Raw genomic sequence first — 112,956 nt, 5'->3', positions numbered from 1 at the left:
GGTACCGCGTGGCTGTCGCGGTGTTCGCCTGCTGCGATGAGAACGCGATGCCATTCCACATCACCGGCAGGATCGCGACCGCGATGATGCCGAGCAAGAACATCGCGATGACCACTTCGACAAGGCTGAACCCCGCAGCGTCGCTGCTGTGTCCCCTCATCTGCGCACCTCCCCAAGCCGCAGAATTCCAGGCAGATGATGCCGCGAGGGCCGGAGTATCCGCCCCGGCCCTCGCAGACGGAGCGACTACGGGCAGCCGGGCCCAGCGACCGCCGCAACCGTGGTCGGCGTCGACTTTGTGATGCCGGTCCAGCTCGTAGGCGCAGAGCCCGTATAAGCGCCGACGCAGACATCGGTCGTCTTCGTCGACTGGGTTGCACTCTGGATCAGCACCGTGTGGATGTTGCCCGATCCTGCCGAGGCCGCGGCGGATGCCGGGGTGACGCTGGCATCGCTCGCCGCGAACGCCGCGGCAGCGGCCGTGGCGCCGTTCGCAGCAGCCGCGGAGTTCGCGTTCTTCGCTGCGGTGTCCTGGATGTTGCCGAAGATCGGTATTGCGATCGCCACCAGGATCCCCAGGATCACGACGACGATGATGAGCTCGATGAGCGAGAAACCCTTCTCGTCCAGCTCCTCGCGGCGGGCCTTTTCCGCCTCGATGTAGTTCTTGATTGTCTGGCGCATTGCCGGTACTCCCCAGTTGTAGTTGACACGTATGGCACAGGCGCGCGTCCGAATAGACACACTTCTAGAACCTCATGCGTGAACGCATGTGCGCCAGTGCCTGGCGCTGGGATGCACCGACTGTGGTGAACCCCTCCCCGCGAACCATCTTGAGTACCTCGACCCGACTCGTCAACGCGTGCGCGCTCAGCATCGGCTCAAGATGCTCAGCACTCTTGCCGGGAATACTTCAGGCGTCTCCGCCGGCGCCGGGAGCACCTATTCTGCTTCGCGGGAAGAAGTATCGCTGGGGAGGGGTACCGATGGCCTGGTGGGCACTCGCGCTCGCAGTCGTCGCGGGAGCAGCTGTCGTCGCCGCGCCCGGCGCGGCGATCGCTCTCGGCCTGCGCCTGCGCGGACTCTGGTTCGCCGGCGCTGTTCCGCTCGCAGGCGTCTCCGCGGTGACGCTCTCAACATTCTTCGCGGGCTGGGCAGGAACGCCGCTTCAGGGGTGGGCGCCTTTGACTGTCGGCGTCGTCGGTGGAGTGATCTGTGCGCTGCTCACGCGCGTTGCCGGCCGGCTGCGCCCCACGCAAGCCCAGACCCCGCCGCTGGTTCCGCTCGTCGCGGTCGCACTCGGGTGCGTCCTCATGCTCGTGCGCTCGGTGCTCGTCATCGAGTCACCCGGCCTCTTCGCGCAGGTGGGCGACAACGTGTTCCACCTCAACGCCGCGCGCTTCATCTTCGAAGGCGGCGATCCTTCGCCATTGGGATTCGGGACATTCGGTGAGCCAGGAGGTTCGCCTATCGCCTTCTATCCGACGACATGGCACAGTGTGGTCGCACTCATCGCTCAGCTCTCCGGAGCGAGTATCCCGGTCGCGTCCAATGCCGCCTTGATCATTTTCGGCGCGCTGATCTGGCCATTGGCAGGCGTGCTTCTCACGAGGACTCTCTTCGGGTCGTCTCCTGCACTACTGATCAGTGCGGGTGTCCTTTCGGCCGGCTTCGCCGCCTTCCCTTTCCAGCTCATCCCCTACATGGGGACCTACCCGCTGGTCGGATCGATTCCCTTGGTCGCCATCGGACTGGCCGCGATCATCGAAACGACACGACTCGCGCGTGCCCCGATCGGCTCGGGTAGTGGGCTCCTCATCCTGCTCATCGGGATCCCCGGCATCGGCGCCATGCACCCGTCAGCTGTGGTGATGCTGGCGGTCCTCGCATTGGCACCCGTGACCATCTCCTTGGTGCGGGTCGCCCGTGAGCACAAGCCGCAACGGCTTCGAGCCGTGTCGGGAATCGTGATCGCTGTCGCGGTCGTCCTGGGGTTCGCTCTGCTGATCCGTCCTGACTATGCGCAGGAGCACTCGTGGCGCGGAACCATCGCGCAGTCGATCGGCGAGGTGCTCCTTCAATCGTGGGGGGGCGTCGCGATCTCTCTCGCGGTCGCGATCTTGCTCGCCGTCGGGCTGGTGCGGGCCGTTCGCCACGAGGACTACCGCGGGTATGCGGCGGCGACCGGATGGCTGATCGTGGGACTCGTCTACGTCGCAGCAGCCGGGACCGACGAGTTTCTGCGCATCCTCGTGGCGGGCCCCTGGTACTCGGACGCGACGCGCGTAGCGGCGTTCGCGCCGATCGTGACTCTTCCCCTCGCAGCTCTTGGCGGCAAGACGGCATGGCGGTGGATGGCGTCGGCGGCCGGTGATCGCACACCACGAGGACCATTCGCTCGCGCGACTGCATCGATCCTGGCCATCGGTCTTTTCGTCGTTCTGGTCGTGGTCAGTCCCGCGGTCCGTACGACTGACGCATGGACCAGATCTGTCTTCACGCCGACGGACAATCCGATGATTTCGCGGGCGGCAGTGGGACCCGACGAGCGCGCCGTATTGGACGAGGTCGTCAACGTCGTTCCGGAATCGGACGTCATCGCCGGGAACCAAAGAGACGGCTCCAACTTCGCCTTCGCCATCACCGGGCGGCGAGTGCTGATGCCGCATGTGCTGTCAGGGATGACACCACTCAAACAGGCCTTCTACGACGGCTTCGCGACCGCATCACCGGGCGACGCGGCGTGTACGGCGACGCGAGAGCTGGGAGTCAAGTGGATCCTCCAGTTCCACCCCGACCAACTCCTGCCGACGGTGGAGCGGTATCGCGGGCTCGAGGGCCTCGACGATTCAGCCAACGTGGAGCTGGCGTACCGCAAGGGGGATTCCTCGCTCTACCGAGTGGTCGGATGCGATGTCGCGGCATCCACGGAGGACGCTGACGCGCTCATCGATGCAGGACGACCAAGCGACGACCACTGATGGCGACCGGCATCGACTGATCCGGACGGTCTGCCATATCGCTTCCCACCGTCCGCGTTACAGCCCTGCCCCATCGTCCCGCAGCGTGATCGACCCGGCAATGAGCGAAGCTATAACCGAATGTCGGAGGCCCTCCTTAGTCTGAACATGTGAATCTTTCATCGTCGCCAGAAGTCATAGATGCGTGGGTGCTCGATCCCGATCGCTTCCTCGACGAGGTAGCGGCTCGCGACGCCGGCATCGAGCCGCCGGAGTTCGACATCGCCGAACTCGACACAAACGGCGAGTCCCACACCGCGGCGGTGGCTGCGCTCGAAGGCATCAACGCCCGCGCGCGCGTGCTGATCGCTGACGAGTACGCGGGCATCGCGGAGGTGCTGAGGGATGCCGCGGCCTGCCCTGATCCATGGGTCGGACCTGACCCGACCCTGGATCCCGCCTGGCTCGATCCGCAGGGGCGGTCGACGGCGGCGGTCCGCGCGGAGCGGCGTGACATCGCGGTGCGCGCTGCCGCGATGGATCTCGCGGTGCGGCTGGGGATGTCGGAGAACATGATCCGCACCCGCGCCGCGAACGCCGAGACACTGCAGACGCGATGCCCGAAGATCTGGGCGGCGTTCCGGTCGGGGCGCATCGTCGCGCAGAACGCGGCCACCGCAGCTGCGCAGGCGGCGACCCTTCCCGCGCGCGCGAAGGACGCGTGGGCGACGTTCGACGAACAGCTCGAGAAGTCGGCGCAGACGCTCGTGCCGGGAAAGTTCCGCGTTCGCGCCAGGGTCGTGCGTGAACGCGTGCACCCCGAGCACATCGACGATCGGCACAAGCGGGCGATGGACGAGCGGAACGTGTGGTTCCAGCCCGAAGCCGACGGGATGGCCTCGCTCACCGTCTTCGGAGCGGCCGACAAGGTGCTCGCCACCTATCGCTATGTCGACGCCCACGCCCGGCACCTGCGCGCGCAGGACGGCGAAGAACGCACGCTCGCGCAGCTGCGCGCCGACGCCGCGCTCGATTGCTTCGCTGCAGGCATTTCCGCTGAGGCCGAGGCCGACACCTCGAAGTCCCCCGCCTGGCGTTCCCGCGCGGCCGTCGCCATGACCGTCCCGGCCTTGACGCTTCTCAATGAGGGCGACGAGCCTGCGACTCTCGACGGATACGGCCCGATCGACACCGAGACCGCACGGCGGCTCGCGGGAGAGGCATCCAGCTGGGTCCGCATCCTCACGCACCCGGTCACCGGCACCGTTCTCGACGTCGACCGCACCACGTATCAGGTGCCGAACGCGCTGCGACGCTGGCTCGGTGTTCGCGACCAGGTCTGTGCCGGGCCCGGATGCACGAGATCCGCCCGGGATTGCGACATCGACCATCGGCTGGACTGGCAGTACGGCGGGAAGACCGCCGATACGAATCTGAGTCCGCTCTGCGAACAGCACCATGTGATCAAGACCAAGAGCAAATGGGTGCTCTACCGCGACGACATCACCGGTGCGAAATGGTGGGTGACACCGACGTCGTTGACACTGCCGGTCGAACCGCCACCCTTCTGACCTTCACCCGCTCAGCTCAGGATCGCGAGCGCCTGCTGCGTCGCGACGACGGCGAGCCCTGCCACGAGCCCGATCGACACGACGACGGCGATGCCCGACAGCAGCCGGCTCGTCGAACGCTGCGTCGCCACGATCAGGCCGCCGATCGCGAGGAAGAACGCGCCCGCCGCGAACGCCACGCTGATCAGGCTGACCAGGCCCGCGATCGACGCGTTCCACCCGCTCAGCCAGAACACGACCGCCAGACCGCCGAGCGCCGCCACCACGATCAGTGCGATCGACGCGCGCGCCGGGATGTTCGCCGGAGCCGCTTCTGGCAACGACGGACGCATCTCCCCCACGTACGAACTCGACACCGGCTGATACACGATCGGCGCCGGCAGCCGGTCATCGAACGGCGCCGGACGCCGGGGCATGATCTGGTCGGGGAACGTTTCGACCTGAGGCGGAGCCGCCACGCGGGGACCCGCCGCGTCCGCGTCCACCGCGTCCGCGTCCGCCGCATCGGCGTCCGCCGCGCGTCGCGCGCGCAACTGCGCGCGGCTCAACGGCGCGGCCTTCGGCGCCGATTCGGCGCCGCCGACGGCATCGATCGCAGTGGGGGCGGCAGCAGCCGTCGTCGCCGGACGGTCCTCATCCGTCCAGGCAGCGCCGTTCCACCACCGCAGGCGGTCAGCGTGCGATTCGTCCGCGCACCAACCCGGCGGCGGTCCCCCCTGAGACCCGTCCGTCATCATGCCCCCCAGCAGAATGATTCCCGAGCGCAAACATACCGGAGCGGCGTGACCGCGAGCAGTGTCACAGCGCTGCTGTTATTTCAATTGTGATGGTTACACTGAAACAGTGAGCGGCATTGTTTCAGGTCGGGGCGCTCCGATCTGGCCCGCCCATACGATCGAAGCCCGCGACTGGCGGCAGTCGATCCGTGGCGGCAGCCGGGAGGACCGGATGCTGCGCTCCGTTGCCGCGTCCATCCCTCCGCGCATCGCGCACCTGAGTCATGTGCCGAGCCCGGCGGTGACCGCCGCGGCCGAGCGAGCGCTTGTCGAGGTGGCGACGACCGACGCCGAGGCGCGAGCGCAATCGCGCGCACTCGGACGCTTCATGCTGCGCACCGAGTCGGTCGCGTCGTCGAAGATCGAGCGCATCTCGGCCAGCGCGAGCGACTATGCGCGCGCACTGGCCGGAAGCCGCGCGAACACGAGCGCGACCAGCATGGTGGCGGCCTCCGCGGCGCTGCACCGGCTCGTCGATCGCGCCGGCGAGACAGGGCGGATCACACTCGACGACCTGCTTGCCGCGCACCGCACTCTGATGGCGGAGGACGCCGGCGAGGCAGCCTGGGCGGGCCGGCTCCGCGACATGCAGAACTGGATCGGCGGCAGCGACCACAGCCCGCGCAACGCGCTGTATGTTCCGCCACCACCTGATCTCGTCGCCCCGCTGCTCGACGACCTGCTCGCGTTCGCGGGTCGCGACGACGTCCCGGTGTTCGTGCAGGCGGCGATCACGCACGCGCAGTTCGAGTCCATCCACCCGTTCACAGACGGCAACGGGCGCATCGGTCGGGCGCTGGTCAGCGCGATCCTGCGCCGACGCGACGTCACGAAGACCGCGATCATGCCGCTCGCCAGCGGCCTGCTCGCAGTGCGGGACGACTACTTCGCCTCCCTCACGGCCTACCGCGAGGGCGACCCCACAGCCGTCATCGAGATCATGGTGCGCGCCGCCGTCGCCGCGGCCGTCGAGTCGCGCAGCTCGATCGACGCGCTGCGTGAGCTGCCGGCCGAATGGCGGTCGCTCGCCGAGGCGACCCCCGGATCGGCGACCGACCGGCTCATCGGCGCCCTCCTCGACGACCCCGTGATGTCGGGCGAAGACGCGGTCGCTGCGATCGGCAGCACCCCCGCCACCGCCTACGCGGCGCTCGACCGACTCACCGAGGCGGGCGTGGTCACCGAGATCACGGGACGCAAGCGCGACCGCGTGTGGGCCGCGAACGACGTGATCGGCGAGCTCGACGACCTCGACGGCCGCATCCAGCGACGCATGCTCGAGACCCCCGGCTGATCGCCCGCGACCTCAGCCGTCGAGCACCTCGAGCCGCACCGTCACGGGTCCGCCGTCGACCAGCTTCTCGGCGTCGCGCACCGACTTCTTCAGCGGCAGCACGTACGAGCTGGTCTCCGACAGCGGGAAGATCGAGGTCGTCCATTCGGTGCCGCCGATGCGCGCCTTCACGCGCACGGAACCGAAGCCGCGATACGGACGCGGGATCTCGCGGATCTCCTCCCCCAGCTCGGGCGGAACGGTTGCGAAGAACCAGGCCGCGTCGTCACGAGCGGCCCAGCGGAAGATGTCGCCATCGAACTCGATGATCACAGGTGCTCGCCCGGGGCTCCGCCGTGGCGATCCACCAGCCGCTGCAGGCAGGTCGCCCAGCCGTCGATGTGGTTGTCGCGCTCCTCAGAGGTCGCGAAGCCGGAGTGCCTCACGATCACGCGGGTCGCAGCATCCACCGCCTCCTGCAGCTCGATCTCGACATCCGTGGTGTGCTCCTCCCCCGCCCACCGCCAGCCGAGCCTGAGCGCGCGGGGCGCGTCGAAGGTGAGCACGGTTCCTTCGACGGCCATGTCGACGGGCACCGACCGCACTTCCCACCGGCCGAGCTCGCGCAGCTCGACGACCGCGGTCGTCTCGAAGCGCGGCGGCCAGAACCACTCCGACAGCCGGCCGGCGACCGTGAATTCCCGCCAGACGACATCGACGGATGCTGCGACCAGCGCTTCCTCGGTGAGCTCATGCATGGTGCCACCGTACGCCGACCCACCCCCATAGGATCGTGCGCATGCCCACCCCGCGCCCTCGCGCTCCCCTCGCCACCACGCAGCGACCCGATCGCGACCTCTCGAAGCCGCTGCCCGCCGCGCTCAGCTGGATCACGCTGATCGTCTTCGCCGCGGCGTTCGCCGGTGCGTACGTCGTGTTCGACCTCGCGTGGTGGGTGCCGGCGCTCTACGGCGCGGCGAGCATCGTGGCGTTCGCGGCGTACGGCATCGACAAGGCGGCCGCGCGCCGCCAGGCCGACCGCATCTCGGAGCAGACGCTGCTCGTCCTGGGGCTCGTCGGCGGCTGGCCGGGAGCGCTCGTCGCGCAGCAGGCATTCCGCCACAAGACCCGCAAGCGGTCGTTCCGCCGCGCGTTCTGGGGAACGGTGGGCGTGAACGTGCTGGCGCTCGCAGCCTACGTCTACCTCACCGCTCCGGCGTTCGGAGGCTGAGCCCGCCCGTCAGCGGCCGTACTCGGGCGTCCAGTCGTCGCCGTCGGGCTCCCAATCGCTCGAGGCGGATGCCACGCGCGACGGCTCGGCGCGGCGCCACTTCGCGCCCTCGGGCCAGCTCGCGGCGAACGTCGACGCGACCCGGAAGACCCGCCGAGACAGTCCGGACAGGGACTGGACGGGACGCGCCGACACCGGCATGCGCAACTGCGGGTCGTAGCGCACGCCGTCGGATGACCGCAGCCGGATCGTGAGGTCGAGGTCGTCGTGGATGCGTGCGTTGCCGCGATCGACCTGGTCGCGCACGCGCTCCCAGACCCGCGCGCGCATCGCGAAGTTCGAGCCGAACACCAGCGGGATGCCGAGCCACTTCTTGATCCAGAAGTGCCCGCCGCCGATGTACCAGCGCTCGCCGAGGTAGTTCTGCATGGGCGTTCCGCCGTAGAACTCGGCGCCGCCGGTCAGCACGCCCAGGGTGGGGTCGGCGACGAAGGCACGCACGAGACGCGCGATCCAGTCCGGGTGCGGCCGAGAGTCCGCGTCGAGCCGGGCGATGATGTCGGCGAGAGCGAGCGCCTCGTCGTAGCCGCGGGCGACGGCGGGCCAGATGCCGATCGACGGCTCATATGCCACGACGGCGTCGTGGGCGCGGGCGACGGCGGCCGAGGCATCCGTGCTCGCGTTGTCCACCACGATCACGACGTCGGCGGGGTGCGTCTGCGCGGCGAGGGCGGCCAGGCACGCGTCGAGATACTCCGCGTCGTCGCGGCACGGAATGACCACGGCGACGCGAGGTGTGAGGGGCACAAGCCACACCATACTCCCGGCGTGTCGGCGCGCCGCGTTACCCTGCCGACATGGACGGACTGCGTTTCGCTCCTGCCAACGAGGCCTCGTGGGACGACCTGCAGGCCATCCTCACCGGCGCCGCGGGGCGGTGTCAGTGCCAGCGTCAGCGCCTCGGCGATCACGACTGGTGGTACATGCCCGAAGCGGAACGTGCCGCGATCCTGCGTGCCGAGACGCACTGCGACGACCCGCGCGCGACCGAGACGATCGGCATCGTCGCCTACCTCCGCGACGAGCCGGTGGCGTGGTGCGCGGTCGACCGGCGCGGGGTCTACGGGCGGGTGCGGGGGTCGCCCGTGCCGTGGCAGGGACGCGACGAAGACCCCGACGACGAGTCCGTGTGGGCGATCGCGTGCGTCGTCGTGCGCAAGGGCCACCGAGGCGAGGGACTGACGTACCCGCTCATCGCCGCGGCCGTTCAGCACGCCCGCGCGAGAGGCGCGTCGGCGGTCGAGGGCTATCCGATGCTCACCGACGGCAAGAAGGTGATCTGGGACGAACTGAGCGTCGGGCCCGTCGGCCCGTTCCTCGCAGCGGGCTTTCGAGAGGTCACGCACCCGACGAAACGACGGCTCGTGGTGCGGCTCGAGTTCTGAAACGAATCAGCAAGCGCTCCCCCGAAACTGACTCTTGAGACCGCTCCCACGCTTGGTTACAGTCCGGTAAGTAACCGGCACCCGCCGGGCTCACCTCAACGGAGAGGACTCCCCATGCCCTTCTCACGCCTCACGGCGCCGCCCGCACGATCGGGCCGCCGCGCCCGGCTCGTGCGCATCGGCACCGTGGTGACCGGCACCGCGCTCGTCGCGAGCGCGCTGCTGGCCACGCCCGCCGTCGCGGCGCCGCCGCGCGCGGTCGATCCGTTCCACCCGGACTTCGGCCCGAACGTCACGATCTACTCGCCCGGCACGCCGGTGGCCCAGATACGGGCCGAGCTCGATGCGCTGCACGCCCAGCAGGTCGACGCCGAGATGAGCACCAACCGCCGCGCCGTCTACTTCCTGCCCGGCGAGTACGGCTCGGCCGCCGACCCACTGCAGGTCAAGGTCGGCTACTACACCGAGGTCGCCGGGCTCGGCGCGTCGCCCGAGGACGTCACCGTCCACGGCGCCGTCGAGGTCTACAACCGCTGCCTCGAAGGCGGCGGCACGAGCAACTGCCTCGCGCTCGTGAACTTCTGGCGCACCATCTCGAACCTGTCCATCGACGTGAACAAGGCGGGCCAGGACGGCTGCCGCGCGAGCGCCGAGTTCTGGGCGGTGTCGCAGGCGGTGTCGATGCGACGCCTCGACATCTCCGGCGGCAACCTGTCGCTCATGGACTATTGCAGCGCCGGTCCGCAGTACGCCAGCGGCGGCTTCATCGCCGACTCGCGCCTGCCCGCCGTGACCAACGGGTCGCAGCAGCAGTGGCTGATCCGCAACAGCGAGATCGCGGGCTGGTCGAACGCGGTGTGGAACCAGGTGTTCTCGGGCGTCGCCGGGGCGCCCGACGACGCCGGCTTCCCGAACCCGCCGTACACGACGGTCGACCAGACGCCGGTCAGCCGCGAGAAGCCGTTCCTCTACGTCGACGATGCCGGACGCTACAACGTGCGCGTGCCGGCGGCTCAGCGCGACTCGAGCGGGATCAGCTGGGGTTCAGGTGAGACCGCGGGGCGCAGCATCCCGATCACCGATTTCTACATCGCGACCCCGTCGGACTCGGTGAAGGACATCAACAACGCGCTCGCGCGCGGACAGCACCTGATCCTCACGCCGGGCATCTACAACGTCGCGCAGTCGATCGAGGTCAAGCGCGCGAACACTGTCGTGCTCGGCCTCGGGCACGCGACGCTCACCGCGGTGAACGGTGCGGTGCCGCTCGAGGTGAAGGATGCCGACGGCATCATCGTCGCAGGCGTCACCATCGACGCGGGCACGAAGCTCTCGCCCGTGCTGCTGCGCGTCGGCAGCCCGAAGGTCGGCAAGAAGCTCGATGCGGCCGATCCGATCACGCTGAGCGACGTGTACTTCCGCGTCGGCGGCCCGCACATCGGCAAGTCCACGACAGCACTCGAGGTGAACGCCGACCACGTGCTGATCGACCACACCTGGGTGTGGCGCGGTGATCACGGAGTCGAGGGCTTCGACCCGAGCAACGGCGTGAACGGCGACACCCAGCGGTGGAACACCAACACCGGCACCGTCGGCGTCATCGTGAACGGCGACGACGTGACCGCGACGGGCCTGTTCGTCGAGCACTTCCAGACGTACAACACGCTCTGGAACGGCGAGCGGGGCCGGGTCATCCTGTACCAGAACGAGCTGCCCTACGACCCGCCCACGCAGGCCGACTGGACGCAGCCGAACGGCGCGCTCGGCTACCCGGGCTACAAGGTCGCCGACCACGTCAAGAGCCACGAGCTCGACGGCGCCGGCGTCTACGTGTTCAACCAGAACAACCCGTCGATCATCACGGCGAACGGGTTCGAGGTGCCGCAGAGGCCCGGCGTGAAGCTGCACCACATCATGACGGTGAACCTGTCGGCCGGCACGGTCCAGCACGTCGTGAACGGAGTCGGCGGCCAGGTCGACAGCACGAACACGGGTCTGCCGCAGTTCGTGGTGGACTACCCGGCCCCGTAAACCCCCCGGAACGGATGCCTCGGCCCTGCGACTTCGCGGGGTCGAGGCATCCGTGATTCAGGGTCGGCGGCGGGTCACCAGTGCGGGTGGATCGCGGCGCGGAGGTCGCGGTCGTAGACGGCGTGGACGGCGCGGTCGAAGGCGGTGAGGTCCACGTCGTCCAGGAGGGCGGCAGCTGCGGCGTTGGACTCGGCCTGGCGCACGTTGCGGGCGCCAGGGATGACGCTCGTGACGCCGGGCTGCGCCGCGATCCAGGCGAGGGTGGCCGCGGGGAGGGTCGTGCCGGCAGGGACGGCCTCCGCGAGCCGGGCGGCTGCCGCGATGCCCGTCTCGAAGTCGACGCCCGAGAAGGTCTCGCCGCGATCGAACGCCTCGCCGTGCCGGTTGTAGGTGCGGTGGTCGTCGGCGGCGAACGTCGTCTGCGCCGTGTACCTGCCCGACAGGAGCCCCGACGCGAGCGGCACGCGCGCGAAGATCGCGACGCCGGCGGCCGCGGCGGCGGGCAGCACCTCGTCGAGCGGCTTGAGCCGGAACGGGTTGAAGATGATCTGCACGTTCGTCACGTTCGGGCGGGAGATCGCCGCGAGCGCCTGCGCCGTCGTCTCGACCGACACGCCGTAGGCGGCGATCGCACCGTCGGCGACGAGCGCGTCGAGGGCGTCGAACGTGGCGTCGTCCTCGATCACCGCGGTCGGCGGGCAGTGGAGCTGCACGAGGTCGAGCGTGTCGACACCGAGGTTCGCACGGGACCGGTCGGTCCACGCGCGGAAGTTCTCGGGCGTGTAGTTCTCGGGCTCCTGTGCGAGGCGCCGGCCCATCTTCGTCGCGACGGTGATGCCGTGGCCGGGCCGCGCGGCGAGGAACCGGCCGATGATCGACTCGCTCCGCCCGTCGCCGTAGACATCGGCGGTGTCGAACAGGGTGACGCCGTGCTCGACGGATGTGGCGAGCACCGCGGTGGCGTCCTCTTCGGTGACCGCGCCCCAGTCGGCGCCGAGCTGCCAGGTGCCGAGGCCGATCGCCGAGACCGAACGTCCGGTGCGGCCGAGTGCGCGCTGCTGCATGAGGGGGGTCCTCCGAAGTAGGTGGGGCGGGCTTATGGATTGACGATGACCGGGGTTCCCAGCGGGAGCTCGGCGAGCTTCGTGATCGCGGACGGGTCGAGGCGGAGGCATCCGTTCGAGATCGCCCCCGAACGGTCATCGTGGTAGTGGAAGGCGGTGACCGCGACATCCGCTCCCCCGAAGCCGTCGAGGGTCGGCGACTGCACCGCCAGGTACACGATGGGGTGGCCGCGCGTGTAGGCGTACTCGGGCACGACGCGGGTCGTCATGATGAACGTGCGGCCGAGCGGAGTGGGCGTGCGGTCGGTGCCCCACGCGAAGTCCGTCGCGATGCGCTCGGGCACGCCGGCGCGGACGATGTCGACGGTTCGGCCCGAGATGCTCACGACGACACCGGCGTCGGTCGGGGCGAGGTCGACGTCGGCCTTGCGCATCCAGCCGGTGGTCTGCGCCGGGTTGCCCTGCGACGGCACGGCCTGCCGCCCGGTGAGCAGCACCTTGACCCAGTTCTCCTGCTCCTCGACCACGGGCACGCTCGTGCCGTCGAACGTGTACGCCTGCGGGAGGTACGCGATGGGCTCGGCGGTGGGGTCAGCCCACACCGGAGCGCCGATGCCTTTCGCCGCGGCATGCACGGGGAGCGGCGCGGCGAACGCGGCGTCATCGACCGGGAGCCCCGGGATGACGGCGAACACGTTGACCTGCGGGAGGGTCGACACGTCGTACGAACCGGTGTTGGCGGCGAAGCCCGTGGGGGTGGGCGTCGGGGTCGGGATCGGGGTCGGGGTGGGAGTCGTTGTCGGGGTGTGGGTCGCGGTTCGAGTCGGGGCCGGGGCCGCTTCGGTGGCGGGCGGGCCGACGAGCCACACGACGGTGAGGGCACCGGCGAGCAGCACGGCGACGAGCGCGACGATCGCCCAGACTTCGGTTCGGCGCTTCGCCGGCCCGACAGGCTCGACGGCCCCCGGGCCGTCGGTCTCGGCATCCCCCATTCCCCCATCGTCGGACGCGGGGACGGATGCTGCAACCCGGCGCGGCTGGCTAGCCTGGGGCCGTGAGCAGTGAGGGCGGACTCGAGCGGCCGATCCGGGTGCTCGGGATCATCGGCGCCGGGCGCGTGGGGCAGGTGCTCGCTCGACTCGCCCGCGCGGCCGGTTACCGGGTGCTCGTCGCGGGGTCGGGTGACCCGTCGCGCGTCGCCGGGACGATCGAGGCTGTCGCTCCGGGTGCGGTGGCTGTCGCAGCATCCGTCGCCGCACGTGACGCCGACGCGGTCGTGCTCGCGCTGCCGCTCCCCCAGCACCACACGCTGCCGGTCGAGGCGCTCGCCGGCACGCTCGTGATCGACGCGATGAACTACTGGTGGGAGGTCGACGGGCTGCGCGCCGACTTCGGCGACCTGCGCACCACGACGAGCGAGACGGTGCAGCGGTTCCTGCCCGGCGCTCGGGTCGTGAAGGCGTTCAACCACATGGGATACCGGGATCTCGACGAGGAGGCCCGACCCCACGGGACAGCGGGGCGGAAGGCGATCGCGGTGGCCGGGGATGCGGCGCCCGACGTCGAGGCGGTGATGCGGGTGGTCGACGACCTCGGGTTCGACCCGGTGTACGCGGGGCCGCTCGCCGCCGGGATCATGCTCGAGCCCGGCGCCGAAGCCTTCGGGGCCGACGTCGACGCTGAGGAGCTGCGGGCGATGCTCGCGCGGTTCCCCACGTCGCAGCGCGGGATCCTAGTCGCGAGGGCGCGTGCGGCGGGTTGAGACCGCATCGACGGCGGCGGCGAGAGCGATCGCCGCGACGTAGATCACCAGATCGCGGGCGTCGAAGACCGTGCCCAGCACGAGCATCACGGGCGGGAACATCGCACCCCATGCGAGCGGCAGGCCTGTGAGCTGGAACAGCTCGACGGCGACGCACCACGTGGCGGCGATCGCCCCCACGGCGAGCGGGCGAAGACGCGGGGCGATGAACACCACCGCCAGGTACGCCGCGGCCGCGTAGAGCGCATCGCCCGCGATGTCGGTCGCCGGTGTATCGGGGAGCAGCGTGTGCACCAGCAGCCCGGCCGCGACCGTGAGTGCGAGCAGTCCCGCCGCGCCGAAACGACGGGCGCGCCGCGTCGCTGCCACCGACGCTGACGCCCCGTCGCGCGTCACGCGATCACGCCCGACGCGCGTGCGGGCTCGGCGTAGGCCTCGGCCAGCGTCGCCACCGTCATGTGCGCGTTCAAGCCGCTCGGGTTGGGCACCACCCAGAGTGCAGCCCCACCGAGGCCGTCCGGCTGCCGCCACGCGACGGCCCGCGGGCGCGCGAAGCCCTGCCGGTACGCGGTGAGACCGAGGATCGCCACGACCGCGGGCTTCCACCCCGCGACGTCGCGCTCCAGCCGCTCCGCCCCTTCGCGCAGCTCCTCACGCGAGAGCTCGTCCGCCCGCGCCGTCGCGCGGCGCACGATGCTCGAGATGCCGATGCCTGCGTCGAGCAGCATGCGGCGGTCGGCCTCGGCCATGCCGTCATCGCCGATCTGCGGCATCCGCTCGATGATCCCCGCCGCGACGAGCGCCGGGTAGAAGCGATTGCCCGGGTACGCGAACGGCACGCCGGTGGCCGCCGTCCATAGCCCCGGGTTGATGCCCACGAACACCAGTCTCGGGTGCGAGGGCATGAGATCCGGGATGCTGCGCCCGCGGTACGACTCCAGCTCGGCGCGTGTGAAACCCATGCGGCCAGTCTCGCGCACGCGCGGGCGCAGCCCGGCACGCCAGCGTCAGCTGCGCGGCTGACCGGCCGGCTCGAGACTGAAGTCGTTCGACGCCGATCCGTCGGGCCGCGTGCTCTCCTGGAAGACGAACTCGAGTCCCCGCTCGTCGAACGCGCGGAACCAGTCGTCCCACGAGACCTCCTTGAGGTCTTCGAGGTCGTTGCCGAAGTCGAAGTCGAAGCGCAGCTCGCCGAGGTTCCCCTCGTGCTCGGCGCCCTCGACGGTGGCCGGGGTCGCGTGGCGATCCTCCGCCCACTGGCGGATCACGTCGTGGTCCGTCGTCGCGCTGTGCTCGACCGGCTCCGCAGGTGCGACGGGCTCGGCGGCCTCAGCCGACGCGGCGGGATCCTGAGTGCCGGCGTTCGGGCTCGCGGCGTTGCGCTCGCGCTGCTCGCGGCGGGTCGCTGCGACAGGTTCCTCGGTGCCGGTGCCGTGCTGCGGGGTGTCGTCGTGGTCTGCGTGGTGGCTCATGATCGTCCTCCTTCTGGGGTCCTCCCAGCCTGCGGCGGGCAGAACGCCCTGTGGAGGGGCTTGTCACCGGGCAGGGTGCACGCTACGACTCACCCCGCGTGGCCTCGATCTGAGCGGCCATGATCGTGACGAGCTCGTACACGACGTGGCTCGCCGCGATGCCGGTGAGCTGGGCGTGGTCGTACGCGGGCGACACCTCGACCACGTCCGCACCCACGACGTTCAGGTCGCTGAGGGCTCGCAGCATCCGGAGCAGTTCCCGGCTCGTCATCCCGCCGGCCTCGGGGGTTCCGGTGCCGGGGGCGTGGGCGGGGTCGAGCACGTCGATGTCGATCGAGATGTACAGCGGCTTCTCGCCCACGCGGCGCCGTACGCGCTCGATGGCGGCCTCGATGCCGCGCTCCTCGATGTCGACGCTCGAGACGATCGAGAAGCCGAGGCGCTCGTCGTCGTCGAGATCCTGCTTCGAGTACAGCGGGCCTCGCGTGCCGACGTGGCAGCTCGCGGTGAGGTCGATGAGACCCTCCTCGCTCGCGCGGCGGAAGGGCGTCCCGTGGGTGATCGGCGCGCCGAAGTACGTGTCCCACGTGTCGAGGTGCGCGTCGAAGTGCAGCACCGCGACCGGCCCGTGCTTCTTGTTCACGGCGCGCAGCAGCGGGAGCGCGATCGTGTGGTCGCCGCCGACGGTGACGATGCGATCCACGCGCTCGCCGAGCGCCGTCGCCGCGGTCTCGATGTCGGCGACGGCCTCGCCGATGTCGAACGGGTTCGCCGGGATGTCGCCGGCATCGACGACCTGCGCCGCCGCGAACGGCGACACGTCCTGCGCGGGGTTGTACGGACGCAGCAGCCGCGACGACTCGCGCACGTGGGAGGGGCCGAACCGCGCGCCGGGCCGGTAGCTGACGCCGGTGTCGAACGGGATGCCCACGATCGCGAGGTCGGCGCGCGGCACCTCCTCGATGCGCGGCAGGCGCGCGAAGGTGGCGATCCCCGCGTAGCGCGGGTAGACGGACGCGTCGACGGGGCCGACGGGCTCGTGGTTGTCGGTCATGACTCACCTCTCGGGGTGGAAGATGCGGTCGACGGATGCTGCGCCCCGCCGTCCTGCGGAATGTGGACGAGCTGCACGCCGCCGGCGGAGATCGCCTCGGTGATCGCCGACCCGATGTCGTCGGGGCTCGCCGCGCGCCGGCCCGTCGCCCCGAACGCGTTCGCGAGGGCGACCCAATCGGGCTGCACGAGGTCGACGCCGACGGGACGTATGCCGCGATCCACCTCGTTCTGCTTGATCTCTGCGTACCCGCCGTTGTCGACGCACACGACGGTGAGGTCGAGGCGCTGCTCGACCGCGGTCACCAGCTCGTTGACGCAGAACATGAGCGCGCCGTCGCCGACCACGGCGACGACGGGCCGGCCGCCCTCGGCGGGCTGGGCGATGCGCGCGCCGATCGCCGCCGGAAGGCCGTAGCCGAGCGTCGCGTAGGTCGGGGTGTACAGGAGAGAGTGCGGACACGACTGCCGCAGCACGTTCGCGAGCGCCATGTAGACGATCTGCGATGAGTCGCCGGCGACGATCGCGTCGTGCGGCAGCGCCGCGGCGATGGTCTCGGCGAGCGCCACCGTCTCAGGGAGGATCGCGGCGGTCTCGGCCGCGATCGCCTCCCGGTCGGCGGTCACGTCACGGGGAGCGCGAGGGCTGTCGGGAAGAGCGGCGAGCAGGTTCTCGACCACGGCGGTGCAGTCCCCCACGATGCCGATGGAGGCGTCGAGGTTCTTGTGCAGCTGCGCGGCCGAGATGTCGACGCGGATCACCGCGCCGCGCGCCTCGAGCCGCGGCGCCCACAGCTCCGCCTCGCCGAGCTTCGAGCCGAGCACGAGCAGCACGTCGGCGTCCTCGGCGACCCGGCGGGCGGCCTCGAGCCGCAGGTTCGAGCCCAGCGACAGCGGGTGGTGCTCGTCGACGGTGGCCTTGCCGTTGAGGGTCGTGACGACCGGGGCGCCGAGTCGCTCGGCGAGTGCCGTGATCGCGCGGCCGGCGTGGGTGGCGCCGCCGCCGGCGACGATCACCGGGCGCGCAGCATCCATCAGCAGCTTCACCGCGTCACGCACGGCGCTGGTGTGGCCGCGAACCGGCGCGGGAGCCGGGCGGGCTTCACGAGCTGCTGCCGGCACATTCGCCGGAGCCTCGAGCACGTCGAACGGGATCTCGATGTGCACCGGACGCGGCCGCCCGGTGCGGAACAGCGCGAACGCGTCGTGCACGGCGTCGACGGCATCCGTCGCGCTCGTGACGCGCCGCGACCACTCGGCGATCGCGCCGACCATCGCGGTCGCGTCCTTCGTCTCGTGGAGCGTGCCGACGTCGCGGAACTCGGCCCCGAGCGCCACGCCGGGCGAGATCACCAGGAGCGGCCGCGACTCGCAGAATGCGGTGCCGATCGCGCTCATCGCGTTCTGCAGGCCCGGCCCCGAGGTCGTGATGACGACGCCGGGCAGCCCGGTCTGCTGCGCCCAGCCGTCGGCGCCGTAGCCCGAGCCCTGCTCGTGGCGGTTGGTCACCGCACGCAGGCCGAGGTCGGCGAGCGGACGGTAGAGCTCGAGGTTGTGGGTGCCGGGGATGCCGAACACGGCGGTCACCCCGTAGTTGCGCACGGTCTCGAGCACGGCGCGCCCCGTGGTGTCGGCGTACTGCCCGGCGGCGTCGGCGCTCACGTCAGCGCCTCGACGCGCGCCATCGCGTACCGGCGCTCGCCCGCGACCCACGTCTCGAGCACCGGGATCTGCGAGATCTCGCTCGCGTCGACCGCCAGCGGGTCGGCCCCGAGCACCGCGAAGTCGGCGTACTTGCCGGCCTCGAGCGAACCCAGGTCGTCTTCGCGGCCGAGCGACACGGCGCCCTCGTACGTGTGCGCCCGGAGCGCGGCATCCGCCGACACCCGCAGGTTGTCGGGACCGAGCTTGTGCCCGCGGCGCGTCACCCGGGTGACCGCGGTCTGGATCGCCTCGAGCGGGATGGGCTCGGCCACCGGCGCGTCGGACGAGATCGTGAACGGCACCCCCGCCGCCTCGAACTCGCCGAGCGGGTTGAACCGCTCCCCCGGCGTGCCGATAGCCTGCTCGACGCCCTCGCCCCAGTTGAAGTAGTGCTGGGTCTGGTTGACGGGACGGATGCCGGCTGCCGCCATGCGCCGGATCTGCTCCGGAGTCGGCAGACCGCAGTGCTCGATGCGGTGGCGGGCGTCGTCGTCGGGGTGCTCGGCGAGCGCCGCCTCGATCGCCGAGACGACCATCTCGATCGCCGTCGGGGACTGCGCGTGCGTCGCGGTCTGGAGCCCTGCCGCGTGCGCCTTGCGGATGAGCGCGGTGTACTCGGCGGGCTCGTGGTACAGCTGACCGGTGCGGCAGGGGTCGCCGACGTAGCCGTCGGGGAAGTAGGCCGTCCAGCCGCCCAGCGTGCCGTCGGCGTAGAGCTTGATGCCGGCGAAGCTCAGGTGCGCGTTGCCGAACTGGCCGACGAGGCCCATCTCGAGCGCCTCGTCGAGCAGGTGCGACAGCAGGTACATCGAGACCCGCAGCTCCAGGCGCCCGGCCTCGGCGAGCCGCAGGTACATGTCGAACTCACGACGCGACACCTGCGCGTCGCCGATCGTCGTCACTCCCCCGGCGAGGAAGCGCTGCGTGGCGACGTCCAGCTGGCGCAGGTGCTCCTCCGGCTCGTCGGCGAGGTGGAAGTTCGGACCGTGGTGGCCGATCTTCACGCCGTGGACGCCGGTGAGCATGTTGCACGCGGCATCCGAGATCTCTCCCGTCAGCTCGCCGTCCGCGTCACGGAAGATCTCGCCGCCCTCGGGGTTCGGGGTGTCGCGGTCGACGCCGTTGAGCTCGAACGTGTACGAGTTCACGACGCCCCCGTGGCCCGACGCGTTCATGAGGTACACCTCGCGGTCGGTCGCGACCTCGTCCAGTTCGAATCGGGACGGATGCCGCTGCTCGGCGAGATTGCGGTGCTCGTAGCCATAGCCCCGCACGGGGCGGCCCTCGGGCAGCTCGGCCGCCGCGGCCTTCAGGAGCGCGACGATCTCGGGGATGCTCGCGGCCTTCTCGGGACCGCAGTCCACCCAGGTCATGAGCTGGCCGTACATGAGCGGGTGGGCGTGCGCATCGACGAAGCCCGGCACGACGACCGCGTCGCCGAGGTCGACGACCTCGGGGTCCAGGCGGAGGGCGGCCGCAGCATCCCGGCACTCCGCTGTCGTGCCGATCGCGACGATCCGGCCGCGGTCGGTCAGCATCGCGGTGGCGGTGCTGCCCTGCGCGTCGACGGTGTGGATGGCACCGGCGATCACGAGGCGCGGGGTCTGCTGCGCGGGGCGGTCGAAGGGGGCGAGCTTTCTCATGGCGGCGGATCTCCTCAGATCGTGCGTGCGGCTGTCGTGTCGGTGCGCGGCGTGAACGAGTCCGTCACGGGCGCCTCGTCGGAGTGCTGCGGTGCGAGCCAGGTGCAGAGGCCGGCGAGGAGGGCCATGCCGATGAACATGAAGATGACCGACCAGACGCTGCCCGTCCACGCGATGAGCATGGTCGCGAACCAGGGCGAGAAGCCGGCCCAGATCGCCGCTCCGACGCCGTACGACAGGGCGATCGACGTGTAGCGCGCCTGCGGGCGGAACATCTGCGCGAGGATCGCGGCGATGGGCGCGTAGGTGGCGCTCATCGCGATGCGCACGAGCGATGCGAGCAGGAAGATGACGGGCTCGACCTTGCCGGGGAGCACCAGCATGAACGGCACGAACGTGAGCACCGATGTCACCAGGCCGATGTACATGATGTTCTTGCGGCCCCACTTGTCGCCGAGCCACGCGACCGGGAGCGTCACGACGAACTCGATGAACGAGGCGATGGTCATGGCGTCGAGGATCAGCTGCGGGCTCATGCTGATCGGCTCGCTCGTCGCGTACGAGGTCGCGAAGGTGGTGGCCAGGTAGTAGCCGCCGGTCGAGATCGGCAGCAGGCCGATGCCGAGGAGGATCGGCTTCCAGTTGACGCGGAGTGCGAACGCGAGCGGCATGGTCTGCTTGCGGCCCTCGATCTTCTGCTCGAAGACCGGCGACTCCTCGACGCGGTACCGCACCCAGAAGCCGACGGCGACCAGCACGATCGAGAGCAGGAACGGGATGCGCCATCCGCCGTTCATGATGAAGTCGTCGCCGAAGCGCGACATGATCGCGAAGATGCCCGAGGCCAACAGCGCACCGGCGGGGTTGCCCAGCTGCGTGAAGCCGCCGTAGAAGGTCTTCTTGCCGGCCGGCGCGTGCTCGACGCTCATGAGCACCGCGCCGCCCCACTCGCCGCCCACCGCGAGGCCCTGCAGGGCGCGCAGCAGGATGAGGAGGATCGGGGCCACGATGCCGATCGCCTCGTAGGTGGGGAGGCAGCCGACGAGCACCGTCGAGACGCCCATCAGCAGGAGCGTGATCACGAGCGAGACGCGACGCCCGAGCTTGTCGCCGATGTGGCCGAAGATGATGCCGCCGAGCGGACGCACGAGGAAGGCCACGGCGAACGTCGCGAAGGCGGCGGCGGTCTCGGCGAGCGGGTCGCCGCTCGGGAAGAAGAGCGGCCCGAACACGAGCGCGGCGGCGGTCGCGTAGACGTAGAAGTCGTACCACTCGATGGTGGTTCCCACGAACGCGGCGATGCCTGCGCGCCGCGCCCTGCTGGAGGTGGAAGTCATGACCGCTCCTTTGCGGATGTATCGGGGATGCGATGAAGGCTAAGGACGAACGGATGCCGCTGGCAAGGGCAGAACTCCAGCGCTCGGCGCGTTCGACTGGGGTTCTGTCTGACGAGTTGCACAGAATCACTTGTCGCGTCCTGTTCGAGCGGTTCTAGACTCGTCTTCTGTACGCGCGGTCGTGCGTTCCCAGGGAAATCGACGAATTCGAGGATCGCGATGGATTTCGACGCCGAGCTCATCCGCGAGCTGCAGGTCGACGGCCGGGCCAGCATCCACACGCTGGCAGGCCGCCTCGGTCAGTCGCGCTCCGCTGTCTCGACGCGGCTGAACGCGATGCTCGCCGACGGCACCGTTCGGGTCGTCGCGGCGGTCGACCCGGTGTTCCTCGGGCAGCACGTACTCGCCCACGTGTCAATCCGCACCCAGGGCGGGGTCGAGCCGGTGGCGCAGCACCTGCGGGGTCTGAGAGAGACCGTGCTGGTCTCGGCCGTGGGCGGCGCGTACGACCTCGTCACCGAGGTGCGGCTCGGGTCGATGCCGGCGCTGCACGACCTGCTCGCCCAGATCCGGGCGCTGCCCGGCGTCGCCGACATCAACACCCTCATCTACACCGACGTCGTCAAGGGATTCTTCGTGTCGGAGTACCACGGCGACGTCACGATCGACGCGATCGACACCGCGCTCATCGAGCAGCTGCAGCGCGACGGCCGCAAGAGCTACCGCGCCCTCGGCGAGGCCGTGCGCCTCTCCCCGTCGGCCGTGACGACGCGCGTGCAGCGGCTCGTCGACGGCGGCGTCATCAAGATCAGCGCCGTCGAGGCGCGCGGCTTGGTGCACCGGCAGCTGTCGATGGGCGTCGGCCTCAACCTCGCCGGCACGGACGACCGCGTGACCGAGGCGCTGCGCACGTGGCGGGGCGTGGACTTCGCGGCCCGCACGCTCGGCCGCTTCGACGTGGTGACGACGCTCGTCGAACCGTCGGCCGGCGCGCTGTACGCGAGCCTCGAGCGGATCCGCGCGATCCCCGGCGTCTCGGGCGTCGAGGCGTGGTTCCACCTCGCGGTGCTCAAGGAGGACTACGCCCGCACGCTCCGACCGGCGGGCGGCGGCATCCCCCAGCCGCTCGGCTCGATCACCGGGTGAACCCGCGCTTCACCGGGCCGCGAGCGCGGTGATCAGGGCGTGTGATGCGAGGCCATCCGCCTCAGGCTCCCACGGGAGTCACCGTCCTGGCCGCGCCCAGTGCCGCGGCGGGCCCTCGCTCGGGCGCAACGGCGTGTAGGACTTCCACACCGAGGTGAAGCGGTAGCCGGCGTACCAGACCGCGCCCGCGCCGACCACGAGCCCCACGACGATGCCGACGGTCACGGCTGCCCCGATCGGCGTGCCCACCGCTGCGCACAGTCCGCCGGTGAACATGCCGGCGACGGACGCCGTGACGAGGATGCTCAGGATCGCGGACGACGCGAGCACCTGCTCCAGGGCGCCGCGGTGACGCAGGAACGAATACGTCACGCGCATCCCGAGCTCGTCGTCGTGCGTCGAGGCGAGGAACGCTGCCGCCGCGGTGGGATCGACCTCGGCGTACGCGCCGCGGATGCGGTTCATCGCGACGACGAACATCATGTCCTCCTCCGAGACGCTGAGGACGCGCATGAGGGTGAGGAGCCCGACGACGGTGAGGAAGCCGAGGATGCCGAGGGCGGCGACCGGGAACCATGACGCGAACTTCGTCGCCTGCCCGAGCAGGCCGATCGTGACGAGCCCGGCCGACACGAGGGTCAGGTAGATCGTGATGCGGGTGAGCACCTCGCTCTGCGCGGTGCTGCGGGCGGCCAGCAGCCCCCAGTGCTCGGTGGCGAGGATCTGCAGCCGGCGCGCGAGAACGGCGTCGCTCTCGGCGCCGTCCCCGTCGGCCTCGGTCGCCATGGTTCATGGTCCCACCGAGGCCGAACGGGCGGTAGGTCGCCCGACGTCGTCAGGCGGCGGCGCCTTCGGGGTTCTGTGCCCAGAGGTCCGGGCCGAAGACCTCGTAGTGGATGCGCTCGCTCGGGATGCCGCGGGCGATCAGCGTCGCGCGGGAGTTGCGCATGAACGGCCGCGGGCCGCACATGAACACCGTCGCGCCGTCGGGCAGCTCGACGTCGGCGAGGTCCATGAACCCCTCCCGCGCCGGGTGGAGGGTGGGGGCGGTCGCAGCATCCGTCTCGTACCAGTTCTGCGCCTTCGCGTCGTCCATCGCAAGCACCTGACGGCGCAGCGACGAGTAGAGCGCGTGCGTGTCGTGGGCGCGGTCGGCGTGGAACAGGCGCACGGTCCGTCGGGGCTGGCGGCGCGAGAGGTCCTCGAGGATCGCGGCGACCGGGGTGATGCCGATCCCGGCCGACACCAGCACCAGCGGCTGGTCCGAGTCGTCGAGCACGACGTCGCCGGCCGGCTGCGACACGTCGAGCACCGTGCCGGGCTCGGCGTTCTCGTACAGCCACGTCGAGACCTGGCCGTCGGGGTTGCCGTCGACGCCGCGCACGCGCTTGATCGTGACACGGAGCGAGTCGCCGCGCGGGCCCGACGAGATCGTGTACTGGCGCGGCTGGCGCGAGCCGTCGGGCAGGTCGACGGCGATCGCGACGTACTGCCCGGTGTGGTGCGACGGCACCTCGCCCGCGACCGGCGCGAGCAGGAGCGAGAAGACGTCGTCGGACTCCTCGAACCGCTCGACCACCCGGTAGCCGCGCCACGGCTGCTCGGGGTCGGTGCCGCCCTCGGCGTAGAGCTTGGCCTCCTCGGCGATGAGGGAGGTCGCGAACAGCCAGTAGACCTCGTCCCACGCGGCCTTCACCTCGGGGGTCACCGCATCGCCGAGCACCGTGCCGACGGCCTCCAGGAGGTGGTGCCCGACGACGAGGTACGAGCGCGCCTGGATGCCGAGCGAGACGTGCTTGTGGGCGATCCGGCGCATCACGGGGGTGAAGTCCGGGGCGTCCGGGTCGATGAGCTGCACCGCGAAGGCGACGACCGACGCGGCGAGCGCCTTGGGCTGCTCCCCCACGGCCTGGTTGGCGCGGTTGAAGACGCGGAGGAGTTCCGGGTGGGCGGCGAACATCGCCGGGTAGAAGACCTTCGTGATCTCTTCGGCGTGGGCGGCGACGACACCCGCGGTGGCGCGGACGATGGCTTCGGACTCCGGTGAGAGCTGCATGGGGTTCCTTTCTCGGACCGGACCGGTCGCCCTCGACTCTCGTCGGTCCGCGCGATGAGCGGAGCGCGTTCCACCGGTTTTATCCGGTCCATCCCCAGGCTCGGCCGCGACCGCCCGCCTACCCTGGAGCCATGCCCCGCCGCGCGCACGACTTCCGCGGACTCACCCAGCCCCGTCGCCTGCAGCTGCTGCGGGCGATTCAGCGCGTGCCCGGGCGCCGCGCCGGCGAGCTCGCCTCGGAGTGCGGCATCCCGCTGAACACCGTCCGCGACCACCTGCGGGTGCTCGAGGACGAGGGGCTCATCCGCAGCGAGACCCTCCAGGTCGGCGTCCGCGGGCGGCCGCCGGTGGTGTTCCACCCCGTGCGCGAGTCGGCGTCCAGCGATGCGGCGAGCGCGCGCGTCGAGGGCGCCGAGACACGGGGACGGATGCTGCGAGCCGTGACGTCGAGCGAGGCTCCGCCGCTTCCCGCCGAGGCGGCGCGGCAGCTCGACGTGCTGTACGAGCACCTCGACGACGCGGGCCTCGACCCGGCGGTGGACGAGCAGACGCTCACCTTCGACCTCGCGCCCTGCCGGTACCACGACATGATCGACGAGGACCGCGCCCTCGTGTGCGGCGTGCACGCGCGGCTCGTGCAGGACGTGCTGCTGCACACCGAGGGCCCGCTCGAACTCGAGCGCCTGGAGCCCTTCGTGACGGCGCACCGGTGCCGGCTGCTCCTCACCCAGGCGTGAGACCGGCGGCCCGCCTCATTCCGGGTCGTTGCCGGTGTCGCGGCCGAGCCGGAACGGCGTCGTCACTCCCGCGTAGGCGAGGTGGGTCATGAGCCCCTCGGACGCGTGCGCGAGGTTGTGGCAGTGGTCCATCCAGATGCCCGGGTTGTCGGCCACGAACGCCACCTCGAACGACTCGCCGTGCTGCACGTCGAGCGAGTCCACCCACCACGGGCTTCCTGTCGACGCCACGCCGTCGCGGGAGAGCACCAGCAGGTGATGACCGTGCAGGTGCATCGGGTGCACCTCGCCGCTGCCGTTCGAGACGCGCATCACCACGACGTCGCCGGCTTCGACCATGTACATCGGCACGCTCGGGACGATCCCGCCGTTGATGGTCCACCAATAGCCGGGCAATCCGTCGAGGAAGCCGGGAAGCCGGCCGATGTCGTAGTCGAAGACGCGGTCGGGGTGCTCGGCGTCGAAGCCCGCGGGCACCGGCGACCCGTACGACAGCAGATCCACCGCTTCGCGCGGCGCCGATGCGGTGGGCGCGTCAGCGCCGTCGGGCCCGATCACCAGCGACCCGCCCGGGACCTGAACGCGCACCGCGCCCCTCGCGGGAACCCGCACCTCGAGATCGGCGCGCCCCCCGGCGGTGACGCCCACTTTGAGATCCTCGACCGGCGTCGGCGCGTGCAGCTCCGTGCCGTCGACGGCGAGCACGCGGAAGTCCGACCCCGTGACCCACGCGACCGTGGGCGAGTTGTCGGTGTTGATCAGGCGCACGCGCACGACGTCGCCCGTGGCCGCCGTCTGGCGCACCTCTCCGGCCTCACCGTTGAGCGTGCGCTGACCACCGGGATACGTGTGCATCAGCGCGACCGCGTCGGCCGCAGCATCCATCTCCCCTTCCGGCTCGAGCACGAGGGCGCCGAACAGACCGCCGATGACCTGGGAGTGCGACAGCTGATGCGAGTGGTACCAGAACGTGCCGACCTGCTCGGCGACGAAGCGGTACGTGTAGGTCTCGCCGGGCAGCACGGCGTCCTGCGTGACGCCGGCGACACCATCCATCGCCCCCGGCACGTCGACGCCGTGCCAGTGCGCCGTGATCCCCTCGGGGACGTCCTCGTTGCGCAGCTCGACCTCGATCAGCTGGCCCACGGTCGCGCGGATCGTCGGCCCCGGCGTCTGCCCGTTGAGCGTGAACCCGTCGAACGGCTGACCGCCGGCCGGGGTGATCCGCTCGGCGCGCGCGACGAGCTCGACCCGCACGTCGGCGGGCCGGTCGGGGTCGGCGGTGAGAGTCGTGACGTCGACGTCGGGAGGCTCGGTCGCGTCGGGCAGCTCTTCGGCGAGGGAATCCTCGCCCGCCGCGTGCGCGGTGTGCGCGGCGGCGTCCGCATGATGGCCCACCTCGGTTCCCCCGCCGAAGTCGGGTCTTCCCATCGACATCACCGAGTACGAACCGGGGAGGATGCTCGTCCACCACGCCCACCCGACGACGAGGAGGGCGAGCACGCCCACGACCGCGCCGAGCCGACGGGCGAGACGCGCCCATCGGCTCGAGGCGGTCGTCTTGTCAGGCCGTGGCACCGGTCGTGCTGGGCACCGAGGCGACGCCGGCCGGCTCGACGGTCCGGCGCTTGGCGTTCAGCCCCGCGAGCAGCGCCGCAGTGAAGAGCAGCAGCGCGTTCATGCCGTGCAGGAATCCGAGGAACGCGACGCCGTGCCCGAGGAGCCCGAGCGTGACCTGCAGGAGGACGAGCCCGAACACGACGACCGCGTACACGACGCCGTGCGGCACCTTGGCGAAGAACGAGATGATCAGGAGGATCAGAGCCAGGGCCGGGATGACGAACATGCCGTTCATGCCGTGGATGATGAAGCCGGTGACCTCCGGGAACGGCGGCGGGCCCTCGACAGCGGTGCCGTCGACGACGCCTCCCTCCGCGAGGTAGACGCCGAGGCCGGCGGAGGCCCACGCGTGAGATGCCGCCTGCAGCGCGACGAGGCCGCAGATGACATAGGCGATGATCCGGTACGTGATGCGCATAGCTGCTCCCTTGTTGACGGGTGTCCATCGACAAAGGAGCGTCCCTTCCGCCCCTTGATACGTCCCGGGTACCGCTGCCCCCAGAGCTGTCGCGGATCGTCCCCCTCCTGTATGGCACACCATCGCGGGCGCGGCTAGGCCCCGAGTATCGAACGAGGACCGCGCATCGACCGCAGCCACCTCCCTATGCAGGGCAGCGCGCGTCTAGGCTGGGCGCTGACGGAGGAGGTCTCCCATGGCCGTCGACATCGAGGTCGTTCCGCTCGACAAGCCAGACGATGTGAATGTCATCGTCGGCCAGTCGCACTTCATCAAGACCGTCGAGGATCTGCACGAGGCGCTCGCCGGGGTCGGCGGCACGCTGCGGTTCGGGGTCGCGTTCTGCGAGGCATCCGGTGTCCGTCTCGTGCGTCGCACGGGCAACGACGACGCCCTCGTCGCACTCGCGGTCGATGCGGCGCTGGCGATCGGCGCGGGTCACGCGTTCGTGATCATGCTGCGCGACGGGTTCCCGGTGAACGTGCTCAACCAGGTGAAAGCCGTGCCGGAGGTCTGCACGATCTACTGCGCGACCGCCAACCCCGTACAGATGCTCGTCGCGGTGACCGACGCGGGCCGCGGTGTCGCGGGCGTCGTCGACGGGCAGCCGCCGCTGGGCGTCGAGACCGAGCAGGATGTCGCCGACCGCAAGGAACTGTTGCGCGCGATCGGGTACAAACTCTGACATGGATCATTTCGACACGATCGTCGTGGGTGCGGGGGTCGCGGGCCTGACCGCGGCCCGACTTCTGACCAAGGCCGGCCGCCGCGTGGTGGTGCTCGAGGCGCGCGACCGCGTCGGCGGGCGCGTCTCGACCGACCGCCACTTCCCGGGGACGGTGACCGACATGGGCGCCTCGTGGATCCATGGCATCACCGGCTCCCCCGTCGCGGCGGCAGCCGAGGCGTTCGGCATGCGCACGGTCGAGTTCACCGTCGGCGGCTACCAGCCCGACAGCCGCCCCATCGCGTACTACGGACCCGACGGGACGCGGTTGACGGATGCTGCGACCCGGGTCTTCATCGACGACATCCACGCCGTCGACAGGACGCTGCTCGACGTCGTCGCGGCCTCCGCTCGCGACGCCTCGTACCGCGACGTGACCGACGACGCGCTCGCCGCACAGGGGTGGGACGCGGAGCGCACGCAGCGCGTGCGCGAGTACCTCGAGCACCGGTCCGAGGAGCAGTACGGCGCATGGATCGAGGACCTCGCCGCCCACGGCCTCGACGACGACTCCATCGACGGCGACGAGGTCGTCTTCCCCGACGGGTACGATCGCCTGCCGCGACGGCTCGCCGAGGGGCTCGACATCCGCCTCATCCATGTCGTGACCGCCGTGCAGTGGTCGTCCGAAGGCGTGCTGATCACGACCGATCACGGCCTGTTCTCCGCCGACACCGCGATCGTCACGGTGCCGGTCGGCGTGCTGCAGTCCGACGACTTCGCCATCGAGCCGCCGCTGCCCGAGCCCGTCGCCGGGGCGCTCAGCCGGCTCACGATGAACGCGTTCGAGAAGGTGTTCCTGCGGTTCCCGGCGAAGTTCTGGGACGACGACGTCTACGCCATACGCCAGCAGGGACCCGAGAGCCGCTGGTGGCACTCGTGGTACGACCTCACGCCGCTCGACGGCACGCCGACGCTGCTGACGTTCGCCGCCGGACCCGCCGCCGTCGAGACGTGGGACTGGACCGAAGACGAGATCGTCGAGTCGATCCTCGTGCAGCTGCGGCGCCTGTACGGCGACCGCGTCGAGAAGCCCACCTACGTGCACGTCACGGACTGGCAGGACGACCCGTGGTCGCACGGCTCGTACGCGTACATGACGGTCGGCTCGACGACGGCCGACCACGACGACCTCGCGACGCCGATCGGCGGCGTGCTGCACCTCGCGGGCGAGGCGACGTGGACCGACGACCCCGCGACCGTGCCCGCCGCCATGTTGTCGGGCCACCGCGCGGCGTCGCGGGTACTCGGACGCGACGTCCCCATCGAGGGAGCCTGGAGCGAGTGACCCGCCGATCTTGTGGCGCGGTGCGCGGAGTGCGATTCTGCACCTGAGTCCACATCCGTGGACCGCATCGGCCGGGAGGACGACGAGATGGCCGCGTCCAGCTCACTGCCTGAGGGCGGCGTCGTGGTCGATCTCGCGCAGTTGTCGGCCGACGACCTCGCGAGAGTCGGCGGCAAGGCGGCGAACCTCGGCGAGCTGATCCGGGCGGGCTTCGACGTGCCGCCCGGCTTCTGCGTCACCACCGACGCGTACCGGCAGGCGGTGCGTGGATCGGCGGTGGAGTCGGGGACGCTGACGGATGCCGCGGCCGCCCGTGCGGCGGTGCTCGCGACGCCGTTCCCCGAAGAGGTGGCCGACGCGGTGCGGGCGGCGTACGCGCAGCTGGAGCCGGGCGGTGGACCGGTGGCCGTGCGGTCGTCGGCGACCGCGGAGGACCTGCCCGGCGCGAGCTTCGCGGGGCAGCAGGACACGTACCTGAATGTGACAGGCATCGACGGCGTGCTCGACGCCGTGCACCGGTGCTGGGCGTCGCTGTGGACCGACCGCGCCGTCGCGTATCGAGCCGCGCAGGGCGTCGACGGCACGGGCGTCGCGGTCGCGGTCGTCGTGCAGCGGATGGTGGACGCGTCGTCTGCCGGCGTGCTGTTCACCGCCGACCCGGTGACCGGCCGGCGGCGGCAGGCGGTGCTCGACTCGGCGCACGGCCTCGGCGAGGCCGTGGTCTCCGGCTCGGTCGACCCGGACCACTTCGTCGTCGACACGGCGACCGGGCGGATCCTGGAGCGGCGGGCGGGTGGCGGGCCGGACGACGGCCCGGCGAGCCTCACTGATGCCCAGGTGCGGGCGCTGGTGGGGCTCGGCGACCGGGTCGAGCGTTCGTTCGGGAGCCCGCAGGACATCGAGTGGGCGCTCGACGCCGACGGGCACCTGTGGCTCACGCAGTCCCGGCCCATCACCACGCTGTTCCCCGTGCCCGTGCGCGACAAGCGCCTGCCGGCCGCCGAGACCCGCGTCTACTTCTGCGTCAGCCTCGCGCAGGGACTGCACCGCCCCCTCACCCCGATGGGGATCGCCGCATTCCGCGTGATCGGTTCGGGTTTCCTCGACCTCATCGGACGCCGTCCCGCCCGCATCGTCGACGGCCCGGGCGCGTTCGCGATCGGCGGCGACCGGATCTTCCTCGACGCGACGCCCGTCGTGCGATCAGCCGTCGGCCGCGAGATCTTCCCGCGCGCGCTCGACGTGATGGAGGCGCGGTCGGCGGTGGTGCTGCGCGGGCTGTTCGGCGATCCGCGCTTCTCGGTGCTGCCCCGCTCGCGCCGGCGCTTCGCGCGCGGCTTCGTGCATCTGGCCGCCCGCATCCGTCTCCCGCTCCTCGTCGGGCAGGCGCTCTTCAGTCCCGCCGCCGCCCAGCGGCGGGTGGGGAGGCTCGCCCGGGACGTGCGCGCGAGAGAGATCCCTGCCGACGGCGACATCGCGACGCGTGTCGACGGGGTGGTCGAACTGCTGTTCGGCGCGATGCCGCTGGCGCCCCGCAGCCTTCCCGGCGCGGTCGTCGGATTCGGGATGCTGGGACTCGCGGGCCGCCTGCTGCGCGGCTCGAGCGCCCCCGGCGACCTGCAGACGGTGCTGCGCAGCGCGCCCGACAACGTCACGACCCAGATGGACCTCGAACTGTGGGACGTCGCCGTGCGCGCGCGGCGCGACCCTGCATCGGCCGAGGCGCTGCGGACCCGCGCGGCCGACGATCTCGCCGCCGCCTACCTCGCCGGTGCTCTGCCCGCCGTGCTGCAGCGCGCGATGGCGAACTTCCTCGCCCGCTACGGGCACCGCGCCGTCGCCGAGATCGACCTCGGCATGCCGCGCTGGGCCGAAGATCCCGCGCACCTGTTCGGTGTGCTGGCGGGCTACCTGCGCCTGGATCGGGATGCCGCGACCCCCGCGCAGCACTTCGCCGCCCGCGCGCGGGATGCCGAGGCGATGGTGCGCACGCTCGTCCTGCGCGCACGGGTGCGCGGCCGGATGCGCGCCGCCGTCGTCGGGTTCTGCCTGCGTCGCGCGCGGGCGCTCGTCGGCATGCGCGAGATGCCGAAGTACCTCGTGATCATCGCGATGCGGCGCGCGCGGGCGGAGCTGGTCGCCATCGGCACCGAACTCGCGGACGCCGGCCGGATCGCGGAGCCGGGCGACGTGTTCTTCCTCGACTTCGACGAGACGAAGCGGGCAGCCGCGGGCACCGACCTGCGCGCGACGGTCGCCGAGCGGCGGGAGCGCTACGACGCCGAGCTCGGGCGCCGCCATGTGCCGCGGATGCTGCTGTCGGATGGGACCGAACCGGAGGCCGTCAGCACCGGGGACGCAGCGGATCAGCCCGGTGCATTGCGAGGCACCCCGGCGTCGGCCGGAACCGTCACCGCGCCCGCGCGCGTGATCCTCGACCCGGTCGGCGCACAGCTCGAGCCCGGCGAGATCCTGGTCGCGCCGTCGACCGATCCGGGGTGGACGCCGCTGTTCCTCACTGCTGGCGGACTGGTCATGGAGATGGGCGGCGCCAACAGCCACGGCGCCGTCGTCGCGCGCGAATACGGCATTCCCGCGGTCGTCGGAGTGCCCCGCGCGACCGAGGCGATCACGACCGGAACCGAGGTGACCGTCGACGGGGCATCGGGCGTGGTGACTGTTACGACCGCACGTTGACACACTCCTCGAGATGGGCTTAGTTAGGCAAGGCAAACCTAACCGAAGGAGCCCTCCCCCGTGCTCGATCTCCTCACACGTTCCACCGCGGACACCTACCGTACCCTCATCGCCCAGGCCTCGTCCCAGGTCGCCGATCGCTTCGAGAACACGACCCAGCCGTTCTCGGGCGCCGCCCGCACCGAGCTGCAGCAGCTCGTCGACGGCGTGCGCCTGGACGGCGACGGCGTCGGCTCGGAGCGCGCCATCCGCGAGATCGACGCCCTGTTCCTCGAGCACGCGGTGTGGTTCCACCACCCCGCCTACGCCGCCCACCTCAACTGCCCGGTCGCCCTCCCCGCGGTGGCCGCCGAGACCGTGCTCGCCGCTGTCAACACGTCGGTCGACACGTACGACCAGTCCGCGGTCGGCACGCTCATCGAGCGGCGGCTCATCGCGTGGGCCGGGGACCTCGTCGGCTTCACCCACGGCAGCGGCGTCTTCACGTCCGGCGGCACGCAGTCGAACCTGCACGCCCTGCTCCTGGCCCGCGAGGCAGCGCTGGCCACGACTCCCCTGTCGCGCCCGCGCGCCCTTGCGCGGCTCGTGGTCTTCGCGACGGCATCGAGCCACTTCAGCGTCGGCAAGTCGGCGCTCCTGCTGGGCCTCGCCGACGACGCGGTCGTGGAGGTCGCCGACGACGGCGAAGGACGGATGGATGCTGCGGCCCTGGCGCTCGCGATCGCCGAGGCCGTAGCATCCGGTCGCCTTCCGATGGCTGTCGTGGCGACCGCCGGCACGACCGACCGCGGCGTGATCGACCCGGTCGCGGCGATCGCGGACGTCTGCGACGCGCAGGGCGTCTGGCTGCACGTCGATGCGGCATACGGCTGCGGACTGCTCGTGTCGCCGCGCCGCCGGCACCTGCTCGCGGGCGTCGAGCGCGCGCGGTCGGTGACCGTCGACTTCCACAAGAGCTTCTTCCAGCCGGTCTCGTCGAGCGCGATCCTCGTGCGCGAGCCCCGCGACCTCGCGGCGGGCGCGTGGCACGCGGACTACCTCAACCCGCTCGAGAACGACGAGCCGAACCAGGTCGACGTGTCGCTGCAGACCACGCGCCGCTTCGACGCGCTGAAGCTCTGGGTGACACTGCGCGCGCTGGGCGCCGACCGCGTCGGCGAGATGTTCGACACGGTCATCGATCTCGCTGTGGCGGTAGGCGATGAGATCGACGCAGACCCCGAGCTCGAGCTCGTCGGGCGGACGCAGCTCAGCACCGTCCTGTTCCGGGTGCTCCCCGCCGGCGTCGACGACGCGGCGCGCGACGCTCTCGTGGCGGGCGTGAGACGCGTGCTCTTCGAGTCGGGCCGCGCGCTCGTCGCGAAGACCGTGATCGACGGGCGCCCGTGCCTCAAGCTGACGCTGCTCAATCCCGAGACCACGCTCGACGACATCCGCCAGATCCTCGCGATGGTGAAGGATGCCGCCACCACCCTCGCCGGCATCGCGCCCGCGTTGGATGAGGCGCTCGCGGGTGCGGAGGCGTCCGCATGAGCGCGCGCGTGCACGACCTCGTCGGCGTCGGGATCGGTCCGTTCAACCTCGGGCTGGCGTGCCTGACCGCGCCGACCGGGCTCGACGCGGTGTTCCTCGACCGCGAAGACGGCTTCCGCTGGCACCACGGCATGATGATCGACGGTGCCACGATCCAGGTGCCGTTCCTCGCCGACCTCGTCACGATGGCCGACCCCACGTCGCCGTTCTCGTTCGTGAACTGGCTGAAGCAGACCGGACGGCTGTACCCCTTCTACATCCGCGAGAGCTTCTACGCCCTACGCACCGAGTACGACGCGTACTGCCGGTGGGCGGCCGCTCAGCTGCCGAACCTGCGCTGGAACCACGAGGTGATCGCGGTCGAGCACGAGCCCGCCGACGACACCTATGTCGTGCGCGCGATGCGCACCGACACCGGCGAGGTGAGCGAGCTGCGCGCCCGCCACGTCGTGCTCGGCGTCGGCACGCAGCCGGTGATCCCCGCCGCTCTGCGCGGCCTCGACGGGCCCTTGATCCACAGCTCCGAGTATCTGGACCGGCGCGACGCCCTGCGCGCGTCGGGATCGATCACCGTGGTCGGCAGCGGGCAGTCGGCCGCCGAGATCTACCGCGACCTGCTCGAGGGCGCGCGGGACGGCGGTTACCGGCTCGACTGGATCACGCGGTCGCCCCGGTTCTTCCCGATGGAGTACACCAAGCTCACGCTCGAGATGACGTCGCCGGAGTACACCGACCACTTCCACGCACTGCCGATCGGCATCCGTCAGCACCTCGGCCGCGAGCAGCGAAGCCTCTACAAGGGCATCTCGGCCGACCTCATCGACGACATCTACGACACCCTCTACCGGCTGAGCGCCGACGGCCCGGTGCCGACGACGCTCCTGACCGACACCGAGGTGACGTCCGCCGAGTGGGACGGCTCGAGCTACCGGCTGCGGCTGCGTCACTCGCAGGTCGACCGCGAGTACCAGCGGGAGACCGCGTCGCTCGTGCTCGCCACCGGGTACGCGGCGCAGACGCCGCCGTTCCTGGCGCCGATCGCCGACCGCCTCGACCACGACGTGCTCGGCCGCCTCGCCGTCGCGCGCGACTACAGCGTCGACGGCGGCCACGGCCGCGTGTTCGTGCAGAACGGCGAAGAGCACACGCACGGCCTCACCGCGCCCGATCTCGGCTTCGGCGCGTGGCGCAACTCGTCGATCCTCGCCTCGATCGCGGGCCGCGAGGTGTATCCGATCGAGCGCCGCATCGCGTTCCAGGACTTCGGGGTGCCGGCCGGGGTGCCGGTCGATGTTCCCGCGACGGTCGGGGCGGCCCGGTGACGTTCGCGACCTCGATCGTCGCGGCCGACGCGGAGCGCGACGCGATCCTGCTGCAGCGGTGGCTCGCCGATCCGCACGCCGCGTTCTGGGGCATGGCCGGACTCGACGTCCCCGCCGTGCGCGACTACCTCGCGGGCGTCGTCGCCGACCCGCGCCAGGATGCCTGGCTCGGGCTCGTCGACGGGGTTCCGGCCTTCTTCGCCGAGACGTACGACCCGGCGCAGGTGCTGCTCCGAGGCATCCATGATCCCCTTCCCGGCGACCTCGGCATGCACGTGCTCATCGCACCGCCCGCGGGCGCACCCCGGCACGGCCTGACCGACGCCGTGTTCGCGGCCGTCTTGACGTGGTGCTTCGACGAGCTCGGCGCCGCACGCGTCGTGGTCGAACCCGACACGCGCAACGAGCGCATCCGCCGCAAGAACGTCCGCGCCGGCTTCGTCGAGCTGCGCGACGTCTCGATCGACGACGGCGACCACACCAAGACCGCGATGCTCTCCGTCTGCACGCGCGACGACTTCGCCCGCTCCGAACTCGCCGCCGTCGCGGCGCCCGCATTCGCACGAACAGGGATCCCCGCATGACCGCCGCCGCCGCCCACCTCACGCCCGCGCACCTCGCCGCCGCCCAGCGCCACCTCGTCGCCAAGGCGATCGCCGAGTTCAGTCACGAACGGCTGCTGTCGCCTGAGCCCACCGCCGGTGGGGGCTGGCGCGTCGTCGTGCCGGACGCCGACGTGCAGTACCGGTTCGAGGCGGCCCGCACGGCGCTCGAGCACTGGGTCGTCGACGAGGCGAGCCTGCGTCGGCTTGTTGAGGGCGAGCCCGCCGATCTCGACGCGCAGGCGTTCATCCTCGAGCTGCAGCCGGTGCTCGGCCTGTCGGACCAGCTGCTGCCGATCTACCTCGAAGAGATCGCGTCCACGCTGGCGAGCGCGGCGTTCAAGCTCGCCCAGGGCGGCCCTTCGGCCGACGAGCTGCTCAGCGCCGACTTCCAGGCCATCGAGTCCGCGATGACCGAGGGGCACCCCGGGTTCGTCGCGAACAACGGACGCATCGGCTTCGGCGTCTCGGCGCACGCCGCCTACGCGCCCGAGGCGGATCGCCCGTTCCGCCTGCTGTGGCTCGCGGCGCGGCGGTCGCAGTCCCATCTGGCGCTCGGCGCCGGCCTGGACGAGGCATCCCTCGTCTCCGGTGAACTGTCGGCCGTCGAACGGGCACGCTTCGCCGCGCGCCTGATCGAGCTCGGCGAGGATCCGGCGGACTACCACCTGCTGCCGGTGCACCCGTGGCAGTGGGAGAACCGGATCGCGATCACGTTCGCGCCCGACATCGCGCGGCGCGATCTCGTGCTCATCGGCGAGAGCGACGACGAGTACCGCGCGCAGCAGTCGGTGCGCACGATGTTCAACGCCACGCACCCCGAGCGCCACTACGTGAAGACGGCGCTCGCGGTGCAGAACATGGGATTCCTGCGCGGCCTGTCGCCGGCGTACATGCGGGTGACCCCCGGCATCAACGACTGGGTCGCCGAGCTCGTGGCCGGCGACGCGACGCTGCGGGAGTCAGGGTTCCGCGTGCTGCGCGAGCGTGCGTCGATCGGGTACACCGGCGACGCGTACCACCGCACGCCCGCGCCGTCCGCTCACCGCAAGATGCTCGCCGCGCTCTGGCGCGAGAGCCCGGTGCCGCTCATCGCGCCCGGCGAGCGGCTGGCGACCCTGGCGTCGCTGCTGCATCGCGATGCGGAGGGGCGGTCGTACGCGACCGCGCTCGTGCGGGCATCGGGGCTGCCTGCCGAGGCGTGGGTGAGGGCTCTCCTCGGCGTGTACCTGCGCCCGCTCGTGCACTGCCTGCTCGCGCACGACCTCGCGTTCATGCCGCACGGCGAGAACCTCATCCTGATCCTGAACGGGCACGTGCCCACTGGCGTGTTCATGAAGGACATCGGCGAAGAGGTCGCGCTCCTCGCCGAGCGCGCCGTGCCGGACGACGTCCGCCGCATCATCTCGCCCGTCGACGATGAGGAGAAGGCGCTCGCGATCTTCACCGACGTGTTCGACGGCGTGCTGCGCCACCTCGCCGGCATCCTGCACACCGACGGCACGCTGCCCGAGAGCGAGTTCTGGCGCATCGCCGCCGAGATCATCGACGAGCACGGGTCGCAGCATCCGTCTCTCGGATCCCGCGTGGATCTGCGGGCCGACGCGTTCGCGCACTCGTGCCTCAACCGCCTGCAGCTGCGCAACACGCTGCAGATGGTCGACCTCGCGAATCAGTCGGCGTCGCTGCTGTACGCGGGCACGCTGGCGAATCCCGTCGCGCGCTCGCGCGCCGTGCCGCAGCCTGTGGGAGTCTGACGGCATGGCGGAGGTCTATCGCGACGACCTCGGCATCCCCCACCTCCGCGCGGCGGACGTCGGGGAACTCGCCGAGGCACAGGGAGAGGTGACCGCGCGCGACCGCGGCTGGCAGATCGAGGTCGACCGGCTGCGCGCATCCGGCCGGCTCGCCGAGCTGATCGGCGAGGCCGGCGTGGCGTGGGACGTCTTCGCGCGGCGCGCACGGCTCGACGACACCGCGCGCCGGTCGCTTGCGGGGACGGATGCTGCGACCCGCGCGTTCGTGAGCCGCTATGCGGCGGGGGTGCGGCGTGGCATGGCCGCGGTCGGTGCGGGTGCGCCCGAGTTCCGGGAGCTCGACGTGGTGTTCGGGGATGCGCGCCCGCTCGAGCCGTGGGAGGACCACGATCCGCTCGGCGTGCTGCACGTCGCGCACGCGCTGTTCTCGACGCTCCCGCTGATGCTGTGGCGCGCACACGTCGCCGCGACGCTCGGCGACGCGTGGGTCGACGTGTTCGCGGGGTACGGCGACGGCGGCGACGAGACGCTGCCGACGTCGGGCAGCAACGCATGGGCGCTGCACGGCTCGCGGACGGCCAGCGGGCTGCCGCTGCTCGCGGGCGACCCTCACCGCATCTTCGAGCTGCCCGGCGTGTACCAGCAGGTGCGGCTCGCGTGCGACGAGTTCGATGTGGTCGGGCTCGCGTTCCCGGGGGTGCCCGGCGTGCCGCACTTCGGGCACACCGGCGACGCGGCGTGGGGCATCACGAACGCGATGGCGCACAGCGTCGACGTGTTCCGCGAGCGCCTGCGACGAGTGAGCGCCGGCTACGAGGCGCTCGGACCGGACGGCTGGCGCGGCGTCGACGTCGAGCGCTCGGTGATCCAGGTGCGCGGCGGCGAGCCGGTCGATGTCGAGGCGCTTGAGACGGAGCGGGGAACGGTGGTCACCGACCTGCGTGCCGACGGCGACGAGCTCGTCGGCTGGAGCGTGCGGATGCCGGCGCGGGCGAGCGCCGACCTCGGGGCGGGTGCACTGCTGGGCCTGCTGCGGGCGCGGTCGGCCGCGGACGTCGTCGGTGCCTTCGAGGGCTGGGTGGACCCGGTGAACCGCGTGCTCGCGGCGGACCGCTCCGGTGCAGTGCTCTCGGCGACGGTGGGGGTGACCCCGGACCGGCCGCGGGGCGAGCGGCGGCTACCGGTGCTCGCCGAGTCGGCGGGGGCGGTCGCGGTGGCGGATCGAGCGGGCGGGCGCCCACTCGACGTGACCGATGTGGCGGTGGACGCAAACGAGCGGCCGGCGCGTGCGGAGATCGACCTGGGGTGGGCGTACTCGTCGCCGCACCGGGCGGACCGCATCGGTGTGCTCCTCGAGGAGCTGCGACCCGGATCGGTGGACGAGTTCGGCCCCGTGTGGGGCGACACCGCGAGCGGCTCGGCCGCGCTGCTGCTCGGGTTCGTGCCGCGCGGGCCGCTGCCGCCACGCGCCGCGTCGGTGCGGGATGCGCTCGCGGACTGGGACGGGCGGATGGACGCAGCATCCACCGCCGCCGGCATGTTCGCGGCATGGCGAGCCGCCCTCGTACGACGTGTCGCCGCCCACCTCGCGCTGGCGGCGCTGCACGCGCCCCACGGGTACGGCGCGGTGTTCGACCCGTGGCTCGGGGTGACCGGACAGGTGGCCGCGGCACTGGCCCGGCTGCTGGCGCACCCTGCGTTGCGGGACGACGTCGGGGCGCTGGTCGAGGCCGCGCTCGACGACGCCGCGGACGCGGCGGAATGGGGCGCGACGCATCGGCTTCTTCCCGTTCACGTGCTCGCCGACGTGCGCGGGGCGGTCGATCCGGGCGCGGCCCTGGACGTACCGCTGTCGGGAGACGGCGACGCCGTGCGCTGCACGGGCTCGACCCCCGGGGTCACCGACCGCTCGTGGCGGGGGTCGGTCGCACGATGGGCGTGGGACCTCGCCGACCGCGAGAACAGCCGGTGGAGCGTGCCGTTCGGCGCTGCCGGGGACCCCGCCTCACCGCACTTCGCCGATCAGCTGGCGGCGTGGGCCGAGGTGCGGCCCGCACGGGTCGTCACCGACTGGGCCCGCCTCCGCCCCGACGCCCCGACAGGAGCCGCATGACCGCCCTCACCACCGACCGCCTCGTGAGCGGGCCCGCCGGAGCCGTCGTCCACACGGCCGACGACCCCCTGCTCGGCCGCATCGAGGTCGCCGTGCTCGACCCCGTCGGCGACCTGGAGGTCGTGCACCGGTGGGTCACGGCGCCGGCCGCGCGGTTCTGGGGCCTCGGGGATCTCAGCGCCGGGGAGCTCGGCGAGGTGTACGCCTATGTCGACGGGCTGTCGACCCATCACGCGTTCGTGATCCGGCGTGACGGGCTGCCCATCGTTCTGCTGCAGACCTACGAGCCCGAGAACGACCCGCTCGGAGAGGTGTACGACGCGCAGGCCGGGGATGTCGGCATCCACTTCCTCCTCGGCGACCGCGGGGCGCCGGTGCGCGGCTTCACGACCCGCGTCGCGCACGTGATCACGGCGTTCCTGTTCTCGCAGCCGGCCGTCGACCGCATCGTGATCGAGCCCGACGTCGGCAACGACCGCGCCGTGGCGCGCGCCCGCCTTTTCGGCTTCACGCTCGGCCCGCAGGTCGAGCTGCCCGGCAAGTCCGGGCAGCTCGCATTCCTCACGCGCGAGGCGTGGGAGACGGCGGAGCGCTCGTGAGGACCTGAGTCAGGGCGATCGCCGCGTCGGGCATCGGGATGCGCTCCTGCTCGATGCGGCGGAACGCGACGTCGCCGGCGGTCGCGACGTGCGCGTAGCACGCGGACTCCTCGGCGGTGAGTTCGTGTAGCCGGCGACGGCTGGGGCCCAGCCGCGTGCCGTGCTTGTCGTGGTTCACGCCGAGATCGGCGTACGCGCTGCGGGCCTGCTCGGTCATCAGCATCGAGTCGAGCGCCTTACCGCGCTGCCGCAGTTCCGCACGGAACCGATCGAGAATAGCGAACCCGTCGCAGTCGATGTCGCCCCAGTAGACGACGCGCTCCGCGTTGGCGATCCAGTCGATCGCGGCCAACGACGACGCGGCGCTTCCCTCACCCTCCACGACGACCGTGCCGGGCATCTCGGGGAACGTCAGCCGGCAGTCGCGGTTCTCGACGACGAGGACGACGCGAGGCGTGTAGGCGAGCTGGTGGGTGTCACCCGTCGTCCACGCATCGTGTCGACGCCCACCGGTTGCGAGATACGTCGGATCGACGTACGTGAGATGCACGATCGACGGGCGAGGCTCCACCTCGTCGAGCACCGCTCGACCCGCGATCCTCCGGACCAGGGCTTCGTGGTCCGCGATCCACTTCGTATGGACGTGCGGCACGGGCAGTTGCGTCACGGTCCATTGCCCGAGATCGTCATGATCCCGGAGCCACGTAATCGCGGACAGCAGGGCGTCGAAGTCAGGCTCGGGGAGCCCGCCGACGGCTCGCAGCTCCCCGGCGGTCGCACGGGCCCCTGCCTGCGTGAGCCTCTCCCCCACCGCTCTCAGTTCGGCCACCCCGACGGCGGGCTGTGGCGCACCGAACCGGTCGAGGAGACGCAACGCCGCATCCAGATCGTCGACCTGCAGCTCGAGCGGAGCCTCGTGCGGGACACCCCGCACAGTGACCGCCGCCGACACGCACCGCACGCCGACGAGATCCGCTATCGCCGCGTGATTCCACTGCGCTCGCCACGCATGCCAGGACTCGAACCCGAGACGAGCGACGTCTGCCGACGTGCTGACGCCGGGGCGCAGTCTGCAGACGAGCGGCTGGTGGGGCTCACCTGCCAGTTCCGCCACGACACGCTCCGCCTGGCTCCGCTTCACGCTCCGCGCGATCTCGTCGACCGCCTCCTCGGGGCTGACCAGCCGGGGAGCCATCGTCACCCCTCCCGCAGACCGACCTTGGGCTTCGCCCACGAGCGGCCTCGGGTGTCCTTGAGGATGTCGTACTCGACGTCGACGTGGGGCTCGATGGCGCTGTACTTGTCGTTCGGGGCGCCGATCACGAGCTGGAAGCCGAGGCCGCGCCAGGCGCCGATCGCGCGCTTGGTGAAGTGGGCGTCGGCTTTGATGAGCGCCTCGTCCATGAACACCGGGGCGTACCGCGGGCGCTCGGCCCCGGCGTCGCCGAGCTGGTAGCGCAGGGCCGCGCCGACGATGAACGCGATCAGCTCCTGCGACTCGCCGCCGGACTTCTCGCCGATGTGGTCGTACAGCGCGACGTGCTGCTTCGTCGCTGCGTCGACACGCTCGGCGCTCACCCGCACGTGGTTGCGCACGTCGATGAGATCGCCGAAGTCGGGGGCCGAACGGCGCATGTGGCCGATCAGCTTCGACATGCGGCGGTAGACGGCCTCGCGTTCGTCGTCCGTCGATGCGGCCTCGATGAGTGCGCGTACGTCGCGCAGCTCGCGGCGGAAGCGCCGGCGGGTCTCGGACTGGTTCTCGCGCGTCGTGATCTGCAGGCGGTGGTCGTCGTCGTAGAACGGCAGATCCTGCATGATCTCGTTGATCGGCTCGATGCGCTCGCGGATCTCACGGATCGACCGGCTCAGCGTGGAGTCGAGGTTCGTGAGGTCGTTGCCCGACAGCTTCAGCAGGCTGTCGCGCCAATCCGCTTCGAGCTCGTGCAGACCACTCACCTGGAGCGCCTCCAGGATGCCCTCGAAGTCGTCGAGCGACGCGTCCGGGTCGGGCAGCAGGTTCGGGTTCGGCCAACGCTCGAGGAATCCGGTCATGATGCGGCGCACGCCGTCGCGCTGCTCGACATGCGCGCTCACGGCCGATGAGCGCTCCTCCTCCAGGCGCTGTGCGGCCGACGCGAGCGCCGCGTCGAACCGCGTGAGCACGACCGACGGGCTCGCCGCCGCCGCGGCCTCGCGCAGCGTGAACCGCGCGTCAAGGAATCCGCGCTGGTCGTCGTCGAGCGTGCGATCGTCGTCGTCGGCCGCGTCGATGATCGACTGCGTGGCATCCACGTCGTCGGTGACCTCGCCCCAGCGCGCCTCGATGCGCTCGCGCTCGGCTTCGGCGCGCCCGATCTCCTCGCGCAGGCTGGTCGCCTTGCCCTTGGCCGCGGTGATCTGCCCCTGCAGTCGGGCGATCTCGGGGTTGGACGCCGTCACGTCGTCCTGCACGGCGGTCCAGCGATCCCGCTCCGCGGTGACCGTGTCGACGTCGAGCTGCTCCCACGTCAGGTCGCCGACCTTCGCGTACACGGAGAGCCGCGCGTCGACGGCATCCAGCGCCTCTTCCGCGGTCTTCGCGGCCGTCGTCGCACGCTCCACGCGCGCCCGCGCCACCTCGAGGCGTCCGGCCAGCACGTGGAGGCGGCGCTCGTTCGAGAAGCCCAGCACGTTGTCGCGGCCGTGGCCGCCGTGTGCGCCGCGGTTGCCGTCCGACATCTGCCCGGTGATCGTCAGCGCCCGCTTGTGCTTCGACAGGTCGCGCGGTGCGTCGACGCACACGAAGCCGAAGTTGTCGTCGAGCCGGCCCTGCAGCCACCCGGTGAACGGCGACGCCTGGTAGTCGAGGCGTCCGGGCAGTGTGTCGACGTCGCGGCCCCCGTTGGCGTCGAGCCCCGTGTGCACACCCTCGTACCGCAGGCGCACCGGTGTGCGCACGGCATCGATCGCGGCACGGAATGCGCCCAGGTGCGCCACGTCGATGAGCAGCGTCGTCGCGAAGCCGCCGAGCGCGAGGTTGAACGACTCGCGCCACGGTTCGAACTCGGTGCGCACCTCGACGAGCTCGCCGACGAAGGGCAGCTCCTCGGGATCGAGTCCGGCCGCTTCGGCGAGCAGCTCGCGCGACGCGTGGAGCGCCGGCGGGATGTTGTCGCGGCGGCCCGCGGCGCGGCGGATCTCGGTCTCGAGCTCGGTCACGTCGGACTCGGCGGCCTTGAGCTCGAGGGCCGCGTCCGAGAACGCGTTGCGGGCGGTGCGCTTGGCGTCGGCATCTGCGAGGCCCGCGCGCGCCCGAGCGACGAGGCCGTCGAAGTCCGCCCGCGTCGACACCTCGACTTCGAGCGCGCGGAGGTCCTCCTCGAAACGGATGCGGTTGACCTGCACCGTCGACAGGCGCCGCTCGACCTCGCGGAGCTCACGCTGCGCGGTCTCGAGCCGGTCGCCGCCCGACTGCCGCAGCACGTCGGCCAGGCCGTCGCGCTCGATCTCGGCCGCGTCCGCCAGTGCGCGCTTCTCGCGCAGGGCCACATCGGCGGCGTGCTTGCCGTCGCGCAGCTCGCCCTCGACGGCGCGCAGGAGTTCCAGCCGCCGGTCCGCGCGCCACAGCGTGGCCAGCGAGCGAGCGTCCGAGAAGTCCCCGATCTCGTCGATCAGCCGCACGCGCTCGGCGGCGGCGGCGATCTTCTCGCGCAGGTCGCGCAGCGGCTCGAGCGTACTCACCTGCTGGCGGGCCGTGAGCATGCGCGTGCGCGTGCCCTCGAGCTCGTCGAAATGCGCCACCACCGCATCGGCGGTCGCCATCGTCTCGGGCTCCTCGAGCACGAGCCGCTTGTACAGATCGTCGACCGTCGTGATCTGCTGCCCCGCCTGGATGCGGGCGAGGAGGCTCATCGCCTTCGACCCGGCACCCGCCGCGCCGATGCCGAGCACGGCGTGCAGACGCGCCGAGAACTCCCGGTCGGTGCCGTACGGGTCGAGTCCCACCGACCGCAGCGACGTGTCGGTGAAGCGCTGGGCGACGGCCCGCTCCAGCGAGCTCAGGTCGAAGTCCGCGTCGGCGGTCGCGCGCACGCGCACGGTGTCTTCGAGCACACGTGCCCCGGCGGGGATGTACCACGCCCGCAGGGCCGTGAACCTCGACCCGTCGTGGTCGAGCCACGTCATCGCGACCGCGGTCCAGGTGTCGACGCCGTCGCCGCGCAGCACGCGCATCTTGGTGCCGTCCTCGGTGCGGGACTCGTCGAGCTTGCCGCGGCCGTACGACAGGATGTTGCGCTGCTCGTCACCGCGCGGGCGCCCCGTCACGCCGCCGTTCGAGGCGCCGTTGAACGGCGTCGTGTGCGGCATCATGAGCGCGATGTACGCGTCCATGAGCGTCGACTTGCCCGACCCCGATCCGCCGCACAGCAGCGTCGCCGTGGGCGAGAAGCGCACGCGGTGCGCACCGTCGTAGCCGCCCCAGTTGACGAGCTGCAGGTCTTCGGCCAGCCACTGCTGACCCCGCGATGCCGCCGGGATCAGCCCGAACAGCGTGTCGATCATCGTCACAGGACAGACTCCTCCAGCACCGGCTCCTCGATCTCCGCGTCGACGTCGACATCCGTGTCGACCTCGGCTTCGGCATCCGGATCCGTATCCGCGTCTTCGAGGTCGGGCAGCGACTCCTGCCGCCGCAGCCAGTCGCGCAGCTCGCGCAGCTTCTCGGCGCTCAGCACGATCTCGACCAGCGGACTGATGCGGAAGCGCCCGGCCGACTCCTCGTCGACGATGCCGTCGCGGTCGAGCCGATCCATCGCCCTGCGGATCGCACGCTGCCGGCGCGCGGTGTCGCCGTCGGACTCCGCGAAGTAGCTCAGCACGGTCTGCTCGACATCCTCGATGTCGACGCGCGCCGACGACTCGCCGGCCGCCGTCTCGCGCTGATACACGGTGCGCAGGTGGACGAGCACGAGCGTCTCGGCGCGGTTGTACGGCGAATCGCGCAGCAGGATCGGCACCTCGAACTCGTCCGAGCGCACCTGCTGCTTGTACGCGACGCCGCGGTCGTGGTCGACCACCAGGCGCACGAACAGGTCGTTCAGCCTCGCCTCGATCAGCTGCTGGTTGTCGAGCAGCACCTTCCACGTGTCACGGTGCTTGTCGGCCTGGACGAACCGGCGCTGCAGCACATGGACCAGCACGCGACGCACCTCGGCATCGAGCACGCCGCGGTCGCCGGGGAAGAGCTCGTCGGGGTCATCCTCCATCGACACCGTGTCGATGAACGGTACTTCAGTCATCATCGCTCCCTCTCGAGGTGCGGGCGGTCACGGCTCCGAACGCGAAGCGCCGGGTCGTGCCGTCGGGACGCAGGGCTTCGACGACCGACACGGTGTCGCCCTCGCTCATGCCGTTGCGGTGGGCGATCTCGAGGAGGCCCAGCAGGTCCACCGGCCGGCGCGTCTCGTCGTCCGTCCCCTCGAAGGCCGTTCCGAGGTCGAACTCGTCGCCCAGCCCCGCGACGTACGCCTCGAGCTCGACATACCTGGGCCCGCCCCAGGCGCGGGTGTCGGCATCCATGAATTCCGCGTCATCGACGCTCCCGGCCAGCGCCGCCGGCATGCCCGGAGGCCGGATGTCGCTGACGGACTGCCGGAGGTGCCCGGCGCCCGCCATCGGCAGGCTGCGCACCGGCTCCACGGCGGCATCGGACGACGAGCTGCTGGTCCACGCCTGCAGTCCCGACATGACGTCGCGCAGCAGGTCGTCGACCTGGCGGTCGCGCACCGGGTCGTGCGTCCGCACCTGTCCGGTGATCACGTGCGAGGCGCGGCGCTGGGCCGTGAGCACTTCGAGCACGCCCAGCTCCACACGGCGGCCGATGGCGTCGAGCTCGGCGCGCTGGTCGGCATCCATGAGGCGTGTGAAGGGCTGGGCCAGCACGGTGTGCAGCTGTTCGGTGAGGTCGTCGATGCGCTCCGGGTCGCCGAGCAGGCGCAGCGCCCCGGCGAACGCGCGACCCTCCGGCGTCGACTGCATGACGTGCTGGCCGCGCTCGAGGTACTCGCGCAGCACTTCGCCGGTCGGGCGGACGTCACGACGGAGATCTGCGACCACGTCGCGCTGCATCGCCTTGATCGACTCGGCGACGCGCGCGAAGTCCGCCGGCAGCTCTCTGGCCAGGTGCAGCACGTTCTCGGCCTCTTCGAGCAGCTGCTCGTCGTCGACGGGCGCGGTGCCATCGACCTGGATCCGCAGGATCTCGGCATCCAGCGCGTCGCGCTCGGCGGTGAGGCGTGCGATGCGCGCCTGCGGGTCGGTCTCGGAGTCGGCGGCCAGGCGCTCGACCGCCTCGAGCAGCGTGCGCACGCGCGAGTTCGACACGCGCGTGCGCCCGCCCCCCGTGCGTCCGGTGATCTCGAGCGCGCTCACCGCGTGCGCGGTGAGGCGGTACACCTCGACGTCGCCGTCGATCTGCGGCACCAGCCACCCCACCCGCACCCAGTGCCGGCAGATCTCGCGGGCGGTGCCCGACGGCAGCGCCCGGTCGTCCTCGTCGTAGCCCGCCGCCCGCAGCTCGTCGAGGATCTCGGCGATCTCGGCGTGCGCGTCGGCGACGGCGACCGCGGGGCGGTCCACTGTGAAGACGACGGACAGGGCGGCGACCACGAAGGGCGCATACCGTCGATGCAGAAGATCGAGGGTGGGGGTTCGGAAGGCCGCCAGCGAGCGCAGATATGCCGCTTCGGCACGAGTGTTCCCCATCCCCTCCAGCCTACCCGGGCGCCCCGCAGACCACGATTCGCTGCGGAGCACCAGAGGGTCGGGTCACCAGTCGTGGACGGTGCCGTCGAGCAGTCGGTTGTACGGGAGGTACGCCTGGGCGTACGGGTACTTGCCGGCCTCGTCGACGTCGAGGTCGACGCCGAGTCCGGGCTTGTCTCCCGGGTGGAGGTAGCCGTCGGTCCACGTGAAGGACTGCTGGAAGACCTGGTCGGTCTTCGCGCCGTGCTTCATGTACTCCTGGATGCCGAAGTTGTGGATCGCGAGCCCCAGGTGCATGGCGGCGGCCATGCCGACGGGCGAGATGTCGGTCGGCCCGTGCATGCCGGACTTGATCTGGTACATCGCGGCGTAGTCGAGCGTCTTCTTGAGCGGCGAGATGCCGCCCATGTGCGTGACCGCACCGCGGACGTAGTCGATGAGCTGGTCGCGGATGATGTCCTTGAAGTCCCAGATGGTGTTGAAGATCTCGCCGATCGCGAGCGGCGTCGTGGTGTGCTGGCGCACGAGCCGCAGCGCCTCCTGGTTCTCGGCGGGCGTGCAGTCCTCGAGCCAGAACAGGTCGTAGGGTTCCAGGTCCTTGCCGAGGCGGGCCGCCTGGATCGGGGTCATGCGGTGGTGCCCGTCGTGCAGCAGCGGGATGTCGGGGCCGAACTCGTTGCGGACGGCCTCGAACACGCCGGGCAGATGGGTGAGGTAGGCGCGGGTGTCCCAGTCCTCCTCGACGGGCTTCGCGCCGCGACGCGCCGGCTCGTGGTCGTAGCGGACCGTCGCGTCGCCGACGTCGGCGCCCTGCGCGGCGATGCCGTAGATCGCCTTCAGGGTCGGCACGCCCGTCTGCACCCGGATGGCTTTGTAGCCCTGCTCCTGGTACGCACGGATCGAGTCGAACAGCTCGGGAAGCTCCTTGCCGGACGCGTGCCCGTAGGCCATGAGCCCGTTGCGGGAGGCGCCGCCCAGCAGCTGGTACACCGGCATCCCGGCCGCTTTGCCCTTGATGTCCCACAGCGCCATGTCGACCGAGGCGATCGCGGCCATGGTGACCGGGCCGCGACGCCAGTAGGCCGAGCGGTACAGGAACTGCCACGTGTCCTCGATCTTCGAGGCATCCGCGCCGATGAGGAGGGGGACGACGTGCTCGGTGAGGTAGGCGACGACGGCGAGCTCGCGGCCGTTGAGGGTCGCGTCACCCAGACCGGTGAGGCCGTCGGCGGTCGTGAGTTTGAGGGTGACGAAGTTGCGATCGGGGCTGGTGACGATGACTTCAGCCTTGTCGATGATCATGGCCGGGTCCCTTCGGGTGAGTGAGCGTGACGCTCGGCGATCTCGTCGACGAGCTGCCGGTGCCGGGCGTCGGTGAGCGGGTAGAAGAACATGACGACGATGGCGATGAGCGCGGCGACGGCGGGCAGGAGGCCCGCGGCGGCGCGGATGCCCCACTCGGCCGCCTCGGACTGCACCTCGGCGCCGGCGGCGTAACCGCCGATCGCCAGGGCGTAGGCAGCGAGCGCGCCGCCGACCGCCTGGCCCGTCTTGCGGGTGAAGGAGAACAGCGCGTAGATGATGCCCTCGGCGCGCACGCCGGTCTTCCATTCGCCGTACTCGACGGTGTCGGCCTCGAGCGCCCACACCAGCATGTTCACGAGCACGATGCCGAACTGGCACAGCACGAGTCCGCCGAAGGCCAGCCACGCGAGGCTCGGCGGCGCGAGGAACACCACCAGCCCGCCGACGACCATGACCGCGCCGCCCGTGATGTAGCCGGCGCGCTTGCCGAAGCGGCGCACGATCGAGGGCACCGCCGCGGCGACGGCGAAGGTCAGGACGAGCTGCACGATCGACATCACCGCGTACATCGGGAGGGCGTGGAGCACGTCGCGGAGGTAGTACAGCTGCACGGTGCTGAGCGCCAGCATCCCGGTGAGGAAGACGAACGAGCTCAGGCACAGCATGAGCAGGGGGCGGTTGCTCTTGAGGATCGCGAAGCTCTGGCGCATGCTCACCCGCGGCACATCGCGCACCACGGTCTCTTTCGCGGTGAAGAACGTGAACATGTAGAGCGCGAACCCGACGACCACGAACCCGAGTGTCATGAACGTGAAGAGGGACTGCAGGTCGCGATCGGGCGTGAGGAGCGGTGCGACGAAGACGCCGAGCCCCGCACCGACGACCATCGCGCCGATCGTGCGGGCGCTGGCCAGCTTCGCCCGCTCGCCGGCGTTGCGCGTCATCGCGCCGGCGAGCGACCCGAACGGGATGTTCACCAGGCTGTACGCGAGCCCGAGCGCGGCGTAGGTCAGGTACGCGTAAATCAACACGCCCGTCTCGCCGATCTGCGGCACCGAGAAGGTGGCGACGCTCAGGAGGAGGAGCGGGAGCGACCCGAACAGGATGAACGGGCGGAACTTGCCGAACCGCTTGCTGTAGGTGCGGTCGACGACGCGGCCGGCGAAGATGTCGGCGAACGCGTCGAACACGCGCACCACGAGCAGCAGCGTGCCCGCGGCGGCGGCGCTGATGCCGGCGACGTCGGTGTAGTAGACGAGCAGGAACATCGTCGCCGTGGTGAACGCGAGGTTGTTCGCGGCGTCGCCGGCGCCGTAGCCGACGACGCTGAGTGGGCGCAGGCGATCCGACGTGCGGGGGGCGGTCTGGGTGGCGGTGGTCATCATGGGCTTCCTTGCCGGGATGGTCGGGTGGGGTCTGGTTCGGTTCAGTCCGCGTCGCGGAGGGCGCTCCAGCGCGCGCGGAGGGCGTGAGCGGCGGCCTTGGGACGGCGGTCGCGCGTGAAGACGCCCTTCTTGTTGCCGTCGACGCGGAAGATCCCGGCGGACGTCTGGAAGTCGGCGAAGTTCCACACCTGCTCCCCCACCACGGCCGGCACGCGGTCGTGGACGCGGTGGAACAGATCGAGCAGCGCGACCTGGTACTCCTCGGTCCAGGGCTGGTCCCAGACGGAGTGCAGGCCCGGCATCGTGTCGCCGCCGTACTCGGTCATGATGAGCGGGCGCGCGTACTTCTCCTGCCACTGCTCGAGCTCGGCCTCGAGTCCCGCCTCGGCCGAGGCGAGGTCGCCGGTGTCGACGTACCAGCCGTAGTACCGGTTGAGGCAGATCACGTCGAACAGGTCGGCCACCCGCTCCTTCTCAGGGGGCGCCATCATCACGTTGACGTAGGTGACCGGGCGCGACGGGTCGGCCTCGCGCGTCGCCTCGACGAGCGGGGCGAAGTACTCGCGCGCGCCCTCCTCGTTCGACGCGGGCTCGTTGGCGATCGACCACATCACGACGCTCGGGTGGTTCTTGTCGCGCGCGATCAGCTCACGGATGTGATCGGCGTGCGCCTGCTGCGCGCGGTCGTTGATCGTGTCGGGGCTGAACGTCGCCGGCCCCTTCTGCCCGCTCAGCCCGCCGATGAGCCCCAGGTTCAGGCCGACGGCGGCGGTCTCGTCGATCACGACGATGCCGTGGCGGTCGGCGTAGTCCATGACCTCCTCGGCGTACGGGTAGTGCGAGGTGCGGAACGAGTTCGCGCCGATCCAGTCGATGAGCTCGAAGTCGTGCACGAGGTACGCGTCGTCGTGGCCCTTGCCGCGGACCGCGCTGTCTTCGTGCTTGCCGAACCCGGTGAAGTAGAACGGCTCGCCGTTGATGAGGAACTCGAGCCCGCGCACCTCGACGGTGCGGATCCCGACCGGCAGCCGGTACTCGTCCACGACGACGCCCTCACCGTCGAGGGCTTCGGCCGTGAGTTCGTACAGGTAGCCGGCACCCGGCTGCCACAGCGTCGCGTCTGCGACGCGCAGCTCGCCCGTCGCAGCGTCTGCGTGCGCGACCGGCCGGGCCGCGGCATCCGTCAGCGTCACGCGTACCGCCGCCGCGCCGGAAGTCTCGACGGCATACCGGACGATGCCGTCGGCGCCGTCGATGTCGGTCGTGACCGTGATGTCGGAGACGTGCACAGCGGGCCGGCTTGCGAGCCACACCGACCGCGCGAGACCGGCGTAGTTGTAGAAGTCGTGGTAGTACCGCTGCACCTGACGGCCGTCGGCGAGTGTCTCGACGCGCCCCGGAGGCTGGGTCTCGTTCGTGAGGACGTTGCTGACGCCGATCGTCAGGCGGAAGGCGCCGCCGGCGGTGACGTGGTCGGTGATGTCGGCCTCGAACGGCAGGTACCCGCCGACGTGGCGGACGACCTCGGTGTCGTCGACGTAGACGACGCCCTCGTGGGTGGCCGCGTCGACGCGCACGACGATGCGCTCCCCCGCCCAGCCGCGCGGCACGCGCACGTCGCGCTGATACCAGACCCAGCCGACGTGGTCGCGGATCGCCGAGTCGGTGAAGAGGTCGTTGTAGCTGGACGGCACCGGCGCCTCGAGCGGGGTGTCGAGCACCGCCGCCCACGGCTGCGGCACGTCAGGGGTGTCGAGGGCGAACCGCCACAGTCCGTCGAGGCGGACGAGTTCGCGCGTCGGGGAGGTCTGCGGCTTCAGCATGGGGTTTCCTTCGGTGTCAGAGGTGGGTACGAGATTCAGTAGAACAGCGGGTGAAACGGGAGGCAATCGGTTGCCATTTGTTGGCGGCGGTCAGCGCGCGGCGAACTGCTCGGCGGCGCGCGACACGGCACGCACCAGTGCCGGTTCGTCGACGAGACGCGGGTCGATGAGCGTCAGAAGGGCGACGATCGCCGCCTCCCCTCCCCGTGCGACGGCGTCGGGAAGAGCCGGGCCGACGCGGTCGGCGGGCAGCCGGCCGCTACGTGCCGCCGCGACCCAGGCCGCGAGCGCGATCACTCCCCCGGCGCCGTCGCGCCCGGCGGCGCGCTCGGCGAGCAGCACCGGCGCGATGCGCACGCGGAGCTTCGTGGTGCCGTCCTGGCCGATCTGCGCGAGCAGGTGCTGGATGCGGGCGTTATCGAACCGCTCCCGCAGCGCCTCGCGGTACGCAGGAAGGTCGAGCCCTTCGGCCGGCAGGTGCCGCACCGCTTCGTCCCAGAACTGCGCGACCCAGCCGCGCACGGCGGCGTCGCCGATCGCTTCGGCCACGGTGGCGTGGCCACGCGCCGCGCCCGCATACGCGAGCAGCGAGTGCGCGCCGTTGAGCAGCCAGAGCTTGCGCCGCTCGAACGGGTCGATGTCGTCGACGAACCGCGCGCCCGCACGTTCCCACTCCGGGCGCCCCGCGGGGAAGGCTCCGCTCAGCACCCAGTCGTGGAACGGCTCGGTCGCCACCGGGCTCCGGTCGATCCACCCCGTCGACCGCTCGACGGCCGCGACGTCGTCAGGCGTCGCCTTCGGCGTGATGCGGTCGACCGAGGTCGTGACGAAGGCCACCTGCTCTGCGACGTAGTCGTGTGCGGCGATGGATGCTGCGGCCTCCGCGAGTGCGAGGAGGCCGGTGCGTGTGAGCTCACCGTTGCCGGGCAGGTTGTCGCACGAGACGATCGCGATGGCGCCGGCGTCGGCGCGGCGACGGGCTTCCAGTCCGACCAGGAGCCGGGCGAGCGCCGTCCGCGGCGCCGCGTTCAGGTCACGTTCCTGCAGGGCGCGACGCAGGAGCTCGACGTCGGAAGCGACCGCCTCGTTCGCGAGATCAAGACCACCGTCGCCGGCGAGGGCGTACCCGGCCTCGGTGATCGTCAGGGTCACGACCGCGGTCTCGGGAGCCGCGAGCGTGGCGGCGAGCCGGTCGACGCGGGCGCCGTCGACGGCCTCGGAGATCGCGCCGATCACGGTGACGGCGTCGCCGGTGCGGCTGCGCTCGGTGAGCGTGTACAGGCCGTCCTGCGCCGAGAGCTCGTCGGCGGCACGCGGGCTCCGGCCCGTGAACGCCCGGATGCCCCACTGCCGGCCGTCGTCGACCGCATCCGTGTACCAGGCCTGGTGCGCGCGCTGGAAGGCGCCGAGCCCGAGATGGGCGATGCGCACGGGCGCGGGGTCGTACGGGCGGCCGCTGCGCTCGGCGGCGGTCGCGCGGCTGAGGGGCACGCCGGTCACAGCTTGAACGCCTTCCGCGGGATGGCGTCGACGAGATCGACCGCGATGCGCTCGGCACGCGTGAGCGGGATGCGCCCTTCGCGCACGAGGCGTGCGAGGAAGCCGGCGTCGAGCCGGCGCGCCATGTCGTGCCGCGCCGGGATGGACAGGAACGCCCGGGTGTCGTCGATGAAGCCGGAGCCGCGATAGAAGCCCGCCGTCTCGGTCACGGCGGACCGGAACCGCCGCACCGCGTCGGGAGCGTCGAGGAACCACCACGGCGCGCCGATGAACAGGCTCGGATAGAAGCCGGCCAGCGGCGCGACCTCGCGCGAATACACCGTCTCGTCGACCGCGAACAGCACGATGTGCAGACCGGGCGTGAGGCCGTGCTTCTCGAGGAGCGGCCGCAGGTTCTCGGTGTAGGTGGTGGTCAGCGGGATGTCGTGGCCGGTGTCGGCGCCGAACCGATCGAAGGTCGTCGTCGAGTGGTTGCGGTGCACGCCGGGGTGAACCGTCATCACCAGCCCGTCGCGCGCGCTCATTCCCGCCATGCGCAGCAGCATGTTGCCGCGGAACTCGCGCGCGCCCGCCGCGTCGAGGTCGCCGGCTACCGCCTGGCGGTACAGCCGAGCGGCTTCGTCGTCGGGCAGGTCGACCGTGTACGGCTCGACCACACCGTGGTCGGCCGAGACGGCGCCGCGCGCGACGAAGTACGCGCGGCGCGCCTCGAGGGCGGCGAGGTAGCCCGTGAAGTCGTCGGCCGAGGCGCCCTGCGTCGACGTCAGTCGCTCGACGCGCTCGGCGAACCCCGGGGCGGCGGGGTCGAGGTAGGCATCCGGGCGGAAGGTCGGCAGGACGCGCCCGCTCCAGCTCTCGTCCCGCGCGAGCGCCGCGTGCGCGGCGAGGTCGTCGAGCGGGTCGTCGGTCGTCGCCAGCACCTCGATGCCGAACTGTTCGAACAGCGCACGAGGCCGGTACGCAGCATCCGTCAATCGTGTCGCGATGGTGTCGAAGATCGCATCGGCCGTCTCGGCGGACGGTTCGACGTCGATACCGAAGAGGGTCGCGAACTCGTGCGAGAGCCAATAGCCCGAGGCGGTCCCCGCGAACACATGCCAGTTCTCGGCGAACAGGCGCCACACCGCGCGGGGGTCGACCGGCGCCGCCGTGCCCGCGCCGAGGGCGGCGAGGTCGATCCCGGAGGCGTGCAGCAGCCGCGTGACGTAGTGGTCGCGCGTGATGAACAGTTCGGCGGGGTCGGAGAACGGGGCGTCGTCGAGCAGCAGCCGAGGATCGACGTGCCCGTGCGGCGAGAGGATCGGGTGGTCGGCGATCGTGGCGTACAGGTGCCGCGCGACCGCGCGCGTCTGCGGATCGACGGGCAGCAGCCGGTCGTCGTCGAGTTCGAGCGTGTCGGGCATCGTCCCATGATCCGAGCGGGCCCGATGGAGCGTCAACCGGTTGCCATTTGTGGCCATGGCGCCGTTCCGGACGATGGCTAGGGGGCGATGGCGTCCGGTTGCCATCGGCATGCCATCGTCATACGATGCGCGGGATGAGCGACAACTCCCGGCGGGCGAAGGGCGACGGCTCGCGGCCGACCATCTACGACGTGGCCGCGGCCGCCGGGGTGGCGCCGTCGACGGTGTCGCGCGCGTTCGCGCGGCCCGGACGGGTGAACGCCGAGACAGCCGAGCGCATCCGCCAGGTCGCCGCCGAGATGGGATACCGCACGAATCCGCTGGCGCGCGCCCTGCCGACGGGGCGCACGTCGCTCCTCGCGGTCATCGTCGCGGACGTCACGAACCCGTTCTTCTTCGAGATCCTCCGCGGCGCGGAGGAGGTCGCGACCGAGGCGGGCTACACGCTGCTCGTCGCCGACGTGCAGGAGTCCATGGAGGCCGAGCGGCGCGCGCTCGACCGGACGCTGCCGATGGTGGAGGGGCTCGTGCTCGCGACCTCGCGCATGTCGGACTCGTCGATCCGCGTCGCCGCGAAGCAGCGGCCCACCGTCGTACTGAACCGCGCGATGAGCGACATCGCGAGCGTCGCCACCGACAACGCGCGCGGCACGCGGCGGGCCGTCGAGCACCTCGCGGAACTCGGCCACACCACGATCACCTATCTGGCCGGTCCCGATGCGTCGTGGGCCAGCGGCGTGCGCTGGCAGGCGCTGCGCGAGGCCGCGCACGAACTCGGGCTGCGCGCGCGACGCCTGGGTCCGTTCGCCCCGACGCAGGCGGGCGGCCTCGCCGCGGCGGAGGCGTTCGTGGACTCCCCCGGCACCGCCGTGCTCGCCTACAACGACCTCATGGCGATCGGGCTCATGCGCGGGCTCACGGGCCACGGCATCCGCATCCCCGCGGACGTGTCGGTGGTGGGCTTCGACAACATCTTCGGCGCCGACTTCTGCACGCCGCAGCTCACGACCGTCGCCGCTCCGCTGCGGGAACTGGGCAAGGTGGCGGTGGCTACGCTGCTCCGCGATCTGCGGACTCCCCCGCGACCGGGACAGCGGGAGCCGCTGAAGACCGCGCTGCTGCCCGCGCGACTGGTGGTGCGCGAATCGACGGGGGCTGTGAGCCCTGCCGGCGAGGGAGCGGACGTCAGCTGGACGGGCCCCTGATCAGCTGGGGCTCGACGAAGCGCTCCCCGCCGACGGACGACGGCTCGATGACGTTGTCGGCAGCGACGGCTCCGACACGCATGAGGTCGAGGTCGATCGTCGTGAGGCGACGGAGCTTCTGATCGACGATGACCTCCTCCCAGTTGTCGACGCCGACGACGGCGACGTCTTCCGGCACCCGCATGCCGCGCGCTGCCAGCGCATCGAGCACACCGAACCCCATGTGGTCGTTGCCGCAGAACACCGCGTCGAAGTCGGTGCCGGAATCGAGGAGAACGCCCACGGCCTGCTCGCCCCATTCCTGACGCCACGAGCCGTACAGCGTCGCGACGGGCGCGACCCCGGCCTCGTCGAGCGCACGACGCATCCCGGACTCGCGGCGACGGACGGCGAGGTCCTCGCGGTCGGCGGACACGTACGCGATGCGCGTGCGCCCGCCGTCGAGCAGGTGGCGCGTGGCGAGGTAGCCGGCCTGCTCGTTGTCGGGCACGAAGACCGAGTCCTCGGGGTTGTCGGACGCCGCGAACGCGTAGGTCACCGGCACCTGGAACTGGTGGCTCAATGACGGCGTGACACGGCCGTACCCGGCGCCGACCACAAGCAGGCCGTCGATGCGCCGATCCTGGAGCGTGCGGATGCTCTCGGTCATCTCGTGATGCGCGTTGATGCGGCCGTCGAAGACGAGCGCGGCGCGCTCGCGCCGGCCCAGTTCGAGGATCGCCCCCATCACGACCGCGCGGGAGAAGGTCGCCGTCGCCCGGTGGGTCAACAGGCCCACGGTGCGGCTGCGTCCGGAGGCGAACGACTGCGCGAGGGCGTTCGGGCGGAAGTCGAGGCGGTCGGCGACTTCGCGCACGCGCGCCATCGTCGCCGCCGAGACGAGCGGGCTGCCGTTGAGCGCCTTCGACGCCGTCGCCTTCGACACCCCGGCCACCGCGGCGACGTCGCTCAGTCGCACAGCTCTTTGCGTGACCATCAGGAGATCCTACTGACCGGTCGCCGCGAACAGCGAGAGCTCGAGCCCACGGTCCGGAATCCGGGCCGCACCGAGGTGCGTGTCGAGGAACCGCACCTGAGCCGGCCAGTGCTCGGCGCCGCCGCCTTCGTGCTCGTTGAACTCGAACGCCACCATGCTCTTGTCGGCACCCGCGTACGCGTTGTAGGCCGCGAACACGGTCGACGGCGGGCACACCGGGTCCTGCAAGCCGGCCGAGAAGAGCGCCGGCGCGACCGCCCGTGCGGCGAAGTTCACCCCGTCGAAGTACGAGAGGGTGCGGAACACCTCGTCGGAACGACCGCGATGGATCGAGAGGTAGCGCGCCACCTCCTGGTACGGATCGCGGCCCGTCATTCCCACCGCCCGACGGAAGTGGCAGAGGAACGGGACGTCGACGACGGCGGCGGCAACGCCGTCGTGAACACCGGCGACGGCGAGCGCGATGCCGCCGCCCTGGCTGCCCCCGGCGACCGCGACCGCGTCGGCGTCGACCCCGTCGAGCGCGCGCACGGCGTCGACGCACCGCGCAGCATCCGTGAACACCCGCCGGTAGTAGTACGTCTCGGGCGAGCCGATGCCGCGCGTGACGAAGCCGGGAACGCTCGGCTCCGATCCGTGCGGATCCGCGGTGTCGGCGGCGGCCTGCCCGCGCGTGTCCATGACGATGTGCGCGAAACCGGCCGCCGCCCAGGTCATCCGCTGCTGCGGCATGCCGCGGCCGCCGCCGTAGCCCAGGAACTCGACGACCGCAGGCAGGGGCTCCTCGGTGTGCGCGGGACGCAGGTACCAGGCGTGGACGGGTTCCCCCGCGAACCCGGGGAACACCAACTCGGAGGCGCGGATCACCCGGAGCGGGACGGCCGCATCGCGAACGGTCGCCGCGCCGCCGGCCGCCCGCGCCTCGGTCAGCGTCGCGCGCCAGAAGTCGTCGAAGTCCTCCGGCTCGGCGACAGCCGGGCGGTAGCGCTCGAGCTCGTCGAGAGGCAGATCGAAGCGGGACATCAGGATGCCGCCACAGCAGTGTCGGTCGCCGGCTGCAGTGCTGCGGCGGCCGGCCCGAACGGGAGATCGCTCGTCTGCACCGGCAGTCCCGAGACCAGCGAGGCGTTCCCCGCGACGCCGACGGCCATCGCGCGCACCCCGTCGAGCCACGATGCCGCGTGACCGAGGGGATCGTCGCCGGCGCCGTCGAACAGGTCACGCAGAAGCGCGTCGTCCGCGCCGCCGTGGCCGCCCGCGACACGGGCGATCGGGACCTCGCGGGCCGCCCCGAAGTGCTGCTGCACGACGAGCCGCTCCCCCACCCGGCGCCCCGTGTCGTCCGCGACGTCCTGCGGGTGCGCGCTCGGGTCGACGACCTGCTGCCGGCCGGTCGCATCGAGCAGGATCGCGCCGCGCTCGACGACCGAGAGCTCCGCGCGGCCACGGGTGCCGTTCACCGCGACCGTGTAGCCCTCCCACGGCGAATGGGCGTTGAGTGCGTACGTCATGCTGCTGCCTCGTGCGTAATCGACGATCAGCGACAGGTTGTCTTCGATGGTGATGTCGTCGGCGAAGACGTCGCGGTCACGGAGGTAGCCGTCGTGCGCCTCCTGCTCGTAGTAGAGGCCGCGCAGCACCTCGTGCTCGCGCAGGTCGAGCGAGAACGGATCGCGCTCGGCGACATCGACCGTGCCCCGCGCCGGCCGCGGGCCGAGCCCCCGCCGTTCGGCGTTGCCGGCGCCGTAGAAGCGCAGTCCCCCGGTGGCGAAGACGCGCTCGGGCAGATCGTCCAGCCACCAGTTCACCAGGTCGAAGTGGTGCGAGGACTTGTGGACGAGCAGGCCGCCGGAGTTCTGCTTGAGACGGTGCCAGCGACGGAAGTAGTCGGCACCGTGCGACGTGTCGAGGAGCCACTCGAAGTGCACCGACGTGATCTCGCCGAGCTCGCCCTCGGCGATGAGCCGCTTGAGCGCCGTGTTGCGGGGCGAGTAGCGGTAGTTGAACGTCACGGTGACGGAGCGCCCGGTGCGCTCGACGGCGGCCGCGATCCGGCGCACCCCCTCGGCATCGGTCGTGAGCGGCTTCTCGACGATCGCATCAGCGCCGCCCTCGAGCGCGGCCACGACCAGATCGGCGTGCGCGAAGTCCGGGGCGGTCACGATCACGCGCTCGATCCCGTACCGGGCGATCGCGTCGGCGAGGTCTGCCGCCTCGAACCGCTCGGGGGCGGAGCGCCCGGCATCGACGAGCCGCCGTTCGTTCCAGTCGAGGCGGCCGGGGTTCGGGTCGGCCCACGCGACGAGGTGCGCGCGCTCCGCGTACGGGCCGCTGAGCGCCTCGAGATACAGCTGGGCGCGCGCGCCGGTGCCGATGAGCGCGTACCGGGTCGGTCGGGTCATGGGTGTGGTCCTCTCAGTGGTTAGTCGTCGCATGCGACCGCGGGCGCCGCGACGTCGACGGTGGCGTACGAGCCGGCGGGCGCAGCATCCGTTCCCGGCACGTAGGCGGTGACCCGGACGCTGCCCGCGGCGATCTCCGGGTCGGTGGAGCGCAGCCGGAGCACGGCCGCCGCGCCGGCGGGGACGGACGAGCGCTCCGCCTCGGCGAATCCGCTCTGCACGCTCAGGTCGCTGCGGGCGTCGCCGGCATTGCGCACCTTCACGGCCCAGAGCGGTCGCTTTCCCACGCAGAGACCCTGAACGGATGCCTCGACCGCCGCGCCGTCGGTGACAAGCGGCAGCACCGGCACGAACAGGGACGCGTTCTTCGCGGAGCCGATGCCGCTGCCCCACTCGTAGAAGCCCTCACGCACGCCGCCGTCGTTGTCGTTCACCAGGATCGAGAACGAGAACGCGCCGTCGCGGGGGTCGATGCCCAGCACCTCCCACGGGACGGTGAGGTCGTACGACGTCGTCGTGCCGGTGCGGGTCACGACCGCCGTCGCGTCGTCGACGACGCCGACGGGCGCCGTGTAGCGGTAGACGCCCGCGCCGTCGGCGCCCAGGTATGCGCCGAGTTCGACGCGCGACTGCGGGTCGGCCCCGGGGATGCCGCGTGCGACAGCGAACTGCAGCGAGTCGCCCGACCAGAGCCGGTCGATCGACGCGGCGGCAGAGTGGTCCTGATCGGTCACCGCTGACCGCACTCGCAGTCCGTCGGGGCTCCACGACAGGGCGAACGTGCCGCCGAGGTCGTCGGGGTCCGGCGAGCCGCCGGCGATCGTCACGTACGACGCGCGGTCACGCCAGGGCACGTCCACCGGGGTGGCGGGCTCGGCGGGGATCGCCGCGAGAGCTGTCGTACCCGTGAGCGTCCGCCCGCCCGACGGTGTGGACGCGGTGACCGTGAAGGGGTACGGCTGCCACGGCGCGAGACCGGGAGAGTCGATCCCGACGGATCGCGCCTCGCCCTCGGCGAGGGTCGTGGGCGGCAGCGCGCCGGTGGCGGGGCCGACCGTGTACGAGACATCCGCGACCGTGGCCTCTCCGGCCCCGGCGAGGTTCTGCATCGTCAAGGCCAGGTGCGGGCCCGCGCCCGGCGCGGATCCGACGGCGGGGCCGACCGCGAGCACGGGGTTCTCGACCACCTGCGCGACATCGTCGACGAACGCGACGACGCCGTCGTCGGCGTGCACCGTGTACGCGAGCGGCCGGGTGCCGAGTTCGCGGAGCGGTGCGAGGGTCGTTGTTCCTTCAACCGCCGCGTCGTCGCCGCTGAGTACGGTGGTGCCGCCGACGGGCCCGGAGACCGAGACGTCGCCGGTGATCGCCAGTGCGGCGCGGTCGACGTGCACCGGCACCGCGGGGGCTCCGTTCAATGCGATCCGATCCGGGGTGGCGATCACCACCGCGGGATCGGCGACGAGCGCCGGCGTCGCGACAGCGCCGCTGAGGAACACGGGGTTCGCGCCCACGGTCAGCTCGATCCGCCCGTTCGAGCGTGCCTGCCACGAGCGTCCATCGCCCTGCGTGAGCCGGGCATCGGCCGACGTCTCGACGCCGAAGGTCATCGGCTGTGCGGTCGCCCACAGCATCCGCAGCACGTCACCCGCAGCATCCGTGAAGTCCGCGATCATGGCACCGTCGAGCCGGTGCAGCTCGGTGAGCTCGCGGCCCGCGGTCAGCCGGTTGAAGACCGCCAGTGCGGGGTACGCGGGCTTCGGCGTGAGTGCCGTGCCGCCGTCGTCGGGCAGACGCGAGATGCCGAAGTTGTGCTCCTGCTCGGCCGGATTGTGACCGGAGTCGATGAGCTCGTAGTAGACGATGCGCTCGACCCCGGCGGCCTCGAGGAGGGCGGCGGAACGGACGACGTACGCGGCCTGCTGCTGCTCTGTGGTGCCGCCGGTCGTGGTCGTCCAGCCGTGCTCGCTGAGCCAGATCGGGATGCCGGAGCCCGGCGCGTACTCGTCGATCAGCGCGCGGAGGGTGGCGACGCCCGCTTCGGTGCGGCCTTCCGGCGCCACCGGGAAGTCGTACGTGTGATAGCTGACCGCATCGAGGTGCTGCAGCGCGCCGAGCGCGAACAGCTCCTCCATGAAGTCCCACTTGGCGCCCGCGCTGACGGGGCCGACCACGCGCGCACCCGGGGCGGCGGCGTGGATCGCCGCGGCCGCGGGGACGAGCAGGTCGTAATAGCAGGCGGCCGTCATGCCGCAGGCGCCGTTGTTGAAGGTGTGGTTGAACTCGTTGTAGATCTCGTAGTCGACGTCGGCCCCGTAGTGGGCGGCCGCAGCGGCCGCGTAGCTCGCGAAGGCCGCGATGCCCTCCGGCGAACTCGGCGTCTTGCCGCCGTCGTACCAGCGGCTGAAGTACGCGAGGATCACCAGCGGCCGCTCCCCCCGCGCCTTCGCTGCCGCGAGCTGCGCGTCGAAGAGCGCGGGGAACTCGTACACCCCCGGCGCGGTCTCGATCGTGTCCCACGACGGCCCTTCGCGCAGGACACCGGCGTTCAACGGCGCCATCAGCGCGTCGACCTGGTCGACCGAGTAGCGGTTGACGTGCACGGCGACGCCCACGGGACGGCGGGACTCGGCCTGAGTCGCGGACGGCGGCTGGACGATCGCCAGCGTCCCGGTCCTCGTCGCGGCGACGGGCGCGTCGACCGACAGGGTGACCGAGTAGTAGCCCGCGGGGAGCGCCGAGAGATCGATGCGCGCGGTGTCATCCGTGACAGCGGCAGAGCCGGAGTCGATGCGCTGGCCCGAGGATGCGCGGACGTCCCACGCGACGCTGTCGGCGATCGTCGTGACGCCGACCTCGGCCTCGCCCACCTCGTACACGAGCGCGGTGTCGGAGAACGCCAGCGTTCCCGGTGGCGGGTTGTGCGATTCGAACGAGGGATTGATCACGAGGTTCGTGGCGCTGCCCGGTGCCGTCATCCGCACGTCGTCGACCCACACCGTGCCGGTGCCGCGCACCAGGAACCGCATGACGAACGTCATGCTCCCGGCGGGCTGGGTGTATGTCCATTCCAGGCGGGTCCAGTCGTTGGTGCCGGCCGGCAGCTCGACCCGCTGGGAGTGGTCGCCGCTGAGTACGACGTATGCGGCGCCGGACGACGAGAGGTTCTCCGTGCGGACCCACGCGCTCATCGCGTAGGTCGTGCCGCCGTTGGCGCGGATGTTCTGGCGGAGGTCGACGTACTTGGTGGAGTAGGCGGAGGCGAACTCGATCCGCGCGGAGGCCGCGCCGTCATGCGCGGTGCCGGTGTCGGCGCGGATGACGAAATCCGGGGCGCCGGAGACGTTCGCGCTCCAGCCGTCGAACGAGTCCGACTCGGCGATGGTCGCGGACGCCCGCGGCGCGGTCGCCAGGAGGAGTCCGCCCACCATGACGAGGGCGGCGATGATCGCGAGGGCGCGCGACGATGCGCGCCGATGAGTGTGAGTCACGGCTGATTCCGTTCCGGGCGACCTTCTTCGGTCACCCCTTGATCGCACCGGCCTGGCCGGCGCTGCGGAGGAACTGACGCTGGAACAACAGGAAGAGGGCGATGGGAATGATCACCGAGATGAACATCCCGGCCATCAGCAGGCTGGTCGGCGCCGTGTCGCTGACGCGATAGAGGCCCACCGAGAGCGGCTGGAGGTCGGGCGACGGCAGCACGAGGAGCGGCCAGAGGAACTCCTTCCACGACCCGACGATCGTCAGGAGCGACACCACCCCGATGACCGGGCGCGACATCGGCAGCACGATCGACCAGAACACGCGGAACACCCCGGCACCGTCGATCCGGGCGGCCTCGAAAACATCCCGGGGCAGCCGGTCGAAGAAGCGGGCGACGAGGAGCACGTTGAAGGCGCTGGCGGCGGTCGGCAGCCACACCGCCCAGAACGTGTTGACGAGATTCACGCCGATCAGCGGCACGTCGAGGATCGTGACGTACAGCGAGATCAGCGACACGACGCCCGGGATGAAGAGCGTCGCGAGGACGGCGATGTTGACCGCCTTGGCGTACTTCGGCCGAAGGATTGCGATGCCGTACCCACCGGTGAGGGCGACGAGCAGGCCGAAGAACCAGCATCCGGCCGCCATCCACACGGTGTTGAGCAGGTACTGCCCGATCCGGATCTGCGACCACGCGTCGGGCAGGTTCTGCCATTGGATGCCGCTGGGCCACCACTCGAACGGGTACTTGAGGATGTCCTGGCTCGTCGAGAGGGCTGCTTTGAAGAGCCACAGCAGCGGACCGAACGAGACCACCACGAGCCCCGCGATCAGGACCACGGCGAGGATGCGCGTCACGATCCGCACGGTGCGGCTGCTGCGGTCCAGCGCCGAGATGTTCGACCGCTCCTCCGACTCGTCCTTGTCGCGGGAGCGCGTGACGATGGCGCGCACCGTGGTCGTCACGGACGTCATGATTCACTCCACTTCCGCGTGAGACGCAGATAGATGGCGGAGACCACGCTCAGCACGAGCGCGAGCAGCAGGCTCAGCGCTGTCGCCTTGCCGAAGTCGCCCGACAGGAAGGCGTAGTTGTAGATGAGCATCAGAAGGGTGACCGTGCGGTTCTCCGGCCCTCCGCCGGTCATGACGAACGGATCGGTGAAGACCTGCATGGTCCCGATGATCTGCAGGAGCAGCATCAGCAGGATGACGCTGCGCAGCTGCGGGAGGGTGACGTGCCACATCCGCTGCAGGATCGACGCGCCGTCGACCTCCGCAGCGTCGTACAGCTCGGCCTGGATCGACATGAGCGCGGCGAGATAGATGATCGTCGCGGTGCCCGCGGTCGCCCAGGTCGCCTGGATGACGATGCTGGGCATCGCGAGCGCGGGATCCTGCAGCCACCCGATCGGCCCGAGGCCGAACCAGCCCAGCACGGTGTTGAAGAGGCCCGATGCCGAGGGATCGTAGAACTGCTTCCAGAGCAGCACGCTCACGACCGGCGGGATGATCACGGGCAGGTAGACCAGCACGCTCGAGATCTGGCGACTGCGCCGCAGCTCGGCCATCAGCATCGCCATCAGGATCGGCAGGGGGAACCCGATGAGCAGCGCGAGCGTCGCGAACCAGACGGTGTTCCCCGCCGCCGTCCACAGCAGCGGATCGGCCAGCACCCGCTCGAAGTTGCGCAGCCCGACCCACGACGGCTCGGTGATCAGGTCCGTGCTCTGGAATGCCAGGATGAGGCTCTTCAGGATCGGCCACCATGCGAAATAGCCGAACGTGATCAGCAACGGCAGGAAGATCACCAGCGTCGAGACGCCGCCCCGGCGCACCCATGAGGTGAACGCGGCGACCGGTCCGCGGCGCCGGCGAGGATCCTTCGCCGGCGGCCGCGCGTCGGCCGGGACGGCGTCGCGCTCGGCGAGCACGGGTGGGGCGGTGGCGGTCACGGTGGTTCTCCCGTCGGGTGTGGAGTCGGGGTTTGCGTCCGGGTGGCCGCGGCACGCGGCCGCGACCACCCGGAGCGCGTCAGCCGGCGTCGACCAGGTCCTGGACCTGCGTCTGAGCGGCCTTCAGGAGCTGCGTGAAGTCGGCGTCCTCACGGGTGAGGACGGCCTGCACCACCGGGTCGAGTGCGGCGTACAGCTCCTGCGCCTTCTTCGCCGGCTCAGGCACGATCGTCGCGTTCGCGAGGCTGTCGAGGTAGGCCGTGTAGTTCTCACGCGGCACGTTGATGTACGGCTCGATCCAGCCGAGGTAGGTGTCGTACTGCTCCTCCGACACGACCGGCACCTCCGGGAGGCCGACGGGGAGGTCATCCGCCACCTGCGCCTCGGCCCAGGTCGTGGCCGCCTCCTCGTCGACGTACCGGTCGAGGAAGTAGAACTTCGTCCACTCCAGCGCCGCGCACAGCTGGTCGGGCGTCGCCTTCGGGTTGTACCACTGGATGTTGCCGCCGCCGAGCACACCGGCGGGGTCGTCGCCGACGGGGAACGGCGCCAGGCCGAAGTCCTCCTTCGGCATCCCGCGGCCGATCACCAGGCTGTTGTAGAGGTTGGCGCCGTTCAGGCTCTGCCCGATGACGCCGGCGGCGAGGTCGTCGCGGACGGCGTTGTTGTCGTACAGGTAGTTGGCGCCCGCAGCATCCTTCTCCCACCGCACGTCGTGGAGGAACTGCAGGCTCGCCTCCATGCCCGGCGTGTCGAGCGTGACGGTCGTCGTGTCGCCGTCGACCTCTTCGACGAGATCGCCGTTCGAGTACGACATCGATGTGAGCAGCCAGCCGCCCGTGTTCGCGGTGGTCGGGATGATGAAGCCGGTCTGCCCGGTCTCCTCCGTCACCGTCGCGGCGGCGTCGAGCACCTCGTCCCACGTCGCCGGCGGGGCGTCGGGATCGAGCCCCGCCTCTTCGAACAGGGCGCGGTCGTAGATGAGGCCCATCGTGTAGGCGGCGCGGACGACGCCGAAGGTGTGTCCATCGGCGTCCTGCGTGACCGCGGCCAGCTGCGGGTTCAGCTGGCTCAGCACGTCGTCGTCTTCGACGTACGCCGTGATGTCGGCCGCCTGCCCGCGCTCGATGAGGGACTGGATGTCGGTGAAAGGCACCTGGAGCGTCGTCGGAAGCGTTCCGCCGACGAGGAGGGCGGGGAACGTGGTGACGTCGTACTTCGTCTCCTCGTCGTCGATCGTGATGTTCGGGTGCGCCTTCTCGAACGCCGCGACCGCGTTCTGCCATGCTTCGAGGTTCGCCGCCTGGTCCGCTGTCGGGCGCTCGCCCACCGTGATGGTGACGTCCGCGTCGGGATCGCAGGCGACGGCCGCGGCCGACGGCGATGCCGCCGGCGCGGCTCCCCCTGCACATCCGCTCACCACGAGGCCCGCGATCGCGACGGTGGCGACCGCGCCTCCCGCGCGAAGCCAACGATGCTGCTGTGTCATCTCTTCTACTCCCTCGTAGCTCGGTTCCGTCGTCTCATATCGCTAACAACCGGTTTCAGTACTCTTGCCCAATCGAGCCCCGCTGTCAACCAGGAATCGTTTTCTCACCCAGCCGCCGGAGTCGAGCCAGCGCTCACAGGCCGCCGTCCACTCCACTCCCGGACCACCGAGGGCGCAACCATGACCGCCCACCGGGTACAGGTGCAGCTCGTGCGCCACGCGCTCGCGACGTAGCGCCTGCGAGAGGAGCAGCGAGTGGTCCGCCGGAACCTTCTCGTCGTCGAGTGAATGGAAGATGAAGAACGGCGGCGCGTCCGGCGTGACCAGCGTCTCGAGCGACAGATCCGACCGCGCGCCGCTGTCGTCCCGCCCTCCGAGCAGCACCTCACTGGACCCTTGATGGGAGTGCGATTCCAGCGAAACCACGGGGTATCCGAGGATGACGGCGTCCGGTCGCGCGTGCGGTGAGGCGGGGCCGAGTGCCGCCAGTCCCGCGGCGTGGCCGCCCGCCGAGAAGCCCACCGCGAGCACGCGATCCGCGCCCTCGCGGCGGAGCTCCGCGATCCGGGCGCCGATCGCCGCGTGCGCGGCCGGATGGGGCCGGCCGACGGGGTACCGGAAGACGCTCGCGGGGATTCCCAGCGCCTCGAGCCACTCCACCACGGGTTCCGCCTCGTGGGGCGCGTGACTGCGGTAGCTTCCTCCTGGAAGCACGAGTGCGTGACAGGGCATGACCTACACCTTTGAAACCGGTTTACAGATGGTCTAGGTTTGCATGACGGCTCAGCGATGGGCAACCCGCGATCGACGACGACGGCGGCGACAGTCGCAAGTGAGGAATGCACAGATGCACGACGACCGGACGCGCGTGGAGGCACGGTTGAGGCGGTTCATCCGCGAGCGCCTCGAGCCGGCGGTGTACACCACGCAACAGCCGCTGACGGTCGCGCACTGGCAGGTGCCCGACGAGCCGGTGCCGTTCTCGCACGCTGTCGGGCAGCGCTACGAGCCGACGACAGACGGATGGACGTGGGGGCGGGCGTGGAGCTCGACGTGGTTCCGCCTGTCGGGAACGATTCCCCCGGGCTGGGATCCCGCCGCCACCGAGATCCTGTGCGATCTCGGCTTCACCGCCGGGCAGCCCGGGTTCCAGGCGGAGGGACTCGCGTACCGGCCCGACGGCAGCGTCGTCAAGGCGGTGTCGCCCCGCAGCCACCATCTCCCGTGCTCGGTCGACGACGCCGGCGAGCTGCTGCTCTACGTGGAGGCCGCGGCGAACCCCGACGTGGCGGGCGCTTACACCTTCGCGCCGACCGGGCTGGGAGACAAGGCGACCGCCGGCCCCGCACCGCTCTATTCGCTCGGGACCATCGCGTTCGCCCTCCGCGACCAGCAGGCCTGGGAGCTCCTCCAGGACGTGCGCACGCTCGATGGCCTGGCGCGGGAGCTGCCTGCCGACTCCACCCGCCGCAGCCGCATCCTGCACGGCCTCGATCGCATGCTCGACGCGATCGACCCCGACGACGTCGCCGCCACCGCGCCGGCCGCCCGTGCCCTCCTCGCCCCCTATCTCGCCGCGCCCGCGAACGCGTCCAGCCATCGGATCGTGGCCGTGGGCCACGCGCACATCGACTCCGCGTGGCTCTGGCCCGTGCGGGAGACCGTCCGCAAGGTCGCGCGCACCTTCTCCAACGCGCTCGACCTCATGGACCACCACCCCGGGTTCGTCTTCGCCGCCTCGTCGGCGCAGCAGTACGCGTGGCTGAAGGAGCACCACCCCGGCGTGTTCGCGCGCGTGCGCGAGCGGGTCCGCGACGGCCGGTTCGCGCCCGTCGGGGGCATGTGGGTCGAGTCCGACACCAACATGCCGGGCGGGGAGTCGATGATCCGGCAGTTCGCGCACGGCAAGCGGTTCTTCCACGAGGAGTTCGGTGTCGAGACCGAGGAGGTCTGGTTGCCGGACTCGTTCGGATACTCGGCGGCGCTCCCCCAGATCGTGCGGGGAACCGGGAACCGCTGGTTCCTGACGCAGAAGATGTCGTGGAATCAGGTGAACCGCCTCCCCCACCACACCTTCTGGTGGGAGGGGATCGACGGCACGCGCGTCTTCACGCACCTGCCGCCTGCCGACACCTACAACTCGCAGCTCACGCCCGACGAGCTGCTGCACGCCGAGCGCAACTTCCAGGAGGCGGGCACGGCGACGCTGTCGCTCGTGCCCTTCGGGTGGGGGGACGGCGGCGGCGGCCCCACGCGGGAGATGATCGCGGCGGCGGAGCGCTCACACGACCTCGAAGGTCTCCCCCGCGTCGAGATCGACACGCCTCGTCGTTTCTTCGAGCAGGCGGAGGCCGAGTACCCCGGCGCCCCGGTGTGGTCCGGAGAGATGTACCTCGAGCTGCACCGCGGCACGTTCACCTCGCAGGCGCGCACGAAACGCGGGAACCGCCGCAGCGAGCAGCTGCTGCACGAGGCAGAGCTGTGGGCGACCACGGCCGCCGTGCGCGCGGATACGCCGTACCCCGCCGCCGAGCTGCGGCGGATCTGGGAGCGGGTGCTGCTGCTGCAGTTCCACGACATCCTCCCCGGCAGCTCGATCGCATGGGTCCACCGCGAGGCGGAGCGCGACTACGCCGCCCTCGCCGACGAGCTGACCGCGCTGATCGATGCGAGCCTGGCCGCGCTGACCGGCGAGGGCGAGGCCGAGCTGGTCGCGAACGCCACCGCGATGACGGTCGACGGCGTTCCGGCGCTGGGCGTCGCCGCGCCGCGCGCGAGCACGCAGGCGGTGACCTGGCATCGCACGGCGGACGAAGCCGTGACGATCGACAACGGACGCGTACGCGCGGTGGTCGATGACCACGGCCGCATCGTGTCGCTCGTCGATGCTGCCACCGGCCGAGAGGCCGTCGCGCCGGGAGGAGCCGCCAACCGGCTCGTGCTGCACCGCGACACCCCGACCGAGTGGGACGCGTGGGACATCGACGACCACTACCGCCGCACCGCCACCCCGCTCGACACCGAGGCGCCCGAAGCCGTCGAGGTCGCAGCATCCGTCGACGGCACCGTCGTCGTGACCGTCGTCCGCGCGTTCGCGGGCTCCCGGCTCACGCAGCGCATCTCGCTCGCACCGGACTCGGCTGCGATCGACCTCGCGTTCGACATCGAATGGCGAGAGAGCCAGAAGCTCCTGAAGCTCTTCGCCGACCTCGACGTCCACGCCGACGACGTGCTGGCCGAGACCCAGTTCGGGTATGTGCGCCGCGCGACCCACGAGAACACGTCATGGGATGCTGCGCGCTTCGAGTTCTGCGCGCACCGCTGGGCCTACGTCGCCGAGCCCGGCTACGCCGTGGCGATCGCCAACGATTCGACGTACGGCCACGACGCGAGCCGGATGGTCCGCCGGGGCGGGGGTCGCGCGACGACGCTGGGGCTCTCGCTGCTGCGGGCACCGAGGTTCCCCGACCCCGCGGCGGACCAGGGGCATCACACCCTGCGCGTGTCGATCCGTCCGGGAGCGGGCATCCGCGATGCCGTGGCCGAGGGGCACCGCCTGAACCTCCCGCCTCGACGCGTGTCGGGCGCACGCGCCGTCGACCCGCTCTTCGACGTGGACGGCGCCGGGGTCGTCGCCGAGACCGTGAAGCTCGCCGACGACGGGTCCGGAGACGTGATCCTGCGGCTGTACGAGTCCACCGGCGGCCGCGGCACCGTCACGGTGTCGCCTCGATTCGACGCCGTCGCCGGCGTCCGCACGGATCTGCTCGAGCGCCCGGACGGAGAGCCGTCCGACACGCTGCCGGTGGTGCTGACGCTTCGTCCCTTCGAGATCGTGACGCTGCGGTTCTCGCGGGTTCGCGGCGGGTAGGCGGCGAGGTCGGCACGCCCGACGACAACAGGCAGGGGCCCGATACACGAAGGATCCGGCCCCTGCTGTGCGGGCGGCTGCGACTCAGAAGTCGAAGTCGCCGATGTTGTCCTTGTTGAACACGTAGGGCTCGCCCAGGAGCACGACGCCGTCGGCGCCGACCTCGTAGGAGCCGAGCTTGCCGGCCTCGAAGGTGTCGCCTTCCTTGCCGGTGATCTCCTCGGTGATGAGCGCCTGCGTGGCCCACGCGGCGAGGTAGCCCAGGTCCTCCGGGTTCCACAGCGCGAACGAGGTGACGGTGCCGTCCTCGACGTACTCGCGCATCTGGTTCGGGGTGCCGAGGCCGGTCAGCGCGACCTTGCCCTTGTACTCCGAGGTCGAGAGGTAGCGGGCCGCGGCGGCGATGCCGACCGTGGTGGGCGAGATGATGCCCTTGAGCTCCGGGTAGGTCTGCAGGAGCGCCGCGGTCTTGTCGAACGACGTCTGGTCGTCGTCGTCGCCGTACGCGACCTCGACCAGCTCGATGTTCGGGTGGTCGCTCACGAGGAGCTCCTTCATCGTCTCGATCCACGCGTTCTGGTTCGTCGCGTTGGCCGAGGCCGACAGGATCGCGATCTGACCGGCGTCGCCGATCTGCGTGGCGATCTCGTCGACCTGCACCTTGGCGATGCCGTCCGCGGTGGCCTGGTTGATGAACAGGTCACGGCAGTCCGCGTTGGTGTCGGAGTCGAACGTGACGACCTTCACACCCGCGTCGCGCGCCTCGTTCAGCGCGTCGCAGATGGCCTCGGGGTCGTTCGCCGACACGATGAGGCCGCCCGCGCCCTGCTGTGCCGCGGTCTGGATGTACTGCACCTGCGAGGTGGGCGACGCCTCCGACGGGCCGACCTCGTCGATCGTGCCGCCGAACTCGTCCGCCGCCTCCGTGGCGCCCTTGGTCGAGGTGTCGAAGTACGGGTTGCCGAGGTTCTTCGGCAGCATCGTGATCGACAGGTTGGCGTCGCCGCCGCCCTCGGTCGAGCCGCCGTTGCCGCCGGTGCCGCCGCCGGAGCAGCCCGTCGCGACGAGCGCCACACCCACGGTGAGCGCCGCCGCAGCGAGGGCCATGCGGCCCTTGCGCTGAAGTCCGAACATCCTTGTTTCCCTTCGTTGTGCAGGTGCTGTGCAGTGCTGCGAGGTGGTGGTTGCAGGTGGTTACGTGGCGTCTGTCGCCTCGCCCCGCCCTTTTCTCTTCCCGATGGCGGCGGCGCGTCTGCGCTGGAGCCAGGCGAGGAGGCTGGAGGACACCACGGAGAGGATGAGGAGCACTCCCGTGATGATGTTGATGACGTCGCTGGTGACGCCGGCCAGGCGCAGGGCCGAGCCGAGCACGCCGATGAGCAGCACGCCCGCGATGACGCCGTGCAGGGCGCCGCGACCGCCGAAGATCGAGACCCCGCCGAGCAGCACGGCCGCGATGACCTGGAGCTCCATGCCCATCGCGTTGTCGCCGCGGGCGTTGGAGTACAGCAGCGTGAAGTACACGCCGGCGAAGCCCGAGACGGCGCCCGAGAGGACGAACAGCAGGAACTTCGTGCGTCCCACGTCGATCCCCGAGAACGCGGCCGCCTCCTTGTTCATGCCGATCGCGTAGAGCGAGCGGCCGAACGGCGTGAAGTGCAGCACGATCGCGAACACGATCGCGAGCACCACGAACGGGATCATGATCATCGGGATGGGCGTCCCCGGGATGTTGGCCTTCGCGAGGTCGGTCCACTCCTCGGGGAAGTCGGTGATGGCCGTGGTGCCGAGGAGCCCGACCGCGATGCCGCGGAAGAGCGCCAGCGTGCCGATGGTGACGGCGAGCGACGGCAGGCCCACGACGGTGATGAGGAACCCGTTGAAGACGCCGGCCAGGGTGCCGGTCAGGATCGCGATCAGAGCCGCCGCCGGGAACGGCAGGCCGGCCTGCGTCAGGATGCCCGTCATCACGCTCGAGAGGCCGACGATGCTCGCCACCGAGAGGTCGATCTCCTCCGTGATGATGATGAGCGTCATCGGGAGGGCGATCAACAGGATCGGCGCGATGTCGCGCAGCAGGTACGTGACCGTGAGCGGGCTGTCGAAGTTCCGCACCGTCGCCGAGGCGACGATGATGACGAGGAGCAGGATGCCGATGATCGCGGCTTCCCGGGAGACGATCACACGTCGCCAGGCGGGGCGGGTGTGAGCCTTGTACACGCGCGTGGGCGCAGCATCCGTCATGGTGGTCATCTCGTCTCCTCCCGTTGTGCGATGAGTCGTCGGTGCTGGCGGACGGCCAGCACGCGGTCGAGCACGATCGCGCCGAGGATCAGCGCGCCGACCACGGCGCGCTGCCAGAAGTCGTCGATGCCGAGGATCGGCAGTGCCCGGTTGATCGTGAGCAGCAGGAACGCGCCGATGGCCGCACCCCACACGGTGCCGACGCCGCCCGAGATCGCGACGCCGCCGATCACGGCGGCACCGATCGCCTGCAGCTCCCACCCGAATCCGGCTGCGGAGCTGACCGTGCCGTAGCGCGCGGCGTAGAGCACGCCGGCGAGGCCCGACAGCGCCCCAGAGACCACGAATGCTGTGATGACGCGGCGGTTGACCTTGAGGCCGTACAGGTGGGCGGCCGCGGGGTCCGACCCGATCGCGTAGAACTCGCGACCGCCGCGGATGTTGCGCAGATACCAGGCGGCGACGACGAGCACGACGACGGCGATGATCGTGAGGATCGGGATGCCGAGGATCGAGTCCGTGCCGAGCCCGCGGAAGTCGCGGGGCAGGTCGGACGCGTTGATGCGGTCGCTGCCCGTCCACGCGACGTTGATGCCGCGGTAGATGTACATCGTGCCGAGCGTGATGACGAGGGCGGGGACGCGGGCGAACGCGACGAGCGCGCCGTTGATCGCACCCAGCAGGCCGCCGAGCAGCACGCCGCCGACGAAGACCCCGATGATCGGGATGCCGGGCACGTCGATGAACAGGCGTCCGGTCAGATAGGCCGAGAGGCCCACGATCGAGCCCACCGACAGGTCGACGTTGCGCGTGATGATCACGACGGCCGAGCCCACGGCCACGAGCAGCAGCAGCGACGGCGTGAGGAGCAGGTCGCGGAAGCCGTCGGACGAGAAGAGGAACGTCGGGTTGGCGATCGTCGCCGCCACGACCACGAGGAGCAGGGCGATCAGGATGCCCGTCTCGCGCGCGGTGGCGAGGTGGCGCACCAGCTTCGATGCCGCGCTCGTGCCGGGCGCGACGGGAGTCGTGGTGGTGCTCATCGGGCGGCCTCCGCATCGGCGGTCGCCGCGAACATCACGGCTTCGGGCGTCGCCGCCTCGCGCGAGAACTCGCCGGTGAGGCGCCCCTCGCGCATGACCAGGACACGGTCGGCCATGCCGAGAACCTCCGGGAGTTCGGACGAGATCATGAGGATCGCCTTGCCCTGCTGCGCGAGCTGGCTGAGGAGGCGATGCACTTCGGCCTTCGTGCCGACGTCGATGCCGCGCGTGGGCTCGTCGACGATGAGCACGGCAGGCTCGGTGGCGAGCCACTTGCCGAGCACCACCTTCTGCTGGTTGCCGCCCGACAGGGTGCCGGTCTCGGCGTCGAGCGCCGCGGTCTTCACCTCGAGGCGGCTGGCCCACACCTGCGCGGCGCGGTTCTCGAGTCCGCCCCAGATGAGGCCCCACTTGGCGAGCTTCGAGCGGATGGCGAGCGTGATGTTCCGCGAGACGCCGTCGTCGAGCACGAGGCCCTGCTTGCGGCGGTCCTCGGGGACGAGCGCGATGCCGCGGCTGGTCGCGAGGCGCGGGTTGCCCTTCGGGAGCGCCGAGCCGAGGAGCTTCACGGTGCCCGACTCGTAGGCGTCCACGCCGAAGACGGCGCGCGCGACCTCCGAGCGGCCGGCGCCGACCAGTCCCGCGAGCCCGACGATCTCGCCGGCGCGGAGGTCGAACGAGATGTCGCGGAACACGCCCTTGCGCGTGAGTCCTCGCACCTCGAGCACGGTCTCCCCCACCTCGGACGGCAGCTTCGGGAACAGCTCGGTGACGTCGCGGCCGACCATCTGTCGCACCAGCTCGTCGACCGTGGTGTCGGCGATCGGCGTGGTGTCGATGTACGAGCCGTCGCGCATGACGGTGACGGTGTCGCACAGGGCGAACACCTCGTCGAAGCGGTGCGAGATGAACAGCAGCGCCCGGCCCTCGTCACGGAGGCTCCGCGCTACGGCGAAGAGGCGCTCGACCTCGACGCCCGACAGGGCGGCGGTCGGCTCGTCCATGATGAGCACGCGGGCGTCGAGCGAGATCGCCTTCGCGATCTCGATGATCTGCTGGTCGGCGATCGACAGGCCCTCGGTGACGCGGTCCGGGTCGAGCGAGACGCCCAGGCGCTGGAAGATCTCGACGGCCTCGGTGCGCATCGCCTTGCGGTCGATACGGCCGATCCGGTTCGTGGGCTGGCGGCCCATGAAGATGTTCTCGGTCACCGACAGGTCGGGGAAGAGCGTCGGCTCCTGATAGATCACCGCGATCCCGGCGGCCTTGGACTGCGCCGTGCTCGTGAAGTCGACCGATTCGCCGTCGAGCAGGAACTCGCCGGCGTCGCGGCGGTACAGGCCGGCGACGATCTTGACGAGCGTCGACTTGCCGGCGCCGTTCTCGCCGATCAGCGCGTGGATCGATCCGGCGTCCAGCGTCAGGCTTCCGGAGCGGAGCGCGACGACAGGGCCGAAGGACTTGACCACGCGCTTCAGTTCGAGTGCGGGCGGGGGCGCGGGTGGCGCGGCGGGTGCGACATCGGCTGCCACGGCATCCTCCTCGTCGAGGTGAATTGGTGTTCCTGAAAGTTCCTGAATCGATTCAGGTCAAGTTCAGGCTACTCTAAAGTTCGGAGGCGATTCGGGTCAAGTCACCCTTCCACGGTGACCGAATCGTGACCAGACGTACAGTCCCGACGAAGAAGTGGAGGCCGACGTGCCGGTGAGCATCCGCGATGTCGCGCAACGCGCAGGAGTCTCGGTCGGCACGGTCTCGAACGTTCTGAATCGCCCAGGCGAGGTGTCGGCCGAGTCCGCCGACCGCGTCACGCGTGCGATCGAAGAGCTCGGCTACGTGCGCAACGATGCGGCCCGCAAACTGCGCGCCGGTGTCAGCACGACAGTCGGCTTCGTCGTGCTCGACGGGCAGAACCCGTTCTACAGCGACGTCGTGCGCGGCGCTGAGGATGAGGCGACGAGCCACGGCATCGCGATCCTCTACGGCAACACCGACGAGGACCATCGCCGCGAGCGCCTCTACCTCGACCTGTTCGAGGAGCAGCAGGTGCGGGGGCTCCTCATCGCCCCCTACGGCGACGTCACGTCGCGCCTGAAGCGCTTGCATGACCGTGGTATCGCCACAGTGCTCGTGGACCGCTTCAGCGGCGACGGCCGCTTCTCGTCGGTGTCGGTCGACAGCGTCGCCGGCGGGCGCCTGGCCGTCGAGCACCTCATCGAGGGCGGGCGCCGGCGCATCGCCTTCGTGGGCGGGCCGTTCGACATCCGCCAGGTGAACGACCGCCTCGCCGGCGCGCGCGTGGCCGCCGAGAACGCCGGCGACCACGTCGACATCGAGGTGGTCGCGACCGCCGCGATGACCGTCGAGCAGGGGGTCGCCGCGGGCGCCCGCATCATCTCGCGACCCCGCCGCGAGTGGCCCGATGCGCTCTTCGCCGCGAACGATCTGCTGGCCCTCGGCCTGCTGCAGTCGCTCGTGATGGATGGACGGATGCTGGTACCCGACGACATCGCCATCATCGGGTTCGACGACATCGCCTTCGCGGCCGCGGCTGCCGTGCCGCTGTCGTCCATCCGCCAGCCGAGCCGCATGATCGGACGCACGGCGCTGCGCATCGTGCTCGAGGAGGCCGCCGATCCCACGAGCGTCCCACGCCAGACGGTGTTCCCCCCGGAGCTCGTCGTGCGGCGCTCGACCGCCTTCCTGCGGTGAGCGCCGCCGCGACTTTCAGCGTGTGACGGGCGCCGCTCCCGCGACGAGCGGGCACCGGGTGCCCGTGAAGATGCTGGCCGCGCACAGGTTGCAGTGGATGCATGTCGAGCGCGCGCCGGCGTCGCGGCCGATGCGCTGGATGAGGTCGGGCTCGCGCAGCAGCGCCCGTGCCATCGCGACGTACTCGAAGCCGTCGCGCATGGCCGCCTGCATCGCGTCCAGCTCGGTGATGCCGCCGAGGAGCACCAGCGGCATCGACAGCGCCTCGCGGAACTGCCGCGCGTAGTCGAGGAAGTACATCGGCTCGTACGGGTACTTCTGGAACACCGCCCAGCCGAACATCTTCATGCCGAGCTTGATGATCGGCTTCTGCGTCGCCGCCATCTCGGCGAGCGGGATGTCGCCGCGGAAGAGGTACATCGGGTTGAGCAGCGACGACCCGCCGGTCAGCTCGAGCGCGTCGAGGTGCCCGTCGGCCTCGACCAGCCGGGCGAACGAGAGCGACTCGTCGAGCCACAGCCCGCCCTTCACTCCGTCGGCCATGTTCATCTTGGCGAGCACGGCGATCTGCCCGTCGGCCGCCTCGCGCACGGCCTCGAGGATCATGCGCGGGAACCGCGCGCGGTTCTCGAGCGAGCCACCGAATTCGTCCGTGCGCTTGTTGATGTTGGGGCTCAGGAACGAGCTCGCGAGGTAGTTGTGCCCGACGTGCACCTCGACCGCGTCGAACCCCACGTCGATCGCGTGCCGGGTGGCCTCGGCGTGCTGGCGCACGATCCGCCGGATGTCGTCGACGGTGGCCTTGCGGTCGATGCCCATGGCGAGGGCGTTGGGACGCCGCGACGGGGCGAGCGACGGCAGGCCCGTCGAACGGGAGTTCGCCACGGGTCCGGCGTGGCCGATCTGGGCGGACACCTTCGCGCCGGTCGCGTGCACGGCGTCGGTCAGCTCGCGCAGGCCCGCGAGCGCCTCGGGGCGCCAGTAGACCTGGCCGAATTCGGTGCGCCCCTCCGGCGCGACGGCGAGGTACGCGACCGTCGTCATGCCCACGCCGCCCGCACCGACCTTGACGTGGAAGTCGATGAGCCTGTCGGTGACGAGCGCGTCGGGCGTCATGCCCTCGAAGGTCGCGGACTTGATGACGCGGTTGCGGAGCGTCACCGGGCCGAGCTGCGCCGGTGCGAGCGGGTCGGGGATGGTCTGGGTCATGGCGTGTTCTCCTGTGTGCGGGTGCCGGCCGCGTCTTCTGCGACGGGGCCGGGTTCGGGTTCGCCGCCGTCGTCGGCGGTGGGGGCATGCACGTCGAGCCACCGGAGCATCCGGTCGACGGCACGGTCGGGGTCTTCGCGCGAGCCGTCCTCGGCCCAGTCGGCGAGGGCGGCGAAGGCGGCCGCCTGGTAGGCGGTCGCGAGCGCGTGGCAGATCGCGGGCGGCGCATCGGGGTTGCGGTGCGCGATGAACACCGCGATCGCCCCGGTCCAGGGCGCATAGGCGCGCGGTGCCGCGACCATCAGGTCCGGCTCGTTCGCGACGACGGCGAGCCAGTCGGGCGCCGCGCGGAAGATCTGCTCGGAGTGGGTGACCGAGTCGACGATGGCGCGGCGGAGGGCCTCCCCGGTGGGCACGTCGTCGGGCATCGCGGCCAGGCTGATCGCGAGGCGCTGGGCCGCAGCATCCACTCCCGTCCACGGGATCTCGGCACGACTGCCGAAGTGGCGCATCAGCGTGCGGACGCTCACGCCCGTCGCCTCGGCGATGTCCTTCCAGCCGGTGGTGCGGTAGCCGCGCTCGCGCCACAGCGCGATCGCGGTCTCGGCGATGCGGTCGGCGTCGATGACGCTCGGCCTGCCACGGCCCCGGCCGCCCGTCTCGTCGGCGATCTCGTCGGACATGTGGCTTATTCGACCATTTTTGGCGTAATGTGTCAATAAACAGGCTTCGACAGTCGTGGACAGGATGAGGAGGCGCCCTGATGGGTGTGTACGCGGTCACAGGTTCAGCGTCGGGCATGGGCGCGGAGGTCGCCGAGAAGCTCCGCGCGCAGGGTCACACCGTCATCGGCGTCGACATCAAGGCCGCCGACGTCGTCGCCGACCTCTCCACCGCCGAGGGTCGCAAGGCGGCGGTCGACGGGGTGCTCGCCGCGTCGGGCGGAACGCTCGACGGCGTCGTCCTCGCGGCGGGACTGGGCCCGGCACCGGGCGCCGAGCGCCCGCGCCTCATCGTCGAGGTGAACTACTTCGGCGTCGTCGAGCTGCTCGACGGCTGGCACGACGCACTGGCCAGGGCCGACCGCGCGAAGGTCGTGGTCTTCGCGTCGAACGCGACCACGACCACGCCCGCCGTACCCGGCCGCGCGATCCGCGCGATGCTCGCCGGCGACTCGGCGAAGGCCGTCAAGGCGACGCGCCTCTTCGGCAAGAACGCCCCCGCCATGGCGTACGGCGCGTCGAAGATCGCGGTGAGCCGCTGGGTGCGCCGCCAGGCCGTGACCGCCCGCTGGGCGGGTGCCGGTATCCGCCTGAACGCGCTCGCGCCGGGCGCGATCCTCACGCCGCTCCTCGAGAAGCAGCTCGCGACGCCGGCCGAGGCGAAGGCGATCCGCTCGTTCCCGGTGCCGATCGGCGGCTTCGGCGCGGCCGGCCAGCTCGCCGACTGGGTGGTCTTCATGCTGTCGGACGCGGCGGACTTCCTCTGCGGCAGCATCGTGTTCGTCGACGGCGGATCGGACGCCTGGTTCCGCGCCGACGACTGGCCCCGCGCCGTGCCGGCGCGGCGCGTTCCCTGGTACCTCAAGCGCATGCGGGCCTTCGCCGAGCGAGCGTGACACGCAGTGCACCACCGGGCGGCCAGAATGGACGGATGCCCCTTCCTCGCCTGATGCGCGCCGTGCGCAACGTCGACAACACCGGACCCGCGGGACTGCAGGTCACGGAGGTCCCGGTCCCCGCACCCGCCGCCGATCAGGCGCTCGTCGAGGTGCACTGCGCCGGCGTCACCTTCCCGGACGTGCTGCAGACCCGCGGCGACTACCAGCTGCGCATTCCGCTGCCGTTCACGATCGGCTGCGAGTTCGCGGGCGTGGTCGTGGCCGCGGGGCCTGACGCCGGCGTCGTGCCCGGTCAGCGCGTCGCCGCGATCGGCGCGTCGGGGGCGTTCGCCGAGTACGCCCTCGTCGGCCACAAGCAGGTGCTGCCGCTTCCCGACGAGCTTTCGTTCGAGGATGCCGCGGCCCTGCCGATGAACGTGCTCACGGCCGATTTCGCGCTGGCGCACCGCGGCGGCCTGCGCGCCGGTGAGACGGTCCTCGTGCACGGCGCCGCCGGCGGCCTCGGCACCGCCCTCGTGCAGCGGGCGAAGCTCGTGTCGGCGCGCGTGATCGCCGTCGTGTCGTCGGACGAGAGGGCCACCGTGGCGCGTGCCGCCGGTGCCGACGAGACGATCGCGCCGGACGGGTTCCTCGAGGCGGTGCGCGCGCTCACCGGCGGCCGGGGCGTCGACGTCGTCGCGGATCCCGTGGGCGGCGACCGCTTCACCGACTCGCTGCGCAGCCTCGCCACCGACGGACGCCTGCTCGTGCTCGGCTTCACCGGGCGCAGCATCCCGACCGTCAAGGTCAACCGCCTGCTGCTGACGAACACCGCCGTCATCGGCGTCGCGTGGGGCGGGCTCATGGCGACCGGCGCCATCTCGCCGCGCGACCAGTGGGAGTCGCTCGGCGACGCGGTCGGCACCGGGGCGTTCCGCCCGCCGGCGACGACCGTTCACGCACTCGCCGACACGCCCACCGCGGTCGCCAGCCTCGACGACCGCAGCGCCGTCGGCAAGCTCATCATCCGGATGCGCGAGGACTGAGCCCCCGCCGGGGCCCGTTCCGCGCGCCGGTCAGCGGCGCGCGGCCGAGCGCGCGGCGAACGCGGCGACGCGCTCGCGCGCGTCGTCGGTGTCGAAGGCGGCGCCGATGCTGCGCGCCTCCTCGGCCAGCTGCTCGGCGAACGAGCGGTCCTCGCGCGTGCGCACCAGGCGCTTGGCCTGGCCGTACGCGCCGGAGGCGCCGTCCGCCCACTCCCGGGCGATCTCCTCCGCGCGGGCTGCGACCTCGGTGTCGGGCACGATCTCGGCGATCAACCCCCAGTCGAGGGCGTCGTCGGCCCGCAGCATCCGATCGCTCAACAGCAGCTGCAGGGCGCGCCGCTGACCGACCGCGGCGGCCAGGTGCGCCGACACCGACAGGTCGGGCGTGAGCCCCACCTGCGCGTAGCGGCTGCCGATGCGCGAGCTGTCGCCGACGACGGAGTAGTCGCTCGCGAGCAGGATGCCGAGGCCGCCGCCGGCGGTCGCGCCGTGAGCGGCGGCGACCACGGGGATCGCGGACTCGGTGAGCGCGAGGATGCCGAGGTTGATCAGCGCCGCCAGGTCTTCGAGCTGGGAGCCCTGAGTCATCGACGCCGCCATCGCGCGGACGTCGCCGCCGGCGCAGAAGGCGGATCCGGCCGCGTCGAGGAGGATGGCGCGCACGTCGTCGCGCGACACGGCCTCGGTCGTCGCCGCCACCCACGCGTGGGCCATCTGCTCGTCGAACGCGTTGAGCCGGTCGGGGCGGTTCAGGGTCAGGCGCGCGACGCCGGCCTCGACCGAGAGGCGCACCGGCGACGACGCGGCGCCGAGGTCGGCGGTCACTTCGGCGCCATCCGGATGGCGCCGTCGAGGCGGATCGTCTCGCCGTTGAGGTAGCCGTTGTCGACGATCGACATCACCAGCGCGGCGTACTCGTCGGGGCGGCCGAGGCGCTGCGGGTACGGCACCTGCTGGCCGAGCGAGTCCTGGGCGGCCTGCGGGAGGCCTGCGAGCATCGGGGTCTCCATGATGCCCGGCGCGATGGTGCATACGCGGATGCCGTAGCGGGCCAGCTCGCGGGCGATCGGCAGCGTCATCGCGTGCACACCGCCCTTGCTGGCGGCGTACGCGGGCTGGCCGATCTGCCCGTCGAACGCGGCGACCGACGCCGTGTTGACGATGACGCCGCGGCTGCCGTCGGCATCGGCGTCGGTGCGGGCCATCGCCGCGGCCGTCTGCGAGATCACGTTGTAGGTGCCGATGAGGTTGATCTGGACGATCTTCGCGAAGCCCGCGAGCGGCGACGGCTCGCCTTCGCGGTCGAGCACCTTCGCCGGCGGCGCGATGCCGGCGCAGTTCACGACGACCCGCAGCGGGCCGTGCGCGACGGCCACTTCGACGGCTGCGGCGACGGCCGCAGGATCGGTGACGTCGGCGGGGGCGAACACTCCCCCGAGCTCTTCCGCCGCGGCGGCGCCGGGCGAGGAGGGGAGGTCGACGATGACGACCTTCGCCCCTGCGGCGGCGAGCCGCTTCGCGGTGGCGAGGCCGAGACCGCTCGCGCCCCCGGTGACCAGTGCGCTGGAACCGCCGATCGACATGTGCTCTCCTTCGAGCCGCCTCGAGCGGCGGCATGACGTATGGGCCGTGCGGTGGCGAGCATATCAAAAATCAGTAAACTGGTCGGGTCGATGAGGAGGCGCCGATGTCAGACCAGGCGAACGTGCGCGTGACGGAGCCCGACGAACACGGCGTCGGCGTCGTCGAGATCCTCCGCGGGCCCGAGAACTACCTGACGGTGTTCGTGCTGAGGGATCTCCTCGCCGGACTGCGGACGCTGGACGCCGACCCCGCGTGCGGCGCGATCGTGGTGCGCAGCGCAGGCAAGCACTTCTGCGCCGGCCGCGACTGGGACACCGCCCGCGACCCCGAAGACACCGCCGAGGCGATCTACGCCGTGGCGCCGGGACTGCTCGAGCTGCGCACCCCCTGGATCGCCGAGCTGACGGGCGGCAGCATCGGCGTCGGCATGGGCCTCGCCCTGTGCGCCGACTACCGCGTCGCCGCCGACACCGCGTACCTCTGGCCGAAGTTCGTGAAGATCGGCATCCACCACGGCTTCGGTCTCACCGCGACCCTCCCCTGGCTCGTCGGCCCGCAGCGTGCCACCGAGCTGCTCTCGCTCGGCGCGCGCGTCGGCATGGAGCAGGCGAGCGCGTGGGGGCTGGTCGACAGGGTCGCGCCGCTGGAGGGGATCACGGATGCTGCGGCCACCCTCGCGGCGGAACTCGCTGCGCAGCCGCGCGAGGCGCTGACGGCGATCCGCGAGACGATGCGGGCACCGCTGCGCGCACGGTTCGCAGAGGCGATCGTGCACGAGCGTGCCACGCAGGCGACGCTGTACGAGTCGAAGGACTTCCAGCAGGCGACGGGCGGCGGGTACCGGTACGAGACGTCGTGACCTGCGGGTGTCGGCGGGTGTCGCGGTGACGCCCGCCGGCTACACGCGGTCGGCGAGGTAGGCGAGCTGGGCGCGCACCGAGGCCCGCGCGGCCGGGAGCACGCTGTCGGGCGCGTCGGTGTACACCGCCGCGATCACGCGTTCGACGACCTCGGCGTCCGCGGGATCCGGCGCGAGACCGCCGATGACGGCCTGCACCCGCTCGAGCTTGTCGTGGCGGTGCGCGATGTACGCGTCGCACACGGCGACGAGATCCGGCCGCGCCGGGCCGTGCGCCGGCAGCACAGGGAGCGGGCCCCGCGCACGGAGCCGTCCGAGGGAGGCGAGGTAGTCGGCGAGCGACCCGTCGGGGTGGGCGATGACGGTGGTCCCGCGCCCGAGGATGGTGTCGCCGGTGAGGATCGACGGCGCGGTGCCGGGCTGCCCGTCGGGCACCGCGTCGTCCGGCAGCACGAAGCACACCGAATCGGACGTGTGGCCGGGCGTCGCGACGACCTCGATCATCGTGCCGGCGGCGTGGATGCGTTCGCCGTCGACGAGCGGCTCGCCGCCGAGGCACCACCGCTCGTCGGCGGCCCGCGCGACGGCGCCGGTCTTCGCGGCGAGCTGTGCCACCGCGTCGGAGTGGTCGTGGTGGCGATGCGTCAGCAGGATCAGCTCGACGGTGCCGAACCGCTCGATCTCTGCCAGGTGGCCCTCGTCGATCGGGCCGGGATCGACCACGACGACGCGCAGCGACCCGGGCGCACGCAGCACGTACGTGTTCGTGCCGTCGAGCGTCATCGGGCCGGGGTTCGGCGCCCGCACGCAGGTGGCGAGGCGGGTGAGGCGGCGGTCGGAGCGGGGCATGGCGGGATCAGCGGCTGCTGACGGTTCCGAACAGGCGGGCGATGGGCGCGAGCACGAGCGGGCGGGCGGCGACCCAGGCCGCGGCGATCACGATGAGCGACAGGGCGAAGAGCCAGAACCCGGTCCAGTTGTCGGCGTACGCGTTCGGATCGACCGAACCCTGCGCGGCGTACATGTGGTTGAGGTTGCGCAGCGCACCCGTCGCGAAGACGAGGAAGACGTGCACCGCGATGAACACCACGAAGTACAGCATGGTCGGGAAGTGGACGGCGCGCGCCCACTCGATCGGGTACGCCTTGCTGAGCCCCGTCGCGTTCTTCGGCCAGAATCCCGACATGCGCACGCCGGTCGCGATCGCGAGCGGGGCGGCGACGAAGACGGTCGTGAAGTACGCGAGCTGCTGCAGCCCGTTGTAGTTCACCCAGCCGTTCTCGGTGGGCCAGTCCAGGGAGACGTACTGGAGTGCGGCGCTCACCGCGTTCGGGAAGACCTCCCAGCTCGTGGGGACGATCCGCATCCACTGCCCCGAGACGAACAGCAGCACGATGAAGACGAGGCCGTTCACGACCCACAGCACGTCGAGCGACTGGTGGAACCACACGGTCAGGCTCACCTTGCCCTGCGCGCCGCCGCGACGCGGCGTCCAGTACGCCGGCGGCTTCTGCTGCGTGCGCACCTGCAGCCCCGAGCGGATGATGAGCACCATCAGGAACACGTTGAAGAAGTGCTGCCACCCGAGCCACGCCGGGAAGCCCACGGGGGCGCCCTCGGGTAGGTGGTACTCGCCGGGATAGGCGGCGAGGAAGTCCACACCCCACTCGGTGCTCAGGAGCCAGCGCACCGCGAACACGGCCATCGCGGCGGCGTACAGCAGTCCGGCCCCGCCGACGATGACGGCGCCGGCCCACTGGGTTCGGGTGAACGGGCCGATCCGCTTCGGTTCCGGCTTGGCCGCCGGGTGGGTGCTGGCGGTCGCGCCCGCCCACACGGTGCGCGTGAACGGCAGCGGCCGGTCGAGCGGGGTTCCGGTCGCGGTCGCGGGGACGGCAGGAGGAACGGATGCTGCCACCTCCGCCACCGCAACCGCCGGCGCCTCCGCGCTCGGTGCGGACGCAGCATCCACCACCGCGGTCTCGGCCGCCGCGGTCGCGGTCGCGACGGTCGCCGCCGGTGCGAACCCGGCCGGCGGCCACGGCTCGCCGCCCGCCACGCGGGGCAGGCCCCGGCGCAGCGCCTTCGCGTCCGCCGACGGTGTCATCTGTTGCCCGGCCGGTGAAGGTGTCATGTCTGGGCGCGCACCGGCATCGGACGCGGCCACCGCGGCCACGTTCGTGGCGGGTGCGGCCACACTCGCGGGCGGCCACGGCTCGCCGCCGGGCACACGCGGCAGCCCCCGGCGCACCGGCCGCGTCGCGGCAGCAGCCCGCGGTTCCGCAGTCACCTTCGGCGCGTCGTCGACCTGCGCACCCGCCACAACCGACTGCGGAACAGCGTCGACGTCGGCCACCACGACCGCGGGGGTCGTGGAACCCGCGGGCGCAGCATCCACTCCCGCGGGGTGCGCCGCGTCGGCGACCGGCGCCGACGCGAGGGCAGGACCGGCGGGGGGCCAGGGGTCGCCGCCGGGGGTACGCGGCAGGCCGCGGCGCAGCGTCGAGACGTTCGTCGCCATGGCGGGCTACGCCTTCTTCGCGTCGAGGGCCTCGATGAGCTGCGGCACCACCGTGAAGAGGTCGCCGACGACGCCGAAGTCGGCGACCTCGAAGATCGGGGCGTCGGCGTCCTTGTTGATCGCGACGATCGTCTTGGCGGTCTGCATACCGGCCTTGTGCTGGATCGCACCCGAGATGCCGAGCGCGATGTAGAGCTGCGGCGACACCGACACGCCGGTCTGGCCCACCTGGTGGGCGTAGGGCACGTACCCGGCGTCGACGGCGGCGCGCGACGCGCCGACGGCGGCGCCGAGCGCGTCGGCCAGCTGCTCGACGAGCGCGAACTTCTCCGGCGACCCCAGCCCGCGGCCGCCCGACACGACCTTGGCCGCACCGCGCAGTTCGGGGCGCGTGGACGACACCACGACCTCGTCGACCGCGTCGATGCGCGCCGCCGGCACACCCGACGGCGTGACGGCGAGGGCTTCGACGGTCAGCGGGGCGGAATCCGCCCGCGCGTCGACGGCGCCCTGGCGCACGGTGATGACGAGCGGCCCGAAGGTCGCCGCGCTCGTGACGCTGTAGGCGCCGCCGTACACGGAGTGATGGGCGACGATCCCCTCGTCGTCCCGCGCGACGCCGACCGCGTCGACCGCGAGCGCCGCGCGCATCCGGGCGGCGAGGCGGCCCGCGACGTCGCGGCTCTCGGTCGAGTTCGACACGAGCACCGCGTCGGGCTGCACGCGCGTCACCGCGGCGGCGAGCGCGTCCACGACCGGCACACCGAGGGCTGACTCTTCGCGCGGGGCGGTGAGGACGGCCCCCGCGCCCAGCGCCGCGGCGGCCTGCGCGAGGGCGTCGAGCCGCCCGTCCGGGGCGACGACGAGCGCCACCGGGGAGCCCACGGCGGCGGCCGCGCCGAGGAGGCCCGCCGAGCTCTTCGCCAGCTCGCCCCCGGGCGTCACGTCGAGGAGGACCAGGATCGAATCCGCTGAGAATGCCACTGTCACGGTCCTTTCACGCCAGGCGGTTGTCGCTGAGGTACTGGGCGAGCTTGGCCCCGGCATCGCCGTCGTCGGTGATCTTGACGCCCGCGGCGCGCGCGGGCTTCTCGGCGATGCCGACGACGATGGAGGATGCCGCGGCCCCGTCGTCGGCGGCGACGCCGAGGTCGGCGAGGGTCAGGGTCTCGAACGGCTTCTTCTTCGCCGCCATGATGCCCTTGAAGTTCGGGAAGCGCGCGTCGGGCAGGGCCTCGGTGATCGAGATGACGGCCGGCAGCGGGCTCGAGACCCGCATCGTCGCGCCGTCCGATGCCCGCACGCCCGCCACGCCCGCGTCGGTGATCGCGACTTCCGACAGCCCGGTCGCGGCCGGGACCGCGAGCAGTTCGGCGACCATCGCGGGGATCACTCCCCCGGCGCCGTCGGTCGAGAGGTTGCCGCCGATCACGAGGTCGAACCCGGTGCGCTGCAGCGCGGCGGCGAGGACGCGTGCCGTCAGCCCGAGGTCGGCGCCGTGCAGCGCCGGGTCTGCGACCTGCACCGCCGAGGAGGCGCCCATCGCGAGCCCCTTCCGCACCGTGCCGGCGGCGGTCTCGGCTGTCATCGACAGCACCACGATGTCGGTGCCGGGGTGGGCGTCGGCGTGCGACAGCGCGACCTCGAGCGCGCGCTCGCCGATCTCGTCGAGCACCGCCTCCGAGGCGCCGCGGTCGGCGAGGCCGGTCTCGAGCGACAGCGTGCGGTCGCCGTACGTGTCCGGCACCTCTTTGACGAGAACCACGATCTTCATCGCGGGCTCCGGGCTGCAGCATCCCTCATCGCAACTCCTTTGTATGCTGGAATATCAAATATACGTTATCGAGGCTGAGGAGGACGCGGTGAGCGCGATGTTCCGTTCGCTGCGAGCCCGCAACTATCGCATCTGGTTCCTCGCCGGCATCGTGTCGAACGTCGGCACGTGGGTGCAGTCGACGGCGATGAACTGGTTCATCCTGACGGAGCTCACAGACGGCGATGCGACCGCCGTCGGCGTCGCCCTCGGCCTCCAGTTCGCACCGCCGCTGCTGCTCCTCCCCCTGACGGGTTGGCTGCCCGATCGCTTCGACCGGCGGCGGCTCATCATCGTGATCGACTCGCTCATGCTGCTGCTCGTCGCAGGCATGGGGGTGATCACCCTCGCCGGCGCGATGACGCTGCCCCTGATGTTCGGGCTGTGCCTGGCGTTCGGCATCCTCAACGCCTGCGACATCCCGGCGCGCCAGACGTTCGTCACAGACCTCGTGCGGCAGGACGACGTGGCCAACGCGATCGCACTGAACTCGGCCTCCTTCAATCTCGGGCGCCTCGCGGGCCCCGCGGCCGCGGGCATCCTCCTCGTCGCGGTGGGAGCGGGATGGGCGTTCGTCGCCAACGGGGCCACCTACCTCGCGCTCATCGTCGGGCTCGTGCTGATCCGCCCGAAGGAGCTGGTGCCGCGCGCGCGGCCGCCGCGACCGCCGCGGGTCTGGGGCGGTGTGCGCTACCTCGCCAAGCGCGCGGACCTCGTGTTCGTCTGCGCGAGCATGTTCGTCGTGGGCGCCTTCGCGATCAACATCCCGCTGACGTCGTCGATCATGGTCGAGACCTTCGGAGGGGATGCTGCGGACTTCGGCATCGTGAACTCCATCGTCGCGATCGGCTCACTGGCGGGCGCCCTGTACGCCGCCCGGGCGAAGCGGGCGCGGCTCGGCGTCATGGTCGCGTCGTTCGCGCTCCTCACCGTCGCGGCGATCGGCGGTGCGCTGGCGCCCGACATCCGCTGGTACACGGTCGCCGTCGTCTTCACCGGCTTCGCGGTCATCCTGGCGCTCGCGACAGCGAACGGGTACGTGCAGTCGACGACGCACGTGCTCGTGCGCGGTCGGGTGCTCGCGGCGTACATGGCGGTGCTGATGGGCAGCTCCACGGTCGGATCCCCGCTGCTCGGGATCATCGCCGACACGTGGGGCGGGCACTGGTCGGTCGCCGTCGGCGCCGTCGCGGCGGGGGCGGCGACCATCGCCGGTGCCGCGTGGCTGCGCTGGGGCCCGCGTAAGGAGCTGCCGCCGGTGACCTCCGCGCCGCCGGCGCCGGAGCCGACGGCGCCGCTGCCCGAGACGCTCATCCCCGGGTCGGCGCTGGACGCGGCGAGCCCGTTTACGGGACCGAGCAGGGTGGTCGACGGGGACGAGGATGATGACGAGGGCGACGGTGCGAGTGCTCCCCGCCCTGTTTTTGATACTTGACATTTTATCAAAAAAGACCTTTGCTGAGATCAGATGAGGATGGATTCGATGGGGAACCTTTCAGACGTGAGATACGCCGACCTGCCGCTCTTGACCGCCGACCGCGACGAACGGCATGCGTGGGAGCACTGGGGCGCGGGCGATCCGCTCGGGACGCTGAACCGCATCACGCCCGAGGTGCGCCGCGACGCCGTCGCCACCGTGCGCACCGGCGAGACGATCAACCTCGACCTCCCGCTCGACGAGCCCTACCCGACGCTGTTCGGCCGCCGGCCCTACCAGCACACCTTCACGGGCCCGAGCAAGCGCAACTTCATCGACGACCGCATCGACGACCTCTTCCCGCAGGCGTCCACCCAGTGGGACGGCTTCCGCCACCTGGTGATCCCCGATCACGGCTGGTTCAGCGGCGTGCAGATCGACTTCGAGAACGACCGCGACACCATCGGGGTGCAGCACTGGGCGTCGGGGATCATCGGCCGCGGCGTGCTGGTCGACATCTCCGAGCGCACGCTCGCCGCCCTCGCCGATGACCCGTCCGCTCCCGTCGACCCGATCGAGGCCGACGAGCTGCAGGCGGCGATCGAGGCTACCGGCGAGCCGCTGCGCTCCGGCGACATCCTGTGCGTCCGCACCGGGTGGATGCAGTACTACCACGACGCCGATGCCGCCGAGCGGGAGGCTGTCGCGGGCCGCTTCACGTGGCCGGGCCTGTCGGGCTCGAGCGAGATGGCCGAGCTGCTGTGGGACAGCGGCGTCGCCGCCGTCACGGCCGACAACCCCGGCGTCGAGGCGGCTCCGGGCCGGCGCGGGTCGGGGAGCCTCCACCGCCGCGCGCTGGCGCTCTTGGGCATGCCGTTCGGCGAGCTCTTCGATTTCGACGCCCTGCACGTCGCGCTCCGCGCGCAGCAGCGGTCGTCGTTCCTCTTCATGGCCGTTCCCCTCAACATCCCCGGCGGAGTCGGTTCGACCGGCAACGCCGTGGCGATGCTCTGATCCCCCTCGCAGACAGAAAGAAGCAAGCATGACCGACACGCCCTACAGCCAGCGCCTCCAGGGGCTGCGAGTCGTGGTCGCCGGCGGTGGCGGCGCCATCGGCGCGCCCATCGCGCTCGCGTGCGCCGCACAGGGCGCCCGCGTGGTGATCGCCGACATCTCGGAGAAGTACGCGCAGGAGACCGTCGACGCGATCACCGCCGCCGGCGGCGAGGCGCACGCCGTGCACATCGACGTGGGCGACCTCGGCTCCATCGCAGCCGGCATCGACGAGGCGAAGGCGGCCCTCGGCGGCATCGACGCGTTGGTCAACTCGACGGGCGTCAGCGGCTCGGCCAACACGCTCGAGGTGACCGAAGAGCACTGGGACCGCATCCACACCATCAACCTCAAGGGCGCGTTCTTCCTCATCCAGGCGGCGGCGCGCGTCATGGCCGAGCAGGGCACGGGCGGCGCGATCGTCACGATCACCTCGACCAACGCCGAGCGCGGCGTGCTGGGCCACGTCCCGTACGGCGGGACGAAGGGCGCCCTGCGGCAGATGGTGTTCGGCCTCGCCGCCGACCTCGCCGAGCACAACATCCGCGTCAACAACGTCGGCCCCGGCATGATGGCCACCACGATGCGCAACGACGGCGAATCCACCGAGCGCACCCACGTGCCCCGCAAGGTGCTGCGCCGTCGCCTTCCCACGGGCGCCGACGTCGCCAAGATGGTCACGTACCTGCTCAGCGACGACGGCGAGTACGTCACGGCGACCAACCTGTACGTCGACGGCGGCGCACTGTCGGGTCTGTTCTGAGACCACCGGTGAAGGAGACCCGAGCATGACCGATACCAAGAACGTCTTCCGTCAGGTGCTGGGACAGTACCCGACCGGGGTGACGGCTGTCACGGCCCGCACGGCCGAGGGGAAGCCGGTCGGCATGGCCGTGGGCTCCTTCACCTCGGTCTCGATGGATCCCCCCATCGTGGGATTCCTCCCGACCAAGACCTCGAGCTCGTGGCCCCAGATCGAGGCTGCGGGCAAGTTCTGCGTGAACGTCCTCACATCGGCGCAGGAGAACGTCTGCCGCGCGATGTCGGCCCGCGGCGACGACAAGTTCGCCGGCCTGTCGTGGACCGAGGGCGTCACCGGCGCCCCCGCCCTCGACGGTGCGCTGGCGTGGATCGAGTGCACCGTGCGCGACGTCCTCGACGCCGGCGACCACTACATCGTGCTCGGCGACGTCGTCGACCTGCGGATGGGCACGCCGGCACTGCCGCTGGTGTTCTTCCGCGGCGGCTACGGCAAGTTCAGCTCCGGCCCCCTCGTCGCCGAGGACTTCCACGACCAGCACCAGGTGCGGCTCGTGAACGCCGTGCGCGACCAGATGCAGGCGATCGCGTCGGAGCTTGGCGTCGAGGCGAGCGCCACGGCCGAGATCGACGGCCGCCTCGTGCTCGTCGCGACCACGTGGTCGCCCTTCAGCGACCGCGCCGCGGTCCGCGCCGGCGACCGGGTGCCGTTCCGCCCGCCCTTCGCCCTGCCGTTCGCCGCGTGGGGCACCCCGGAGCGACGCCAGCAGTGGCTGCAGGGCGTGCCCGACGACCAGCGCGGTGCGGCCGAGACGGTGCTCGACATCTCCGCCGAGCGGGGCTGGGCCGTGTCGGTGCGTCCGGAGCCCTCGGCCGACGCGGTGCAGCGCATGATCGCGGCGAACTTCCACGAGCCGCTGACGGTCGGCCCGGACGGCATCGACCCGCGCAACGTGAGCGTGCCGGTGCTCGGCCCCGACGGCTCGGTGCGGCTGTCGCTGTCACTGTCGGGCATGAGGGCCGACTACGCGCGCGCCCACCTCGCCGACGCGGCCGACCGCCTCGTGATGGCCGCCCGCAAGGCCGAGCGCGCCGTCGCGAGCCAGCCGTCTGGCGACTGACGACGGCTCGGCGCCGTCGCCCGCAGACACGACGAAGCGGGCCTCCCCTGAGGGGAGGCCCGCTTCTCGTTGCGCAGTGCGTCAGTCCGACGCGGGAAGCGCCTTGGCGGCCTTCACGGTGAGCTCGACGCCGTCGGCCGCGAGCACTCCCCCGCCGGCCTTGACGCACAACAGCTCGAGGTCGCCGGATTCGTCGGAGTAGCGCTTGCCGACGAGCACCTCGCCCGCGAGTCCGTCGGCGGCGGACTCGGCCGGCGCATCGGTCACGACGGCGACACCGCCGTGGGTGAGCGCGATCTCCCCGGCGCCGCGGATCACGACGAACTGGGCGGGTGAGACGGCGCTCGCGAGCTTGAGTCCGGGCTTCAGCTGCATGTGGGGTTCCTTCCTGGATCGCGCGGCGGCGGCGCCGCGCGGGGGTCTGGGTGGGCTGGGGTACGACGGGGTCAGCCGTACATCCCGACGTGGGAGGCGACATCCTTCGTGAACAGGATCTCGTTGCCGAGGTCCGCACCGTCGCGCGGCAGTCGCACCGTCGCGGTTCCCGCGGTCGTGGTGGCGTCGCCCTGGTTGACGACCTCGACGGCGACCTCGGCGACGAAGTCGTCACCGTCGGGACGGATGCCGGTCACCCGGCCCCGCACTCGATTGGTGTCGCCGACGATGTTCGGGCGGTGCAGCCGCGCCGTGAACGATTCGAGGGTGCCCTGGTCGCCCATCCAGTCTGTCACGAGCTGGATCATCCAGCAGAAGCGCTGCGGGCCGAAGTCGAAGCTGCCCTCCTGCGCGCGCTCCTTGCGCGCGTACTCGGGATCCGCACGGCCGCCGGCACCGACGTCGACGGCGCCGGGCGCGACCTTCGCGGCGCGCTTCGTGCTGAGCGCGCCGTGCGCGAAGAGGTACAGCTCGGTGCGGGTGAAGGTGCCCTTCGCGAGCTCGGGGAGCTCGTCGCCGACGGCCACCTCGTCGCCGTAGAGCGGTGCTGCACCGCGACGATCGCGCGACCACACCAGGGGGTCGGGCGCGATCTGCTCGCCGACGTCGCGAGGTGCCGCCTCGACGCCGCGCCCCTGGTTCGCGAAGCGCAGCATGTCGTTGTGCAGCGTCGCGATCTTCTCGCCGCGGTGGTTGAAGTACTCGGTGCGGCCGGTGCACACCAGCGCCTCGGGGATCTGCCGCAGCGCCTTGCGCGTGATCGACTCGGGAGTCTCGATCGCGCGCACCCGGTCGCCGACCCAGATGGGGCGGTGCCACTGGATGCGCGCGCCCCCGTAGAGGATCGTGAGCGCGTTCATCGGCACCGAGCCGGGGGCGAGATGACCCCAGATGGATGCCATGGCTCCGAAGTTGATCGAGAAGATGAAGGCCGGCGAGGCCACGAGCTGGTGGAAGCGCGCCTCGTCGGCGTACTCCTCGTCGCGGTACAGCGGGTTGTAGTCGCCGACGCCGTCCGAGAAGCGCTGCACCCACTCCGGGGTCACCGTGCGCCATGCCCGGGGCGTGAGCGGCACGCCGAGTCCGTCGCGGAACTCCCGTTCGAACTCGTCGAGCGTGGTGATGGTCGCCGTCATGCGGCTGCCTCCTTCGGTTCCGGCTCGGCCGGCTCGTGCGCGTCGTGGCGCAGGTACACCCACGGGCGCTCACCCAGTCTGATGCGGTGCCGCGCCCCGACGGGACCCGGCCGATCGGGATGGTGCTCGTCGCCCGCCCATGCCAGCACCGTCGGAGCACTGCCGACGACGTGGGAGTGGAACTCTCGCGCCGGGTCGACGTCGCCGCTCGCCATCGCCGCGAGGGTCACCCAGGTCGGCGGCATGAAGTCCCAGGTGCCGTCGGCGTGGCGCGCGAGCGCGCCCGCGGCGGTGATCCACGCGTGGTCGACGACCTCGAAGTCGTCGGTTCGCACGTCGCCCGTGACGAACGTCGCCCGGTAGAAGCTCGTACGGAACCGCGCGCGGGCCTGCGAAGGGGGAAGCCACTCCGACAGCGGCTCGAGGGCGTCGGCGTCGAGCACGAGTCCGCACTCCTCCGCGACCTCGCGGATCGCGGCGGCGCGCAGCGGATCGCCGCCGCTCGCGCGGTCGGCGTCCGACACCGTGCCGCCGGGGAACACCCACATGCCCGGGAAGGCCGGCGATCCGGGCGATCGCCGCAGCATCAGCACTTCGGTGCCGGACGGCCCGAGCCGCGTGATCACGACGGTCGCGGCCTGGCGGGCGTCATCGGTGGTCATGTCGTCACTTCGCCATCGTCAGGAAGAGACCCGAACCCCGGGCGGCGACCTCGCCGTCGACCGAGATCGTCGCGCGCACGTGCGACTTGCGGCCGTCGATGCGCTCGACGTTGGCGCGGAGGTCGAGCGGCGCGCCGAGCGGTGCGGCCGCGAGGTAGTCGATCTCGAGCCGGGCGGTGAACGACGGCCGGCCCAGGTGGAACAGCAGCGCTCCCATCGCGTGGTCGAGCAGCGTCGCGACCGTGCCGCCGTGCACGCGTCCGGGAGGACCCGTGAACGCCGGCCCGAGCGCCACGCGACCGACGTGCTCCTCGCCGTCCATCACCATGTCGACGGGCGGTGCGATCGGGTTGAAGCTCGACCACGCGCGTCCGGCGCTGTTCGACCTGTCGCCGCCGGTGAGGCGGATCAGCAACTGCTTCTGCTCGGGGTCGAGCGCGTACGACCACGGGAGCACCTCGTCGACCGTGTGCTCCTCGAGCTCCGCGACGATCGCCTCGATCTGCGCGGCCGCAGCAGCCGTGTGAGCGCCCGGCCGCGAGCGCACGGCGGTGTCGGCCAGGTGACGAAGCGCCGCCGTGAGCCGCAGCGCGTCGTCGACGTGCCCCGCGTCCAGCACCCGCTCGGCCGTCATCGCGACGCCCCTTCCGTCAGCACGCGCCCCGCCCCGGTCGGCACGCGCGCCCCGGTCTCGTGCAGCTTCGCGCCGTCGAGGTCGAGGATGGCGTCGATCCGGTCGCGGACGCCTTCGGGAGTGAGATGCGGATCGCGGATGCCGGGCGTGCGCACCGTCACCAGCCGCGAGACTCCCCCGCCCGATGCCGACAGCACCTCGCCCGTGAACGCGCAGTCGCGCGAGGCGAGGAACGCGGCGACCGGGGCGACGAGCTCGGCCGGCATGGTCTGCTTCATGGTCTCGGCGAAGCCCGACGGCAGCGCGTCGCCGGTGGCGTCGATCATGCGGGTGCCGGCGCCGGGGGCGATCGCGTTGACGAGGATGCCGCGGGCCGCGCCCGCGACGGCCAGATTGTGGGTGAGCGCCAGCACGGCGCCCTTCGCGCTGCCGTACGGCACCATGCCCGGCACGCCCCAGAGCGCCGACGACACGGTGTTCACGATGCGCGGGGCGGTGCTGCGCGCGAGGTGCGGCCACGCCGCGCGCGCGAGCTCGAGCGAGCCGAACAGGTGGACGTCGAGGAACCGTTGCACGGTCGCGCGGTCGATCTCGGGGAAGTCGTGCACCGCGAAGTTGCCGGCGTTGCAGACGAGCGCATCGATGCCGCCGAACGCGCTCACCGTCTCGTCGACGATGCGCGCGACGCCCTCGGGGTCGGCGACCGATGCCCGCACCGCGAACGCCTCGCCGCCGGCCGCCAGGATGTCGGCGACCGTCTCGGCCGCGGGATCCTCGGCCGTCTGCGAGGAGCCGTCGACGCTGGCGCCGAGGTCGACGACGCACACGCGTGCGCCGCGCTGGGCCAGGAGCAGTGCTTCGGCACGGCCGATGCCGCGCCCCGCGCCGGTGACGATGACGGATGCCCCGGCCACCCCGATCTCGTCAGACATCCGCACGCGCCTCCTCGGCCTCGGCGGCCACTCCGGCCGCCACCAGTTCATCGATCCGGTCGCCGGTCCATCCGAGGCCCGACAGCACCGCGCGGGTGTCCGCCCCCTGCGGGCGCGCGGCGTCCGGCTCGTCCAGCGGTCCGCTCGCGTAGCGCGGAACGGGCGCCGGCTGGAGGTGGCCCTCCACGCGCGGGAGCACGCCCCGGGCCGCCAGATGCGGGTGGGTCGCAGCATCCGTCAGCGTCATCACGGGGGCGACGCAGGCGTCGACGCCGGCGAACGCCTCGACCCACTCGGCCTGCGTGCGCTCGGCGAAGACAGCCGCGAAGGTCGCCGACAGCTCGGGCCAGCGCGCCTTGTCGCGCTGTGGGGCGTCGACGGGGTCGATGCCGAGCACGGGCAGGAGTGCCGCGTAGAAGACGGGCTCGATCGCGCCGACGGTCATCCAGCGGCCGTCGGACGTCTCGTAGGCGCGGTAGAAGTGCGCGCCGCCGTCGATCGTGTTCGTGCCGCGGCCGCCCCACACGCCGCGCTCGGCGAGGCCGTAGAAGAGCGAGCCGAGGTAGGCGGCGCCGTCGACCATCGCCGCGTCGACGATCTCGCCGGTGCCGGTCGCACGGGCGCGCAGCACGGCGCACACGACGCCGAATGCCAGCATCATCCCGCCGCCGCCGTAGTCGGCCACGAGGTTGAGGGGCGGCACCGGCGCGCGGCCGGGCTCGCCGATGGCGTCGAGCAGGCCGGTGAGCCCGAGGTAGTTGATGTCGTGGCCGGCCGCGAGCGCGAGCGGGCCGTCCTGGCCCCACCCGGTCATTCGGCCGACGACGAGCGAGGGGTGCGCTGCGAGGAGGTCGACGGGGTCGAGTCCCATGCGCTCCAGCACCCCGGGGCGGAAGCCCTCGAGCAGCACGTCGGCGCTCGCGACGAGCTCGCGGAGCGCGTCGACGCCGCGCGGGTCCTTGAGGTCGAGCACGATCGTCCGGCGCGAGCGGCCGAACACGTCGGAGGCTGCGTCGGCCCGCTGCGCGGCGCCCGGGCGGTCGACGCGGATGATGTCGGCGCCGTTGTCGGCGAGCAGCGTGGCGGCCAGCGGCAGCGGGCCCTGGGCCGCGAGCTCGATCACACGGATGCCGGCCAGCGGCCCGGAGCGGCCGGTCACGGGCGGGACTCCCCCGCGCCGACGGGCACCTCGGCGGCCCAGATGGATCCCTGCGCGCCGGCGACCGAGGCGTCGAAGTCCCAGACCTCGAAGCCGCAGCACACGTAGAGCGTGCGGCGGTCCTCGCCGCCGAGGCCGCACGCCGTGGTGCGGCCGCCGCGCTCGGGGTCGACGGTCACGCGTGCGGTGATCTCGCCGCCCTCGACGATGCGGATCGCCGCGCCGCCCCCGGGCTGCGCCGCCCACACCGCGCCGTCGGCGTCGAAGCAGACGCCGTCGGGCAGCAGGTCGAGCTCGGCGAACACCCGCGGCGCCGAGAGGATGCCGTCGGCCGCGCGATCGAAGGCGATGAGCCGTTTCTCGGGCGCCTCGGCGGTGACGACCGTGCGGCCGTCAGCGCTGATCGTGATGCCGTTGGGCGCGGTGTACAGGCCCGCTTCGCGGAGTTCCCGCACCGAGCCGTCGGTGTCGACGAGGAGGATGGCGGTCTGCACCGGCTCCTCCTTCTTCCAGAGGTCGTACCCCAGCTGCGTGACGTAGGCGCGGCCCTCGGCGTCGACCACCATGTCGTTGACGGGACCCGGCGCGAACGGCCGGAGGTCGGCATAGACCTCGGTGCTCTCGCCGTCCCACACGAGCACGACCCGCTCGAACATCGAATTCGCGATCAGGCGGCCGTCCGGGAGGAACCCGATGCCGACGGTCACCACACGGGCGCCGTCCAGGCCCACACGCTCGGAGAAGTCGGCGAACACCGACCACGAGCCATCCGTCTCGACGCGGATGACCCGCGCGGCGTACATGTCGGAGAAGTAGAACGCACCGTCGTGCCAGCGCGGGCACTCGGTCCAGCTGAAGCCGGTCGCGATCTGCTCCGCCGCGTAGTCCTGCACCACTTCGTGCATCTCGCTCCTGCCTTCCTGCGGGTCGGTCTTCGTTCTTCCGGTCACACCGGGGCTGTCATCTGCGCGCGGGCTCGGTGCCGATCACGCCGGCCGCGAACAGCCCGGCGATGGCGTCGTCGTCGAGTCCGAGCACCTCGGTCAGCACGAGCGCGTTGTGCTGCCCGAGCCCCGGCGGGGGCGTGCGCGACCAGCGGTCGATGCCGTCGACACGGAAGGGCAGCGTCGGGATCGGCAGCGTGCCGGCCACGTCGTGCGCGACCGCTTCGTAGTAGCGGGTCGCCTGCACCTGCGGGTCGTCGTGGGTGAACCGCGCGTCGACCGCGAACGCGACAGGGATGCCGAGTGCGCGCAACGCGTCGCGCAGCGCCGGGGCGTCCTGGGTCGCCGTCCAGGCGGCCAGCAGGCCGTCGAGCTCCTCACGGTGCGCGCGGCGCCCGTCGAAGGTCGCGAAGCGGGGATCTGCGGCCCACGGCGCGTCGCCGGCGAGCGCGACGAGGCCGTTCCACTGCGCGTCGCCCTGGACCGAGAACGCGATGCCCTGCGGAGCGCCGTCGGCCGGGTACACGCCTTGCGGCACGGCCGACGCCGAGTGGTTGCCGTCGCGGCCGAGCAGCTCGCCGGTGCGGCTGTACACGATGGCCTGCTCCGACGCGAGCACGACGGCCCCCTCGGCGAGCGCGGCCTCGACCAGCAGACCCTCGCCCCCCGCGCGCGCCGCGTGCAGCGCGGCCAGCGTCGCGAAGGCGGCGTTGAAGCCGCCCATCGGGTCGCCCGGGCCGTTCGGGTTGAGCGGCGGCCGGTCGGCGTAGCCGGTGCGGGCGCACAGGCCCGAGAACTGCTCGACGGTCTGCGCGTACGCGACCTGGTCGCGCCGCGGGCCGGTGAGGCCGTACGCGGGCATGCGCACCATGACGAGGCGCGGGTTGAGCTCGTGCACGGCGGTCCAGTCGAGCCCGGCGCTCTCGAGCACGCGCGGCGCGTAGTTCTCGATGAGCACGTCGCTCGAGCGGATGAGGTCGTCGACGAGCGCCTTGCCTTCGGGCTGCGTGAGGTCGAGCGTGATTCCGCGCTTGTTGTGGTTGTTCGCCAGGTAGTAGTGGCTCACCTCCCACCACCGCTCGGGCCGCTGCGGCATGCGCAGCGCGCCCATCATGGAGCGGGCGCCGTCCATACGGCGGGTGGACTCGACCTTCACGACCTCGGCGCCGTACGCGCCGAGCACCTCGCTCGCGAGCGCACCCGCCCACCACGAGCCGAAGTCCGCGACGCGCACGCCGTCGAGAGCGGGGTCGAACCGCGCGGGCCGGGCGTCGAGCCCGAGATCCGCGGCGGCGACGGCCGCGGCCGCGGTGCGGTTGCGGCCCGGGCGTCCGCCGGCGAACCGGTACGGCGCCACGGGGTGGACGCCCACGCCGTCGGGCGCCGGCTGGAAGAACTCGCGCGCGACGATCTGCGGGTCCTCGAGGATCGAGCGGCCGTCGTTGACGGGTGCGACGGGCACGCGGAACAGCGTCGCCGTCTCGAGGATCTCCTGCACGGTGTGCGCGCTCGTCCACGCGCGCACCATGTCGTTCCACTCGTCGCCGCTGTCGTAGCGGCCCGCGGCCGAGCGGAACCGCTCGTCAGCGAGCAGCTCGGGCCGGTCGATCATCACGAGGAAGTCCTCGAGGTTCTGCGCCGACCCCAGGTTGAAGCCCACCCAGCCGTCGCTCGCCGGCTCGACCGACGGCAGCAGCCGCCGCCGGGCGCGGGGCGTGTCGGGGGTGTCCTCCGACAGCGACGAGCCGAGGTCGATGAAGTTGTTCGTGGCGCAGATGCCGACCGCGAGCATCGAGCAGTCGGTGACGCTGGCGCGCCCGAGGGTGAGCGCGGCGAGGCTCGCGGTGGCGGCGACGGCGCCGGTGAGCCACAGGGTCTCGGCGCTGCCGCTCTGCACCGCGTGCCGGTCCTCGTCGCCGCGGAGGTGCAGCGACCCGGACTCGGCCTGCAGCGTGAACTCCGTCCACGGCTCGTGCGCACGCGGCCCGGTCATGCCGCGCGGCGTGATCAGCACGAGCGCGCGATCGGCGCCGATGCGGGCGATCTCGTCGCCCGTCGGCGGCACCGCGCACTCCCACACGACGATGTCGGCGCACGCGGCGAGCCCGGCGAACACCTCGAACGAGGGATCGTCGACGACGCGCTTGCCGGCGTCGAGATAGCCCCGCAGGTCGTCGCGCACGTCTTCGGCCCACCACGCGGGCGCATCGGGCCGCACCACGACGACGTCGGCGCCGGCGTCGGCCAGCTGCCGGCCTGCGAACGCGCCGGCGATGCCGCGCGAGCGCTCGACGACGACGAGGCCGGCGAGAGGGACGGGTGCGCTCATTCGGACGACTCCGGCCAGTCCACGAACCGCTCGCGGAAGTCGCCGGTGCGCGCCGCGGTCAGCACGGCGCCGCCGAGCTCGCGCAGCAGGTCGCGCGATGCGCCGAAGCGCAGCTTCTGCGCCTTCGTGCGGCGGTAGAAGTGGTGGAGCGGGTACTCCTTGATGAACCCGACGCCGCCGTGGAGCTGCACCGCGTTCTTCGACGCGCGCTCCCCCGTCTCGGACGCCTGCCACGCCGCCATGAGCGACGTGCGGATGACGTCGTGGCCGTGCGCGGCGCGCCACAGGCCCGACCACACCAGCAGCGAGGTCGCCTCGATGTCCATGCGCATGTCGGCCGCGCGGTGCTGAACAGCCTGGAACGCGCCGATGGGCCGGCCGAACTGGTTGCGGGTCTTCGCGTTCTGCACGGTCAGATCGAGCGACCGGCGCGACGCGCCGAGGATGTCGGCCGCGCGCAGCAGCCGGTCGACGGCCCGCCACTCCTGCCAAGCCTCGTCGCTCAGGCGCCCGATCTCGTCGCCGGCGGCGTCGCCGAGCAGCACCTCGTCGGTGCGCTCCGCGTCGAAGACCTCCACCGCTTCGATGGAGACGGATGCTGCATCCACCGCCCGCACGACGACCTCGTCGCCGTCCCGCGTGGCGACGAGGAGCACGCTCGCGACGCCGGCCCACTCGACCAGCCGGGGGCGCGCGCTGCCGCGCGTCGCGTCGACCACGACGGCGATCGTGCCCTCCTCGGAGATCTGCGCGAGCAGCGGCGCATCTCCGCCGCTTGCCCGGGCGACGAGGTTCGCCGCCGACATGACGGCGCGCAGCGGTGTCGGCACACCGAAGTAGCCGAGCCGCTCCACCACGAGCCCGAGCTCGACGAGGGTCGATTCCTCGTCGGTCTCGAAGCCGAGGAAGGTCCATCCCAGCTCGGCGAACAGGCCGTACAGGCGCTCGTCGTAGCCGCACGGCAGCGCCAGGGTGGCATCGATCGTGTCGATGTCGGCGTGCTTCTCGAGTGCGGCGTTCGCCGCGGCGACCAACTCCTGCTGGATCTCCGACAGACGCGTGTCCACGCGACTCCTTCCGTCAGCGGTTGCGCGGCAGCCCGAGGGCGCGCTGCGCGATGATGTCGCGCTGCACCTCGTTGGTGCCTGCGGCGAACTTGCGGACCGGGGACTCCCGGTAGTCGAGCTCCGGGAGGCCGTGCACCGGCGCCCCGGCCGAGCCGACCGAGCGGAGGCCCTCGGGACCGATGAGGTCGAGCGCCACGCTCGGCAGCTCTTGGAACGTCTCCGAGCTCCACACCTTGGCCATCGAGGCCTCCGACGCCAGCGGCTCCTGGCGGGCGATGAGCGACGCCACCTGGGCCGACATCAGCCGGACGATCTCGACGCGCGCGGCGAGCATGCCGAGCTCGACCCGGACGAGGTCGTCGTCCGCGGGACGCTGACCGTCAGCATCCGGCTCCTCCGCCCATTCGATGATCTCGTCGAGCTCCCGCACCTGCAGGTTGGCGTTGAGGTTGCGCTCGAGGTCGAGCGACAGCGAGATGACGGCCCAGCCGCCGTTCTCGTCGCCGACGCGGTTCGCGACCGGCACCCGCACGTTGTCGAAGAAGACCTCGTTGGTGCGGTAGTCGGCCTGCGTGATCATGGGGCGGATCGTGATACCCGGGGTGTCGATCGGCACGATGAGCAGGGTGATGCCGCGGTGGCGCGAGTCGGGGGCGCCGGTGCGCACGGCGAGCCAGATGTGCGTCGCGTACTGCGCGCCGGTCGTGTAGACCTTCTGGCCGTTGACGACGTACTCGTCGCCTTCGAGCACGGCGCGGGTCTGCAGCGCCGCGAGGTCGGTGCCGGCGCCCGGCTCGCTGAAGCCGAGGCAGAATTCGATGTCGCCGGCGAGGATGCCGCCGAGGTACTGGCGCTTGTGCTCGTCGGAGCCCGCGCGCATGAGCGTCGGGCCGATCATCGTGACCGACATGAGCATCTCGGGGAGCTTGCGCCACGACAGCTCCTCGATGACGAGCCACTGCGCCAGGTAGCCGAGGTCCCGGCCGCCGAACTCCTCGGGCCAGGCGATGCCCAGCCACCCGTCGCGGCCGAGGCGCTGGATGAAGCGGCGGCGCTCGGCGATGTCTTCGGGCGCCATCGCGTGGTCGGGTCGCACCAGTGGCGGCACGGCCGGGGTGAAGCCCTCGGCGTGCAGATCGTCGAGATACGCGCGGAACTCCGCGAGGACCTCGCGCTCGGCCTGTTCGATTCCGAATTCCATCGGCTATCGCCCCTCGTACGGTCGCGGGTCGCGCTTCTCGGCGAACGACGCCGCGGCCTCCGCGTGATCGGTGGAAAGCATGGTGAGGCTCTCGAGCGCGTACCCCTCGGAGGCGTACTGCGCCACGGCCGCCTTCACCCGGTTGTTGAGGGCGCGCTTGGTCCAGCGGAAGGCGAGCGGCGGAAGCTCCGCCAGCTGCGCCGCCTGCGCCAGCGCGCGGTCGAGCACCTCGTCGCGCGGGGCGGCCTCGTCGGCCAGCCCCCACTCGACGACCTCCTCGCCGCGCAGCAGACGCCCGGTGAGCACGAGCGAACGTGCCCGGCGCGCGCCGATGAGCTCGCCCAGGAGCACGGCCTGGGGAGCGACCAGCCCGCGCTTGACGTGCGGGTCGCCGACCTTCGCGTCGTCGGCCACGACGACGTAGTCGCACAGCATCGCGATGCGCAGCCCCGCGCCGACGGCGTGGCCGTTGACCGCGGCGACGACCGGCACGTCGACCTCGAGCAGCGCCGTCATGAAGTCCGTGGCCCGGTCGACGGGCAGACGCTTCACCCACGCGGGGTTGACCGAGGGGTCCATGCGCTTGGAGCGCTCCCCCATGACCTTGACGTCGCCGCCTGCCGAGAAGACCTTGCCCCGGCCGACGATCACGATGGCCCGGACGGTCGGGTCGTCGCGCACGATGCGGAAGAACTGCAGCAGCTCCGGCGTCATCGTCGTGGTCGGGTTGGGGCGATCCGGGTCGGCGCCGAGCGTGACGACGGCGATGCCGTCGTCGACGCCGACCTGGATCGCCTCGAACGACGGATACTCCGGAACCGGCGAATCCTCGAACACTCGGTCCAGGGGCTCACTGGCCATGGGGGCTCCTTCGTTGGTGCGTGGTGTGCGGTCGAACAGCGCGGGTCAGCGGATGGCTGTCGTCCCGAACAGGGCCGGCTGCGAGACGTCCGACACGAACTTGATCTCGCGGAACGTCACGTCGGCCGTTCCCGCCACCGCGGAGACAGGATACGTCGGCACGACGCCCCCTCGTCCCCACGCCTCGGGCACGAACGCGTCGATGCGCGGGCGGCCGAGGTCGGCGCTGTGGAACGTCCAGTCGGCGCCGGCCTGCACGAGCTTGGGTCCGAGCGGCGTGTGCGCGATGTTCACGTTCGCGTTGAGGCCGAACGACGTGCCGTTCGTCGGGGTGGGCTCGACCATCCGCACCTTGAGGATGGTCTGGCCCTCGTCCTCGACCTCGAGCACCGTCTGGTCGGCCCAGCGGCGCAGGCTCACCCGGTCGGCGACGCGGAGGCGGAAGCCCCAGCCCTCGGCGAGCGCCTTGGCGGCTTCGGCGTTGTCGGTGCGGCCCTCGACGAGGAACACGCGCGGCCGGAACCCGGCGCGGCAGACGAGGCGCGTCTCGGCGATCGTCACCGGGCCCCATGGGGTCTCGGGCAGGTGCAGACCGCGCCACGAGACGAAGCTCGGGTTGGTCGGCGCGAGCGCCGGCGGGATCTGCTCCTCGAGAGAACCCATCGGGATCTCGGCGAAGACCTGGATGAGCTCGGCCCGCTCGAACGTGATCGGCTCGACGTCGAGGTTCGGCATCACCGGCGCGTCCGCGAGCAGCAGCTCGGGGTCGAGCTTGCCGAACTCGGCGTAGTCGGCGATGTGCTTGATCGTCTCGGAGCTGCCCGTGATCTTGGGCGCAGCGGTCTCCGACATGGCTTACACCTTCCTCAGACCCGTGGCGACCGGCGCAGCCAGCTCCTCGGGGGTCTTGAACTGGGGCATGACGTACTTCGCGAAGTTGCGCAGGCTCTCCATGACGTCCTCGTGCGAGAGGACCTCGGACGCCTGGATCACGAAGTTCATGCCGTCGACGCCGATGGACTCCCAGTGCTTGACGACCTCGATGATGCGGTCGGGCTCGCCGATCGCGAGACCCTCGGGGATGCCGGTCGCGTCGCCGGGGCCGAGCGCCTCCTGGCGGAGAGTCGGCAGGAACCCGCCGATCTGGTACAGCGGCGACGGGTACACCTCCTTCACGGGCACCGTGTGCGCGGTGTTGTGGTTGAAGGTGTCGAGCATGACGCGGCCGCGCTGCGCCGCCGTCTCGTCCAGGCCGCAGTGCATGAAGTTCACGATGTGCACCTGCTCGTTCACCGCGGGGCCGATCGGCTCGCAGTTCTGGATGCGGCGGCGGTAGTTCTTGATCTTCTCTTCCTGAGCCTTGTAGTTGCCGATGCTCAGGCCGAAGACGCCGAGGCCGCGGTCGGCGGCGTCGAACTCGGTGCCGGGGCTGGTCACCGCGACCCACAGCGGCGGGTGCGGGTCCTGCAGCGGCTGGGGCACGATGGCCCGCTCGGGCATCTTGAAGAAGCGCCCGTTCGGGTTCGAGTAGCTCGGGTCGGTCCACATCTTCGGCAGCGCCCGCACGTACTCGTCCCACGACTGCTTCGTGTCGTGCGGCTCGGCGGCGTACCCGCCCAGCTCGAGCCACGTGTTCGAGCGGCCGGTGCCGACGTCGAGGCGGCCGTTCGAGACGATGTCGAGCACGGCCGCGCGCTCGGCGATGTGCGCCGGGTGGTTCACCGGCGGCGTGCACACCACGATGCCGTGGCCCACGCGGATGCGCTTGGTGCGCACCGCCGCCGCCGTGAGGAACACCTCGGGCGCCGTCGAGAACGAGTGAGGCGGAGAGAAGTGGTGCTCGACCGCCCACATGTGGTCGAAGCCGAGCTCGTCGGCGAGGGTGATCTGGTCGAGGGCGTCGTCGTAGATCTTCTTGACGTCTTCGCGGGTCGAGCCGGGAGGTCCTCCGAGCTCGAAGAGCAGACCGAACTTCATGAGTGGCCTTCTTTCTGTCGATTCAGGATGCCGGAGACGGTCACTTGCCCGCGCGCTCGTCCTGCGCGTCGAGGATCCGCTTCATGTTGGAGTACATGAACTTCTCGATCACGTCTTCGGGGAGGTCGAGGTTGCGCGCGTCCGTGACGGCCTTCGTGAGGTTGATGAGCGGGTAGTCCGTGCCGAAGATCACCTTGTCGGCACCGGCCTGGGCGTGCCAGCGGCCGTTCATGAACTCCAGCAGCTCCTTCGGGTAGCGCTTGGGCGACCACGCCGACGTGCAGATGTAGAGGTTCTGGTGCTTGGCCGCGAGGTGCGTCATCATGCCCACCCACGGGTCGCCGATGTGGTGGCCGACGACGGTGAGCTCGGGGAACGCCAGGCAGACGTCGTCGAGGTGCAGCGGGTAGTTCGGGTGGGTCGGCCACAGCGGGCCGGGCATGCCGATGTAGGTGAACACGAACAGGTCGAGCTCGACGCACTTGGCGAACAGCGGGTAGAACCAGCGGTCGTTCGGGGCCAGGCCGTAAGGGCTGGGGAGGATGTGCACGCCGCGGATGCCGTACTTCTCCTTGTGCTCCTCGAGGATGCGCGGGTTCTCCATCACGTCCCAGAACGTGGCGGGGCCCTGCTTCGGCGGGAGGATCGTGCCCGCGTGCTCGTACTGCCCGGGGAACTGGTTCATGATGTCGACGTGCTCCAGGATGCGGCTGTCCAGCTCCTGGCGCGTCGACTGGTAGTACAGCGAAGCCTGGAAGATCGCCAGCTCGACGTTGTTGTCGACGAGCTCCTGGCGGCTCTCGGCCGCCGTCGCCGGCTTCGTGACGGGCTTGTCGCCGCCCTGGTCGAAGAAGCGCATGGCGCGGGCGCGCTGGGGATCCTGGCGCCACGACTCCTGGTCGCCGAAGGTGTCGGCGGTGGTGGCCGCCCACCCCGGGTGGTAGAAGGCGTCGATGACGGGTCCGTTGTAGGGCACGTTGTCTCCTGTTCAGTGGGTCTTGATCGTGACGTCGGTGTCAGGGTCGGTTGCGGGCGGCACCGGCGCAGCGGTCTGCTGCGCCATGAGCTCGAGCACGCGCGCGAGGTACTCGCGGTACTCGCCGGAGGCGGCGGCCGCATACTGCTGGACCCCTTCGGCGCGGACGCCGGAGGTCAGGTCGCTGAGGGCGCTGGCATCCACGAGGTTCTTCACCATGCCGAGCGCTCCCGCCGGCGAGTAGCGCAGCTCGGTGAGAAGGCTCTGCACCGCCTCGTCGAGGGCGCCCGGCTCGCACACGCGTGCGATCATGCCGCGCCGGCACGCCTCTTCCGCGCCGATCCAGCGGCCGGTGAAGAGGAGGTCGCGCGCGACGGCAGGCCCGAGCAGACGAGGCAGCAGCACGGTCGTGCCCGCGTCGGGGAGGAAGCCGATGCGGGTGAAGGTGAAGCGCATGCGCGCGTCGCTCTCGACGACGACCATGTCGCTGGCGAGGGCGACCGCAGCGCCGGCGCCGACCGCCGCACCCCGCACGCCGGCGATGACGATCTGCGGCATGGCGCGCAGCGCCAGGATCGTGCCCGACATGCGCTGCCAGTAGTCGGTGACGTAGTCGTCGGGCAGGCCGTCTCGCAGTTCCCGCAGGTCGCCGCCGCTGGAGAACACGCGGCCCGCGCCGCTCAGCACCACGAACCGGAGGTCGGTGCGCCGGGCGATCTGCGACAGCACGAACGCGAGCTCGTGGTACATCGTGCGGGAGACGGCGTTGCGGGTCTCGGGGTGGTCCAGCGTGACGTGAATCGTGTCGGCGTCGGTGCGGACACGAATCCGGTCCGTGCCGACCACGGTCATCGATTCATTCACGTGTTCATCATTTCTGATCAAACATCAAATGTCAATTCTCCGCAGCCGTGGAGACGAGCGGAAAATGGCAGGCGACCGAGTGCGTGTCGGACACCGGGGTGAGGCGGGGCTCCACCTGAGCGCAGATGTCCTGCGCGAGCGCGCAGCGCGTGCGGAAGCGGCAGCCCGAGGGCGGGTTGACCGGCGACGGCGGGTCGCCCGCGATCGCCGCGCGGGGCTCGGGCGCGAACGGGTCCGGCTCGGGAATCGACTCGAGCAGGGCAAGCGTGTACGGGTGCGCCGGAGCCGCGTAGAGCGACTCCGAGTCGCCGACCTCGACCACCTTGCCGAGGTACATCACCATCACGCGATCGGAGATGTTCTTCACCACCGCGAGGTCGTGCGCGATGAACAGGATCGACAGGTCGAACTCGGCCTGCAGGTCCTCCAGCATGTTGAGCACGGTGGCGCGCAGCGACACGTCGAGCGACGACACCGGCTCGTCGCACACGAGCACCTTCGCGCCCGCCACGAGCGCGCGGGCGATCGCGACGCGCTGGCACTGGCCGCCCGACAGCTGCGTCGGCTTGCGGTCGCCGTAGTCGTCGGGGTTGAGCCCCACCGCCCGCAGCATCTCGTCGGCCCGGGCAAGGCGCTCCGCACGGGTGCCGCGCCGCCAGATGGTCAGCGGTTCGGCGACGATCTGGCGCACGGTGCGTCGCGGGTTCAGCGACGACACCGGGTCCTGGAACACCATCTGCAGCTCCGGCCGCAGCTTCCTGACCTGCTCGGGACTGAGCTTGGTGAGGTCGGTGCCCTCGAAGGTCACCGATCCCGACTTGGGTGCGGGCAGCTGCAGCACGGCGCGCGCCATCGTCGACTTGCCGCAGCCGGACTCCCCCACGACGCCGAGGGTCTCGCCGGCCTTGAGGTCGAAGCTCACCTCCGACACCGCATACACCGTTCCCGCGCGGGTGGCGTACTCGACGACGAGATCCTCGACCGCGAGACGCACCTCGGAATTCGAATCCACGCTCATGCCGGCTCCTCGATCAGCTGGTGCGCCGCCGCCGCGGCTGCGGCGACGTTCTCCTCGTCCTTCGCCGCAGCACGCGCCTCGGTCTCGGCGCGGGCGGCCTCGTACTCCGGGGTTCCGACCGGGAACCAGCACCGGTACAGGTGCTCGGCGTCGTCGTCGCTCGCGACGAGCGGCGGCTGGGTGGTGTGGCACTTCTCCTGCGCGGCCGGACAGCGCGCCGCGAAGCGGCAGCCCACCGGTGGCGCGGCGAGGTTCGGCGGGTGCCCCGGGATCGCCTTCAGCCGCGTGTGGCTGGGCTGGTCCAGCTTCGGGAGGGCATCCAGCAGAGCGCGGGTGTACGGCATCTTCACGTCGGTGAAGAGCGAGCGGGTCGGCGCGCTCTCGACGACCTGGCCGGCGTACATCACCACGATGTGGTCGGTGCGGGTCGCGACGACGCCGAGGTCGTGGGTGACCAGCACCATCGTCATCCGCCGCTCGCGCTGCTGCCGGGCGAGGAGGTCGAGGATCTGCATCTGGACGGTGACGTCGAGGGCCGTGGTCGGCTCGTCGGCGAACAGCAGTCGCGGGTTGCCCGCGAGGGCGATCGCGATGCCGACACGCTGACGCATGCCGCCCGACATCTGGTGCGGATACACCTTCATGCGCCGCTCGGGCTCGGGGATGCCGACGCTGCGCAGCAGCTCCACCCCGCGCGCGTCAGCCTGCTTCTTCGACAGCTTCGGGTCATGGCGGCGCACGGTCTCGACGACCTGCGCGCCGATCTTCTTCACGGGGTTGAGCGACGTGAGGGGATCCTGCAGCACCATGGCGATCTCGCTCCCCCACAGGCGACGCACCTTCTTGCGCGGGAGCGCCGAGAGGTCAGTGCCGTCGAAGACGATCTCGCCGCTGCGCTCGACGCGCGATCCCGGCGAGACGAGTCCCATGATCGACCGCGCGAGCACCGACTTGCCCGAGCCCGACTCCCCCACGACGCCCAGCGTCTGGCCCAGACGGGCCGAGATACTGACGTCGTCGACGGCGGTCACGGGCGCGGCGCCCGCCGTGAACACCGTGCGGAGGTGCCGCACATCGAGGATGACGTCTCCCACCGCGGATGCGGTCGCGGTCGACGTGTCGCTGGTGAGGTCGGCGGTCATAGCGTCACTTCCGTTCGTCCCGCGGTCCGGCCGCGGAGGTAGTCGCCGATGAAGTTGAAGGACAGCACGGTGAGCAGCAGCACGAGCGAGGGGAATAGCACGATGTACGGCGCCGTGTACAGCAGCGTGCGACCGCCCGCGATCATGCTTCCCCAGCTCGCGGTGGGCGGCTGGATGCCGAACCCGAGGAAGCTGAGCGAGCCCTCGGCCACCATCACCACGGCCACGACGACGAAGGCGTAGGCCAGGATCGACGGCAGCACATTGGGGAAGACCTCGCGCACGAGGGTGCGCTGCCGGCGCGAGCCGAGCACGGTCGCCGCGGTCACGAACTCGCGCTGCGTCCACACCAGGGTGTTGGCTCGCGCGAGACGCGTGAACGTCGGGACCATGACGGCGCCGAGTCCGACGATCAGCACGGGTGCACTCGAGCCGCGGATGGCGACGAGCACCATGATGAAGATGAGCGACGGGAACGCCAGCACGATGTCGACGAGGACGCTGATGGTGCTGTCGATCCACCCGCGGTAGTAGCCGGCGAGGAGTCCGAGCGCCAGGCCGAGCGTGAGCCCGAGCGCCACCGCGACGAAGCCGACCTGCAGCGACGCCTGCGCGCCCCACACCAGGCGCGACAGCATGTCGCGGCCGAGCTGATCGGTGCCGAGCGGGTGGCCGGGCATCGGCGGCGCCGCGATGTGCTCGTAGTCGGGGGTGTTCGGGTCGGGCAGCGGCAGCAGCGGCGCGAAGATCGCGGCGAGCACGATCATCGCCGACCACGCCACGGCGATCCAGACCGAGAACGGGACCCTGCTCCCCCGCCGCACCGGCTTGACGGGGACCAGGACCTCGGAGACGGGCGCCTCTTCGGCGATCGTCTCGGTGTCGGTGATGCGGGTGTCAGCCACGTCCGGACCTCACTCTCGGGTCGAGCACCAGGTAGAGCAGATCGATCACGATGTTGACGAAGACGTAGAACACCGCGATCACCGCGACGATCGCCTGGATCATGATGAAGTCGCGCGCGTTGATCGAGTCGACGAGCAGTCGCCCGACGCCCGGAAGCGCGAAGAGCGTCTCGATCACCACGGCGCTGCCGATCAGGCGGGCCGTGTTGATGCCGGCCAGGGTCACGAGGGAGAAGGACGACGGGCGGAACACCTGGCGGAACAGGATGTTGCGCGTCGACATGCCCTTCGCCTGCGCGGCGAGCACGAAGTCCTCCTTCATCGTCGACTGCATGTCGCCGCGGAGGAGCCGCTGGTAGATCCCGGCCGGCTCGAGCGACAGCGCGAGCGCGGGAAGGATCATCGTCGACAGGTTGGGCCAGACGCCGTCGCTCAACGGGATGAAGCCGGACGCCGGCAGCAGGCCGAGCGTGACCGCGAAGATGAAGACGAGGAACAGGCCCACGACGAAGTGCGGGGCAGAGATCGCCGCGAACGACCAGGCGGTGCTGATGCGGTCGACGATCCCGTTCGGGCGGTAGACCGCCCAGACGGCGAGGATCACGGCGGTCACGAGCGCGATGACCTGCACCAGCACCATCAGCTCGACCGAGACGGGGAGGCGCTGGAGGATCGCCTCGCCGACGGGCTGGCCGGTGCGGTACGAGGTGCCGAGGTCGCCCTGAAGGGCCGCGCCCACCCAGTCCAGGTAGCGCACGATGACGGGCTCGTCGAGGCGGAGCTCGGCGCGCAGCTGCGCGATCTGGTCAGGGGTGGCGTCCTCGCCGAGGATCGCCTGCGCCGGGTCGCCGGGCAGGAAGTCGAGCATGAGCGACACGAGGAAGGTCACCGCGACCAGCACGATCAGCAGGTGGCCGATCTTCTTGGCGGTGAATCCGAGCCAGCGCGGCGGCACGTACCGGCGCTTCGCGGTGCGTGTCGAAATGGTCGCAGTGGCGGGCGGGCCGCTCCTCTTCGCGCTGGGCGGCGCGATGGAGGGAGGTTGGGCTGTCATCCGTTCGACACCTCTCTGTGGTCGTGGGTGAGAAAAATATATCTGATCAATCATCGAATGTGAACGCGTTTTTGGAGTAGCGCGCGCTAGCACACTCTTCGCGAGAGCGCTACCTGGTTTTCCACGGATGCGTTGCTATCGTTCTCCCAGACAGCATTCGATACCTGATCAAGGAACGACCGATGCCCACAACCCACGCACGGCTCGATCGCCCGGCGGCACGACCCAAGCTCGCCGACGAAGTAGCCGACTCGCTCCGCCAGGCGATCCTGCAAGGCGCGTACGAGAAGGACGCGAAGCTCGGCATGGAGGAACTCGCCGAGGAACTCGGCGTCAGCATCATGCCCGTCCGCGAGGCGCTCATCGCGCTGAGCAACGAGGGACTGGTCAACGCGGAGCCTCGCCGCGGCTTCCGCGCGAACCCGCTCACGCAGGCGGACCTCGACGACATCTTCCAGATCCAGGCGCAGCTCGGCGGCGTTCTCGCCGCCCGCGCCGCCCGCGAGGCCACCCCCGAAGACGTCGAGACGCTGCGCCGGCTGCACGCCGAGCTCGAAGAGGCGAGCAAGCTGCCCGAGGGCGAAGAGCGCGCCGCGCAGCTCGAGCAGCTCAACGGCGCATTCCACCGCCACATCAACAAGATCCCCACGGGCGACCGCCTGCGGTGGTTCCTGCGCCTGACGAACCGCTTCGTCCGCCGCGACCTGTTCGACTCCGTCCCCGGCATGACCGAGGGCGCCTTGCGGGATCACCCCGCGATCATCGACGCGATCGCCGCGGGCGACGCCGAGGCCGCGCGCCACCTCATGGAGGCGCACTTCATCCAGGGCTCCGACCTGGTCGGCTACACCCTGCCCGGCACCGAGTAGTCAGCGAGCCGGCGTCTCGCCGCGCCGGCTCACCAGCCGCGGCCGCCGTTGCAGTGGATCACGGCGCCCGTCGTGTATGACGCGGCATCCGACGCGAGATACAGCACCGCGGCCGAGACCTCTTCGGGAGCGCCGATCCGCCCCATCGGGATGCCGCCGCTCTCGAGCAGCGCCCGGCCGTAGGCGAATCGCGGCTGCCCGTCCTCGGTGACGATCCCCGGGCACACGGCGTTCACGCGGATGAGTGGACCGCATTCCTCGGCGAGATGGCGCGTGAGCATCCACAGCGCCGCCTTGCTCGACGAATAGGCGGGCAAGCCGGCAGTGGTGCGGAACGCGGCACCCGACAGGACATTGATGACGGATGCTGCACGCCCGGCCTCGATCGACGGCTTGAGGAGCCGCCCGGTCAGCTCGAGCGGTCCGAACAGGTTGGTGTCGAACACCTCCTGGAAGACCTGCCGCGGGATGTCGAACGTGTGCAGGTCGCGTGTCGCACCCGTGAGGTGGGCGTTGTTGACCAGCACGTCGACCGTCTCGAAGCGCTGGAGGACGGCATCCGAGATCCGTTCCGGACCGTCCGCCGCCGAGACGTCGCCGACGACGGTGACGACCTCGCCCGCCGGCACCAGCTCGAGGAGGCCAGCGTGCGCGGCGGCGAGCTGCTCCTCCTTGCGGCCGGTGATCGCGACGCGGGCGCCCGCCTGCAGCATTGCCGCCGCGATCTCGAGCCCGATGTTCTTCGAGCCGCCCGAGATCACGGCGACGCGCCCGTCGAGCCGGAACGCGTCGGGGGCGAGGCCGCGGGGCTGATGGATGCCGGCGATGCCGGCCGAGATGTCGCTCATGCCGTGCGGCTCGTCACGGGGAGGTGCTCGATGGCCTCCGACATCGTGTCCTTCTGCGAGACCGGCTCGCCCGCGACCCGCAGGTCGGGGAAGCGGCGGAAGAGGGCAGAGAGCGACACCTGCAGCTCGAGGCGGGCGAGGGGCGCACCCAGGCACGCGTGCACGCCGTAGCTCAGGGTGAGATGCGGGTTGTTCTCGCGGGTGACGTCGAGGTCGAGCGGTCGCTCGAACACGCTGTCGTCGTGGTTCGCGGCGTTGCGGTTGACCAGCACGATCTCGTCCTTCTCGATCGTGATGTCACCGATCTCGATGTCTTCGAGCGCGACGAACGGCATGCCGATGTTGCGCACGCCGCTGCCGACCGACTGGCGGCCGTGGCGCAGCAGCTCCTCGACGACGGGCACCACGTGCCCGTCGATGTCTTCGCGGAAGTAGGCCAGCTGCGACGGGTGGCGCAGCAGCGCGAGCGCGCCGTTGCCGATGAAGTTCGCGGTGTTGTCGAACCCGGCCACCAGGATCAGCATCGCAATTGAGATCATCTCGTCGTCGGTGAGCGTGCCCTCCCCCTCGGGGATGTTCGCGAGCGCCGACAGCAGGTCGTCGCCGTCACCGCCGCGCTTGCGCGCGATCTCGCTGCGCAGGTACGCGACGCACTCCGCCTCGACCGCGGCCACCTCGGCCGAGCCCTGCGCGGCGCCGGTGCCGAAGAGCACCTGGTTCCAGCGGAGGAAGTCGGGGGCCATCGTGCGGTCGGCGCCGAGCACGCGAGTCAGCGCGAAGATCGGCACCGGGACGGCGTACTCCTCGACGAGGTCGAAGTCCTCGCCGCGCGCGGCGATCTCGTCGAGCAGCCGCTCGCATTCGACCTCGATCTCGGCCTGGAGCGCGCGGATCTGGCGCGGCGCGAACCACTTGCCCACCGAGCGGCGAAGCCGCGCGTGCTCGGGGTCGTCCTTGAACAGCAGCGTGCGCGTGAGGTACTCGGGGAACTTCGCCTTGTACGGGATGTCGGCCTGGGCGACGAGCGGCTCGCGGCCCACGCGCGGGTCGGCGAGCAGCTGACGCGCCAGCTCGTGGCTGAGGACCATCCACACGTCGCCGCCGGTCGGCACCGAGACGCGCGCCAGCGGCGCCTCGTCGAGGATCGCCTTGGCCTCTTCGGTGGTGGTCGGGGTGTCGTACACGGCACGCTGGGTCGACGTCATCGTCACTCCTGTCTCTGGGCGGGAGCCGGACGCCGCCGCCGCGGTGGGTTCTGCGGCTCAGGCCATCAGTTCGTCGCGCAGCGACGCGAGGCGCTCGAGCGTCTCGGCGTACTCCTCGACGATCTCGAGGATGATCTGGTTGCACGACTTGATCGCGTTCATGCGGCTGACGCCCTGGCCGACGGGACCGCCGACGAGCTCCCACACACCCGCGCGCCGGGCGCGGTCGGTGTA

Annotated in this window: 99 protein-coding genes and 1 pseudogene (2 of these 100 cut by a window edge); 29 read left to right on the top strand and 71 right to left on the bottom strand. The window is 71.2% G+C overall.

Features of this window, described 5'->3' with window-relative positions; translation table 11 throughout:
- Both ACFC1I_RS01010 and ACFC1I_RS01005 read right to left on the bottom strand, forming a co-directional pair.
- A protein-coding gene (locus tag ACFC1I_RS01010) for a prepilin-type N-terminal cleavage/methylation domain-containing protein (protein ID WP_376005926.1) crosses the window boundary here: on the bottom strand, positions 1 to 160 show its 5' portion. It extends 266 nt beyond the left edge of the window; only the first 160 of its 426 coding nucleotides appear in the window; it begins with the start codon at positions 158 to 160; the stop codon falls past the left edge of the window.
- 86 nt (positions 161 to 246) lie between these two features.
- Positions 247 to 684: a type IV pilin protein gene (locus ACFC1I_RS01005; protein ID WP_376005924.1), complete on the bottom strand. Its 438-nt coding sequence runs from the start codon at positions 682 to 684 to the stop codon at positions 247 to 249.
- A 302-nt stretch (positions 685 to 986) separates the two neighbouring features.
- On the opposite strand from ACFC1I_RS01005, the gene ACFC1I_RS01000 reads away from it, so the two are divergent.
- Together ACFC1I_RS01000 and ACFC1I_RS00995 are read left to right on the top strand one after the other, a co-directional pair.
- Positions 987 to 2,981 (top strand): DUF6541 family protein, encoded by a 1,995-nt coding sequence (locus ACFC1I_RS01000; protein WP_376005923.1) that lies wholly within the window; start codon positions 987 to 989, stop codon positions 2,979 to 2,981.
- Between the two features lie 188 nt (positions 2,982 to 3,169).
- Positions 3,170 to 4,531 (top strand): DUF222 domain-containing protein, encoded by a 1,362-nt coding sequence (locus ACFC1I_RS00995; protein WP_376005921.1) that lies wholly within the window; start codon positions 3,170 to 3,172, stop codon positions 4,529 to 4,531.
- A gap of 11 nt (positions 4,532 to 4,542) precedes the next feature.
- Here ACFC1I_RS00995 and ACFC1I_RS00990 read toward each other — a convergent pair whose 3' ends face one another.
- Positions 4,543 to 5,079 (bottom strand): hypothetical protein, encoded by a 537-nt coding sequence (locus ACFC1I_RS00990; protein WP_376006784.1) that lies wholly within the window; start codon positions 5,077 to 5,079, stop codon positions 4,543 to 4,545.
- A 69-nt stretch (positions 5,080 to 5,148) separates the two neighbouring features.
- Positions 5,149 to 5,265 (bottom strand): annotated as a pseudogene (locus ACFC1I_RS00985) (DUF2510 domain-containing protein); the annotation flags it as partial.
- A gap of 109 nt (positions 5,266 to 5,374) precedes the next feature.
- Between ACFC1I_RS00985 and ACFC1I_RS00980 the strand changes: the two are divergent.
- Complete coding sequence (locus ACFC1I_RS00980) at positions 5,375 to 6,601, top strand: Fic family protein (protein ID WP_376005919.1); 1,227 nt, start codon at positions 5,375 to 5,377, stop codon at positions 6,599 to 6,601.
- A gap of 12 nt (positions 6,602 to 6,613) precedes the next feature.
- Here ACFC1I_RS00980 and ACFC1I_RS00975 read toward each other — a convergent pair whose 3' ends face one another.
- Together ACFC1I_RS00975 and ACFC1I_RS00970 are read right to left on the bottom strand one after the other, a co-directional pair.
- Entirely contained in the window at positions 6,614 to 6,913 is a 300-nt protein-coding gene (locus ACFC1I_RS00975; RefSeq protein ID WP_376005917.1) for a DUF1905 domain-containing protein, read from the bottom strand.
- Positions 6,910 to 7,338: an SRPBCC domain-containing protein gene (locus ACFC1I_RS00970; protein WP_376005915.1), complete on the bottom strand. Its 429-nt coding sequence runs from the start codon at positions 7,336 to 7,338 to the stop codon at positions 6,910 to 6,912. The genes ACFC1I_RS00975 and ACFC1I_RS00970 overlap by 4 nt, the downstream gene beginning before the upstream one ends.
- A gap of 41 nt (positions 7,339 to 7,379) precedes the next feature.
- Between ACFC1I_RS00970 and ACFC1I_RS00965 the strand changes: the two genes are divergently transcribed.
- On the top strand, positions 7,380 to 7,811 hold the full coding sequence (locus ACFC1I_RS00965) for a DUF1294 domain-containing protein (RefSeq protein WP_376005913.1): 432 nt from the start codon (positions 7,380 to 7,382) through the stop codon (positions 7,809 to 7,811).
- A 9-nt stretch (positions 7,812 to 7,820) separates the two neighbouring features.
- Here ACFC1I_RS00965 and ACFC1I_RS00960 read toward each other — a convergent pair whose 3' ends face one another.
- Positions 7,821 to 8,618: a glycosyltransferase gene (locus ACFC1I_RS00960; RefSeq protein ID WP_376005911.1), complete on the bottom strand. Its 798-nt coding sequence runs from the start codon at positions 8,616 to 8,618 to the stop codon at positions 7,821 to 7,823.
- Positions 8,619 to 8,668: 50 nt separating this feature from the next.
- Here ACFC1I_RS00960 and ACFC1I_RS00955 point away from each other — a divergent pair, with 50 nt between their 5' ends.
- Both ACFC1I_RS00955 and ACFC1I_RS00950 read left to right on the top strand, forming a co-directional pair.
- Positions 8,669 to 9,256, top strand: a complete 588-nt coding sequence (locus ACFC1I_RS00955; RefSeq protein WP_376005909.1) for a GNAT family N-acetyltransferase — start codon at positions 8,669 to 8,671, stop codon at positions 9,254 to 9,256.
- Positions 9,257 to 9,370: 114 nt separating this feature from the next.
- Positions 9,371 to 11,287, top strand: a complete 1,917-nt coding sequence (locus ACFC1I_RS00950) for an adenylyl cyclase (protein WP_376005908.1) — start codon at positions 9,371 to 9,373, stop codon at positions 11,285 to 11,287.
- 74 nt (positions 11,288 to 11,361) lie between these two features.
- Here the strand turns inward: ACFC1I_RS00950 and ACFC1I_RS00945 are convergent, their stop codons facing one another.
- Together ACFC1I_RS00945 and ACFC1I_RS00940 are read right to left on the bottom strand one after the other, a co-directional pair.
- Positions 11,362 to 12,351, bottom strand: a complete 990-nt coding sequence (locus ACFC1I_RS00945; RefSeq protein WP_376005906.1) for an aldo/keto reductase — start codon at positions 12,349 to 12,351, stop codon at positions 11,362 to 11,364.
- A 32-nt stretch (positions 12,352 to 12,383) separates the two neighbouring features.
- A complete protein-coding gene (locus ACFC1I_RS00940) occupies positions 12,384 to 13,343 on the bottom strand; it encodes a L,D-transpeptidase (protein WP_376005904.1) in 960 nt (319 codons plus the stop codon).
- A 62-nt stretch (positions 13,344 to 13,405) separates the two neighbouring features.
- On the opposite strand from ACFC1I_RS00940, the gene ACFC1I_RS00935 reads away from it, so the two are divergent.
- Positions 13,406 to 14,113, top strand: coding sequence for an NADPH-dependent F420 reductase (locus tag ACFC1I_RS00935; RefSeq protein WP_376005902.1), 708 nt, complete (start codon positions 13,406 to 13,408; stop codon positions 14,111 to 14,113).
- Here the strand turns inward: ACFC1I_RS00935 and ACFC1I_RS00930 are convergent.
- The 7 genes from ACFC1I_RS00930 to ACFC1I_RS00900 form a co-directional block, all read right to left on the bottom strand.
- Positions 14,084 to 14,509, bottom strand: a complete 426-nt coding sequence (locus ACFC1I_RS00930; protein ID WP_376005900.1) for a DUF2809 domain-containing protein — start codon at positions 14,507 to 14,509, stop codon at positions 14,084 to 14,086. The genes ACFC1I_RS00935 and ACFC1I_RS00930 overlap by 30 nt on opposite strands.
- A complete protein-coding gene (locus tag ACFC1I_RS00925; protein ID WP_376005898.1) occupies positions 14,506 to 15,075 on the bottom strand; it encodes a mismatch-specific DNA-glycosylase in 570 nt (189 codons plus the stop codon). Before ACFC1I_RS00925 ends, ACFC1I_RS00930 begins: the two co-directional genes overlap by 4 nt.
- Positions 15,076 to 15,120: 45 nt before the next feature.
- Positions 15,121 to 15,585: a hypothetical protein gene (locus tag ACFC1I_RS00920; protein ID WP_376005896.1), complete on the bottom strand. Its 465-nt coding sequence runs from the start codon at positions 15,583 to 15,585 to the stop codon at positions 15,121 to 15,123.
- A gap of 82 nt (positions 15,586 to 15,667) precedes the next feature.
- Positions 15,668 to 16,639 (bottom strand): agmatinase, encoded by a 972-nt coding sequence (gene speB, locus ACFC1I_RS00915; RefSeq protein ID WP_376005894.1) that lies wholly within the window; start codon positions 16,637 to 16,639, stop codon positions 15,668 to 15,670.
- Positions 16,636 to 18,300 (bottom strand): thiamine pyrophosphate-binding protein, encoded by a 1,665-nt coding sequence (locus tag ACFC1I_RS00910; protein WP_376005892.1) that lies wholly within the window; start codon positions 18,298 to 18,300, stop codon positions 16,636 to 16,638. Before ACFC1I_RS00910 ends, speB begins: the two co-directional genes overlap by 4 nt.
- Entirely contained in the window at positions 18,297 to 19,985 is a 1,689-nt protein-coding gene (locus tag ACFC1I_RS00905) for an amidohydrolase (RefSeq protein WP_376005890.1), read from the bottom strand. The genes ACFC1I_RS00910 and ACFC1I_RS00905 overlap by 4 nt, the downstream gene beginning before the upstream one ends.
- A 14-nt stretch (positions 19,986 to 19,999) precedes the next feature.
- Positions 20,000 to 21,322: an MFS transporter gene (locus ACFC1I_RS00900; protein WP_376005888.1), complete on the bottom strand. Its 1,323-nt coding sequence runs from the start codon at positions 21,320 to 21,322 to the stop codon at positions 20,000 to 20,002.
- 219 nt (positions 21,323 to 21,541) lie between these two features.
- On the opposite strand from ACFC1I_RS00900, the gene ACFC1I_RS00895 reads away from it, so the two are divergent.
- Positions 21,542 to 22,468, top strand: a complete 927-nt coding sequence (locus ACFC1I_RS00895; protein WP_376005887.1) for an Lrp/AsnC family transcriptional regulator — start codon at positions 21,542 to 21,544, stop codon at positions 22,466 to 22,468.
- Between the two features lie 78 nt (positions 22,469 to 22,546).
- Here the strand turns inward: ACFC1I_RS00895 and ACFC1I_RS00890 are convergent, their stop codons facing one another.
- Both ACFC1I_RS00890 and ACFC1I_RS00885 read right to left on the bottom strand, forming a co-directional pair.
- On the bottom strand, positions 22,547 to 23,254 hold the full coding sequence (locus tag ACFC1I_RS00890) for a hypothetical protein (RefSeq protein WP_376005885.1): 708 nt from the start codon (positions 23,252 to 23,254) through the stop codon (positions 22,547 to 22,549).
- A 49-nt stretch (positions 23,255 to 23,303) separates the two neighbouring features.
- On the bottom strand, positions 23,304 to 24,524 hold the full coding sequence (locus ACFC1I_RS00885) for a globin domain-containing protein (RefSeq protein ID WP_376005883.1): 1,221 nt from the start codon (positions 24,522 to 24,524) through the stop codon (positions 23,304 to 23,306).
- Between the two features lie 131 nt (positions 24,525 to 24,655).
- Between ACFC1I_RS00885 and ACFC1I_RS00880 the strand changes: the two genes are divergently transcribed.
- Positions 24,656 to 25,261, top strand: a complete 606-nt coding sequence (locus ACFC1I_RS00880; protein ID WP_376005881.1) for a helix-turn-helix domain-containing protein — start codon at positions 24,656 to 24,658, stop codon at positions 25,259 to 25,261.
- 15 nt (positions 25,262 to 25,276) lie between these two features.
- On the opposite strand, the gene ACFC1I_RS00875 is transcribed toward ACFC1I_RS00880, so the two are convergent.
- Both ACFC1I_RS00875 and ACFC1I_RS00870 read right to left on the bottom strand, forming a co-directional pair.
- Positions 25,277 to 26,839 carry a multicopper oxidase family protein gene (locus ACFC1I_RS00875; RefSeq protein ID WP_376005879.1) on the bottom strand — a complete coding sequence of 521 codons (1,563 nt, stop codon included), beginning with the start codon at positions 26,837 to 26,839 and terminating at the stop codon, positions 25,277 to 25,279.
- Positions 26,826 to 27,299 carry a hypothetical protein gene (locus ACFC1I_RS00870; RefSeq protein WP_376005877.1) on the bottom strand — a complete coding sequence of 158 codons (474 nt, stop codon included), beginning with the start codon at positions 27,297 to 27,299 and terminating at the stop codon, positions 26,826 to 26,828. The genes ACFC1I_RS00875 and ACFC1I_RS00870 overlap by 14 nt, the downstream gene beginning before the upstream one ends.
- Before the next feature lie 235 nt (positions 27,300 to 27,534).
- Here ACFC1I_RS00870 and ACFC1I_RS00865 point away from each other — a divergent pair, with 235 nt between their 5' ends.
- From ACFC1I_RS00865 to ACFC1I_RS00825, 9 genes are read left to right on the top strand one after another with little or no spacing between them, the layout of a single operon-like run.
- Positions 27,535 to 28,023, top strand: a complete 489-nt coding sequence (locus ACFC1I_RS00865; protein WP_376005875.1) for an adenosine-specific kinase — start codon at positions 27,535 to 27,537, stop codon at positions 28,021 to 28,023.
- Position 28,024: 1 nt separating this feature from the next.
- Complete coding sequence (locus tag ACFC1I_RS00860) at positions 28,025 to 29,353, top strand: flavin monoamine oxidase family protein (RefSeq protein WP_376005874.1); 1,329 nt, start codon at positions 28,025 to 28,027, stop codon at positions 29,351 to 29,353.
- A 57-nt stretch (positions 29,354 to 29,410) separates the two neighbouring features.
- Positions 29,411 to 32,050, top strand: coding sequence for a PEP/pyruvate-binding domain-containing protein (locus tag ACFC1I_RS00855; protein WP_376005873.1), 2,640 nt, complete (start codon positions 29,411 to 29,413; stop codon positions 32,048 to 32,050).
- Positions 32,051 to 32,110: 60 nt separating this feature from the next.
- Entirely contained in the window at positions 32,111 to 33,583 is a 1,473-nt protein-coding gene (locus tag ACFC1I_RS00850) for a pyridoxal phosphate-dependent decarboxylase family protein (RefSeq protein ID WP_376005871.1), read from the top strand.
- Entirely contained in the window at positions 33,580 to 34,905 is a 1,326-nt protein-coding gene (locus ACFC1I_RS00845) for a lysine N(6)-hydroxylase/L-ornithine N(5)-oxygenase family protein (protein WP_376005869.1), read from the top strand. The genes ACFC1I_RS00850 and ACFC1I_RS00845 overlap by 4 nt, the downstream gene beginning before the upstream one ends.
- The gene (locus ACFC1I_RS00840; RefSeq protein WP_376005868.1) at positions 34,902 to 35,489 is read left to right on the top strand and encodes a GNAT family N-acetyltransferase; all 588 of its coding nucleotides are present in this window, start codon (positions 34,902 to 34,904) and stop codon (positions 35,487 to 35,489) included. Before ACFC1I_RS00845 ends, ACFC1I_RS00840 begins: the two co-directional genes overlap by 4 nt.
- A complete protein-coding gene (locus ACFC1I_RS00835) occupies positions 35,486 to 37,264 on the top strand; it encodes an IucA/IucC family protein (protein WP_376005867.1) in 1,779 nt (592 codons plus the stop codon). Before ACFC1I_RS00840 ends, ACFC1I_RS00835 begins: the two co-directional genes overlap by 4 nt.
- Positions 37,265 to 37,268: 4 nt before the next feature.
- Entirely contained in the window at positions 37,269 to 39,377 is a 2,109-nt protein-coding gene (locus tag ACFC1I_RS00830) for a penicillin acylase family protein (protein ID WP_376005865.1), read from the top strand.
- Positions 39,374 to 39,976: a GNAT family N-acetyltransferase gene (locus tag ACFC1I_RS00825; RefSeq protein WP_376005864.1), complete on the top strand. Its 603-nt coding sequence runs from the start codon at positions 39,374 to 39,376 to the stop codon at positions 39,974 to 39,976. The genes ACFC1I_RS00830 and ACFC1I_RS00825 overlap by 4 nt, the downstream gene beginning before the upstream one ends.
- On the opposite strand, the gene ACFC1I_RS00820 is transcribed toward ACFC1I_RS00825, so the two are convergent.
- The 9 genes from ACFC1I_RS00820 to uxaC form a co-directional block, all read right to left on the bottom strand.
- Positions 39,939 to 41,171: a Wadjet anti-phage system protein JetD domain-containing protein gene (locus ACFC1I_RS00820; protein WP_376005862.1), complete on the bottom strand. Its 1,233-nt coding sequence runs from the start codon at positions 41,169 to 41,171 to the stop codon at positions 39,939 to 39,941. The two genes, ACFC1I_RS00825 and ACFC1I_RS00820, sit on opposite strands and share 38 nt — an antisense overlap.
- Before the next feature lie 2 nt (positions 41,172 to 41,173).
- The gene (locus tag ACFC1I_RS00815; RefSeq protein ID WP_376005860.1) at positions 41,174 to 44,527 is read right to left on the bottom strand and encodes an ATP-binding protein; all 3,354 of its coding nucleotides are present in this window, start codon (positions 44,525 to 44,527) and stop codon (positions 41,174 to 41,176) included.
- Positions 44,524 to 45,258, bottom strand: coding sequence for a DUF4194 domain-containing protein (locus ACFC1I_RS00810; RefSeq protein WP_376005858.1), 735 nt, complete (start codon positions 45,256 to 45,258; stop codon positions 44,524 to 44,526). The genes ACFC1I_RS00815 and ACFC1I_RS00810 overlap by 4 nt, the downstream gene beginning before the upstream one ends.
- Positions 45,251 to 46,723 carry a DUF3375 domain-containing protein gene (locus ACFC1I_RS00805; RefSeq protein WP_376005856.1) on the bottom strand — a complete coding sequence of 491 codons (1,473 nt, stop codon included), beginning with the start codon at positions 46,721 to 46,723 and terminating at the stop codon, positions 45,251 to 45,253. Before ACFC1I_RS00805 ends, ACFC1I_RS00810 begins: the two co-directional genes overlap by 8 nt.
- A 63-nt stretch (positions 46,724 to 46,786) precedes the next feature.
- On the bottom strand, positions 46,787 to 48,025 hold the full coding sequence (gene manD / locus ACFC1I_RS00800) for a D-mannonate dehydratase ManD (RefSeq protein ID WP_376005855.1): 1,239 nt from the start codon (positions 48,023 to 48,025) through the stop codon (positions 46,787 to 46,789).
- Positions 48,022 to 49,410: a glucuronide transporter gene (uidB, locus tag ACFC1I_RS00795; protein ID WP_376005854.1), complete on the bottom strand. Its 1,389-nt coding sequence runs from the start codon at positions 49,408 to 49,410 to the stop codon at positions 48,022 to 48,024. Before uidB ends, manD begins: the two co-directional genes overlap by 4 nt.
- 44 nt (positions 49,411 to 49,454) lie before the next feature.
- Positions 49,455 to 51,236 carry a beta-glucuronidase gene (gene uidA, locus ACFC1I_RS00790; protein ID WP_376005853.1) on the bottom strand — a complete coding sequence of 594 codons (1,782 nt, stop codon included), beginning with the start codon at positions 51,234 to 51,236 and terminating at the stop codon, positions 49,455 to 49,457.
- Between the two features lie 90 nt (positions 51,237 to 51,326).
- Positions 51,327 to 52,736, bottom strand: a complete 1,410-nt coding sequence (locus ACFC1I_RS00785) for a mannitol dehydrogenase family protein (protein WP_376005851.1) — start codon at positions 52,734 to 52,736, stop codon at positions 51,327 to 51,329.
- On the bottom strand, positions 52,733 to 54,139 hold the full coding sequence (gene uxaC / locus ACFC1I_RS00780; RefSeq protein ID WP_376005849.1) for a glucuronate isomerase: 1,407 nt from the start codon (positions 54,137 to 54,139) through the stop codon (positions 52,733 to 52,735). Before uxaC ends, ACFC1I_RS00785 begins: the two co-directional genes overlap by 4 nt.
- A gap of 134 nt (positions 54,140 to 54,273) precedes the next feature.
- Here uxaC and ACFC1I_RS00775 point away from each other — a divergent pair, with 134 nt between their 5' ends.
- Positions 54,274 to 55,344 (top strand): LacI family DNA-binding transcriptional regulator, encoded by a 1,071-nt coding sequence (locus ACFC1I_RS00775; protein ID WP_376005847.1) that lies wholly within the window; start codon positions 54,274 to 54,276, stop codon positions 55,342 to 55,344.
- On the opposite strand, the gene ACFC1I_RS00770 is transcribed toward ACFC1I_RS00775, so the two are convergent.
- The 8 genes from ACFC1I_RS00770 to ACFC1I_RS00735 all read right to left on the bottom strand — a co-directional run bounded on the left by ACFC1I_RS00770 (position 55,325) and on the right by ACFC1I_RS00735 (position 66,315).
- Entirely contained in the window at positions 55,325 to 56,320 is a 996-nt protein-coding gene (locus ACFC1I_RS00770; RefSeq protein WP_376005845.1) for a LacI family DNA-binding transcriptional regulator, read from the bottom strand. The genes ACFC1I_RS00775 and ACFC1I_RS00770 overlap by 20 nt on opposite strands.
- A gap of 9 nt (positions 56,321 to 56,329) precedes the next feature.
- Positions 56,330 to 57,343: an acetylxylan esterase gene (locus tag ACFC1I_RS00765; protein ID WP_376005843.1), complete on the bottom strand. Its 1,014-nt coding sequence runs from the start codon at positions 57,341 to 57,343 to the stop codon at positions 56,330 to 56,332.
- On the bottom strand, positions 57,343 to 58,722 hold the full coding sequence (locus tag ACFC1I_RS00760; RefSeq protein WP_376005841.1) for a Gfo/Idh/MocA family protein: 1,380 nt from the start codon (positions 58,720 to 58,722) through the stop codon (positions 57,343 to 57,345). The genes ACFC1I_RS00765 and ACFC1I_RS00760 overlap by 1 nt, the downstream gene beginning before the upstream one ends.
- Positions 58,723 to 58,742: 20 nt before the next feature.
- The gene (locus ACFC1I_RS00755) at positions 58,743 to 62,213 is read right to left on the bottom strand and encodes a hypothetical protein (RefSeq protein ID WP_376005839.1); all 3,471 of its coding nucleotides are present in this window, start codon (positions 62,211 to 62,213) and stop codon (positions 58,743 to 58,745) included.
- Between the two features lie 31 nt (positions 62,214 to 62,244).
- Positions 62,245 to 63,183, bottom strand: coding sequence for a carbohydrate ABC transporter permease (locus ACFC1I_RS00750; RefSeq protein ID WP_376005837.1), 939 nt, complete (start codon positions 63,181 to 63,183; stop codon positions 62,245 to 62,247).
- Positions 63,180 to 64,163 (bottom strand): carbohydrate ABC transporter permease, encoded by a 984-nt coding sequence (locus ACFC1I_RS00745; RefSeq protein ID WP_376005835.1) that lies wholly within the window; start codon positions 64,161 to 64,163, stop codon positions 63,180 to 63,182. The genes ACFC1I_RS00750 and ACFC1I_RS00745 overlap by 4 nt, the downstream gene beginning before the upstream one ends.
- A gap of 79 nt (positions 64,164 to 64,242) precedes the next feature.
- A complete protein-coding gene (locus tag ACFC1I_RS00740; protein ID WP_376005833.1) occupies positions 64,243 to 65,652 on the bottom strand; it encodes an ABC transporter substrate-binding protein in 1,410 nt (469 codons plus the stop codon).
- Between the two features lie 42 nt (positions 65,653 to 65,694).
- Positions 65,695 to 66,315 (bottom strand): alpha/beta hydrolase, encoded by a 621-nt coding sequence (locus tag ACFC1I_RS00735; protein ID WP_376005831.1) that lies wholly within the window; start codon positions 66,313 to 66,315, stop codon positions 65,695 to 65,697.
- Between the two features lie 184 nt (positions 66,316 to 66,499).
- On the opposite strand from ACFC1I_RS00735, the gene ACFC1I_RS00730 reads away from it, so the two are divergent.
- Entirely contained in the window at positions 66,500 to 69,523 is a 3,024-nt protein-coding gene (locus tag ACFC1I_RS00730; RefSeq protein WP_376005829.1) for an alpha-mannosidase, read from the top strand.
- Positions 69,524 to 69,607: 84 nt separating this feature from the next.
- Here the strand turns inward: ACFC1I_RS00730 and rhaS are convergent, their stop codons facing one another.
- From rhaS to ACFC1I_RS00710, 4 genes are read right to left on the bottom strand one after another with little or no spacing between them, the layout of a single operon-like run.
- Positions 69,608 to 70,657: a rhamnose ABC transporter substrate-binding protein gene (gene rhaS / locus ACFC1I_RS00725; protein WP_376005827.1), complete on the bottom strand. Its 1,050-nt coding sequence runs from the start codon at positions 70,655 to 70,657 to the stop codon at positions 69,608 to 69,610.
- 60 nt (positions 70,658 to 70,717) lie between these two features.
- On the bottom strand, positions 70,718 to 71,776 hold the full coding sequence (locus ACFC1I_RS00720; protein ID WP_376005825.1) for an ABC transporter permease: 1,059 nt from the start codon (positions 71,774 to 71,776) through the stop codon (positions 70,718 to 70,720).
- A complete protein-coding gene (locus ACFC1I_RS00715; protein WP_376005824.1) occupies positions 71,773 to 72,810 on the bottom strand; it encodes an ABC transporter permease in 1,038 nt (345 codons plus the stop codon). The genes ACFC1I_RS00720 and ACFC1I_RS00715 overlap by 4 nt, the downstream gene beginning before the upstream one ends.
- Entirely contained in the window at positions 72,807 to 74,342 is a 1,536-nt protein-coding gene (locus ACFC1I_RS00710; RefSeq protein ID WP_376005822.1) for a sugar ABC transporter ATP-binding protein, read from the bottom strand. The genes ACFC1I_RS00715 and ACFC1I_RS00710 overlap by 4 nt, the downstream gene beginning before the upstream one ends.
- Positions 74,343 to 74,508: 166 nt before the next feature.
- Between ACFC1I_RS00710 and ACFC1I_RS00705 the strand changes: the two genes are divergently transcribed.
- Entirely contained in the window at positions 74,509 to 75,522 is a 1,014-nt protein-coding gene (locus ACFC1I_RS00705; protein WP_376005820.1) for a LacI family DNA-binding transcriptional regulator, read from the top strand.
- Positions 75,523 to 75,537: 15 nt separating this feature from the next.
- Here the strand turns inward: ACFC1I_RS00705 and ACFC1I_RS00700 are convergent, their stop codons facing one another.
- Complete coding sequence (locus ACFC1I_RS00700) at positions 75,538 to 76,731, bottom strand: NADH:flavin oxidoreductase (RefSeq protein WP_376005819.1); 1,194 nt, start codon at positions 76,729 to 76,731, stop codon at positions 75,538 to 75,540.
- The gene (locus ACFC1I_RS00695; protein ID WP_376005817.1) at positions 76,728 to 77,414 is read right to left on the bottom strand and encodes a TetR/AcrR family transcriptional regulator; all 687 of its coding nucleotides are present in this window, start codon (positions 77,412 to 77,414) and stop codon (positions 76,728 to 76,730) included. Before ACFC1I_RS00695 ends, ACFC1I_RS00700 begins: the two co-directional genes overlap by 4 nt.
- Positions 77,415 to 77,494: 80 nt before the next feature.
- Between ACFC1I_RS00695 and ACFC1I_RS00690 the strand changes: the two genes are divergently transcribed.
- Entirely contained in the window at positions 77,495 to 78,349 is an 855-nt protein-coding gene (locus ACFC1I_RS00690) for an SDR family oxidoreductase (RefSeq protein WP_376005815.1), read from the top strand.
- A gap of 35 nt (positions 78,350 to 78,384) precedes the next feature.
- On the top strand, positions 78,385 to 79,377 hold the full coding sequence (locus ACFC1I_RS00685; RefSeq protein WP_376005813.1) for an NADPH:quinone oxidoreductase family protein: 993 nt from the start codon (positions 78,385 to 78,387) through the stop codon (positions 79,375 to 79,377).
- A gap of 30 nt (positions 79,378 to 79,407) precedes the next feature.
- Here ACFC1I_RS00685 and ACFC1I_RS00680 read toward each other — a convergent pair whose 3' ends face one another.
- Both ACFC1I_RS00680 and ACFC1I_RS00675 read right to left on the bottom strand, forming a co-directional pair.
- On the bottom strand, positions 79,408 to 80,202 hold the full coding sequence (locus ACFC1I_RS00680) for an enoyl-CoA hydratase/isomerase family protein (protein ID WP_376005811.1): 795 nt from the start codon (positions 80,200 to 80,202) through the stop codon (positions 79,408 to 79,410).
- On the bottom strand, positions 80,199 to 80,960 hold the full coding sequence (locus tag ACFC1I_RS00675; RefSeq protein ID WP_376005810.1) for an SDR family NAD(P)-dependent oxidoreductase: 762 nt from the start codon (positions 80,958 to 80,960) through the stop codon (positions 80,199 to 80,201). Before ACFC1I_RS00675 ends, ACFC1I_RS00680 begins: the two co-directional genes overlap by 4 nt.
- Before the next feature lie 104 nt (positions 80,961 to 81,064).
- On the opposite strand from ACFC1I_RS00675, the gene ACFC1I_RS00670 reads away from it, so the two are divergent.
- On the top strand, positions 81,065 to 81,820 hold the full coding sequence (locus ACFC1I_RS00670) for an enoyl-CoA hydratase/isomerase family protein (RefSeq protein WP_376005808.1): 756 nt from the start codon (positions 81,065 to 81,067) through the stop codon (positions 81,818 to 81,820).
- 39 nt (positions 81,821 to 81,859) lie between these two features.
- On the opposite strand, the gene ACFC1I_RS00665 is transcribed toward ACFC1I_RS00670, so the two are convergent.
- From ACFC1I_RS00665 to ACFC1I_RS00650, 4 genes are read right to left on the bottom strand one after another with little or no spacing between them, the layout of a single operon-like run.
- Positions 81,860 to 82,669: an MBL fold metallo-hydrolase gene (locus ACFC1I_RS00665; protein WP_376005806.1), complete on the bottom strand. Its 810-nt coding sequence runs from the start codon at positions 82,667 to 82,669 to the stop codon at positions 81,860 to 81,862.
- Positions 82,670 to 82,676: 7 nt separating this feature from the next.
- Positions 82,677 to 84,341: a cytochrome b/b6 domain-containing protein gene (locus ACFC1I_RS00660; protein ID WP_376005804.1), complete on the bottom strand. Its 1,665-nt coding sequence runs from the start codon at positions 84,339 to 84,341 to the stop codon at positions 82,677 to 82,679.
- A gap of 6 nt (positions 84,342 to 84,347) precedes the next feature.
- Positions 84,348 to 85,325, bottom strand: coding sequence for an electron transfer flavoprotein subunit alpha/FixB family protein (locus tag ACFC1I_RS00655; protein ID WP_376005802.1), 978 nt, complete (start codon positions 85,323 to 85,325; stop codon positions 84,348 to 84,350).
- 13 nt (positions 85,326 to 85,338) lie between these two features.
- Positions 85,339 to 86,115: an electron transfer flavoprotein subunit beta/FixA family protein gene (locus tag ACFC1I_RS00650; RefSeq protein WP_376005800.1), complete on the bottom strand. Its 777-nt coding sequence runs from the start codon at positions 86,113 to 86,115 to the stop codon at positions 85,339 to 85,341.
- A 97-nt stretch (positions 86,116 to 86,212) separates the two neighbouring features.
- Here ACFC1I_RS00650 and ACFC1I_RS00645 point away from each other — a divergent pair, with 97 nt between their 5' ends.
- From ACFC1I_RS00645 to ACFC1I_RS00630, 4 genes are read left to right on the top strand one after another with little or no spacing between them, the layout of a single operon-like run.
- Complete coding sequence (locus ACFC1I_RS00645) at positions 86,213 to 87,589, top strand: MFS transporter (protein WP_376006751.1); 1,377 nt, start codon at positions 86,213 to 86,215, stop codon at positions 87,587 to 87,589.
- Between the two features lie 48 nt (positions 87,590 to 87,637).
- Positions 87,638 to 88,585, top strand: coding sequence for a cyclase family protein (locus tag ACFC1I_RS00640; protein ID WP_376005798.1), 948 nt, complete (start codon positions 87,638 to 87,640; stop codon positions 88,583 to 88,585).
- 28 nt (positions 88,586 to 88,613) lie between these two features.
- Positions 88,614 to 89,387 (top strand): SDR family NAD(P)-dependent oxidoreductase, encoded by a 774-nt coding sequence (locus tag ACFC1I_RS00635; protein ID WP_376005796.1) that lies wholly within the window; start codon positions 88,614 to 88,616, stop codon positions 89,385 to 89,387.
- A gap of 25 nt (positions 89,388 to 89,412) precedes the next feature.
- Complete coding sequence (locus ACFC1I_RS00630; RefSeq protein ID WP_376005794.1) at positions 89,413 to 90,504, top strand: flavin reductase; 1,092 nt, start codon at positions 89,413 to 89,415, stop codon at positions 90,502 to 90,504.
- A gap of 81 nt (positions 90,505 to 90,585) precedes the next feature.
- On the opposite strand, the gene ACFC1I_RS00625 is transcribed toward ACFC1I_RS00630, so the two are convergent.
- From ACFC1I_RS00625 to ACFC1I_RS00535, 19 genes are all read right to left on the bottom strand, one after another.
- On the bottom strand, positions 90,586 to 90,879 hold the full coding sequence (locus ACFC1I_RS00625; protein WP_376005792.1) for a hypothetical protein: 294 nt from the start codon (positions 90,877 to 90,879) through the stop codon (positions 90,586 to 90,588).
- Positions 90,880 to 90,950: 71 nt separating this feature from the next.
- Complete coding sequence (locus ACFC1I_RS00620; protein WP_376005790.1) at positions 90,951 to 92,075, bottom strand: MaoC family dehydratase N-terminal domain-containing protein; 1,125 nt, start codon at positions 92,073 to 92,075, stop codon at positions 90,951 to 90,953.
- Positions 92,072 to 92,737, bottom strand: coding sequence for an NUDIX domain-containing protein (locus ACFC1I_RS00615; protein WP_376005789.1), 666 nt, complete (start codon positions 92,735 to 92,737; stop codon positions 92,072 to 92,074). The genes ACFC1I_RS00620 and ACFC1I_RS00615 overlap by 4 nt, the downstream gene beginning before the upstream one ends.
- Before the next feature lie 4 nt (positions 92,738 to 92,741).
- Positions 92,742 to 93,371 (bottom strand): PaaI family thioesterase, encoded by a 630-nt coding sequence (locus ACFC1I_RS00610; protein WP_376005788.1) that lies wholly within the window; start codon positions 93,369 to 93,371, stop codon positions 92,742 to 92,744.
- Positions 93,368 to 94,303, bottom strand: coding sequence for an SDR family NAD(P)-dependent oxidoreductase (locus ACFC1I_RS00605; protein WP_376005787.1), 936 nt, complete (start codon positions 94,301 to 94,303; stop codon positions 93,368 to 93,370). Before ACFC1I_RS00605 ends, ACFC1I_RS00610 begins: the two co-directional genes overlap by 4 nt.
- Positions 94,296 to 95,462, bottom strand: coding sequence for a CaiB/BaiF CoA transferase family protein (locus ACFC1I_RS00600; RefSeq protein ID WP_376005786.1), 1,167 nt, complete (start codon positions 95,460 to 95,462; stop codon positions 94,296 to 94,298). The genes ACFC1I_RS00605 and ACFC1I_RS00600 overlap by 8 nt, the downstream gene beginning before the upstream one ends.
- Positions 95,459 to 96,367: an SMP-30/gluconolactonase/LRE family protein gene (locus ACFC1I_RS00595; protein WP_376005784.1), complete on the bottom strand. Its 909-nt coding sequence runs from the start codon at positions 96,365 to 96,367 to the stop codon at positions 95,459 to 95,461. The genes ACFC1I_RS00600 and ACFC1I_RS00595 overlap by 4 nt, the downstream gene beginning before the upstream one ends.
- 55 nt (positions 96,368 to 96,422) lie before the next feature.
- Positions 96,423 to 98,735, bottom strand: a complete 2,313-nt coding sequence (locus ACFC1I_RS00590; RefSeq protein WP_376005783.1) for a CoA transferase — start codon at positions 98,733 to 98,735, stop codon at positions 96,423 to 96,425.
- Positions 98,732 to 99,802 (bottom strand): acyl-CoA dehydrogenase family protein, encoded by a 1,071-nt coding sequence (locus tag ACFC1I_RS00585; protein WP_376005782.1) that lies wholly within the window; start codon positions 99,800 to 99,802, stop codon positions 98,732 to 98,734. The genes ACFC1I_RS00590 and ACFC1I_RS00585 overlap by 4 nt, the downstream gene beginning before the upstream one ends.
- Positions 99,803 to 99,815: 13 nt before the next feature.
- Positions 99,816 to 101,003, bottom strand: coding sequence for an acyl-CoA dehydrogenase family protein (locus tag ACFC1I_RS00580; RefSeq protein ID WP_376005780.1), 1,188 nt, complete (start codon positions 101,001 to 101,003; stop codon positions 99,816 to 99,818).
- A 3-nt stretch (positions 101,004 to 101,006) separates the two neighbouring features.
- Positions 101,007 to 101,864 (bottom strand): enoyl-CoA hydratase/isomerase family protein, encoded by an 858-nt coding sequence (locus ACFC1I_RS00575; RefSeq protein WP_376005779.1) that lies wholly within the window; start codon positions 101,862 to 101,864, stop codon positions 101,007 to 101,009.
- 45 nt (positions 101,865 to 101,909) lie between these two features.
- The gene (locus ACFC1I_RS00570; RefSeq protein WP_376005777.1) at positions 101,910 to 102,716 is read right to left on the bottom strand and encodes a hypothetical protein; all 807 of its coding nucleotides are present in this window, start codon (positions 102,714 to 102,716) and stop codon (positions 101,910 to 101,912) included.
- Between the two features lie 3 nt (positions 102,717 to 102,719).
- The gene (locus tag ACFC1I_RS00565; RefSeq protein WP_376005775.1) at positions 102,720 to 103,841 is read right to left on the bottom strand and encodes an LLM class flavin-dependent oxidoreductase; all 1,122 of its coding nucleotides are present in this window, start codon (positions 103,839 to 103,841) and stop codon (positions 102,720 to 102,722) included.
- 40 nt (positions 103,842 to 103,881) lie between these two features.
- Positions 103,882 to 104,817 (bottom strand): amidohydrolase family protein, encoded by a 936-nt coding sequence (locus ACFC1I_RS00560; protein WP_376005773.1) that lies wholly within the window; start codon positions 104,815 to 104,817, stop codon positions 103,882 to 103,884.
- 12 nt (positions 104,818 to 104,829) lie between these two features.
- Positions 104,830 to 105,681, bottom strand: coding sequence for an enoyl-CoA hydratase/isomerase family protein (locus ACFC1I_RS00555; protein WP_376005771.1), 852 nt, complete (start codon positions 105,679 to 105,681; stop codon positions 104,830 to 104,832).
- A gap of 31 nt (positions 105,682 to 105,712) precedes the next feature.
- Positions 105,713 to 106,699: an ABC transporter ATP-binding protein gene (locus tag ACFC1I_RS00550; protein WP_376005769.1), complete on the bottom strand. Its 987-nt coding sequence runs from the start codon at positions 106,697 to 106,699 to the stop codon at positions 105,713 to 105,715.
- Positions 106,696 to 107,841: an ABC transporter ATP-binding protein gene (locus ACFC1I_RS00545; RefSeq protein WP_376005768.1), complete on the bottom strand. Its 1,146-nt coding sequence runs from the start codon at positions 107,839 to 107,841 to the stop codon at positions 106,696 to 106,698. The genes ACFC1I_RS00550 and ACFC1I_RS00545 overlap by 4 nt, the downstream gene beginning before the upstream one ends.
- Entirely contained in the window at positions 107,838 to 108,746 is a 909-nt protein-coding gene (locus ACFC1I_RS00540; protein WP_376005766.1) for an ABC transporter permease, read from the bottom strand. Before ACFC1I_RS00540 ends, ACFC1I_RS00545 begins: the two co-directional genes overlap by 4 nt.
- Positions 108,739 to 109,800, bottom strand: coding sequence for an ABC transporter permease (locus ACFC1I_RS00535; RefSeq protein ID WP_376005764.1), 1,062 nt, complete (start codon positions 109,798 to 109,800; stop codon positions 108,739 to 108,741). The genes ACFC1I_RS00540 and ACFC1I_RS00535 overlap by 8 nt, the downstream gene beginning before the upstream one ends.
- Before the next feature lie 182 nt (positions 109,801 to 109,982).
- On the opposite strand from ACFC1I_RS00535, the gene ACFC1I_RS00530 reads away from it, so the two are divergent.
- Positions 109,983 to 110,669: a GntR family transcriptional regulator gene (locus ACFC1I_RS00530; protein ID WP_376005762.1), complete on the top strand. Its 687-nt coding sequence runs from the start codon at positions 109,983 to 109,985 to the stop codon at positions 110,667 to 110,669.
- 29 nt (positions 110,670 to 110,698) lie between these two features.
- On the opposite strand, the gene ACFC1I_RS00525 is transcribed toward ACFC1I_RS00530, so the two are convergent.
- The 3 genes in view from ACFC1I_RS00525 to ACFC1I_RS00515 are tightly spaced (at most 57 nt apart) and all read right to left on the bottom strand, a layout consistent with a single transcriptional unit that may run on beyond the window.
- Positions 110,699 to 111,517 (bottom strand): SDR family NAD(P)-dependent oxidoreductase, encoded by an 819-nt coding sequence (locus ACFC1I_RS00525; protein WP_376005761.1) that lies wholly within the window; start codon positions 111,515 to 111,517, stop codon positions 110,699 to 110,701.
- On the bottom strand, positions 111,514 to 112,722 hold the full coding sequence (locus tag ACFC1I_RS00520) for a cytochrome P450 (protein ID WP_376005759.1): 1,209 nt from the start codon (positions 112,720 to 112,722) through the stop codon (positions 111,514 to 111,516). The genes ACFC1I_RS00525 and ACFC1I_RS00520 overlap by 4 nt, the downstream gene beginning before the upstream one ends.
- 57 nt (positions 112,723 to 112,779) lie before the next feature.
- Positions 112,780 to 112,956, bottom strand: the 3' end of a protein-coding gene (locus tag ACFC1I_RS00515) for an NAD(P)H-dependent flavin oxidoreductase (protein WP_376005757.1). Its footprint extends 945 nt past the window's final position; 177 of the gene's 1,122 nt are visible here — the last part of the coding sequence; the start codon falls outside the window, past its right edge — the gene reads right to left on this strand; its stop codon occupies positions 112,780 to 112,782.

Source organism: Microbacterium sp. NPDC056044 (assembly GCF_042267145.1).
In the GTDB taxonomy this organism is placed as follows: Bacteria; Actinomycetota; Actinomycetes; order Actinomycetales; family Microbacteriaceae; genus Microbacterium.
This window is presented reverse-complemented; position numbering and strand designations above follow the sequence as displayed.

What these genes read in the sequence shown, in the direction of transcription:
- ACFC1I_RS00865 (WP_376005875.1), top strand. Translation starts at nt 27,535, where the DNA reads ATGGCCGTCGACATCGAGGTCGTTCCGCTCGACAAGCCAGACGATGTG.
- ACFC1I_RS00615 (WP_376005789.1), bottom strand. Translation starts at nt 92,737, where the DNA reads ATGACCACCGATGACGCCCGCCAGGCCGCGACCGTCGTGATCACGCGG.
- ACFC1I_RS00670 (WP_376005808.1), top strand. Translation starts at nt 81,065, where the DNA reads ATGTCAGACCAGGCGAACGTGCGCGTGACGGAGCCCGACGAACACGGC.
- ACFC1I_RS00950 (WP_376005908.1), top strand. Translation starts at nt 9,371, where the DNA reads ATGCCCTTCTCACGCCTCACGGCGCCGCCCGCACGATCGGGCCGCCGC.
- ACFC1I_RS00685 (WP_376005813.1), top strand. Translation starts at nt 78,385, where the DNA reads ATGCCCCTTCCTCGCCTGATGCGCGCCGTGCGCAACGTCGACAACACC.
- manD (WP_376005855.1), bottom strand. Translation starts at nt 48,025, where the DNA reads ATGATCATCGACAAGGCTGAAGTCATCGTCACCAGCCCCGATCGCAAC.
- ACFC1I_RS00525 (WP_376005761.1), bottom strand. Translation starts at nt 111,517, where the DNA reads ATGAGCGACATCTCGGCCGGCATCGCCGGCATCCATCAGCCCCGCGGC.
- ACFC1I_RS00760 (WP_376005841.1), bottom strand. Translation starts at nt 58,722, where the DNA reads ATGACCCGACCGACCCGGTACGCGCTCATCGGCACCGGCGCGCGCGCC.
- ACFC1I_RS00805 (WP_376005856.1), bottom strand. Translation starts at nt 46,723, where the DNA reads ATGGGGAACACTCGTGCCGAAGCGGCATATCTGCGCTCGCTGGCGGCC.
- ACFC1I_RS00890 (WP_376005885.1), bottom strand. Translation starts at nt 23,254, where the DNA reads ATGGCGACCGAGGCCGACGGGGACGGCGCCGAGAGCGACGCCGTTCTC.
- ACFC1I_RS00965 (WP_376005913.1), top strand. Translation starts at nt 7,380, where the DNA reads ATGCCCACCCCGCGCCCTCGCGCTCCCCTCGCCACCACGCAGCGACCC.
- ACFC1I_RS00610 (WP_376005788.1), bottom strand. Translation starts at nt 93,371, where the DNA reads ATGACGGCCGAGCGGGTGCTGGACGCGGGGCACGTCGACGACGCGCTG.
- ACFC1I_RS00775 (WP_376005847.1), top strand. Translation starts at nt 54,274, where the DNA reads ATGAGCGACAACTCCCGGCGGGCGAAGGGCGACGGCTCGCGGCCGACC.
- ACFC1I_RS00595 (WP_376005784.1), bottom strand. Translation starts at nt 96,367, where the DNA reads ATGCACGAAGTGGTGCAGGACTACGCGGCGGAGCAGATCGCGACCGGC.
- speB (WP_376005894.1), bottom strand. Translation starts at nt 16,639, where the DNA reads ATGACCGACAACCACGAGCCCGTCGGCCCCGTCGACGCGTCCGTCTAC.
- ACFC1I_RS00955 (WP_376005909.1), top strand. Translation starts at nt 8,669, where the DNA reads ATGGACGGACTGCGTTTCGCTCCTGCCAACGAGGCCTCGTGGGACGAC.
- ACFC1I_RS00810 (WP_376005858.1), bottom strand. Translation starts at nt 45,258, where the DNA reads ATGACTGAAGTACCGTTCATCGACACGGTGTCGATGGAGGATGACCCC.
- ACFC1I_RS00570 (WP_376005777.1), bottom strand. Translation starts at nt 102,716, where the DNA reads ATGTCGGAGACCGCTGCGCCCAAGATCACGGGCAGCTCCGAGACGATC.
- ACFC1I_RS00675 (WP_376005810.1), bottom strand. Translation starts at nt 80,960, where the DNA reads ATGTCGATCGGCGGTTCCAGCGCACTGGTCACCGGGGGCGCGAGCGGT.
- ACFC1I_RS00590 (WP_376005783.1), bottom strand. Translation starts at nt 98,735, where the DNA reads ATGAGCGCACCCGTCCCTCTCGCCGGCCTCGTCGTCGTCGAGCGCTCG.
- ACFC1I_RS00835 (WP_376005867.1), top strand. Translation starts at nt 35,486, where the DNA reads ATGACCGCCGCCGCCGCCCACCTCACGCCCGCGCACCTCGCCGCCGCC.
- ACFC1I_RS00530 (WP_376005762.1), top strand. Translation starts at nt 109,983, where the DNA reads ATGCCCACAACCCACGCACGGCTCGATCGCCCGGCGGCACGACCCAAG.
- ACFC1I_RS00920 (WP_376005896.1), bottom strand. Translation starts at nt 15,585, where the DNA reads ATGAGCCACCACGCAGACCACGACGACACCCCGCAGCACGGCACCGGC.
- ACFC1I_RS00660 (WP_376005804.1), bottom strand. Translation starts at nt 84,341, where the DNA reads ATGGCGACGAACGTCTCGACGCTGCGCCGCGGCCTGCCGCGTACCCCC.
- ACFC1I_RS00645 (WP_376006751.1), top strand. Translation starts at nt 86,213, where the DNA reads ATGTTCCGTTCGCTGCGAGCCCGCAACTATCGCATCTGGTTCCTCGCC.
- rhaS (WP_376005827.1), bottom strand. Translation starts at nt 70,657, where the DNA reads ATGTTCGGACTTCAGCGCAAGGGCCGCATGGCCCTCGCTGCGGCGGCG.
- ACFC1I_RS00650 (WP_376005800.1), bottom strand. Translation starts at nt 86,115, where the DNA reads ATGAAGATCGTGGTTCTCGTCAAAGAGGTGCCGGACACGTACGGCGAC.
- ACFC1I_RS00605 (WP_376005787.1), bottom strand. Translation starts at nt 94,303, where the DNA reads ATGTCTGACGAGATCGGGGTGGCCGGGGCATCCGTCATCGTCACCGGC.
- ACFC1I_RS00845 (WP_376005869.1), top strand. Translation starts at nt 33,580, where the DNA reads ATGAGCGCGCGCGTGCACGACCTCGTCGGCGTCGGGATCGGTCCGTTC.
- ACFC1I_RS00750 (WP_376005837.1), bottom strand. Translation starts at nt 63,183, where the DNA reads ATGACGTCCGTGACGACCACGGTGCGCGCCATCGTCACGCGCTCCCGC.
- ACFC1I_RS00820 (WP_376005862.1), bottom strand. Translation starts at nt 41,171, where the DNA reads ATGGCTCCCCGGCTGGTCAGCCCCGAGGAGGCGGTCGACGAGATCGCG.
- ACFC1I_RS00695 (WP_376005817.1), bottom strand. Translation starts at nt 77,414, where the DNA reads ATGTCCGACGAGATCGCCGACGAGACGGGCGGCCGGGGCCGTGGCAGG.
- uxaC (WP_376005849.1), bottom strand. Translation starts at nt 54,139, where the DNA reads ATGCCCGACACGCTCGAACTCGACGACGACCGGCTGCTGCCCGTCGAT.
- ACFC1I_RS00900 (WP_376005888.1), bottom strand. Translation starts at nt 21,322, where the DNA reads ATGACTTCCACCTCCAGCAGGGCGCGGCGCGCAGGCATCGCCGCGTTC.
- ACFC1I_RS01000 (WP_376005923.1), top strand. Translation starts at nt 987, where the DNA reads ATGGCCTGGTGGGCACTCGCGCTCGCAGTCGTCGCGGGAGCAGCTGTC.
- ACFC1I_RS00535 (WP_376005764.1), bottom strand. Translation starts at nt 109,800, where the DNA reads ATGACAGCCCAACCTCCCTCCATCGCGCCGCCCAGCGCGAAGAGGAGC.
- uidA (WP_376005853.1), bottom strand. Translation starts at nt 51,236, where the DNA reads ATGCTGAAGCCGCAGACCTCCCCGACGCGCGAACTCGTCCGCCTCGAC.
- ACFC1I_RS00885 (WP_376005883.1), bottom strand. Translation starts at nt 24,524, where the DNA reads ATGCAGCTCTCACCGGAGTCCGAAGCCATCGTCCGCGCCACCGCGGGT.
- ACFC1I_RS00520 (WP_376005759.1), bottom strand. Translation starts at nt 112,722, where the DNA reads ATGACGTCGACCCAGCGTGCCGTGTACGACACCCCGACCACCACCGAA.
- ACFC1I_RS00925 (WP_376005898.1), bottom strand. Translation starts at nt 15,075, where the DNA reads ATGGGTTTCACACGCGCCGAGCTGGAGTCGTACCGCGGGCGCAGCATC.
- ACFC1I_RS00765 (WP_376005843.1), bottom strand. Translation starts at nt 57,343, where the DNA reads ATGTCCCGCTTCGATCTGCCTCTCGACGAGCTCGAGCGCTACCGCCCG.
- ACFC1I_RS00550 (WP_376005769.1), bottom strand. Translation starts at nt 106,699, where the DNA reads ATGAGCGTGGATTCGAATTCCGAGGTGCGTCTCGCGGTCGAGGATCTC.
- ACFC1I_RS00545 (WP_376005768.1), bottom strand. Translation starts at nt 107,841, where the DNA reads ATGACCGCCGACCTCACCAGCGACACGTCGACCGCGACCGCATCCGCG.
- ACFC1I_RS00895 (WP_376005887.1), top strand. Translation starts at nt 21,542, where the DNA reads ATGGATTTCGACGCCGAGCTCATCCGCGAGCTGCAGGTCGACGGCCGG.
- ACFC1I_RS00940 (WP_376005904.1), bottom strand. Translation starts at nt 13,343, where the DNA reads ATGGGGGATGCCGAGACCGACGGCCCGGGGGCCGTCGAGCCTGTCGGG.
- ACFC1I_RS00700 (WP_376005819.1), bottom strand. Translation starts at nt 76,731, where the DNA reads ATGACCCAGACCATCCCCGACCCGCTCGCACCGGCGCAGCTCGGCCCG.
- ACFC1I_RS00860 (WP_376005874.1), top strand. Translation starts at nt 28,025, where the DNA reads ATGGATCATTTCGACACGATCGTCGTGGGTGCGGGGGTCGCGGGCCTG.
- ACFC1I_RS00970 (WP_376005915.1), bottom strand. Translation starts at nt 7,338, where the DNA reads ATGCATGAGCTCACCGAGGAAGCGCTGGTCGCAGCATCCGTCGATGTC.
- ACFC1I_RS00640 (WP_376005798.1), top strand. Translation starts at nt 87,638, where the DNA reads ATGGGGAACCTTTCAGACGTGAGATACGCCGACCTGCCGCTCTTGACC.
- ACFC1I_RS00690 (WP_376005815.1), top strand. Translation starts at nt 77,495, where the DNA reads ATGGGTGTGTACGCGGTCACAGGTTCAGCGTCGGGCATGGGCGCGGAG.
- ACFC1I_RS00575 (WP_376005779.1), bottom strand. Translation starts at nt 101,864, where the DNA reads ATGGCCAGTGAGCCCCTGGACCGAGTGTTCGAGGATTCGCCGGTTCCG.
- ACFC1I_RS00665 (WP_376005806.1), bottom strand. Translation starts at nt 82,669, where the DNA reads ATGCCCCGCTCCGACCGCCGCCTCACCCGCCTCGCCACCTGCGTGCGG.
- ACFC1I_RS01005 (WP_376005924.1), bottom strand. Translation starts at nt 684, where the DNA reads ATGCGCCAGACAATCAAGAACTACATCGAGGCGGAAAAGGCCCGCCGC.
- ACFC1I_RS00730 (WP_376005829.1), top strand. Translation starts at nt 66,500, where the DNA reads ATGCACGACGACCGGACGCGCGTGGAGGCACGGTTGAGGCGGTTCATC.
- ACFC1I_RS00620 (WP_376005790.1), bottom strand. Translation starts at nt 92,075, where the DNA reads ATGACGGCGACCATCACCACGCTCGACGAGTTCGAACGGGAGTTCCGC.
- ACFC1I_RS00630 (WP_376005794.1), top strand. Translation starts at nt 89,413, where the DNA reads ATGACCGATACCAAGAACGTCTTCCGTCAGGTGCTGGGACAGTACCCG.
- ACFC1I_RS00720 (WP_376005825.1), bottom strand. Translation starts at nt 71,776, where the DNA reads ATGACCACCATGACGGATGCTGCGCCCACGCGCGTGTACAAGGCTCAC.
- ACFC1I_RS00825 (WP_376005864.1), top strand. Translation starts at nt 39,374, where the DNA reads ATGACCGCCCTCACCACCGACCGCCTCGTGAGCGGGCCCGCCGGAGCC.
- uidB (WP_376005854.1), bottom strand. Translation starts at nt 49,410, where the DNA reads ATGACCACCGCCACCCAGACCGCCCCCCGCACGTCGGATCGCCTGCGC.
- ACFC1I_RS00635 (WP_376005796.1), top strand. Translation starts at nt 88,614, where the DNA reads ATGACCGACACGCCCTACAGCCAGCGCCTCCAGGGGCTGCGAGTCGTG.
- ACFC1I_RS00830 (WP_376005865.1), top strand. Translation starts at nt 37,269, where the DNA reads ATGGCGGAGGTCTATCGCGACGACCTCGGCATCCCCCACCTCCGCGCG.
- ACFC1I_RS00945 (WP_376005906.1), bottom strand. Translation starts at nt 12,351, where the DNA reads ATGCAGCAGCGCGCACTCGGCCGCACCGGACGTTCGGTCTCGGCGATC.
- ACFC1I_RS00715 (WP_376005824.1), bottom strand. Translation starts at nt 72,810, where the DNA reads ATGAGCACCACCACGACTCCCGTCGCGCCCGGCACGAGCGCGGCATCG.
- ACFC1I_RS00880 (WP_376005881.1), top strand. Translation starts at nt 24,656, where the DNA reads ATGCCCCGCCGCGCGCACGACTTCCGCGGACTCACCCAGCCCCGTCGC.
- ACFC1I_RS00565 (WP_376005775.1), bottom strand. Translation starts at nt 103,841, where the DNA reads ATGAAGTTCGGTCTGCTCTTCGAGCTCGGAGGACCTCCCGGCTCGACC.
- ACFC1I_RS00740 (WP_376005833.1), bottom strand. Translation starts at nt 65,652, where the DNA reads ATGACACAGCAGCATCGTTGGCTTCGCGCGGGAGGCGCGGTCGCCACC.
- ACFC1I_RS00625 (WP_376005792.1), bottom strand. Translation starts at nt 90,879, where the DNA reads ATGCAGCTGAAGCCCGGACTCAAGCTCGCGAGCGCCGTCTCACCCGCC.
- ACFC1I_RS00770 (WP_376005845.1), bottom strand. Translation starts at nt 56,320, where the DNA reads ATGGTCACGCAAAGAGCTGTGCGACTGAGCGACGTCGCCGCGGTGGCC.
- ACFC1I_RS00870 (WP_376005877.1), bottom strand. Translation starts at nt 27,299, where the DNA reads ATGCGCATCACGTACCGGATCATCGCCTATGTCATCTGCGGCCTCGTC.
- ACFC1I_RS00580 (WP_376005780.1), bottom strand. Translation starts at nt 101,003, where the DNA reads ATGGAATTCGGAATCGAACAGGCCGAGCGCGAGGTCCTCGCGGAGTTC.
- ACFC1I_RS00905 (WP_376005890.1), bottom strand. Translation starts at nt 19,985, where the DNA reads ATGAGAAAGCTCGCCCCCTTCGACCGCCCCGCGCAGCAGACCCCGCGC.